At 64.2% G+C, this 115,343-nt stretch carries 96 protein-coding genes and 1 tRNA gene (2 of these 97 only partly in view); 41 read left to right on the top strand and 56 right to left on the bottom strand.

Annotated features, from left to right (window positions below; all coding sequences use genetic code 11):
• From ABIC17_RS12410 to ABIC17_RS12365, 10 genes are all read right to left on the bottom strand, one after another.
• Positions 1-310, bottom strand: partial view of an EAL domain-containing protein gene (locus ABIC17_RS12410; protein WP_354282120.1) — the beginning only. It extends 851 nt beyond the left edge of the window; the window shows 310 of its 1,161 coding nt (coding positions 1-310); it begins with the start codon at positions 308-310; the stop codon falls past the left edge of the window.
• A gap of 597 nt (positions 311-907) precedes the next feature.
• Positions 908-2,077 carry an acetylornithine deacetylase gene (gene argE, locus ABIC17_RS12405; protein ID WP_354282119.1) on the bottom strand — a complete coding sequence of 390 codons (1,170 nt, stop codon included), beginning with the start codon at positions 2,075-2,077 and terminating at the stop codon, positions 908-910.
• A gap of 37 nt (positions 2,078-2,114) precedes the next feature.
• Positions 2,115-3,620: an efflux transporter outer membrane subunit gene (locus ABIC17_RS12400; RefSeq protein ID WP_354282118.1), complete on the bottom strand. Its 1,506-nt coding sequence runs from the start codon at positions 3,618-3,620 to the stop codon at positions 2,115-2,117.
• Positions 3,617-5,218 carry a DHA2 family efflux MFS transporter permease subunit gene (locus ABIC17_RS12395; protein ID WP_354282117.1) on the bottom strand — a complete coding sequence of 534 codons (1,602 nt, stop codon included), beginning with the start codon at positions 5,216-5,218 and terminating at the stop codon, positions 3,617-3,619. The genes ABIC17_RS12400 and ABIC17_RS12395 overlap by 4 nt, the downstream gene beginning before the upstream one ends.
• 1 nt (position 5,219) lies before the next feature.
• The gene (locus ABIC17_RS12390) at positions 5,220-6,362 is read right to left on the bottom strand and encodes an HlyD family secretion protein (protein ID WP_354282116.1); all 1,143 of its coding nucleotides are present in this window, start codon (positions 6,360-6,362) and stop codon (positions 5,220-5,222) included.
• A complete protein-coding gene (locus tag ABIC17_RS12385) occupies positions 6,359-6,994 on the bottom strand; it encodes a CerR family C-terminal domain-containing protein (RefSeq protein WP_354282115.1) in 636 nt (211 codons plus the stop codon). Before ABIC17_RS12385 ends, ABIC17_RS12390 begins: the two co-directional genes overlap by 4 nt.
• A gap of 272 nt (positions 6,995-7,266) precedes the next feature.
• A complete protein-coding gene (locus ABIC17_RS12380) occupies positions 7,267-8,763 on the bottom strand; it encodes a flavin-containing monooxygenase (RefSeq protein ID WP_354282114.1) in 1,497 nt (498 codons plus the stop codon).
• A gap of 62 nt (positions 8,764-8,825) precedes the next feature.
• Entirely contained in the window at positions 8,826-13,049 is a 4,224-nt protein-coding gene (locus ABIC17_RS12375) for a translocation/assembly module TamB domain-containing protein (RefSeq protein WP_354282113.1), read from the bottom strand.
• Positions 13,049-15,175, bottom strand: a complete 2,127-nt coding sequence (locus ABIC17_RS12370) for an autotransporter assembly complex protein TamA (protein WP_354282339.1) — start codon at positions 15,173-15,175, stop codon at positions 13,049-13,051. Before ABIC17_RS12370 ends, ABIC17_RS12375 begins: the two co-directional genes overlap by 1 nt.
• A 132-nt stretch (positions 15,176-15,307) precedes the next feature.
• Positions 15,308-15,760 carry a MarR family winged helix-turn-helix transcriptional regulator gene (locus ABIC17_RS12365; protein ID WP_354282112.1) on the bottom strand — a complete coding sequence of 151 codons (453 nt, stop codon included), beginning with the start codon at positions 15,758-15,760 and terminating at the stop codon, positions 15,308-15,310.
• A gap of 80 nt (positions 15,761-15,840) precedes the next feature.
• Between ABIC17_RS12365 and hppD the strand changes: the two genes are divergently transcribed.
• From hppD to ABIC17_RS12345, 4 genes are all read left to right on the top strand, one after another.
• Positions 15,841-16,905, top strand: a complete 1,065-nt coding sequence (gene hppD, locus ABIC17_RS12360) for a 4-hydroxyphenylpyruvate dioxygenase (RefSeq protein WP_354282111.1) — start codon at positions 15,841-15,843, stop codon at positions 16,903-16,905.
• A gap of 160 nt (positions 16,906-17,065) precedes the next feature.
• Positions 17,066-18,352, top strand: a complete 1,287-nt coding sequence (gene hmgA, locus ABIC17_RS12355; protein WP_354282110.1) for a homogentisate 1,2-dioxygenase — start codon at positions 17,066-17,068, stop codon at positions 18,350-18,352.
• 56 nt (positions 18,353-18,408) lie between these two features.
• Positions 18,409-19,116 carry a guanitoxin biosynthesis heme-dependent pre-guanitoxin N-hydroxylase GntA gene (gene gntA, locus ABIC17_RS12350; RefSeq protein ID WP_354282109.1) on the top strand — a complete coding sequence of 236 codons (708 nt, stop codon included), beginning with the start codon at positions 18,409-18,411 and terminating at the stop codon, positions 19,114-19,116.
• Positions 19,113-19,700 (top strand): DUF1989 domain-containing protein, encoded by a 588-nt coding sequence (locus ABIC17_RS12345; RefSeq protein WP_354282108.1) that lies wholly within the window; start codon positions 19,113-19,115, stop codon positions 19,698-19,700. Before gntA ends, ABIC17_RS12345 begins: the two co-directional genes overlap by 4 nt.
• 354 nt (positions 19,701-20,054) lie before the next feature.
• Here ABIC17_RS12345 and ABIC17_RS12340 read toward each other — a convergent pair whose 3' ends face one another.
• From ABIC17_RS12340 to ABIC17_RS12330, 3 genes are read right to left on the bottom strand one after another with little or no spacing between them, the layout of a single operon-like run.
• A complete protein-coding gene (locus tag ABIC17_RS12340) occupies positions 20,055-21,470 on the bottom strand; it encodes a coniferyl aldehyde dehydrogenase (RefSeq protein WP_354282107.1) in 1,416 nt (471 codons plus the stop codon).
• Positions 21,471-21,483: 13 nt separating this feature from the next.
• Complete coding sequence (locus ABIC17_RS12335; protein WP_354282106.1) at positions 21,484-21,966, bottom strand: hypothetical protein; 483 nt, start codon at positions 21,964-21,966, stop codon at positions 21,484-21,486.
• The gene (locus ABIC17_RS12330; RefSeq protein ID WP_354282105.1) at positions 21,963-22,715 is read right to left on the bottom strand and encodes a prepilin peptidase; all 753 of its coding nucleotides are present in this window, start codon (positions 22,713-22,715) and stop codon (positions 21,963-21,965) included. The genes ABIC17_RS12335 and ABIC17_RS12330 overlap by 4 nt, the downstream gene beginning before the upstream one ends.
• A 119-nt stretch (positions 22,716-22,834) precedes the next feature.
• On the opposite strand from ABIC17_RS12330, the gene ABIC17_RS12325 reads away from it, so the two are divergent.
• Together ABIC17_RS12325 and ABIC17_RS12320 are read left to right on the top strand one after the other, a co-directional pair.
• Entirely contained in the window at positions 22,835-24,034 is a 1,200-nt protein-coding gene (locus ABIC17_RS12325) for an acetyl-CoA C-acyltransferase (protein ID WP_354282104.1), read from the top strand.
• A gap of 80 nt (positions 24,035-24,114) precedes the next feature.
• A complete protein-coding gene (locus ABIC17_RS12320) occupies positions 24,115-25,032 on the top strand; it encodes an alpha/beta hydrolase (RefSeq protein WP_354282103.1) in 918 nt (305 codons plus the stop codon).
• A 109-nt stretch (positions 25,033-25,141) separates the two neighbouring features.
• On the opposite strand, the gene ABIC17_RS12315 is transcribed toward ABIC17_RS12320, so the two are convergent.
• The 5 genes from ABIC17_RS12315 to ABIC17_RS12295 form a co-directional block, all read right to left on the bottom strand.
• Positions 25,142-25,681: a hypothetical protein gene (locus ABIC17_RS12315; RefSeq protein WP_354282102.1), complete on the bottom strand. Its 540-nt coding sequence runs from the start codon at positions 25,679-25,681 to the stop codon at positions 25,142-25,144.
• A 449-nt stretch (positions 25,682-26,130) separates the two neighbouring features.
• Complete coding sequence (locus ABIC17_RS12310) at positions 26,131-26,424, bottom strand: hypothetical protein (protein WP_354282101.1); 294 nt, start codon at positions 26,422-26,424, stop codon at positions 26,131-26,133.
• Position 26,425: 1 nt separating this feature from the next.
• A complete protein-coding gene (locus tag ABIC17_RS12305; RefSeq protein WP_354282100.1) occupies positions 26,426-26,617 on the bottom strand; it encodes a DUF6771 family protein in 192 nt (63 codons plus the stop codon).
• Positions 26,618-26,754: 137 nt separating this feature from the next.
• Complete coding sequence (locus ABIC17_RS12300) at positions 26,755-27,231, bottom strand: GNAT family N-acetyltransferase (protein WP_354282099.1); 477 nt, start codon at positions 27,229-27,231, stop codon at positions 26,755-26,757.
• Positions 27,228-27,731: an SH3 domain-containing protein gene (locus tag ABIC17_RS12295; RefSeq protein WP_354282337.1), complete on the bottom strand. Its 504-nt coding sequence runs from the start codon at positions 27,729-27,731 to the stop codon at positions 27,228-27,230. The genes ABIC17_RS12300 and ABIC17_RS12295 overlap by 4 nt, the downstream gene beginning before the upstream one ends.
• Positions 27,732-27,828: 97 nt before the next feature.
• On the opposite strand from ABIC17_RS12295, the gene ABIC17_RS12290 reads away from it, so the two are divergent.
• Positions 27,829-28,827: a 2-hydroxyacid dehydrogenase gene (locus tag ABIC17_RS12290; RefSeq protein WP_354282098.1), complete on the top strand. Its 999-nt coding sequence runs from the start codon at positions 27,829-27,831 to the stop codon at positions 28,825-28,827.
• Between the two features lie 7 nt (positions 28,828-28,834).
• Here the strand turns inward: ABIC17_RS12290 and ABIC17_RS12285 are convergent, their stop codons facing one another.
• On the bottom strand, positions 28,835-29,632 hold the full coding sequence (locus tag ABIC17_RS12285) for a phytanoyl-CoA dioxygenase family protein (RefSeq protein WP_354282097.1): 798 nt from the start codon (positions 29,630-29,632) through the stop codon (positions 28,835-28,837).
• 313 nt (positions 29,633-29,945) lie between these two features.
• Positions 29,946-31,868 (bottom strand): excinuclease ABC subunit UvrC, encoded by a 1,923-nt coding sequence (gene uvrC / locus ABIC17_RS12280; RefSeq protein ID WP_354282096.1) that lies wholly within the window; start codon positions 31,866-31,868, stop codon positions 29,946-29,948.
• Between the two features lie 224 nt (positions 31,869-32,092).
• Between uvrC and ABIC17_RS12275 the strand changes: the two genes are divergently transcribed.
• The 18 genes from ABIC17_RS12275 to ABIC17_RS12190 all read left to right on the top strand — a co-directional run bounded on the left by ABIC17_RS12275 (position 32,093) and on the right by ABIC17_RS12190 (position 49,615).
• The gene (locus ABIC17_RS12275; protein WP_354282095.1) at positions 32,093-32,473 is read left to right on the top strand and encodes a hypothetical protein; all 381 of its coding nucleotides are present in this window, start codon (positions 32,093-32,095) and stop codon (positions 32,471-32,473) included.
• Between the two features lie 183 nt (positions 32,474-32,656).
• Entirely contained in the window at positions 32,657-33,631 is a 975-nt protein-coding gene (locus ABIC17_RS12270) for an alpha/beta hydrolase (protein WP_354282094.1), read from the top strand.
• A gap of 101 nt (positions 33,632-33,732) precedes the next feature.
• Complete coding sequence (locus ABIC17_RS12265) at positions 33,733-34,530, top strand: SGNH/GDSL hydrolase family protein (protein WP_354282093.1); 798 nt, start codon at positions 33,733-33,735, stop codon at positions 34,528-34,530.
• Positions 34,531-34,583: 53 nt separating this feature from the next.
• Positions 34,584-36,161 carry an alpha-L-fucosidase gene (locus ABIC17_RS12260; RefSeq protein ID WP_354282335.1) on the top strand — a complete coding sequence of 526 codons (1,578 nt, stop codon included), beginning with the start codon at positions 34,584-34,586 and terminating at the stop codon, positions 36,159-36,161.
• Positions 36,158-37,390, top strand: coding sequence for an L-fucose:H+ symporter permease (fucP, locus tag ABIC17_RS12255; RefSeq protein ID WP_354282092.1), 1,233 nt, complete (start codon positions 36,158-36,160; stop codon positions 37,388-37,390). Before ABIC17_RS12260 ends, fucP begins: the two co-directional genes overlap by 4 nt.
• Entirely contained in the window at positions 37,387-38,367 is a 981-nt protein-coding gene (locus ABIC17_RS12250; protein ID WP_354282091.1) for an aldo/keto reductase, read from the top strand. Before fucP ends, ABIC17_RS12250 begins: the two co-directional genes overlap by 4 nt.
• The gene (locus ABIC17_RS12245; protein ID WP_354282090.1) at positions 38,364-38,663 is read left to right on the top strand and encodes a UxaA family hydrolase; all 300 of its coding nucleotides are present in this window, start codon (positions 38,364-38,366) and stop codon (positions 38,661-38,663) included. The genes ABIC17_RS12250 and ABIC17_RS12245 overlap by 4 nt, the downstream gene beginning before the upstream one ends.
• Entirely contained in the window at positions 38,660-39,862 is a 1,203-nt protein-coding gene (locus ABIC17_RS12240; protein WP_354282089.1) for a UxaA family hydrolase, read from the top strand. The genes ABIC17_RS12245 and ABIC17_RS12240 overlap by 4 nt, the downstream gene beginning before the upstream one ends.
• Positions 39,859-40,587 carry an SDR family oxidoreductase gene (locus tag ABIC17_RS12235; RefSeq protein ID WP_354282088.1) on the top strand — a complete coding sequence of 243 codons (729 nt, stop codon included), beginning with the start codon at positions 39,859-39,861 and terminating at the stop codon, positions 40,585-40,587. Before ABIC17_RS12240 ends, ABIC17_RS12235 begins: the two co-directional genes overlap by 4 nt.
• Positions 40,588-40,744: 157 nt before the next feature.
• Positions 40,745-41,587 carry a fumarylacetoacetate hydrolase family protein gene (locus ABIC17_RS12230; RefSeq protein ID WP_354282087.1) on the top strand — a complete coding sequence of 281 codons (843 nt, stop codon included), beginning with the start codon at positions 40,745-40,747 and terminating at the stop codon, positions 41,585-41,587.
• Positions 41,587-41,931 carry an L-rhamnose mutarotase gene (locus tag ABIC17_RS12225; protein ID WP_354282086.1) on the top strand — a complete coding sequence of 115 codons (345 nt, stop codon included), beginning with the start codon at positions 41,587-41,589 and terminating at the stop codon, positions 41,929-41,931. The genes ABIC17_RS12230 and ABIC17_RS12225 overlap by 1 nt, the downstream gene beginning before the upstream one ends.
• Positions 41,932-42,105: 174 nt before the next feature.
• Entirely contained in the window at positions 42,106-43,260 is a 1,155-nt protein-coding gene (lldD, locus tag ABIC17_RS12220) for an FMN-dependent L-lactate dehydrogenase LldD (RefSeq protein ID WP_354282085.1), read from the top strand.
• 13 nt (positions 43,261-43,273) lie between these two features.
• Positions 43,274-45,610 (top strand): glycoside hydrolase family 31 protein, encoded by a 2,337-nt coding sequence (locus ABIC17_RS12215; RefSeq protein ID WP_354282084.1) that lies wholly within the window; start codon positions 43,274-43,276, stop codon positions 45,608-45,610.
• A gap of 96 nt (positions 45,611-45,706) precedes the next feature.
• A complete protein-coding gene (locus ABIC17_RS12210; protein ID WP_354282083.1) occupies positions 45,707-46,486 on the top strand; it encodes an IclR family transcriptional regulator in 780 nt (259 codons plus the stop codon).
• A gap of 268 nt (positions 46,487-46,754) precedes the next feature.
• A complete protein-coding gene (locus ABIC17_RS12205; RefSeq protein ID WP_354282082.1) occupies positions 46,755-46,919 on the top strand; it encodes a hypothetical protein in 165 nt (54 codons plus the stop codon).
• Between the two features lie 77 nt (positions 46,920-46,996).
• Positions 46,997-48,034, top strand: a complete 1,038-nt coding sequence (gene gmd / locus ABIC17_RS12200; RefSeq protein ID WP_354282081.1) for a GDP-mannose 4,6-dehydratase — start codon at positions 46,997-46,999, stop codon at positions 48,032-48,034.
• A complete protein-coding gene (locus tag ABIC17_RS12195; protein ID WP_354282080.1) occupies positions 48,022-48,903 on the top strand; it encodes a GDP-mannose 4,6-dehydratase in 882 nt (293 codons plus the stop codon). Before gmd ends, ABIC17_RS12195 begins: the two co-directional genes overlap by 13 nt.
• 52 nt (positions 48,904-48,955) lie before the next feature.
• Positions 48,956-49,615 (top strand): ABC transporter ATP-binding protein, encoded by a 660-nt coding sequence (locus tag ABIC17_RS12190; RefSeq protein ID WP_354282079.1) that lies wholly within the window; start codon positions 48,956-48,958, stop codon positions 49,613-49,615.
• A gap of 24 nt (positions 49,616-49,639) precedes the next feature.
• On the opposite strand, the gene ABIC17_RS12185 is transcribed toward ABIC17_RS12190, so the two are convergent.
• From ABIC17_RS12185 to ABIC17_RS12175, 3 genes are all read right to left on the bottom strand, one after another.
• Complete coding sequence (locus ABIC17_RS12185; RefSeq protein ID WP_354282078.1) at positions 49,640-50,602, bottom strand: glycosyl transferase family 90; 963 nt, start codon at positions 50,600-50,602, stop codon at positions 49,640-49,642.
• Between the two features lie 18 nt (positions 50,603-50,620).
• Complete coding sequence (locus tag ABIC17_RS12180) at positions 50,621-51,568, bottom strand: UDP-glucuronic acid decarboxylase family protein (protein ID WP_354282077.1); 948 nt, start codon at positions 51,566-51,568, stop codon at positions 50,621-50,623.
• Between the two features lie 251 nt (positions 51,569-51,819).
• Positions 51,820-53,019, bottom strand: a complete 1,200-nt coding sequence (locus ABIC17_RS12175; protein WP_354282076.1) for a right-handed parallel beta-helix repeat-containing protein — start codon at positions 53,017-53,019, stop codon at positions 51,820-51,822.
• Between the two features lie 135 nt (positions 53,020-53,154).
• Between ABIC17_RS12175 and ABIC17_RS12170 the strand changes: the two genes are divergently transcribed.
• From ABIC17_RS12170 to ABIC17_RS12155, 4 genes are all read left to right on the top strand, one after another.
• Positions 53,155-55,314, top strand: a complete 2,160-nt coding sequence (locus ABIC17_RS12170; protein WP_354282075.1) for a glycosyltransferase — start codon at positions 53,155-53,157, stop codon at positions 55,312-55,314.
• 76 nt (positions 55,315-55,390) lie between these two features.
• Positions 55,391-56,506, top strand: coding sequence for a glycosyltransferase family 4 protein (locus ABIC17_RS12165; protein ID WP_354282074.1), 1,116 nt, complete (start codon positions 55,391-55,393; stop codon positions 56,504-56,506).
• Positions 56,503-57,813: a glycosyltransferase family 4 protein gene (locus tag ABIC17_RS12160; protein WP_354282073.1), complete on the top strand. Its 1,311-nt coding sequence runs from the start codon at positions 56,503-56,505 to the stop codon at positions 57,811-57,813. Before ABIC17_RS12165 ends, ABIC17_RS12160 begins: the two co-directional genes overlap by 4 nt.
• Positions 57,814-57,918: 105 nt before the next feature.
• Positions 57,919-59,151: a polysaccharide biosynthesis/export family protein gene (locus ABIC17_RS12155; protein ID WP_354282072.1), complete on the top strand. Its 1,233-nt coding sequence runs from the start codon at positions 57,919-57,921 to the stop codon at positions 59,149-59,151.
• A gap of 397 nt (positions 59,152-59,548) precedes the next feature.
• Here ABIC17_RS12155 and ABIC17_RS12150 read toward each other — a convergent pair whose 3' ends face one another.
• Both ABIC17_RS12150 and ABIC17_RS12145 read right to left on the bottom strand, forming a co-directional pair.
• Positions 59,549-60,679, bottom strand: a complete 1,131-nt coding sequence (locus tag ABIC17_RS12150) for a KpsE/RkpR family capsule polysaccharide export protein (RefSeq protein WP_354282071.1) — start codon at positions 60,677-60,679, stop codon at positions 59,549-59,551.
• 10 nt (positions 60,680-60,689) lie between these two features.
• Positions 60,690-61,502: an ABC transporter permease gene (locus ABIC17_RS12145; protein ID WP_354282070.1), complete on the bottom strand. Its 813-nt coding sequence runs from the start codon at positions 61,500-61,502 to the stop codon at positions 60,690-60,692.
• Positions 61,503-61,887: 385 nt separating this feature from the next.
• Between ABIC17_RS12145 and ABIC17_RS12140 the strand changes: the two genes are divergently transcribed.
• Positions 61,888-62,799, top strand: a complete 912-nt coding sequence (locus ABIC17_RS12140) for an FkbM family methyltransferase (RefSeq protein WP_354282069.1) — start codon at positions 61,888-61,890, stop codon at positions 62,797-62,799.
• 10 nt (positions 62,800-62,809) lie between these two features.
• Here ABIC17_RS12140 and ABIC17_RS12135 read toward each other — a convergent pair whose 3' ends face one another.
• Together ABIC17_RS12135 and ABIC17_RS12130 are read right to left on the bottom strand one after the other, a co-directional pair.
• The gene (locus tag ABIC17_RS12135; protein ID WP_354282068.1) at positions 62,810-64,999 is read right to left on the bottom strand and encodes a glycosyltransferase family 4 protein; all 2,190 of its coding nucleotides are present in this window, start codon (positions 64,997-64,999) and stop codon (positions 62,810-62,812) included.
• 418 nt (positions 65,000-65,417) lie between these two features.
• Positions 65,418-66,758, bottom strand: a complete 1,341-nt coding sequence (locus tag ABIC17_RS12130) for a class I SAM-dependent methyltransferase (RefSeq protein WP_354282067.1) — start codon at positions 66,756-66,758, stop codon at positions 65,418-65,420.
• A gap of 226 nt (positions 66,759-66,984) precedes the next feature.
• Between ABIC17_RS12130 and ABIC17_RS12125 the strand changes: the two genes are divergently transcribed.
• Positions 66,985-67,736, top strand: a protein-coding gene (locus ABIC17_RS12125; protein ID WP_354282066.1) for an IS5 family transposase whose coding sequence is annotated in 2 segments (ribosomal slippage) — positions 66,985-67,318 and positions 67,318-67,736 — 753 coding nt in all. Because the reading frame shifts where the segments join, the coding sequence is not laid out codon by codon here.
• A gap of 474 nt (positions 67,737-68,210) precedes the next feature.
• The gene (locus ABIC17_RS12120; protein ID WP_354282065.1) at positions 68,211-73,139 is read left to right on the top strand and encodes a glycosyltransferase; all 4,929 of its coding nucleotides are present in this window, start codon (positions 68,211-68,213) and stop codon (positions 73,137-73,139) included.
• Between the two features lie 225 nt (positions 73,140-73,364).
• Here the strand turns inward: ABIC17_RS12120 and ABIC17_RS12115 are convergent.
• Both ABIC17_RS12115 and cpdR read right to left on the bottom strand, forming a co-directional pair.
• Positions 73,365-73,439, bottom strand: a tRNA-Val gene (locus ABIC17_RS12115).
• A gap of 78 nt (positions 73,440-73,517) precedes the next feature.
• Entirely contained in the window at positions 73,518-73,895 is a 378-nt protein-coding gene (cpdR, locus tag ABIC17_RS12110; RefSeq protein ID WP_354282064.1) for a cell cycle two-component system response regulator CpdR, read from the bottom strand.
• A gap of 120 nt (positions 73,896-74,015) precedes the next feature.
• Here cpdR and ABIC17_RS12105 point away from each other — a divergent pair, with 120 nt between their 5' ends.
• Positions 74,016-74,897, top strand: coding sequence for an N-formylglutamate amidohydrolase (locus ABIC17_RS12105; RefSeq protein ID WP_354282063.1), 882 nt, complete (start codon positions 74,016-74,018; stop codon positions 74,895-74,897).
• A gap of 301 nt (positions 74,898-75,198) precedes the next feature.
• On the opposite strand, the gene ABIC17_RS12100 is transcribed toward ABIC17_RS12105, so the two are convergent.
• A complete protein-coding gene (locus ABIC17_RS12100) occupies positions 75,199-75,969 on the bottom strand; it encodes a SapC family protein (protein WP_354282062.1) in 771 nt (256 codons plus the stop codon).
• 58 nt (positions 75,970-76,027) lie between these two features.
• A complete protein-coding gene (locus tag ABIC17_RS12095) occupies positions 76,028-77,491 on the bottom strand; it encodes an FAD-binding oxidoreductase (RefSeq protein ID WP_502958457.1) in 1,464 nt (487 codons plus the stop codon).
• A 306-nt stretch (positions 77,492-77,797) separates the two neighbouring features.
• Here ABIC17_RS12095 and ABIC17_RS12090 point away from each other — a divergent pair, with 306 nt between their 5' ends.
• Both ABIC17_RS12090 and ABIC17_RS12085 read left to right on the top strand, forming a co-directional pair.
• Complete coding sequence (locus ABIC17_RS12090) at positions 77,798-80,980, top strand: TonB-dependent receptor domain-containing protein (RefSeq protein WP_354282061.1); 3,183 nt, start codon at positions 77,798-77,800, stop codon at positions 80,978-80,980.
• A 189-nt stretch (positions 80,981-81,169) separates the two neighbouring features.
• Positions 81,170-82,603 (top strand): protoglobin domain-containing protein, encoded by a 1,434-nt coding sequence (locus ABIC17_RS12085; RefSeq protein WP_354282060.1) that lies wholly within the window; start codon positions 81,170-81,172, stop codon positions 82,601-82,603.
• 107 nt (positions 82,604-82,710) lie between these two features.
• Here ABIC17_RS12085 and ABIC17_RS12080 read toward each other — a convergent pair whose 3' ends face one another.
• A complete protein-coding gene (locus ABIC17_RS12080) occupies positions 82,711-83,844 on the bottom strand; it encodes a fatty acid desaturase family protein (protein ID WP_354282059.1) in 1,134 nt (377 codons plus the stop codon).
• A gap of 135 nt (positions 83,845-83,979) precedes the next feature.
• Here ABIC17_RS12080 and ABIC17_RS12075 point away from each other — a divergent pair, with 135 nt between their 5' ends.
• On the top strand, positions 83,980-85,137 hold the full coding sequence (locus tag ABIC17_RS12075) for a GNAT family protein (protein WP_354282058.1): 1,158 nt from the start codon (positions 83,980-83,982) through the stop codon (positions 85,135-85,137).
• 51 nt (positions 85,138-85,188) lie between these two features.
• Here ABIC17_RS12075 and ABIC17_RS12070 read toward each other — a convergent pair whose 3' ends face one another.
• The 10 genes from ABIC17_RS12070 to ABIC17_RS12025 all read right to left on the bottom strand — a co-directional run bounded on the left by ABIC17_RS12070 (position 85,189) and on the right by ABIC17_RS12025 (position 94,278).
• A complete protein-coding gene (locus tag ABIC17_RS12070; RefSeq protein WP_354282057.1) occupies positions 85,189-85,458 on the bottom strand; it encodes a hypothetical protein in 270 nt (89 codons plus the stop codon).
• Positions 85,459-85,632: 174 nt separating this feature from the next.
• A complete protein-coding gene (locus tag ABIC17_RS12065; protein ID WP_354282056.1) occupies positions 85,633-86,406 on the bottom strand; it encodes a transporter in 774 nt (257 codons plus the stop codon).
• Positions 86,407-86,441: 35 nt separating this feature from the next.
• Positions 86,442-87,221: an exodeoxyribonuclease III gene (locus ABIC17_RS12060; protein ID WP_354282055.1), complete on the bottom strand. Its 780-nt coding sequence runs from the start codon at positions 87,219-87,221 to the stop codon at positions 86,442-86,444.
• Positions 87,222-87,251: 30 nt separating this feature from the next.
• Complete coding sequence (erpA, locus tag ABIC17_RS12055) at positions 87,252-87,593, bottom strand: iron-sulfur cluster insertion protein ErpA (protein WP_354282054.1); 342 nt, start codon at positions 87,591-87,593, stop codon at positions 87,252-87,254.
• Positions 87,594-87,650: 57 nt separating this feature from the next.
• Positions 87,651-88,862, bottom strand: a complete 1,212-nt coding sequence (locus ABIC17_RS12050; RefSeq protein WP_354282053.1) for a M23 family metallopeptidase — start codon at positions 88,860-88,862, stop codon at positions 87,651-87,653.
• A 209-nt stretch (positions 88,863-89,071) separates the two neighbouring features.
• A complete protein-coding gene (locus ABIC17_RS12045) occupies positions 89,072-89,542 on the bottom strand; it encodes a peroxiredoxin (protein ID WP_354282052.1) in 471 nt (156 codons plus the stop codon).
• A complete protein-coding gene (locus tag ABIC17_RS12040) occupies positions 89,539-92,208 on the bottom strand; it encodes a [protein-PII] uridylyltransferase family protein (RefSeq protein WP_354282051.1) in 2,670 nt (889 codons plus the stop codon). The genes ABIC17_RS12045 and ABIC17_RS12040 overlap by 4 nt, the downstream gene beginning before the upstream one ends.
• Positions 92,209-92,487: 279 nt before the next feature.
• Positions 92,488-93,135: a sigma-70 family RNA polymerase sigma factor gene (locus ABIC17_RS12035; protein ID WP_354282050.1), complete on the bottom strand. Its 648-nt coding sequence runs from the start codon at positions 93,133-93,135 to the stop codon at positions 92,488-92,490.
• 96 nt (positions 93,136-93,231) lie between these two features.
• Positions 93,232-93,375 (bottom strand): hypothetical protein, encoded by a 144-nt coding sequence (locus ABIC17_RS12030; protein WP_354282049.1) that lies wholly within the window; start codon positions 93,373-93,375, stop codon positions 93,232-93,234.
• A gap of 96 nt (positions 93,376-93,471) precedes the next feature.
• A complete protein-coding gene (locus ABIC17_RS12025) occupies positions 93,472-94,278 on the bottom strand; it encodes a response regulator (protein WP_354282048.1) in 807 nt (268 codons plus the stop codon).
• A 186-nt stretch (positions 94,279-94,464) separates the two neighbouring features.
• Here ABIC17_RS12025 and ABIC17_RS12020 point away from each other — a divergent pair, with 186 nt between their 5' ends.
• From ABIC17_RS12020 to ABIC17_RS12010, 3 genes are all read left to right on the top strand, one after another.
• Complete coding sequence (locus tag ABIC17_RS12020) at positions 94,465-94,719, top strand: NepR family anti-sigma factor (RefSeq protein ID WP_354282047.1); 255 nt, start codon at positions 94,465-94,467, stop codon at positions 94,717-94,719.
• 7 nt (positions 94,720-94,726) lie between these two features.
• Positions 94,727-96,310: a sensor histidine kinase gene (locus ABIC17_RS12015; protein ID WP_354282046.1), complete on the top strand. Its 1,584-nt coding sequence runs from the start codon at positions 94,727-94,729 to the stop codon at positions 96,308-96,310.
• A 307-nt stretch (positions 96,311-96,617) separates the two neighbouring features.
• Positions 96,618-96,752, top strand: a complete 135-nt coding sequence (locus tag ABIC17_RS12010) for an entericidin A/B family lipoprotein (RefSeq protein WP_131527076.1) — start codon at positions 96,618-96,620, stop codon at positions 96,750-96,752.
• A gap of 83 nt (positions 96,753-96,835) precedes the next feature.
• Here the strand turns inward: ABIC17_RS12010 and tatC are convergent, their stop codons facing one another.
• The 8 genes from tatC to argS form a co-directional block, all read right to left on the bottom strand.
• Complete coding sequence (gene tatC / locus ABIC17_RS12005) at positions 96,836-97,615, bottom strand: twin-arginine translocase subunit TatC (protein ID WP_354282045.1); 780 nt, start codon at positions 97,613-97,615, stop codon at positions 96,836-96,838.
• A complete protein-coding gene (locus tag ABIC17_RS12000) occupies positions 97,612-98,064 on the bottom strand; it encodes a Sec-independent protein translocase subunit TatA/TatB (RefSeq protein WP_354282044.1) in 453 nt (150 codons plus the stop codon). Before ABIC17_RS12000 ends, tatC begins: the two co-directional genes overlap by 4 nt.
• An 18-nt stretch (positions 98,065-98,082) precedes the next feature.
• A complete protein-coding gene (locus tag ABIC17_RS11995) occupies positions 98,083-98,319 on the bottom strand; it encodes a twin-arginine translocase TatA/TatE family subunit (protein WP_354282043.1) in 237 nt (78 codons plus the stop codon).
• A gap of 27 nt (positions 98,320-98,346) precedes the next feature.
• Positions 98,347-98,922: an SMC-Scp complex subunit ScpB gene (gene scpB / locus ABIC17_RS11990; protein WP_354282042.1), complete on the bottom strand. Its 576-nt coding sequence runs from the start codon at positions 98,920-98,922 to the stop codon at positions 98,347-98,349.
• Positions 98,919-99,659 (bottom strand): segregation and condensation protein A, encoded by a 741-nt coding sequence (locus tag ABIC17_RS11985; RefSeq protein ID WP_354282041.1) that lies wholly within the window; start codon positions 99,657-99,659, stop codon positions 98,919-98,921. Before ABIC17_RS11985 ends, scpB begins: the two co-directional genes overlap by 4 nt.
• 234 nt (positions 99,660-99,893) lie before the next feature.
• On the bottom strand, positions 99,894-100,901 hold the full coding sequence (locus tag ABIC17_RS11980) for a glycoside hydrolase family 3 N-terminal domain-containing protein (RefSeq protein ID WP_354282040.1): 1,008 nt from the start codon (positions 100,899-100,901) through the stop codon (positions 99,894-99,896).
• 48 nt (positions 100,902-100,949) lie between these two features.
• Positions 100,950-101,627, bottom strand: a complete 678-nt coding sequence (locus ABIC17_RS11975; RefSeq protein WP_354282331.1) for an SPOR domain-containing protein — start codon at positions 101,625-101,627, stop codon at positions 100,950-100,952.
• Positions 101,627-103,351: an arginine--tRNA ligase gene (gene argS / locus ABIC17_RS11970; RefSeq protein WP_354282039.1), complete on the bottom strand. Its 1,725-nt coding sequence runs from the start codon at positions 103,349-103,351 to the stop codon at positions 101,627-101,629. Before argS ends, ABIC17_RS11975 begins: the two co-directional genes overlap by 1 nt.
• A gap of 253 nt (positions 103,352-103,604) precedes the next feature.
• On the opposite strand from argS, the gene ABIC17_RS11965 reads away from it, so the two are divergent.
• On the top strand, positions 103,605-105,515 hold the full coding sequence (locus ABIC17_RS11965; protein WP_354282038.1) for a CocE/NonD family hydrolase: 1,911 nt from the start codon (positions 103,605-103,607) through the stop codon (positions 105,513-105,515).
• A gap of 142 nt (positions 105,516-105,657) precedes the next feature.
• Here ABIC17_RS11965 and ABIC17_RS11960 read toward each other — a convergent pair whose 3' ends face one another.
• Positions 105,658-106,806 (bottom strand): DUF1501 domain-containing protein, encoded by a 1,149-nt coding sequence (locus tag ABIC17_RS11960; protein ID WP_354282037.1) that lies wholly within the window; start codon positions 106,804-106,806, stop codon positions 105,658-105,660.
• Positions 106,807-106,811: 5 nt separating this feature from the next.
• Positions 106,812-108,317 carry a DUF1800 domain-containing protein gene (locus ABIC17_RS11955; protein WP_354282036.1) on the bottom strand — a complete coding sequence of 502 codons (1,506 nt, stop codon included), beginning with the start codon at positions 108,315-108,317 and terminating at the stop codon, positions 106,812-106,814.
• Positions 108,318-108,526: 209 nt separating this feature from the next.
• Between ABIC17_RS11955 and ABIC17_RS11950 the strand changes: the two genes are divergently transcribed.
• Complete coding sequence (locus ABIC17_RS11950; RefSeq protein WP_354282035.1) at positions 108,527-108,823, top strand: hypothetical protein; 297 nt, start codon at positions 108,527-108,529, stop codon at positions 108,821-108,823.
• An 87-nt stretch (positions 108,824-108,910) separates the two neighbouring features.
• On the opposite strand, the gene ABIC17_RS11945 is transcribed toward ABIC17_RS11950, so the two are convergent.
• The 4 genes from ABIC17_RS11945 to ftsA all read right to left on the bottom strand — a co-directional run.
• Positions 108,911-110,086, bottom strand: a complete 1,176-nt coding sequence (locus ABIC17_RS11945) for a deoxyguanosinetriphosphate triphosphohydrolase (protein WP_354282034.1) — start codon at positions 110,084-110,086, stop codon at positions 108,911-108,913.
• A complete protein-coding gene (locus ABIC17_RS11940; protein WP_354282033.1) occupies positions 110,083-112,422 on the bottom strand; it encodes an SPOR domain-containing protein in 2,340 nt (779 codons plus the stop codon). Before ABIC17_RS11940 ends, ABIC17_RS11945 begins: the two co-directional genes overlap by 4 nt.
• Before the next feature lie 157 nt (positions 112,423-112,579).
• Positions 112,580-114,064, bottom strand: coding sequence for a cell division protein FtsZ (ftsZ, locus tag ABIC17_RS11935; protein WP_354282032.1), 1,485 nt, complete (start codon positions 114,062-114,064; stop codon positions 112,580-112,582).
• 115 nt (positions 114,065-114,179) lie between these two features.
• A protein-coding gene (ftsA, locus tag ABIC17_RS11930; RefSeq protein ID WP_354282031.1) for a cell division protein FtsA crosses the window boundary here: on the bottom strand, positions 114,180-115,343 show its 3' portion. 99 nt of this gene lie beyond the right edge of the window; 1,164 of the gene's 1,263 nt are visible here — the last part of the coding sequence; the start codon falls outside the window, past its right edge — the gene reads right to left on this strand; it ends in the stop codon at positions 114,180-114,182.

The raw sequence follows: 115,343 nt of genomic DNA, 5'->3' as shown, positions 1-115,343 counted from the left end.
CGCGGACCGCAAGCCCTCCGGCGGAGCGTGCCTCATCGAGCGCACTCTCAGCCTCCTCGATCAGGCGAACCTCTTCCACTTCACCGTGTGGCGTCGCGGCGACCCCGACGGCAATGCACGGCCGGCAAGCCCGTTCATCAACCGCGAGAGATCCCCGACAGACGCGCAACACTGTCGCCGCTGAAACAGCCACATCCGCGAGCGCCGCCGCTGCAAAGGAGAATGCAATCGTTCCGCGCCCCGCCGACGCTGCGTCGACATATCCCAGGCCGACAATCCGCTCCAACAGCAGCTGGAGCAGTTCGTTCATGCGCCGAACGCCTACTTGGCGGCGCAGAACCGTGAAATTCGATATCTCGCAAATACCGACCGCCTGCCATTCATCGTGCTGGCTGGCGGAACTGTCCCGCTTCAAGACAGGCGCTTGCTGCGTGGCAGGGCTAGGACGTGCGCCTTCGCTGCGCTCAGCCGACGCGTTTCCCTGAGAGTGGCTCACACGTTCCGGCATTCGCTCACGCTAATCTCGAAGGTTGAACGAACGGTTAAGCGCGTTCCGAGGCAGGCTCTTTTCCAGCGAAAACCAGATTGCCACAACCTTAAGATTCTATTAACAAAAATTCGTGCCCAACTGAGCACACAACTGGAGAAGAGCAATGGTTAAGTTCATCCTCGCGCTCGTCTGGGGCGAGAGCACCCGTCCTTGGTAAGCTAATTCGTCGGCTTGGCGGAGCAGTGCACGAAGTACATTCGCCGCCTGTTAATCGCCAAGCCGTTTCGACCGCCGACGTTTTTGGCCCGGCGGGGTGTAAAACATACGAATTACTGCATTGAATTAGCGCACTAATTGTAAAGTCCCTCCGCTCCTGGGCTACCAGACTGTAATCGCGCGACAAAAGCATTTCCACAGTCACGCCAACGCCTCCGCCAAACGCGCCATAAACGCTGCGCCGCGCTCCATTTGCGACAGCGCGATGAATTCATCCGCCTGATGCGCCTGTTCGATCGATCCGGGCCCGCAGATGATCGTCGAGAACCCCGCTCCCTGGAATTGTCCCGCTTCTGCTGCATAGGCGGCCGCGCGCGTCGGACCATTGTCCCCCGCCAGCCGCCGCGCGAGCATTTCCGCAGCACCATTCGGCTCCGGCGCGAAGGACGGGGTGGCCGATCGCCGAATCACCGCCACGCCTGCATCGGGAAATCGTTCCCTCGCAATGCGATGAGCCGTTTCGCAGGCGTCCAGAAATGGGACAATGATGGTGTCGGGATTTTGCCCCGGCGGCGTTCGCAAATCGAACGTAAAGGTGCATTCGCGCGCCAGAATGTTGACCGCGGTGCCGCCTTGCATCAGCCCGATCGTCAGCGTCGCATGCGGCGGGTGATAGGGTGACGCCGGGTCGCCGTGCCGCTCCAGTTCAAGTGCGATCTGCCGCAGACGCTCCATCAGTTCGACCGCGATCATGTTCGCCGACAGGCCGAGATGCGTCAGGCTCGAATGCGCCTCATGCCCCGTCACCGTCACGCGCCAGGTGGAGATACCCTTGTGCCCGCTGACCACTTCCATGCTGGTCGGCTCACCGACGATCACCGCAAGCGGCGCAGGCAGGTCCGAGACCAGTTCGCGGATCATCGACGGTGCTCCCAGACAGCCGACCTCCTCGTCATAGGAGAAAGCGAGATGAATCGGCCGCGCCGACTCCCCGCGCGCAAACCCGGGCACCGTCGCCAACGCGAGCGCCAGAAACCCCTTCATGTCGCACGTGCCACGCCCGAACAGTCTGTCCCCGCGCCGGGTCAGCACGAACGGGTCGCTGCTCCACGCCTGCCCGTCGACCGGCACGACATCGGTATGCCCCGACAGCACCACCCCGCCGGCAACCGCCGGCCCGACCGTCGCGTACAGGTTCGCCTTTGTCCCTTCCGGATTGGCGACCCGCCGGCTGGCGACGCCGTGCTCCGACAGGAACGCTTCGACATATTCGATCAGCCGCAGGTTCGAATCCCGCGAGGTCGTATCGAAGCCGATCAGCGCCTCAAGATGGGTCAGCGCAGCGGCGTAGAGCTGGTCGGCAGTGTCCATACCCTTGGTTCTAGGCACGTATTAACCACTTTGCCAATCACCCTGTCGGGGTTGGCACCGGTTCTTCCCAGCCGCCGCCGATCGCCTTGAACAGCGCGGCGGTATCCTGTCGCAATTGCGCGTTGCTCGCGGCGAGCTGTTCGCGCGCGGTCAGCACGCTGACTTGCGCATCGAGCAAGGACGTCTGCGTCACGAAACCGGTGCGATATTGCGCCTCGACCGAGCGCGCGGTCGACTGGGCGTCCGCGACCGCGCGTTGCAGTGCGGCGTTGCGCGCACGCTCGGCATCGATCCGCGCAAGCGGGTCCTCGACGTCGCGCAGCGCGCCGAGCACGGTGGTGCGATATTGCAGATAGGCCTGTTCGCGGTCTTCCTTGCGGATCCCGATCGTCGCCTTGCGGCGTCCCCAGTCGAGCAGCGGGAATTGCACCGCGCTCGTCCCGGTCAGCTGCACGCTGTTCCCCGCGACGAGCGTGGCGAGCGAGGTGGACAGCAATTGCGCGATCCCGGTCAGGTTGAACTTGGGATACAGGTCCGCGACCGCGACGCCGATGTCGGCGGTCGATGCCGCAAGCTGCCGCTCCGCCGCACGCACATCGGGGCGCCGCCGCAGCAGATCCGACGGAAGCCCCGCCGGCACCACCGGAAGCGCGACCAGCGGAACGCCAGGCCGCGTCAGTTCGCCGTCCAGCGTCTCGGGCTCGACCCCGAGTAGGATACCGAGCGCATGGATCCGCACCCGCACGTCCGCCCGGATCGGCTCGAGCCGCGCCTGTGTGCTGGTGATCGATCCGCGTTGCCGCGTGACGTCGATCGACGGCACCAGCCCGACCCGCGCGATATTGCCCGCGATATCGAGCGAGCGCTGTTGCGACACCAGCTCGCTCTGGATCACCGCGATCTGCTCCTGGTCGAGCCGCAACGCGAAATACGCCTGCGCGACTTCGGCCGCGAGCGTTACCGCGGCATCACGCCTGGTCCATTCCGCAGCCTCGACCCGCGCGCCCGCCGCCTCGACACCGCGCCTGCCGCCGCCGAACAGGTCGAGCTCCCAGCTCGCATCGAACCCGGCCGAGAAGGTCGTGATCCCGCTTCCCGGAAGCGCGAAACCCGAGCTGCTGCCAGCACCACTCCCGGTGCCCGTGCCGCCGCCGTTTCCACCGGAGAAGGCTTGCGCGATCGACGCGAGCCCGGCGTTCTTGCTGAATTCGATATGACTGACGTTGCCCGCCGCATCGAGTGTCGGCTTGCCCACCGCGCGCGCGGACACTTCCTGCAACCGCGCCTGCCGTACGCGTGACGCCGCGATCGCGATGTCGGGGCTATCCTTCAGCGCGCGATCGACCAGCGAATCAAGCTGCGGATCGCCGAACGCCGCCCACCAACGCGCCGGATCGACCTGTGCGCCCGGCGCCGGGGCAAGCTGGCGTTCGGCGAAGGCGGGCGGGACGGCGAGCTTGGGCGCGGTATAGTTCGGCCCGACGGTACAGCCCGCGAGCAGGGTACTGCCCAGCAGCGCGAGAGAAAAAAGCGAGCGGGTCAATGGGCCATGCCTCCACCACCGCCACCGGACTTGCCGGAGCGCATCAGGAATACGAGCGGTGCCACGACAAGCACCACGATCATCAGCGAACGAAACACGTCGAGGAACGCGAGCATCGACGCCTGGCGCTGGACCGTCTGGTACAGCACCGCCATTGACGTCGTCGCAGGATCCCCCTGCCCGCCAAACGCGCCCTGCGCCCTTTGCAGCCAGTCGGTATAATTGGGATCGAGTGGGTTGAGCTTCTGGACGAGTTCGGACTGGTGCCGTTGCTGCCCCGACGCGAGCAGCGTCTGTGCGGTCGAGATGCCGATCGACCCGCCGAGGTTACGCGCGATGTTGAGCAGGCTCGATGCCTGCGCGGTCTTGTTCTGCGGCAGCCCGACATAGGCGACCGCGTTGATCGGCACGAACAGGAACGGCAGCGCCATCGCCTGGAACAGACGCGCGATCGCGGCATTGTGGAAGGTGATGTCCGCGTTCAGATGCGTCATGTTCCACAGCGCGAACGCCTGGACCAGCAACGCCGGGAACAGCATCAGCCGAACATCGACCACACCCGACAGCCTTCCGGCGAACGGCACCGCGACGAGCGTCGCGATCCCGCCGAAGGTCAGCGCCAGCCCTGCCTGGAACGACGTATACCCCAGCACCTGCTGCAACATCTGCGGGATCAACTGGGTCGTCCCGAACAGGATCATCCCCGTGATCCCCATGATCAGCAGCGTCAGCGAGAAATTGCGGCTCTTGAGCAGCTTGAGGTCGATCACCGGCTCGTCGTGATTGGTTTCCCAGAAGCCGAGCGCGACCAGCGACACGAACGAAATGCTCGCGGTCGCGATGATCAGCGAACTGGCGAACCAGTCCTCGCGTTCGCCGCGATCGAGCGTGAGTTCGAAGAAGCCGAGCCCCAGCACAATCAGGATGATGCCGACGTAATCCACCCGGATCCCGCGCGCGAGCAGCTTGCGCCGGTCTTCCTTGATCGCGTCGGGTTCGTCGACGAAGATGTTGACGAGGAACACCGAGGCGATCCCGATCGGCACGTTGATCAGGAAGACCCAGTGCCAGCTCGAATTCTCGGTGATGTATCCGCCGAGCGTCGGCCCGAGCACGGGGCCGACGACGACGACGATCGCAAAGGCGGCAAACGCCATCCCGCGTTGCTTGGGGGGAAAGGTATCCGCCAGGATCGATTGCTCGACCGGCGCGAGGCCACCACCGCCAATGCCCTGCAGCACGCGCGCGATGACCAGCGTCGTCAGGTTGGGCGCGAGCCCGCACAGCAACGACGCGAGCGTGAACAAGGCGATCGACAACAGAAAGTAGCGTTTCCGCCCGATCACGTCGGACAGCCAGCCGCTGATCGGGATGACGATCGCGTTGGCGACGAGGTAGCTGGTCAGCACCCACGTCGCCTGATCGTTGGAGACCGACAGGCCCCCCGCGATATGATCGAGCGCGACGTTGGCGATCGAGGTGTCGAGCACCTCCATGAACGTCGGGATACTGATGATCCCCACGATCAGCCACGGGCTGTAACTGCCCGCGCCCGATCGCGACGGATCCCATCCATCCTGCCTTGCGGCGGTTGCCACCTCAGCGGACCTTGACCGTCGGGATCACCGACATGCCGGGGCCGAGCGGATATTTGCGCGGATCGGGACCGTTCTTGGCGTCGAACTCGATCCGCACCGGAACGCGCTGGACGACCTTGACGTAATTGCCCGTGGCGTTCTGCGGCGGAAGCAGCGCGAACGCCTGGCCCGCGCCGCGCTGGACCGAGTCCACGCGGCCGACGAACTTGACGTCGGGATAGGCGTCGACCTTGATCTCGACACGCTGGCCGATCTTCATGTCGCGAAGCTGCGTTTCCTTGAAGTTCGCGGTTACCCAGACGTGATCGGGGACGATCGCCATCAACTGCGTGCCCGGGCCGACATAGGAACCGACGTTGACCGAGCGGTTGACCACCTGCCCCGACACCGGCGCGACCAGCCGGTTGTCGCCGAGCGTGATGTTCGCCTGCTCGACCGAAGCCTTGCGCGCATCGATCACCGCGCGCGATGCGTTCACCTGCTTGCGCGCGACGAGGATGTTGGCGTCCGCACTGTCGATCTGCTGACGCGCGGCGGCGGCATCCGCCGCGGTCGAGCGCGCGGTCGCGCGGGCGGCGTCGAGCTGCTGCCCGGCTACCGCCGACGGATCGATCCGCAGCAACGCTTCGTAGCGCGCGAGATCCTGCTGCGCCTTCGCCGCCGTCGCGAGCGGCGCGCGCGCCGAGGCGACCGCCTGGTCACGATTGGCCTGCGCCGCGGCGACTTGCGCGCGGCTTTGCTCGAACTGTGCTTCGGCCTGCTTCACATTGGCCTGCGCCTCGGCGACCTGTGCGCCGGTGCTCGACGCTTCGATCACCGCGAGCAACCGCCCCGCCTCGACATGCCGGTTGTCGATGTCGGCGACCGCCTTGAGCGTTCCCGCGACCTTGGGCGCGAGCCGCACGATATGCGCGTCGACGAACGCGTCATCGGTCGATTCGTACTGGCGCGCGTCGAGATAATAGAGCGTTCCGCCGATCGCGACCGTCGCGACCACCGCGATCAGGATGATCCAAAACAGCGGCTTCTTGAAGATCGACGGCTTCTTGGGCGCGTCGTTCTTGTCAGCACTGTCCTGGCTATCGTTCTGCTTGTCCGCCTCCTGGGCGTCGTCCTGCTTGGCGGCGTTTTGGTCGTCGCTCATGGAAGCTCCTGTCGTTCGGCGATCATGCGGTCGAGAATGGCGTCGGTATTGGCCGCGATCCGCGCGGCGAGCGCGGTCAGCGCATCGGCATCGAGGCTCGGGCGGCGCAGCAATTTGAGCGCGGTCGCGCGGGAGGCGCGCAGCATGACGATCTGGCCCATCAGCGTGAGAACCGCGACCTCGCAGGCGAACGGATCGTTGCGTCCCGTCGCGATGCGCACGAGTTCGACGATCGTTTCGAGCAGCTTGCCCATCAACCCGCCATAGATGCGGTCGAACGCCTCGGTCGGCTCCATCTGCTCGCGCACGATGAACAGGGAGAACGCGCTGTTCTTGGTGCCCATCGTCTCGATGAAGCGCGCGAGGATGTGCTGGATCGCAGTCCGCGCGGCACTGGCAGTCATGCCCGGCGACAGCGCGCCGAGCTCCAGCGCGGGGGCCATATGCGCGCCGATCTGCGCCGCGATATGGTCGGCAGCGGCAAGGTACAACCCTTCCTTGCCGCCGTAATGATAGGTGATCGACGACATCGCCGTCCCCGCCGCCTTGGCGATCCCACGCGTGCTCGCGCCCTCGAGGCCCTTGGCCCCGAATTCGGCGATCGCAATGTCGAGGAGTCGTTGCTGCAGCACGAATGCGCCTCTAGTTCGATCGAACGAACAGGGCAAGTTGCGATGCAGCAATGCGCGAGAAACATTTGGTTACGGGTTGGGTTCCGGGGTTACGCGGTTACCTTTCCCCTCTTTGCGCTTCCTCCCTCCTTGCGCTCTCCCCTCTTTGCGCTTCCCCGGCGAAGGCCGGGGCCCAGTCGAAATGGCCAAGGTAACGAAGCGCAGCCTATCACCTTCATCCGGTCCGCTACTGGGCCCCGGCCTACGCCGGGGAAGCGGCAACACAGAGAGGATCAGGCCGCTTCCTTCCGCGACGCGCCCTTCTGCGCAGGCACCGGATTGGAAAACTCCATCCCGTCATCCACCGACCCGTATTTCAGCGCGAGCAGATCGCGCGCGTAATTCTGGTGGACGCGCCACGGGGCCTTGCTCCCCTGCTTGGGAAACTTCGCCATCGCCCGCGTGACATAGCCCGAGGTGAAATCGAGGAACGGCGCAGGCGCAAGATCCGCCCCGCCAACCCGCGGCGTGGCTTGGCGCAACCCGCGCTTCTTCATCGTGTTGAGCAACCGGCAGACATAGCCGCAGGTCAGGTCCGCCTTGAGCGTCCACGAGGCGTTGGTGTAGCCGAACGACGACGCCATGTTGGGCACGTCGCTGTACATCATCCCCTTGTAGTTGAACGTCTCGGTCAGATCGACCGGCACCCCGTCGACGCTGAACGCGACGTCGCTCAGCAACTGCAGTTCCAGCCCGGTCGCGGTGACCACCACGTCCGCCGGAAGCTCGGTGCCCGACTCCAGCAGCAGCCCGTGGCGGGTAAAGCGCACGATCCGATCCGTCACGACCGATGCGCGGTCCTGCTTGATCGCCTCGAACAGGTCGGCATCGGGCACGAGGCACAAGCGCTGATCCCACGGATTGTAGCTCGGCGTAAAATGCGTCGCGACGTCATAGTCGGGCCCGAGCTGATCGCGCACCAGCCCGATCAGCCGTTCCTTGGTCTGCGCCGGCCGTTTGCGCGCAAGATTGAAGAACAGTATCCCCATCAACACGTTGCGCCACCGCACCAGCCGATAGGCGAGCTTCGCCGGCAATTTGCGCCGCAGCCAGTTGGCCGCCGCATCCTCCGCCGGGCGCGACACAACATAGGTAGGAGAACGCTGGAGCATCGTCACATGCGACGCACTGTCCGCCATCGCGGGCACCAGCGTCACCGCGGTAGCGCCGCTGCCGATGACGACGACTTCCTTCCCCGCATAGTCGAGGTCACCGGGCCAGAATTGCGGATGGACGATTCGCCCCGCAAACGCCTCGGTCCCCGGCCATTCGGGCGTGTGCCCCTGCGCGTAATTATAATAGCCGCTGCACATGAACAGGAACGCGCAGGTAAACACGACCGGCCCGCCCGGCCCATCCGCCTCGACTCTCCAGCACGCATCCGGCGTGGACCAAGCCGCGCGCTTGACGTGATGCCCAAAGCGGATGTGCCGATCGATCCCGAAATCGCGTGCAGTTTCGGTCACGTAGTTGAGGATCGAAGGCCCGTCCGCGATCGCCTTGGCCTCGGTCCACGGACGGAACGAATAGCCCAGCGTGTACATGTCCGAATCCGACCGGATCCCGGGATAGCGGAACAGGTCCCACGTCCCGCCAAGCTGCGCACGCCCCTCGAGGATGACATAGCTGCGATCGGGGGACTGCGTCTGAAGGTGATATCCCGCGCCGATCCCGGATATCCCGGCACCAACCACGACCACGTCGAAATGCTCTGCCGTGCGCTGTGTCATCATCGCTCTCCGAGGGTCATGATTATGTCATATCAGACCCTCGGGGAAGCATTAGGTTGCGATCAGAAATCCTTTCTGTAGCGCACCGTGACGTTCGACCCACCGAACGACCCGGCCTGCGACAGCACGCTCAGCGTCTTGGTCAGCGAAACCTCCAGCTGCGTTGCGGTAAACCCGCGCGCATCGGTGATCACTTCGACATAAATGTCGTCGGTTAGATACTTACCTGCCGCAAGCGACGTGCCCTGCCCGGTCGCCTCATTCGCGCCGAGCACGCGCAACCGGTCGATTCCGGTTGCCGAGCGCAGCTTGCCGAGCGGGTTGAGACCACCCCCCGACCCGCGCAGCGAGTTGAGCGCCGAAGCGAGCTGGACCGCTTGGATCGCCGACAGGTTGGTCACCGAGCTGCCGAACAACAGGCGGCTGAGCACTTCGTCCTGCGGCAACGCCGGGGTCGAGGTGAACGCGATCTGCGGACGCTGCCCCGTGCCCGTCACGTTGATCGTGACTTCCACGTCGCTCGTCGTGGTGGTCGCACTGATGTCGATCACCGGATCGGTCAGCGCCCCACCGTCGAAGCGAATGTCGCCCTTGGTGACTTCGAACCGCTTGCCCGCGAACGAATAGGTACCGCGCACCAGTTGCAGGCGCCCGAGGATCTGCGGTGCTGCCGACGTACCGGCGACACGCATGTCCATCTCCCATTCGGACTCGAGCCCCATGCCCGACACGAACAACTGATTGTCCGCCCGGATCCGGATATCGAGCTTGAACAAGCCAACCGGCGCTTCCGCCTTGGGCGCGGCAGCATTCTTGACCAGATCACTCTTACGGCGGACCCCCGTCAGTTCGGCGACTTCCGCCTGCCCCTGACGGATGATCTCATAGCGTGCATTGGGGATCGTCAGGTCGCCCTTGATCAGCCCGCCATTCGCCTTCGAGTTGGTGATCGCGATCGTGCCGGTTGCGGTCGCACCCAGCGCGTCGCTCCGCGCCAGCCGCGCATTGTTGAGCGTCGCCTGGATATCGATTGGGAAACCCGATGCCGCCGCGAACCCGACCGAGCCGCGCGCTTGGACCGTGCCCTCGCCTGCGCGTGCCGACAGCTGCGTGATCTCGAGCCGATCGTTGGTGAACCGCCCCGCGATCTTCATCTGGCTGAGACGCGTGCCATAGACTTCATTGTCATAGTTCAGCGAGTCCGCCCGGATGACCCCGTTCATCTGCGGCGCATCGACCCGGCCATTGAAGTCGGCAGCGATCGCGATCGCCCCCGACAATTGCTGACGGCTGAGCCCGGCGAGCGAGAACAGCACGCCCGACGGACCATTATAGCGAATGCCCCCCGAAAGCGGCGCCGCCATCAGGCGCGAGACCCAACTGTCGCCACCACCAAGCGGCCGCAACGTAGCGACCATCCGGCCCACCGTCGTGCCGCCACGCTGGACGAGCGCACGCGCTTCGCCGCCCGCGTCGGTCAGGCCGATCTGGCCGACCACGTCGACCGGCTCGGACACGCTGGCCAGGCTGGAGCGCGTGAAGTTGGCGATACGGAACTGGCCCGCGATCTTGGGGACCGAGGCACCACGCGGCTGCGCATAGTCCATCGACCCCGTCACCGCACCACCGAGCCCGAGATCCGGAACGAAGGCGTTCGCCACCGACAGGTCGAGCTTATCGAGCCGCAATTGTGCGGACAGGCCGGAACCATAGACCGCGGCGACGCGCGCCGAGCCATTGTCAAAGTCGATCCGCGTCGGCTGGAGCCGGTAGGTCGACCCGTCGATATCGATCCGCGCGGGGTTGGCGGTGCGGAAGCCGATGCCATTGGCCTGGCCCTGAAGGGCTGCCAGCCACTGCTTGGGGCTGAGCCGCGCGTTAGCCGCAAGGCGGAACGGCACGCCGTTCGACCCGGCAGCGACAAGCTGCGCGGTGCCCGAGCCACCGGCGTAGTTCACCTTAGCGCGTGCGGTCGAAATGACCGTCGGGCCGTAGCGCAGATCGGCAACCTGTGCGTCTGCGACGACTTGCGGCGTCGGGGTAAGGATCGCGCGGGCGTTGACGATCGCGCGACCGATCGTGAAGTCGACCATCCCCGGGATCTTGGCGTTGCTCGCGCGCGCCGCGACATCGACCTTCTGATACTGGCCCTGCGCGCCGAGCAAGGCGGCCCCGCTGATGCCCGAACCCGCGAAAGTAATCCGCCCGCCGAACGGCCCTGCCGCAAGCTGCTGGACACGACCCTTGAAGTCGATGCCCGCAAAGCGCGCATTACGGATGTCGACGGTAAGCGGTGCCGCGGGCACCACGTTGAGATCGGCGCTGAACGGACCATAGTTGGTCCCCCCCTTGGCGACGACGAGGTAGCTCGACCCCGTTCCGCGGACACGGGCCTCCAGATTCACGAGCCCGATCCCGACACCCGGACGCGGTGCGCGGAGCAATACGACCGGCTTGGTCGCGGTGCCCGTAACGCGCGCGAACAGCGGGCCATATTGGGTGGAATAAGCGTCCGCATCGACCGCGAGCGGCCCACGTGGATCATAGCGCCCTTGCCCGCGCGTCACGCGGAACTGGGGTGCGTTCATTCGCAGGTTGCGGAAGGTGATGATCCCGTTCGGATCATAGCCGACATCCGCCGTCACCGCAGCGTTGCCGCCGAGGAAGTTGCGCGCGCCTTCGTTGAAGATCTGCGACGTGCGTGCCGCGACGTGCGCGGTGATCCCGAACCCGCCGGGCATGGTGACGAGCTTGGCGTCGGTCTTGAGGCTGACGATCCCGAAGCTCTCGACTCGGTAATCGTTGACCCGCCCGTTGAGCGCGGCGCGATACGTGCCCTTGGCGAGATCGGCGACGACCAGCGCGGTCGCATCGATCTTGCGCGAGCGGATCCGCAGATTGTCCGACAGCACCTTGCCGTTGGCGATCGCGAAGCTGCCGTTGATCGCAACCGCATCGAGCAAGCCGCCCGCCGCGGCGTTAAGGCCGGTAACCCGCGCGGCACGCGCCGCGACCGGGATCACGATGTGGTCCGCGTTCACGCGCGCCAGACCCGAGGCATAAAGCTGCTGCACGGCGGTCTCGCCGAAACCGAGCACGCCTGCGCTGATGACGTAATTGACCGTCGGGGTCGCGAACTTGCCGTCGAGCACGACGCGCGCATTGACGTCACGTCCGTTGAGGTTGGGAAGGATCGCACCGGGCTTGAGCAGTTTCGCTTCGACCGCGAACTGGCCGAACGCGCTTTGTGCAAGATCGATCAGACCCTTGGCGTTGACCGCCATCGCGTCCGACTTGAGCGCGACGACCGTATCGACCTTGCGCTCGTTGAGCCGCGCATCGATCGACACGTCGAGTGCGGGCGCGGTGATCCGTGCGATCGGGTTGGTCGGGGTCGCCTCGTCCTTGGGCGCGCCGCCGGGATAGAGTCCGGGCTTGGTCGTCCCGCGCACCTGGAAGAAGCCGTTGCGGGCGGAAAGGTTGAGGTTGGCGAACTGTGCACCGCCAAGTGTTCCGGTCGCCTTGCCGGTCCACGCGCTCCATGCGCCCTTGCCGGCGATGGTGAAGTCGAGCGGAGCCTTGAGCCCACTCATCTCCGCGACGACGCCGCGTGCGGGCGCGATGATCCGTGCGTCGATCCCGAGCCGGTTGGCGTCGGGTACCGCGTCGAGCTTGAGCCGCAACGTGTCGCCACCCGCGATGCCGGGGCCCGTCAGCGCATCGACGTTCGCGGTGATTTGCGCACGCTTGTCCGCGATATGCGTCGCACCGTCGATCTTGATGATGTGCGCCGAGCCCATCACGGCCTTGCCCAGCACCATGCGGTTGACGGTCAGGCGACCGATATCGATGTCGAGATCGGGCAGGATCGGGGCATTGGGGTCGGTCGGCGTCGGCTTGAACACCGGCGAGCGCGTCATCGTAATGAGGTTCGCCTGCGCCGACAGGACGTTGACGTGGTTCTTGACGTAATCGAACGGCCGCCAGTCGACCGCGATCCGCGGCGACGACAGGAACACGCCCTGCGGATCGCTCACCCGCAGGTCGTTCAGCACCATCTTGCCGTAGATCGATCCCTCGATCCGACCGACGCGGATGTTGAGCCCGCCTGCGGTTTTATAATCCCCGATGAAATTGGCGATCACGCGCCGACCGGGCGCGGTATCGAGCCCGAACACGATCCCCATCGCCAACAGGCCCAGCACGCCGAGCGTTACTGCAATCCACTTGATGATCCGCTGCCACAACGGGCGCCGTGCAACGACGGCGGTCTCTTCATCCGCCATCAGAAGGCTTGTCCGATCGAGATATAGAGCGCGACCTTGCCGTCGCCCGGGCGTGGATTGAGCGGGGTTGCGACGTCAACGCGCATCGGCCCGAAGTTGGTATAGAAGCGGCCGCCGATGCCCGCGCCGAAGCGCAGGTCCGATCCCTTGGGCAACACGCTGCTATAGGCGTTGCCGGCGTCGATGAACGGCACGATCCCGTAATTGCCGAAGCGATAGCGTGCTTCCAGCGCAAACTCGTTGATGCTACGTCCGCCAACGGGGTTGCCGTCGGGGTCGAGCGGCCCGAGCCGCTGATAGCCATAGCCGCGCACCGATCCGCCGCCGCCGCCATAATAGCGCCGCGACGGCGCCAGATCGTCGCGATCGATCCCCGGGATCGATCCAGCGCGCACACGGCCCGCGATCACGATGCTCTGCCCGACCGGATAATAAGCGCTCGCCTCGATCAGCGTCCGCGCATACGGCCGCACCGCGCCGCGCACTGAACTCTCGGGGCTGACGCTCAGCTTGAGGCGATAGCCCTTGGTCGGGTTGAGCAGACTGTCCGACCGATCGAACTGGACCTGCCCCGGCAGCGCCGCGATGAAGTAGGTCCCGCGGACGCGCTCGCCGCGGTTGAAGTCGTAAACGCTCTCGTTCGTGCCGACGAGTTCGAAACCGTAGGCATAGGTGAACTTCTTCTGCCAAAGCGGCGTCGAATCGTACGAGATCCGGCCCGAAAGCGTGGCGGTGAAGGCGTCGAACGCGTCGTAATTGGAGTGGTTGACGCCAGCCGTCAGTGTCACGGTACGATCGCGGCGACCTGCGTTGGAGCGGCGGAACGTCCCGCTCACGCCCTGTTCCTGCGTCCCCACGACCGCAGTCCCGATCAGCGCGCCCTCGGGCGGGAAGACGTTGCGATGCGTAAACGCGCCCTCGACCCGCACGCCCTGTCCCGTGCTATATCCGCCGCTGACCGACAGCGAGCGCGGCTTGCCGCGCTCCTGCTCGACCAGCAGATTGACTTGCTCGGTCCCGTCCGGGTTGATGTTCCCGGTCGGCTTGGGTTCTACCGAAACGGTCGAGAACAACCCCGTCGCGACCATCGCCGCGCGCAGATCGTCGACCTTGCGATTGTCGTACAGTTCCCCCGGCTTGAACCGTTGCAACACCCGGACATGATCCGCCCCAAAGGCAAGCCGCCCCTCTGTCGTGGTCGTCCCGAACGACGACCGCGCGCCGACTTCGACCGGCAGCGTATAGTCGCCCGTGCCCGCCAGATCGTCGAGCAGGATGTCGCGCTCGCCGACCTTCGCAAAGGGATAGCCCTGCTGCGGCAAGGTCAGCGCGACGTTCGCCTCGGCACCCTGCACGCGCAAAGCGTCGATCGGCTCGCCGACCTTGAGCGGCAGCGCGTCGCGGATCAGCGTCGGCGGGATCGTCGGATCCGCCTTCACCACGATCGTGCCGAGCTTGTACTGCTTGCCCGGCGTCGCCGACACGACCGCCTTGACGCGAGTCTTGTCGTTGGGAACCGTTTCGATCGTCGAAACCGCGGTGCCATCATAATAGCCCAGGCTCTTCATCAGCCGGATCGCGAGCTGCTCGTCCTCCCGCCCGCGCGCAGCGATGACGGTGCCGTTGGGGGCCTTGCCCTTGCCGCCCTTGAGCGCGGACAAGCCATTGAACTGCGCGGTCAGCTTGAGTGGGTCGAGCCCGCGGATCACCGTTTCATAGCGGATCTCGGGGGCCTTCTCGTCCTTGACCGCAACGTCGACCAGCGGCGTGGTGTCGTAGCTTGCAAGCGGCTGAAGCGGCTGCGCGATATCGGCGGGAATGTCGGGCGCAGGCGTCGTCGTGACCGGAGCCCCCTGCACTGGAGCCCCCGCGACAGGCGCAGCGGGCTGCGGCGCGACGGGGGTGCCCGATGGCGTGACCGGGACCGGGATCATCGGCTCGAGCGGTGCGTTGATGTCGTTACTGAGCGCAGGGAGCGCCTTGTCGAACTCGGGATCGGACACGATCGGCGGCTCGGACGCCTGCCCGGCACTTTGCCCCACGCCAGTCGGTGCCTGTGTCGCAGGGGATGGCGCCTGTTGCAGGCTTGCTACCGCGATGGCGAGAAGCCCGCTCGAATACGCCAATGAAATCAAGACTTAAACTTCCCCACTTCGCACGAAGTCCGGTTTTGTGGTCCTTCGCTCAGCGTCCCTAACGCGCGAAACGAAAATGGTTTCCGCGCAATTCCACATCCTGCTGCCAGTTGCGACGAACCGTTAGGCACGCTCCGCATCGAACGGTGCTGCCGAGCTTTCCAGCCGGTCGAGCATCGCCCGAAAGCTCTTGATCTCGGCCGCGCTGAACCCGGCGAAAACACGCGCTTCCAGTTCGAGCGCCTTGGGCGCGACGCTTTCGTACAGCGTCCATCCCGCATCGGTCAGCGTCAACAGGTGCGATCGCTGGTCGTTCGCATTGGGCTTGCGCTCGACCAGTCCCCGCTCGACCAGCGTGGCGGCGGCGCGACTGACCGTCACCTTGTCCATCCGCGTCGCCAATCCCAGCGCCTGCTGCGTCGCACCCTCGCTCTCGGCGATGATCGCGACCAGCCGCCATTCGGGGATCTTGAGCCCGAACAATGCCTGATACGTGCTCGCCACCGCCGCCGAAACGCGGTTCGACACGATCGACAGGCGATACGGCAGGAACTGGTCGAGCTTGAGCGTCGTCATGGAACAAGGGGATAAGGGATGGACCGTGGTTGGCAAGGCCGCTATATCGTTACATCTGAAACCATCTCGGAGCCGATGCGATGACTGCCACCGAAAACCCGATGGGCCTGAACGGGTTCGAATTCGTCGAATTCACCTCGCCCAACCCCGAGGCGATGGCCGACCTGTTCGTCAAGATGGGCTTTACCCATGTCGGCAACCACAAGTCGAAGAACGTCCGCCGCTATGCACAGGGCGACATCAACTTCCTGCTCAACATGGATGACGCGGGCCAGGTCGCGGGCTTCCGCGACACGCACGGCCCCTCGGCCAATGCGATGGCGTTCCGCGTTGCCGACGGCGAAGGCGCACTGAAAATGGCGGTCGAGCGTGGCGCGGTCGCCGTGAAGGGCGCAGTCGGCCCCGACGAGCTCGACCTCCCCGCGATCGAGGGCATCGGCGGCGCAAACCTGTATCTGGTCGATGAGAAGTCGCGGATCTACGAGACCGACTTCACCCCGGTCGAGGGCGCGGGCGTGGACGACAACAGCGTCGGGCTCCACACGCTCGATCACCTCACGCACAATCTCCAGCGCGGTCGGATGGCCTATTGGGCGGATTATTACGAGCGGATCTTCAACTTCCGCCAGATCCGCTATTTCGACATCGAGGGTCAGGCGACGGGCCTGTTCTCCAAGGCGATGACCGCGCCCGACGACAAGATCCGCATCCCCTTGAACGAAAGCCAGGACGAGCATTCGCAGATCGAGGAGTTCATCAAGGACTATAAGGGCGAAGGCATCCAGCATCTCGCGCTCGCGACCGACGATATCTTCAAGACGGTCGATACCTTGCGCGCGAACGGCGTGCGGTTCCAGACGACGCCGCAGACCTATTTCGACCTGATCGACAAGCGGCTGCCCGGGCACAACCACGACGTCGAGGAAATGCGCAAGCGCGACATCCTGATCGACGGTGCGCCCGAGACGGGTGGCGGGCTGCTGCTGCAGATCTTCACCGAGAATATGGTCGGGCCGATCTTCTTCGAGATCATCCAGCGCAAGGGCAATGACGGCTTTGGCGAGGGGAATTTCAAGGCGTTGTTCGAAAGCATCGAGCTGGACCAGATCCGGCGTGGCGTGGTGCCGGGGGCGGTTGAGGCTTGAGGCTTTGATGGGGGCGGTCTCTGCGAGGCCTCCCCCACCCCAACCCCTCCCCTCAAGGGGAGGGGCTTTTCGGTTGCGCTCGTCTTATAGCCCCTCCCCTTCAGGGGAGGGGTTGGGGTGGGGCAGTAACGAGCACCGCCCCCAATAATTGGAGAGCGAAATGACCAACCCCATGACCGGCTTCAACAACCACTTCGCCACCGAAGCCATCCCCGGCGCGCTCCCCATCGGCCGCAACTCCCCCCAAAAACCAGCGTTCGGCCTCTACGCCGAGCAACTCAGCGGCAGTGCCTTCACCACGCCGCGCCACGAGAACAAGCGCTCCTGGCTGTACCGCCTCCGCCCCTCAGCGGCACACCCCGCCTTCACGCGCTACGAGGGAGCCCTCCTCTTCGCCCCCGGCACCGCAGACGAACCGCTCGCCCCCAACCGCCTCCGCTGGGGACCGCTCGAACCACAAGACGCCGACTGGCTAGACTCGCTCACAACAATGCTCGTCGCCGGCGAAGGCCCGAAGACGCAGACCGGCGTCGCCATGCACATCTACCGCGCAACCAAGGACATGGTGAACCGCGCGTTCGTCTCGGCTGACGGCGAACTCCTGATCCTCCCGCAACAAGGCCGCCTCACCCTCTACACCGAGCTCGGAAAAATCGACCTCACCCCCGGCGAAGTCGCAATCATCCCGCGTGGCGTGCGCTTCCGCGTCACCCTCCCCGATGGCAGCGCGCGCGGCTATGTCGCGGAGAACCACGGCGCGCCGTTCCGCCTCCCCGACCTCGGCCCGATCGGCGCGAACGGGCTCGCCAACCCGCGCGACTTTGAGACGCCGGTCGCCTGGTATGAGGACGTCGAGGGCGACTACGAACTCGTCCAGAAATTCCTCGGCAGCCTGTGGACGACCAACCTCGGCCGCTCGCCGCTCGACGTCGTCGCGTGGCACGGCAATTATGCGCCGTGCAAATATGATCTCGCGCGGTTCAACACGATCGGCAGCATCAGTTTCGACCATCCCGACCCGTCGATCTTCACCGTCCTCACCTCGCCCAGCGACGTGCCCGGTACCGCCAACGTCGACTTCGTGATCTTCCCGCCGCGCTGGATGGTGGCGGAGGACACGTTCCGCCCGCCGTGGTTCCACCGCAATACGATGAGCGAGTGCATGGGCCTCCTCAAAGGCGAATATGACGCCAAGGCCGACGGCTTCGTCCCCGGCGCGCTGTCGCTTCACAATCAGATGAGCGGCCACGGCCCCGATGTCGCGACGTGGGACGCGGCGAGCAACGCGCCCCTCGCACCGCGCAAGATCGACGGCACGATGGCGTTCATGATCGAAAGCCGCTGGGTCTTCACGCCAACCCGATTCGCTGCAGAAACGAGTGCGCTCGACGAAGATTACGATGCGGCCTGGTCTGGTTTCCCCAAAGCGCAACTTCCGAAGGCTTAACTCTTATCAGCATGAATTCGCGGAACTGGCATCCGACGCAAGAGTCTTGTCTGTCTATGCCTACGCCCCAGACCCCCCTGTTCCCCTGGAAACACCGTGCGCAGCACGACTTCCAAGCTCTGCTCGACGCGCATGTCGCGGAGGCCGACTTTCCCTGCGTCGGTGCCAAGGCCGCGCTTGCCAAGGGAACACTGTCCGTCCTCGCCTGCGACCGGCTCGACAGCGCCTGGGACGATCTGCGCATCCACGACGGGCTGATGCATTTCGCCGCCGCCTATCGCAAGGATCCGGGGCTGTTTCGCAGCTTCGCGGTGATCTTCGACGGCCCGGACGATTTGACCGAGCAACAGTTCGAGGCCGCACTGTGGCAACGCGTGCAGTCGATTTCGGACAAGGACGTCTGGCGCGGGCAAGGCTATGACACGACCGTCAGCACTGATCCCGACAGCCCACATTTCTCGCTGAGCTTCGGCGGCGAAGCGTTCTTTATCGTCGGCCTCCACCCCCATGCCAGCCGCCCCGCGCGCCGCTTCGCGCGCCCGACCATGGTGTTCAACCTGCACGACCAGTTCGAGACGCTGCGCGCGCAGGGCAAATATGAGGGCATGCGCGAGAAGATCCTGACGCGCGACGAGGTCCTCGCGGGCTCGCGCAACCCGATGCTCGCGCGCCACGGCGAGGTGAGCGAAGCGCGGCAATATAGCGGACGCGTCGTCGACGAGGCGTGGGCCTGCCCGTTCCGTTATTCGGGCGCGCCCGAATGAGCGACGTCGTCGAGATCCCCGAACGAAGCGGGGATGCGTTCCGGCTGGCAGCGGGACAGACGCTGACCGTGATCGACCCGCGCGGGGTGCAGGTCGCGGATCTGCTCGCGTACAGTGCAGAGGATCTGGCCGAGGTCATCTCGTCGGGCCGGACGCTCGATTATGCCGAGACGATCTACCTGACGACCGGCAATCTGCTGTATTCGAACCGCTCGCGACCGATGCTGACGATCATCGAGGATACGGTCGGGCGGCACGACTTTCTGCTGACGCCGTGTTCGTACGACACGTTCCACCATTTCTATCCCAACCTGCCGCCGCATCGCGGTTGCTTCGGCAATCTGGCGGCGGCGCTCGAGCCTTATGGCGTGAAGCCCGACATGATCCCGACTGCGTTCAACTGCTTCATGAACGTGACCGTCGATGGCGCAACGGGGAAGCTCGACGTGCTGCCGCCGATCAGCAAGGCGGGCGACCATATCGTCCTGCGCGCGGAGATGGACCTGGTCATCGGCCTCACCGCCTGCTCGGCACCGGCAAGCAATGGCGGAAGTTTCAAGCCGATCCATTACCGGGTGGATTAACCCCTCGTAGCGGCTCGCCCTTACCGCATCCCCCTACTCCTACTACGCTTCCCCGGCGAAGGCCGGGGCCCAGGAGAGGAACAGAAGACTGCAGGCGACTGGACGCAGTTACCGCGGCAATCGCTACTGGGCCCCGGCCTCCGCCGGGGAAGCAAAAAGGGGGGGGGGGAACAATCGAAACAGCCCCGCTGCTTCATCTGCCGCTCAGCAGCAGATTGCGCCTCCCCGGCGAAGGCCGCAGCCCAGGAGCGGAACAGAAGATTGCGGGCGACTGGACGCAGTTACCGCCGCAATCGCTACTGGGCCCCGGCCTTCGCCGGGGAAGAGCAGAAGAGAAAGCGACGGTAGAAAGCCCTACTTCATCTGCCGCCGTACGCTCGTCATCGTCGCCTTGCCATACGGCGGCTTCAACCCAGCCAGCTTCGCCACATCCAGCTTCGCCTGCTTGAACACCGCCTTGGCGTGGCTGAACGTCTTGAACCCGTCGAACCCGTGGTACGACCCCATCCCCGACGGCCCAACCCCGCCGAACGGCAGATCCTCCATCGATACATGGAACACCACGTCGTCGATCGTCACCCCACCCGAAATCGTCCGATCGAGCACGCGCCGCCGCTCCCCTTCGTCCGGCCCAAAATAATAGAGCCCAAGCGGCCGATCACGCTGGTTCACTTCGTCGATCGCGCTGTCGATCCCGCCCGTGTAGCTGCGCACCGGCAGGATCGGGCCGAAGATCTCCTCCTGCATCACGATCATGTCGTCGGTCGCATTCCGCACGATATGCAGCGGCATCTTCCGCGCATTCGACCCCGCGAAATCCTCGCCGCCCGGATTGACCACCTCGACCGTCGCGCCTTTGGCGCGCGCATCGTCAACCCAGTCGGCGAGCCGCTGGTGGTGCCGGTCGTTGATGATCGCGGTGTAATCCGGGTTCGCCAGCAGCGTCGGATACATCGCCGAGACCGCCGCCTTCAATCCGTCGACCACCGCCTGCTCCTGCGCCTCAGGCACCAGCATGTAATCGGGTGCGAGGCAGATCTGCCCGGCGTTGAGCATCTTGCCGATCGCCACGCGCTCGGTCGCGCGCGCTATGTCGGCGTTCTGGCCGATCAGCACCGGCGACTTGCCGCCGAGTTCGAGCGTCACCGGCGTCAGATTGTCCGCCGCCGCATGGAGGATGTGCCGCCCGATCCCGGTAGCGCCGGTAAAGATCAGATGGTCGAACGCCAGTTCCGAAAACGCCTTCCCCACCTCCGGCCCGCCACTGAAGAACGCGAGTTCGTCGGGCGCGAAGTATTTCGCGCTCACCGCCTCGAACAGCGCGGCAGTGCGCGGGGTGAACTCGCTCGTCTTGACCATCGCGCGGTTCCCCGCCGCGAAGATCCCCGCGATCGGCCCCATCACCAGATTGACCGGGAAATTCCACGGCGCGATCACGCCAACCACGCCCTTCGGCTGATACTCGACCCACGCCCGCGCCCCGAGTAACCCGAGCGGAAATTGCACCGCGCGCTTGTCGCGCTTCGCCCAGCCATCGAGCGAGCGCAGCGCGTGGCGGATCGGCGCGATCGACGCCGCGACATCGGTCAGCATCGACTGCTCGCGGCTACGGTGCCCGAAATCCTCGCTCAGCGCGTCACAAAAGGCATCGGCATTGTCCGCGATCATCGCCGCGGCGCGCTTCAACCGGTCTTTGCGGGCCGTCAGCGAAACGGGCAATTCGCTATTGAACGCGAGCCGTTGTGCCTGGAGCGTCTGGTCGAGTGTCATCCCCGTCTTCCCTTTACGTACAGCCGATCAACCCCGCCACCGGGATGACCACGCTATCCTGTCCCGTCCGGTCGAGCTGGAGGATGCCCTCCGGCACCGCCCCGCCGTCGGTGATCGAGCTGCGCGGCTCGATCCCCAGCGTCAGCTTGATCGTCGCGCCCCCACCCGCATAGGTCGTGGTTTCGGGGAAGCCGAGGGTGATCGCGCCCAGTTGCCCGGTGCGGTCCAGATCGGTGATCTTCCCCGCGATCGACAGCCGCAACCGCGCGGGATCGGTGCCCCCGCCCCCCGTGGCCATCGCGACCAGCGCACGCGTCCCGCTCGCGGTCCACAGATACGCCGCGCACCCCTTGCGCGGCAGCTCCTGCCGCGGGATCGACCCGATCGGCAGGCCGTCGACCGATGGCACGACAGGCGCGGGCGGTGGGGCCTCTTTCGGGGCGGCCTGCTGGGTCGCGGCGAGCACCAGGGCCGCAAGGATCGGAAGCGCATTCATGACGTCATCCCTACCAGCATCAGCCACGCCGGGTAAGCCGCGATCGCGAGCAGCGCGCCGAACGGCATCCGGTCGGTGAGCGTCGTGGCCCGTCCGCGCAGCGCCCCGACCACCGCGATCCCGAGCCCGACGAGCGCGGCAAACAACACCACCGTCGGCAACATCCGCCACCCCAGCCACAGCCCGATCGCCCCCAGCAGCTTGGGATCGCCCCCGCCGAGTCCGACCCGCCCGCGCAGAAGCTTGTACCCCGCCCCCACCGCCCACAAGGCGACGAACCCGACCACCCCGCCGATCAGCCGGTCATCGAGCGGAGGCGACACCCCGAGCACCCCCGTCACCAGCCCGCCCACCGCCAGCGTCACCGTCAGTACGTCGGGCAGCCAGAACGCCACCACGTCGAGCGCGCCGAGCGTCAGCAACAGCCAGCCGAACACCGCCCCCGCAATCCCGACCGGCCCCGGCACCGCCAGCCCAGCCGCGACGCCGATCAGCAGCGCCATCGCCTCGATCTGCCAATGCCGCGGATCGATCGCCGCCCCGCAACGGCGGCACCGCCCCCGCGCCACCAGCGCGCTCACCAGCGGCACCAGATCGCGCGGGGCGAGCACCACCCCGCATCCGTCGCACGCCGATCGCCCGCGCAGCACCGATCGCCCCTCGGGCCAGCGCACCACGACCGTTGCGATAAAGCTCCCGAAGATCGCGCCGAGCCCGCCCAGCAGGACCGGCCAGATCCACTCATCCATGCGGTTCGCCTCGATTTCCCGGGCCTTTCGCGGCCCGCTCCACCCGACCTATAGTTTGTAAATCGGCAATGTCGGCCCTAGATCGCACCCAGCAAATTCCCATCAGAGGTTTGATAAACATGGCCACCCGTCCTTCCGCCGACCCAGTGGTCATCGTCTCCTACGCGCGCACCCCGATGGGGTCGTTCCAGGGCGCGCTGGCCGGCGCGAGCGCGACCGAGCTCGGCGCGACCGCGGTCGGCGGCGCGGTCGAGCGCGCGGGGCTTGCCGGATCGGCGATCGAGCGGATCTACATGGGCTGCGTGCTGCCCGCCGGGCTCGGCCAGGCGCCTGCGCGCCAGGCCGCGCTCAAGGCGGGGCTGCCCGACCATGTCGAGGCGACCACGATCAACAAGATGTGCGGATCGGGGATGCAGGCGGCGATCCTCGCGGCGGATGCGCTCGCGGCGGGCTCGGCCGACCTGATCGTCGCAGGGGGCATGGAGAGTATGACCAACGCGCCCTATCTCTCGATGCGCCACCGTGGCGGCGCGCGGATCGGGCATGATGTGTTGAAAGACCATATGTTCCTCGACGGGCTCGAGGATGCGTATGAGCCCGGCAAGCTGATGGGCAATTTCGCCGAGGACAGCGCCGCGGCGTACCAGTTCACCCGCGCCCAGATGGACGATTACGCGATCGAATCGCTCCACCGGGCGCAGCGCGCGCAGAGCTCGGGCGCGTTCGACCGCGAGATCGTCCCCGTCGAGATCGCCGGGCGCAAGGGGCCGACCACGGTCAGCCTCGACGAGCAACCCGCCAAGGGCGACGTCGCCAAGATCCCGACGCTCAAGCCCGCTTTCTCGAAGGACGGCACGATCACCGCGGCCAACGCCTCGTCGATCTCGGACGGGGCCGCCGCGCTGGTGATGACGCGCGCGTCGGTCGCGGAGAAGTTCGGCCTCACCCCGCTCGCGCGGATCGTCGCGCATGGCGCGCACGCACATGCGCCGTCGCTGTTCACCACCGCACCGGTGTTCGCGATGCGCAAGACACTCGAACGCGCGGGCTGGTCGGCGGGCGACGTCGACCTGTTCGAAGTCAACGAAGCCTTCGCGGTCGTCGCGATGATCGCGATGCGCGACCTCGACATCGCGCACGACCGGATCAACGTGCATGGCGGCGCCTGCGCGCTCGGCCACCCGATCGGCGCGAGCGGCGCGCGGATCCTCGCGACGTTGCTGTCGGCGCTGGAGACGCGCGGCGGCAAGCGTGGGCTTGCATCGCTGTGCATCGGCGGCGGCGAAGCGACCGCGGTCGCGGTGGAGTTGATGGCGTAACCGAGAACACCCCCCACGGCGTCGCGCTCCCCGCGCGCACGGTTCCGGCCCCGCGCTCGATCTCGCCCGAGGCGCGCGCGATGCTGGAACGCGCAGTGCGCGCCGACGGGGTGCCGCTCAACGCGCTTCACGTCCTGCCCGACCCGGCGGACCATGCCGCCTGGGCGGACCTCAAGACCGCCGCCGACGCGGGCTATGCGGTCGCGATGGAGGGAATCGCCGGGAGCCTGCGCTCGACCGTCGAGACGATCACGGTCGGCGCGGCGCGAGTGCATGTCGCGACGCCCGAGGGCGCATTCGACGCCAGGCGCGCCTATATCGACCTGCACGGCGGCGCGCTCGTCTTCGGCGGGGGCGGCGCGTGCCGCACCGGCGCGCGGATGCACGCTGACCAGCATCAGGTGCGCTGCTACGGCGTCGATTATCGCACGCCCCCCGAACACCCCTTCCCCGCCGCGCTCGACGATTGCGTCGCAACCTACGCCCACGTCCTCGCGCACCACGCCCCCGCCGACGTGGTGATCGGGGGACGCTCGGCGGGCGGCAATCTCGCGGTGGCGATGCTGCTGCGCGCACGTGCCGAAGGCTTGCCGACGCCCGCCGGGCTGGTGCTGCTGTCGCCGCAAGCGGACCTGACCGAATCCGGCGACAGTTTCGCGGTCAACCGGCTGCTCGACGTCGTGCTGCCGGGGTCCCTCGCCGCGACCAACCTGCTGTATGCGAACGGCACCGACCTGCGTGATCCTTTGGTGTCGCCGCTGTTCGGGGAACTTGGCGGACTGCCGCCGACCTTCCTGCAATCGGGCACGCGCGACCTGTTCCTGTCGACCACCGTCCGGCTGCACCGGGCGCTGCGCCGCGCTGGGGTGGCGGCCGAGCTGCATGTGTTCGAGGCGATGCCGCATGGCGGGTTCGGCGGCGGGACGCCGGAGGATGACGAGTTGCGGGCGGAGGTTACGGAGTTTGTTGCTGGGCGGTGGGGCGGGACAACGAGATGAATGGTAGAGCCGGGAGGATCGACTAAAATCCCGTAACCACTTAAAAACAAGTATTTCGAGTTCACGACTTTTGTATTAGCTGGCGCAAGAGCAAAGCGAGGTTGCTCGACTAAGACACAGTTGCCATCCCGACAAAATGCGGAGGCTGTCCGTCGCGCCGCGCCTGAATTAGCTTATCTAACGCCTCTGCTCGGCGCTTGTCCGGATCACTACGAACGTCGGCGAGCCAATTACGAACGCCAGTTTCCACAGCGCCCATGAGTCCGCCAATGGTGACTATAAACGCGGTTTCTTGAAGACCGGCCGGATTTCGAGAAATGCAGAATTCTGCTGTCACCCCGCTTTTATCTGGTGGGGTGAAAATCACGCGGTCAAAGCCATGCTCGCCTCTGGTAAACCCAGTGCTCTCGTGGATCATTGCATTTCTTACGATGTAAACGACTGCGCCGTCGAACGACACTCTCGGCGAGGTGAAGTGTGGCAAAACCCACTCATCATACCATCGCTGGTATCGCTTGCGAGAATGCACCGCTTGCCCCCAAAACTCCACGGCACCACAGGCATCTGGAAGCATCAAGACTGAGGCAACTACTGGATACCATATGCCACAATCAAAGGTTGCTCTTATCTCGTCGAGTATAGGTTCCATGCCACCGCTCCTAAATTGGCCAAGGTTAATGTGCGTCAAATCCCTTGCGGCAAAAAATTGCTAGAGATTTTCGAGAGGGCAACCAGACAAATCTGAGCGTCCTATTGCCCCCATATCCTTACCCTGCCCAGCTACTTTTATGACTCGTCTAACGCGACCTGCGTTATTGCGCGCGGTTCTCCATCTCTGCGTAGCCTGTCATAGTAGCTAGGTCCCAGCACAGCCCAACCACAGCCTTGCCGATGCCCTGCATCTCAAGTTGTAGCTCGTGGAAAAGCAAAATCGGAGGAATCACTCTGGGTGCGCCGCATTGCACCTGCTGTCAGAGCACTTGCGTGCGCACTCGACTGCACCAGGAGTTGAGCCCAACATTTCTTCATTTCTTCATTCTAAGGCCGACGGACGACTCTCCATTTGCATGGGGCCATTCATTCAAACCGTTCGCCCCCTCACCCTCGCAACCGCCGCTGCAGCCGTTTCCACGCCCCCTCGTCCGCGCCCCAGCCCGGAAACGTCGGCGGCAGCAACGTCGGCCGGATCCGCACCGGTCGCCCCCCGCATTGCGAGCAGCGCAGGAACCCCGGCAGATTGTCGACCGCGGCGTTCAACCGCTTGAGGAAGCACCACCGCGCGAACCGATCGCGGTGCACCACGCCCTTGTGCGCGCACGATCCGCAGACGCAGCCGACGTTCATCTGGTGCCGCGTGAAATCGAACAGCGTGCGGAATCTTACGTTGCCCACGTCAAAGCGGCAGCGCCATCTGGCGCGGGTCGCGATCGCCGGGGAAACCCTCGAGCGCACACACGATCGTGCGCGCCAGTTCGGCGGCGGCGGCTTCGCGGATGCGTTCGCTCGGGGCGGTCAATCCGACTCGGGCGAAGCCGCTGCTGGTCAGGAGGGCGTGGGCGATCAGGGCGCAATCTGGCTGGGTCATGGCCTCTATGTTCACCATCTGTTCCGATTCGTCCAGCGCGATTTTAGCGAAGAGCGATGGTCAGCAGGCTGTAAGCAGGCGCAATTCCCCCGGCGCGACGGGGCGGCAGAGATGGGACGCCTTCCGCGCCCGCAAAGCTACGCTGACGCGGCAAGATCCTTGGTAAAATACTGCGCGAACACCGTATCGTGATAATCCCCGAACGGCGCGCACTCCACGAAACCGGCCCGCCGATACAGCGCATGCGCGGCAGCAAACGGCGCGTTGGAGCCCGTCTCGAGACTCAGCCGCCGATACCCGCGCGCGCGCGCCTCGGCGACCAGATGATCGAGCAGCACCCCCGCCACCCCGCGCCGCAGTTGCGCGGGCGCGGTGCGCATCGATTTGACCTCGCCCCAGGCCGGATCGAGCTGCTTGAGCGCGCCCATCCCCAGCAACAAGTCGTCCTCCCACGCGGTCCACACCGTCACCGACGGATCGCGCAGCCCGCTCGCATCGAGCGCGAACACGCTTCCCGGCGGGCTGTTCTCGAACGCGGCGCGTAAGTGCAGGTCGAGCAGGTCGAGCACGTCCGGATGCGTCAGATCGTCGCGCCGGATCGTCCAGCCCTTCACGGCAGCGTTTCGCCCGCTTCCGCACCCCACATCCGCAACTGTTCGACGAACCCGCCGCGCCCCTGGACGTCGAAATAGCACCAGCCGCCCGAACATTTGCTCAGCCGTCCAACCACCCCCGGTGCCGCGCGCCAGACGATCCGCGCGTCGCTATCCGGGCTGTCGCGCAATTCGGCGACCTGCCCGGTGATCATCCCGGTCCGCCGCTCGCTGAGCAGGCCGCTCATCATCCACCCCTGCGTGCCGCTCGGGTCCTCGACCTTGTACCATTGGCCGTGCTCGAACACGGCGACGACTTTGACCGGGAGATCGGCGCGCTGGTACAGCCAGCTGACCGGATAGGATCGCGCCGGCCCCGTGCGCATCCGCGCCTTCTTGGCACCGACCGAGGCGTAGAACGGCGCCTTGCGGTTGGCCATAGCGGCAATCGCGGGCGCGAACGCTGCCGCGGCCATGCTCGTCGCCCCGATCAGCAGCGCAAGCCGCGCCGCGATCGGCATCTTCTGGTGTCGTAGCGTCATGTCCCCGCTTATCGCGTTTTGGCGCGCGGCTTCAACACCCGTTGACGCCGCGCAGGCCCTCCGCCAAGCCAGCGGCATGGCAGAGACGAGACGTGTCCCCAACCCGCGCGTGGCGGTGACCCGCGAATTGCCCGACGCGGTGATGCTGCGGATGGAGCAACTGTTCGACGCGAGCATCCACCGCGGTGCCACCGCGCTGACCCGCGCCGAGCTTGCCGCCGCGATGGCCGATTGCGACGTGCTGGTCCCGACCGTGACCGACGAGATCGACGCCGCGCTGATCGAGGGTGCCGGGCCACGATTGAAGCTGATCGCTAATTTCGGCGCGGGCGTGAACCACATCGCGCTGAAAGCCGCGCGGGCACGCGGCATTCTCGTCACCAACACGCCCGGCGTGCTGACCGAGGATACCGCCGACCTGACGATGGCGCTGCTTCTCTCGGTCCCGCGGCGGCTGGCGGAGGGCGAGAAGCTGGTGCGCTCGGGCGCGTGGCAGGGCTGGACTCCCGGCGGGATGCTCGGCCACCGCATCGGCGGCAAGGCGCTCGGCATCCTCGGCATGGGGCGGATCGGCCAGGCGGTGGCGCGGCGCGCGAGGGCGTTCGGCCTGTCGATCCATTACCACAACCGCCACCGGCTGCCCAAGGTGGTCGAGGCCGAGTTGCAGGCGCAATGGCACCCCAATCTCGACGAGATGCTCGGCGCGATCGACCTGCTGACGATCCACACCCCGCGCAATGCGGACAGCGAGGGGCTGATCGACGCCGACCGGATCGCGCTGCTCCGCCCCCACGTCTATGTCATCAACACCTCGCGCGGCGGGATCGTCGACGAGGATGCGCTGGTCGACGCGTTGGAGAACGGACGGCTGGCGGGTGCCGGCCTCGACGTGTGGCAACATGAGCCGCGGATCGATCCGCGGCTGCTCGCGCTTCCCAATGTCGTGATGACCCCGCACATGGGCTCCGCGACGTTCGAGGGACGGCTTGCGACGGGCGAGAAGGTCATCACCAACATTCGGATGTGGGCCGACGGTCACCGCCCGCCGGATCAGGTGCTCGAAGGCTGGGCCTGAGCGTTTATTACGCGCTCGAAGCGGGTACGAACCGCCACGGGAATGGCAGATTCCGGCGCCATAATGCCGCATTCTGCTGTCGTGGCGACAGTGTTTCGACGAGTTTGGCGACGTCGCGCGCCGACAAACCCGACCGATCGCAGAAATACGGCCGCTGCGGCACCCGCGCGAAGTAGCTGTAAAACAAGGCCGCCCGGTCGCGCCCGGTCGCCGGCTTGCCGCGATGGAAGAAGCGCGCGGTGTCAGCGACGACGACCGTCCCCGCCGCCCCCTCGCAACTGATTGGATGAACGCCCAAAATGCGCCCGCTGTCGTCCTTCTCGTCGGCATCGTCGAGGTAAAACCGGTCGTCCGGCACAGTCGCCTCGACCGGCAGCAACTGGAACGGCCCGCTGTCCGCATCGACATCGGTCAGATACACCGCCAGCTTGATCATCCGCCGGTCTTCCCGGTCTCGATGCCATTTCCGCGTCGAGACCGCGCGCCCGTCCGCCAAGGTATATTGCAGGTTCACGCCGTCATAGGCGACCGGCAGCCCGACATACGCTTCCGCCAGATCGAGCAGCGCGGGATGCAATCCCAACCGGTAGATTGCTGGTCTTGCGGCGATTTCCGCGGGCGGCACGCGGAGAAACGCACTGCCCGTACGCCCCTGCTCCCGCAGTCGGTCCCTCCACAGCGCGGTCAATTGCGACGCTTCGGCGAACGCTTCATCCGCCCCCTCCAGCGCGAGCGACGACAGACGGGTCTGGACCACACCGCGCTCTTCCAGGCCGCGCGCCATCTCCGCGATCGCATCGGACATGGCGGGTAACCGAGTGCGATGCTGGTCACGCGCGTGCTCGTAGCGCCGATGGCGAAGGGCGTGAATCGTGCGGGTCTGCACCAGACCGGCGGCAACACGCCACGGCACAGATCCGGCTCTTCGTTTTATCCCTAGCAAAACGCTCATCATTGTACGCCTTACACGCGCGGCCCCGACGAACGGAGACACGCTCGCGGTACCAGCCTGGATGCAAAGGTCCCTATGCGCGCAAACGCGGACCCTGCCTATCGTTCTCCATTCCCCTAGTCCGAATTGTTGCTGGAACGTTTCCAGCGTGCGGCGGCGCAGGCCGTCACCGGGTATGGAAAAAGTCGTACAGTTGCTGCGCCACTGCCGCGCTGACGCCCGGCGCACGTTGCAGATCCGCCAGACTGGCGTTGCGCACCGCCCGCGCGGTGCCGAAGTGCATCAGCAACGCCTTCTTGCGCGCAGGGCCGATGCCCGGCACGTCGTCGAGCGGCGATGCGCCGATCGCCTTGGCACGTTTCGCCCGGTGCGCGCCGATCGCAAAGCGGTGAACCTCGTCGCGCAAGCGTTGCAGGTAGAACAGCACCGGCGCGTTGACCGGCAACTGGAACTCGCGTCCGTCGAGCATGTGGAACACTTCGCGGCCATCGCGGCCGTGGTGCGGCCCCTTGGCGATCCCGACGAGACACACGTCCTCGATCCCCAGTTCCTCGAGCACGCCCTTCACCGCATTGAGCTGCCCACGCCCGCCGTCGATCAGCACCAGATCGGGCCAGTCGCCCGAATCCCGATCGGGATCGTCCGCCTGCGCCCGCGCGAACCGACGCCCGAACACTTCGCGCATCATACCGAAATCGTCGCCCGGGATCGTATCGGGGTTCTTGATGTTGAACTTGCGATACTGCCCCTTGCGGAACCCCTCGGGCCCCGCGACGACCATTGCGCCAAGCGCGTTGGTCCCCTGGATATGACTGTTATCATAGACTTCGATTCGATCGGGCGGTTCGGGCAAGTCGAACAGCTCGGCCACTTCGCGCAGCAATTTGGCCTGCGTCGTGCTCTCAGCAAGCCGCCGGTCGAGCGCTTCCTCGGCGTTGCGCTTGGCCTGTTCGAGCAACTGCCGCCGCGACCCGCGCTGCGGCATCGACAGCGCGACCTTGAACCCGGCTTGCGCGCCCAACGCCTCGCCGAGCAACGCGGCTTCGTCGAGCTCCCGGTCGAGCAGGATCGTCCGCGGCGGCGGAACCTCCTCGTAGAATTGCGCGAGGAAGCCCGAGAAGATCTCGTCCTCCGGAACGTCGGCGGTGTGCGCAGGGAAGAAGCTGCGATGTCCCCAATTCTGTCCGCCCCGGATGAAGAACGCCTGGATCCCGATCACGCCGTTCTTGCACGCCATCGCGAAGATGTCCGCGTCACCAAGCCCTTCCGCGTTGATCGCCTGGCTACCCTGGATGAACGTCAACGCACGCAGCCGGTCACGGATGATCGCGGCCAGTTCGAAGTCCATATTCTCCGCGGCGACCTGCATCTGCGCGCCGAGCTTGGCCTGCACCTCGGTCGACTTGCCGCCGAGGAACGCTTTCGCGTCCGCGACGAGTTCGGCATAACCCGCTTCGTCGATCCGCCCGACGCACGGCGCCGAGCATCGCTTGATCTGGTACAACAGGCAGGGCCGGTCGCGGTTCTTGAAGAAGCCGTCGGTACAGCTTCGCAACAGGAACAGCTTCTGCAACGCATTCAGCGTGTTGTTGACCGAGCCCGCGCTAGCGAACGGGCCGTAGTAATTGCCCTTGGCGCGCCGTGCGCCGCGATGCTTCTGGATTCGCGGATAGGCATGATCGGCGCGCAGCAGGATGAACGGGAAGCTCTTATCGTCGCGCAACAGCACGTTGTACGCCGGTCGATAGCGCTTGATCAGCTGCGCCTCGAGCAGCAGCGCCTCGGCCTCGTTGTTGGTCGTGACGATCATCATCGATCGGGTCTGCGCGACCATCCGCTGGAGTCGCTTCGAGAGGCGATCGACCTGCGTATAGTTGGTGACGCGGTTCTTTAGCGCGCGCGCCTTGCCGACATACAGCACGTCGCCGCGCGCATCGAGCATACGGTACACGCCTGGACGGATCGGCAGCGTTGCCAGCACGTTGCGGATCGCGGCGACCCCCGTCTCGATATCGGGCGCGTCGCTGCCGCGGACGGTGAAGGTGGCCTTGTCTTCGTGGAAGCGGGTCGGGGCATTGGGATCGGACATCGCGTACGATCTAGGGGTTCGTGCCGGTGGATACCACGGGTTCGTTCACCTTCTTGCCGATATGCATGGCACGCGCAGCCAAGCGTCAGTGCGCGTCCGATCGGGATCGGGACTCCAACCGACGGACTGATCCTTATCAGTGAGAATGCAAGCAACTGGCGCGGACATTAAGCACGCTACCCGGCGTTTCATCGCTCGCCAATACGGCAAGTCGGAGATGGAATATGGCCCTGAAATTCGCCGGAACGATGAATGCGATCAATCGCGGTCTTGATACGACCAAGGCGACCAAGGGCGCCGACATGATCGAGGATTGGGAAGCCGCGCTCGCGGATGTCGAGACATCGGGTGCCAAGGGCATTCTTCGCGATCTCGGATCGCTCCGCAAGCAGCTCGAGCGCGACGAACCCGATGCGGATCGCGTCCATGCGCTGCTCCACCGTCTGGGCGCCGCAACGACCAAGATCGCCGACAAGGCCGATGCGCAGCAGGAAAAGCTGAAGGCATTGGGCGAGGCGCTGACCGAAGCCGGCGAAGACTCGCCCGACGAGGAAGAAGATACCGTCGCGGCCGCAGCCCCCAAGCGCGCGCGCAAGAAGGCCTGATTGGTTTTCACCGGCGGTTCCGCCGATGTGAAACGGCAGAAAGCCCGTCGTCTCGACAGAGACGGCGGGCTTTTCGCTGTCAGCGATGGTCATCCCGCATCACGGCAGCGGCCGTGCCGTTGCATCCATTCGACAATCTGCTCCGGCTGACGGTACACCGACATTTCAACGAAGGGGACCGAGATGCCGACGACCGACCCAACCCGCCGCACGCTCCTAGCCGGAGGCGCCGCGCTCTATACGCTCGCTGCCGCGCCGCTCGCGGCCCAATCGTCCCGCGACGAAATCGTGCCGCTCTGGCCAAAAACGATTCCCGGCGATCGGAAAAGCGCGATCAAGCCCAGTGTCGAGGAACGCAGCAAGGATCCGCGCCACCCCGACCGCTGGCTGCGCGGCATTGCGCGTCCGGCGCTTGTGGTGAAGCGCGCCGCCAAGCCCAATGGCGCGGCGGTGCTGGTGATCCCCGGCGGGGGTTATGGCTTCCTGTCCTACGACAATGAAGGTCTGGAGCAGGCGGCGTGGCTCAATGCGCGCGGCATTACGGCGTTCATCCTGCAATACCGCCTCCCCGCCGAAGGCTGGGGCGATCGCGCGCTGGTACCGTTGCAGGATGCGCAACGTGCGATGCGGACGATCCGCGCGGACGCTGCCCGGTTCGGCGTCGATCCTGCGCGGATCGCAGTACTCGGCTTTTCGGCGGGCGGGCATCTCGCGGGATCGCTCGCCACGCGGCACGGCGAAACCGCTTACGCGCCGATGGACGCGATCGATGGCCAGTCGGCACGGCCCGATTATGCCGGCCTGATCTATCCCGTCGTCAGCCTGGAAGCCCCGTTCACCCACGGCGGGTCGCGCGACGCCTTGCTCGGCACCGACGCGCCCGTCCCGCTGCGCCACGCCGCTTCGGTCGAAACACGCGTCACCAGTGACACGCCGCCGATCTTCCTCGCGCATGCCGCGGACGACGATCTGGTCCCGGTCGCGAACAGCATCGCGATGTTCGGCGCGATGAAAGCAGCCGCGCGACCGGCCGAACTGCATGTGTTCGAAGCCGGCGGACACGGCTTTGGGACGCGCCTCCCCGCGAGCAAGCCTGCGTCGGTTTGGCCCGCGTTATTTACCGCTTTCGGCACCAGCAAGGGCGTGTTCCCCACCTGAACGGACCTTCCGCCAGCAAAAGTAGCTGTTCATATATAAATCATCGCTTTATAGCTGCACGAAATAGCCCGGTTCGCGGTGCACTTCTGGAGGGGATCGAGATGCGAGGATACGCAACGCTAGCCGGATTGCTGCTGGGTCTGGCTTCGGTCACCGCCCAGGCGCAGACCATCGTACCGGGCGATCCCCACGCGGGTGATCCGGTCGGCATCGTGTCCGATCCGTGCGTCACGCATCCTGCTCCGGACGCCAAGGTCAGCTACCAGATGTTCAATCTCCATATGCTCACCCGAGATTTCGGGCAGCTGTGCCGCTACGCCGCCGACAACCGCGCGCTTGCCGCGCAGAAGGTCCGGGTCGTGTTCATGGGGGATTCGATCACCGACAACTGGATCCACGCCGATGCGAATCTCTTCTCCAACGGCGTGGTCGATCGCGGCATCAGCGGGCAGACCACCCCGCAAATGCTGGTCCGCTTCCGCGCCGATGTGATCGCGCTGAAACCGCGGGCGGTCCACATCATGGCGGGCACCAACGACATTGCGGGCAACACCGGCGCGGCGACGCTCGAGACGGTTGAGGGCAATATCCAAACGATGGCCGAACTGGCGCGCGCGCACGGGATCAAGGTGATCCTCGCCTCGGTCCCGCCCGCCGCTTCCTTCCCGTGGAGCCCGGACAAGCGCCCGGTGCCGCAGATCGCCGCGCTCAACGCCTGGCTGCAGAGCTACGCCAAGGCGAACGGCTTCACCTACGTCGATTACCACGCCGCACTCGCCACCCCCGAGGGCGCGATGAAGCCGGGCTATGCCAGCGACGGCGTCCATCCGACCCCGCAAGGCTATGCCGTGATGCGCCCGCTTGCGCTGGCAGCGATCGCCAGAGCGGTTGCCAAGTGACCCCAGCCGCGCTCACGCGCCGGTCGATCCTCGCGGGGCTCGCCGCGACGCCGATGGCGCATGCGGCGCTCGCGAAAAGCCCGATGGGAATGACGCGCGGGCCGGTCGAGGCCAACTGGCCGTCGCTCGTTTCCAACTATCGCTACCCCGACTGGTTTCGCGACGCGAAGCTCGGGATCTGGTCGCATTGGGGGCCGCAATCGGTCCCCGAACGCGGCGACTGGTACGGGCGCTTCATGTATATGCAGGGGCATCCGGTCTACGACCATCACGTCAAGACCTATGGCCATCCGACCGTCGCGGGGATGAAGGACGTCCAGAACCGCTGGACCGCCGACCGCTGGGACCCGGACGCGCTGATCGCGCGCTACAAGAAGGTCGGCGCGCGCTATTTCATGGCGCTGGCGAACCACCACGACAATCTCGATTGCTATGACAGCCGCTATCACGCGTGGAATTCGCTGCGCGTCGGCCCAAAGCGCGACATCGTCGGTACGTGGGAAAAGGCAGCGCGCAAGGCCGGGCTCAAGTTCGGCGTGTCCAACCATTCCGCGCACAGCTGGCACTGGTATCAGACCGCCTACGGCTACGACCAGACCGGCCCGCGCAAGGGCGAACGCTATGACGCGTTCCGGCTGCGCAAGGCCGACGGCAAGGGCCAGTGGTGGGACGGGCTCGACCCGCAGGAACTCTACACCGGCGGCCATGCGGTGATGCCCGACGGGATCGACACGATTCCGGCGATGAACGCGTGGCACGAAAAGAATGACGGCCAGTGGATCGAGACCGGCCCGACCGACGATCCGCGCTATGTCACAAAGTGGCTGCTCCGCCAGACCGACCTGATCGACAAGTACAAGCCCGACCTCGTCTATTTCGACGATTACGGGCTGCCGTTCGGCCCGATCGGGCTCCAGGCGGCGGCGGACTATTACAATCGCTCGATTGGCTGGTCGGGCAAGATCGACGTTGCGCTGTTCGCCAAGCAGTTGAAACCCAACGAACGGCTCGGCGTGGTGCAGGATGTCGAGCGCGGCTTCAGCGATCATCTGTGGGAAGAACCGTGGCAGACCGACACCTGCCTCGGCGACTGGTTCTACAACGTCGCTCGGCTCAACGACAAAAGCTACAGCTCGGCGGAAAAGGTGGTCCAGCGGCTCGCCGACGTGGTGTCGAAGAACGGCAATCTGCTGCTGTCGGTGCCGCAGCCCGGCCACGGCGCGATTGACGGCGAGGAAGAGAAGATCCTCGACCAGATGGGCGAGTGGACAGCGACCAATGGCGAGGCGATCTTCGGGTCGCGGCCATGGCGCATCTTCGGCGAAGGGCCGACCAGGCTCCAGTCGGGGATGCAGAACGAAGCGGGCGCGGGCGATTTCACACCGCGTGACGTGCGCTTCACCACCAACAAGGGGGCACTGTACGTGCTGTTCCTCGGCTGGCCCAGCGGCACCGCGACGGTGCCCTCCTTGGCGGCCGGTCGTGCGCGTGGCGAAATCGAACGTGCGACGCTGCTCGGCGGCGGGTCGGTCCGCTATCGCCGCGATGCGGCGGGCCTGCATATCGATTTCCCGCCCAAACCTGCTGGCGGGTTCGTCCCCGTAATCCGGCTCGATGGAGGTCTCGCATGAACCGGACGGAAACCACACGCGCATCGCTGACGCTGCCGATCATCCTGATCGTCGCCTTGTTCTTCCTGTGGGGCGTCGCGAACAACCTCAACGACGTGCTGATCTCGCACTTCAAGGGCCTGTTCAGCCTCGGCGATTTCGGCGCGGGGCTGGTGCAATCGGCCTTTTACCTCGGGTACTTCTGCCTCGCCATTCCGGCGGCTTTGTTCATGCGCTCCTATGGCTACCGCGCGGCGGTGCTGCTCGGGCTGATCCTCTACGGCGCGGGCGCGCTCTTGTTCTGGCCCGCTGCGAGCGCGCTCAGCTATCCCGCGTTCCTCGCCGCGCTGTTCATCATCGCGAGCGGCCTTGCCTTTCTGGAGACGTCGGCAAACCCCTTGATCGCGCGGCTCGGCAGCCCCGAGACGGCGTCGCGCCGGCTGAATTTCGCCCAGGCGTTCAACCCGCTCGGGTCGATCAGCGGCGTGCTCGTCGGGCGTGCCTTCATCCTGTCGGACAGCACCACCGCACAGCTCGACCGCACCCAGGCGGCGGCTGCGGTACAGATGCCCTATCTGTTCATCGGGATCGGCGTGCTGATCTGGGCCGTGCTGACCCGCCTCGCGAAATTCCCGGCGATCGCGACCCAGCCCGATGTCGAGGAAGGCGTAGGTGCCGCATCGGACTTCGCCTGGCTGTTGCGCTCGCCACGCTTCCTGATGGGGGTGCTCGCGCAGTTCTTCTACGTCGGCGCGCAGGTCGGCGTGTGGAGCTTCCTGATCCGCTATGTCGAGACGGTGTTGCCCGGCACCCCCGCCACCACGGCGGCGGGCTATCTCACCGCGTCGCTGATCGCGTTCATGGCGGGACGGTTCGTCGGCGTTGCGCTGATGGGACGGGTCCGCCCGCTCCCGCTCCTGTCGATCTTCGCTACCGCGGCAGCCATCCTGTGCGCAGTCGCTGGCGTCGTCGGCGGCATGACGGGCGTCCTGGCGCTTGTCGCAAGCAGCTTCTTCATGTCGATCCTGTACCCGACGATCTTCGCCGAAGCCGTCAACGGGCTGGGCCCGCGCACCAAGGCCGGATCGGCCTTGCTGGTGATGGCGATCGTCGGCGGGGCGGTGTTCCCTGCGGTAATGGGCCTGGTATCCGACGCCGGCGGATCGATCGTGCAGGCGATGCTTGTCCCTGCCGCATGCTTCCTCGTCGTCCTGGCGTTCGGAGTGTTTCATATGCGGAGGCCTGCATGATCACCCTCCCCCCGATCGGCATGGGCTGCGCCGGGATCGGCAATCTTTACCGCAGAGTCGACGATGCGGTCGCGACCGAGACCGTCGCCGCCGCGCTCGCGGTCGGCATTCGGTACTTCGACGTGGCCCCGCATTACGGCTTCGGCCTCGCCGAAACGCGGCTCGGCGCGGCGCTGGCCGAGCATGACTCCGCCGGGCACGCGTTGGTGTCGACCAAGGTCGGGCGCTTGCTCGAACCGACCGACAGCACCGCGACCGAACGCCACGGCTTCGTCGACGCGCCCGCGCTGGAGCCGGTGTTCGACTATACCCACGACGGCGTGCTGCGCAGCCACGCCGCAAGCCTCGCCCGGTTGCAGCGGGATCGCGTCGACATCCTGTTCGCGCACGATCTCGGCGTCGAAACCCATGGCGAGGATGCCGCGCGCCACATGGCGGCGTTTCTCGACGGCGGCTATCCCGCGCTGCGCGGCTTGCGCGACGCAGGCGACATCGCGGCGATCGGGATCGGCGTCAACGAAATCGCGGTCTGCCATAAGGTGCTCGATTCCGCCGATATCGACCTGATCCTGCTCGCCGGGCGTTACACGCTGCTCGAGCAGGATGATGCGCGCGCACTGTTCGAACGCTGCGCGCGGGTCGGCACGCGGATCGTCGTCGGCGGGCCGTACAATAGCGGGATCCTGGTCGAGGGCAGCAAGAGCGACAGCCATTTCAACTATGCCCCGCCCCCGCCGCACATCGTCGCGCGCGTCGCCGCGCTGGAGGCGGCGTGCGCTGAATTCGACGTGCCGCTCCCCGCCGCCGCGCTGCAGTTCCCATGCCGCAACCCGGTGGTCGCCAGCACGATCCCCGGCCTGGTCGGGCGCGAACAGGTCGAGGCGACGCTGCGCTTTGCCGAATGGCCGGTCCCCGACGCCTTGTGGGACCGCCTGACTTCTTCCCTTTCCCCCGTATCGGACGTCTTCGCTTCATGACCGCCATCCTGCTTCATCCCGACGACAATATCCTCGTCGTCACCGCCGCGATCGCGCCCGGCGACGCGGTCCCGATCGATGGTGCCGCGGTCATCGTCCCGATGGCGGTGCAGGTCGGTCACAAGATCGCACGCCGGGCGCTGAGCCTCGGCGAGACCGTCATCAAATACGGCGCCCCGATCGGATCGATGACCGCCCCCGCAGCCGCCGGCGACCACGTCCATCTGCACAATATGAAGAGCGACTATATCGCGTCGCACATGCGCGACACGCTCGAACGGAGGAGCGAGTCATGATTTCAGCCTGGTCCCGCAGCGACGGTCGCAAGGGCATCCGCAACGTCGTCGCGGTCGCCTATCTGGTCGAATGCGCGCACCATGTCGCGCGCCGGATCGTCGACAAGAGCGACGATCCCGACATCCAGTTGATCGGCTTCCCCGGCTGTTACCCCAACAGCTATGCCGACAAGGTGATGAAGGCGATCGCGACGCATCCCAATGTCGGCGGGCTCGTCATCATCTCGCTCGGCTGCGAGAGCTTCAACCGCGAGGGCCTCGCCGCCGCGGTCGCCGCCAGCGGTCGCCCGGTCGAGACGCTGGTGATCCAGCAGAACGGCGGCACCGCCTCGACCATCGCCGCGGGGCTCGCCGCGGTCGCGCGGGTCAAGGCGATCGCCGACGCCGGTCCGCGCATCCCGATGGCGCCGAGCGAACTCGTCATCGGCACGATCTGCGGCGGGTCGGACGGGACCAGCGGGATCACCGCCAACCCCGCGGTCGGTCGCGCGTTCGACCGGTTCGTCGCGGAAGGTGCGACCTGCATCTTCGAAGAAACCGGCGAACTCGTCGGCTGCGAGGCGATCATGTCCGACCGCGCGATCACCCCCGAACTCGGCGCGGAACTGATCGCAAGCGTCGAGAAGGCCGAACGCTATTACACGATCCTCGGCTTCGGCAGCTTCGCCCCCGGCAATGCCGAGGGTGGCCTGACGACGCAGGAAGAAAAGTCCATGGGCGCCTATTCCAAATCGGGCAGCTCGCCGATCTCGGGCATCGTCAAGCCCGGCGACGTGCCCCCGTCCCCCGGCCTCTACATGCTCGACGTCGTGCCCGACGGCGAGCCGCGCTTCGGCTTCCCCAACATCTCGGACAACGCCGAGATCGTCGAACTGATCGCGTGCGGTGCACATATCAACCTGTTTACGACCGGGCGTGGGTCGGTCGTCGGTTCCGCGATTTCACCTGTCATAAAAATCTGCGCAAATCCCGAGACCGCACGGCGACTGGCAGAGGATATGGACATCAACGCCGGACGGATTCTCGAAGGTGCGGCGACGATCGAAGAGGTCGGCACCGAAATCTACACCAGGACGCTCGCCGTCGCCGCGGGCGAACGCAGCGTGTCCGAGGCACTCGGCCACCAGGAGTTCATCTTGACCTACAAAAGCTTCGATCCCGTCGGCCCCGCCTGCCTGCCGCGGAGACAGGCGGCATGAGCGGGCGGCTGAACGGCAAGACCGTGTTCGTCACCGCCGCCGGCCAAGGCATCGGTCGCGCCAGCGCCGAACTGTTCCTGGCAGAGGGCGCGAAAGTCATCGCGACCGATATCGATGCCACCAAGCTGGAAGGCCTCGCCTGCGAGACCTTCGCGCTCGACGTCCGCGATGCCGCTGCGGTCGCCGCACTTCCTGGGCGTACCGGCCCGGTCGACGTGCTGATGAACAGCGCGGGTGTCGTCCACAACGGCACGATCCTCGACTGCGACGAGGACAGCTGGGCGTTCGCTAACGACCTCAACGTCACCGCGATGTACCGCACGATCCGCGCCTATCTCCCCCTGATGCTGGATCGTGGCGCGGGGAGCATCGTCAACGTCGCGTCGATCGCAAGTTCGGTGAAGGGCATCCCCAACCGCTTCGCTTACGGCACGACCAAGGCGGCAGTGATCGGGCTGACCAAGTCGGTCGCGGCGGATTTCGTCGCGCGCGGGGTGCGCTGCAACGCGATCTGCCCCGGAACGGTCGATTCCCCCTCGCTCCAGCAACGGCTGCGCGATACCGGGGATTATGACCAGGCCCGCAAGGATTTCACCGCGCGACAGCCAATGGGACGGCTCGGCCGCCCCGAAGAAGTCGCCGCGCTTGCGCTGTACCTCGCCAGCGACGAATCCGCGTTCACGACGGGCCAGGCGCACATCATCGACGGCGGCTGGATCAACTAAGGTTTTCGTCTCGCCCCCCTCTCCCCCCTATCGTCATCCCCGCGAAGGCGGGGATCCATACTGGCTACCGTGGGAAAGACGTGCCGAGGCCAGCCAGTATGGTTTCCCGCCTCCGCGGGAATGACGGAATTTTGGATCACACCCCAGGAGTTTCCCCATGAAGTTAGTCCGTTACGGCACCCCAGGCGAAGAACGCCCCGGCCTGATCGACGCCAACGGCACGCTGCGCGACCTGTCGGGTGAAATCCCCGACGTGATCGGCGCGACGCTGTCGCCCGACGTCCTCGCCGATCTCGCGAAGCTGGACCCCGAGACGCTCCCGCCGGTCGAGGGCAATCCGCGCTACGGGGCGTGCGTCGGACAGGTCGGCAAGTTCCTGTGCATCGGCCTTAACTATTCCGACCACGCCGCCGAAACCGGCGCGACCGTGCCGCCCGAGCCGGTGCTGTTCACCAAAGCCACCAGCGCGATCATCGGCCCGAACGACACCGTCCGCATCCCGCGCGGATCGACCAAGACCGACTGGGAAGTTGAGCTCGGCATCGTCATCGGCACCGCCGCCAAATATGTCTCGGAGGCAGACGCCCCCGCGCACATCGCTGGCTATTGCGTGATCAACGACGTGTCCGAGCGCGAATATCAGCTCGAACGCCACGGCACCTGGGACAAGGGCAAGGGCTGCGACACGTTCGGCCCGCTCGGGCCGTGGCTGGTCACGCCCGACGAGGTCGGCGATGCGGGCGCGCTGCATATGTGGCTCGAGGTCAACGGCCATCGCTATCAGGACGGCACCACCGCGACGATGGTCTACAAGCCCGCCTTCCTCATCAGCTACCTCAGCCAGTTCATGACGCTCCACCCCGGCGACGTGATCACGACGGGCACGCCCCCCGGCGTCGGCATGGGCCAGAAGCCGCCGGTCTTCCTCAAGGCGGGCGACGTGATGACGCTCGGGATCGAAAAGCTCGGCGAACAGCGCCAGGAGGTCGCGGCGGACTGATGCAACAGGTCCTGCTGCTCGACCTCAAAGACGATCCCGCCGGGATCGCCGAGTACGAACGCTGGCACGCGGCGGGCAACGTGCCCGCCGCGGTGACGGCGAGCATCCGCCGCGCCGGCATCCGCGACATGCGGATCTTCCGCGCGGGCACCCGACTGGTGATGCTGATGGAGACGGGGCCGGACTACGACCCCGCCGCCAAGGCCGCGAGCGATGCCGCCGATCCGGATGTGGTGGCGTGGGAACGGCTGATGGACCGTTTCCAGCAAGCGATCCCCGGCGCGATTCCGGGGACAAAATGGACCGAGACGACGCAGATCTACGCACTGAGCGCGCAAGACTGAGCGGTGATGGTCACGCTCGCCAGACCCACCGCGAGCGCGCACAGTGTCCCCTATCACGCTTGCCCGAATCGTATTGGCGCTTGCGCCAGTGAAGTGATTGCCCATAGGTGAACACAAGGTACTGGGGCGGACAGGCGTCACCTGCCGAAGCGCAGGATCGGACGGGGGAGAAGAATGGCAAAAGCCGCAGCAGTGCTGGACTATCGAGCCCGCGCGCGCCGGCGTCTTCCGCCGTTCCTGTTCGAATATCTCGACGGCGGTTCCTACGCCGAAGTCACGTTGCGCCGGAATGTCGCCGTGCTCGAACAATTGGCCTTGCGTCAGCGGGTTCTGACCGACGTGTCGTCGATCGATCTCACCACCCGCATCTTCGGCACGGAGCAGGCTTTGCCCGTCATGCTCGCACCGATCGGCCTTGCGGGCATGAACGCACGTCGTGGCGAGGTGCAGGCGGTCCGCGCCGCCAATGCCGCCGGCGTTCCATTCTGCCTGTCGACCGTCAGCGTCTGTCCACTCGCCGAAGTCGCGGCCGCAGCCACTGCGCCCTTCTGGTTTCAATTGTACATGATCCGCGACCGCGGACTGGTGCGTGCGCTGCTTGACGAAGCCCAGGCGCTGGGGTGCTCGGCACTGGTGTTTACGGTCGACATGCCCGTCCCCGGCGCACGCTATCGCGATTACCGGTCGGGTCTCGCGGGTGCGCCGGGTCTGCGCGGAACCGTTCGCAGGATCGGCCAGGCATTGACCCGCCCAGAGTGGGCAATCGATGTCGGCCTTCGGGGCAACCCGCACCATCTCGGGAACATCGCCCCCGCACTCGGCGACAAGTCCGGGCTCGAGGATTTCCTCGGATGGATGCGGACCAACTTCGATTCGAGCGTCACCTGGCGCGATCTCGACTTCATTCGGTCGCATTGGAAGGGGCCATTGATCATCAAGGGGATTCTCGACCCCGACGACGCACGCGCCGCGGCACAGACCGGCGCGGACGGGATTGTCGTGTCCAATCACGGCGGACGGCAACTCGATGGTGTCCCCGCCACCGCCGATGCGCTTCCCCCGATCGTCGACGCGGTCGGCGATGCGCTCACGATCCTGGTGGACGGCGGCGTGCGCTCCGGACTGGACGTCGTGAAGCTGCTCGCGCTCGGCGCGCACGGCGTGCTGCTCGGTCGGGCATGGGCCTATGCGCTTGCGGCGGATGGCGAGGCGGGTGTCGCCCATGTGCTGCGCCTGATCGAAGCCGAGATGCGCGTCGCGATGGCGCTATGCGGCCGAACCCGAATTTCCGACATCGACCAGTCGATGCTCGTGTCCAACATTCTCTAACAGGGGGCCCGTTATGATCGCCGCAGCAATATCCAAACACAAACTCGCACGCTGGACCGGCGTGGCCGCGATAGCCTTGCTGCCCGTCGCCGCGGCACAGGCCGAGCCGATGGCGACGGTCGATCGCAACGGCAGCCTCGTCGCGATCGAACCCTATGCCCCCAACATCGTGCGCGTCACGATCGCCGTCGACCGCGCGTTGGCCGATGCCGCCCCCGGCCCCGGCCCCAACGCCAAGGCAAACGCCGCCGGCTGGACCCACCGCACCGATCCGTCGGGGGACGTGTTCGCGTCCTCCGCCCTGTCGCTGACAGTGGCGGCGCAGCCGTGGCCGAAGGCGCCGTCGCAGATGGAACGCTATTTCGCGCCGTCCCTCCCCCCGGTCGCGATCACCATCAACGGCGCAGACGGCCACGTCATCACCCGCATGAATGGCTGGGAAATGGCCCCGCACACGGTATCGGGCGAAAAGACGTTCAGGGTGGGCGCGAGCTTCGCCGCCCCCCTCGACGAGCATTATTATGGGCTCGGCCAAAATCAGGAAGGCAAGCTCGACCTGCGCGGCCGCACGATCGACTGCCGCCACAATTACGATGCGCCCGCGGGCGAGACAGTCTGCGTCCCCTTCCTCGTCACCAACAAGGGGTACGGGATCGTCTGGGACAATCCCTCGACTACGACGGTCTCGCCTGGATTGCACAACAGCACGCACTGGCAATCCGAAGTCGGGGAACGCGTGTCGTTCTTCGTCATCACCGGCGACACCACCGACGCGCTGTACGCCGGCTATGCCTCCCTTACTGGCAAGACCCCGCTCCCGCCCAAGTCCGCGTTCGGTCTTATCCAGAGCAAGGCGCGCTACGAAAGCCAGGCCGAACTACTGAGCATCGCCGACGGATATCGCAGTCGCGGCTATCCGCTCGACACGATGGTGCTCGACTGGTTCTACTGGACCCGGATGGGGCAGCTCGACATCGACCGCACTTATTTCCCCGACCCAGCGGGGATGAACGCCAAGCTCAAGGGCATGGGGATGCGCAGCATCATCAGCGTCTGGCCGCGGTTCGAGAAAGAGTCCCGCTACTATAACATGCTTTCGGCCAAGGGCTGGCTGCTGCATGACGCCGACGGCAGCGTTGTCGACGGTCTGCCAGTCCGTGCGGACCGCGCGGGCGCACTGCTCGACAGCACCAATCCCGAGGCGCGGACGTGGTTCTGGGAACGCATCCGCGACAATATCGCATCGCAGGGCTTCGACTATTTCTGGCTCGACGAGACCGAACCGGATCTCGTCCCCGATGGCCATCAGTTCGCGATCGGGTCGGGTGATCGGTACCATAACGTCTTCCCGCTGGTGCATACCGCCAGCGTTGCGGAAGGATCCGCAAAGGATCGCCCGGACCTGCGCAACCTGATCCTGTGCCGCGCGGCCTATCTCGGCACGCAGCGGAACGGCTGCCTGTTCTGGTCGTCCGACGTCCAGGCGACGTGGGAAGTGTTGCGGCGGCAGGTGCCGACCGGGCTCAACTTCACCGCATCGGGCATGGCCTATTGGAGCAGCGACACCGGCGGCTGGCAATATCCATCCGGCCCAAAGGCGCTGAACCCCGTCCTGCTCGATCCTGCAGGCGCGACCGCGATGGGCGGAAACTATCCGGATTATCCCGAACTGTTCGTCCGCTGGTTCCAGTACAACACGTTCACCCCCACGCTGCGCATCCACGGCCAGCGTCCGGCAACCGCGATCTGGGAATATGGCAAGGCAGCGGAGCCCGTTCTCGCGCAATATCTGAAGCTGCGCTACGCGTTGATGCCCTACCTCTACGCAATGGGCCACCAGACCGCGGAAACCGGCGCGCCGTTCATGCGCGCGCTGTTCATGGATTTCCCGAACGATCCCAAGGTCAGCGACATGGGCGACGAATATATGTTCGGCCCCGCCTTCCTCGTCGCGCCCGTGACCGACCAGGGCGCAACCACGCGCCCGGTGTATCTGCCCGCAGGGACCGACTGGTACGACTACTGGACCAACGAACGCCACACCGGCGGTCAGACGATCACCGCCGCCGCGCCGATCGACAAGATCCCGTTGTTCGTCCGCGCCGGGTCGATCATCCCGATGGGCGTTCAGGTCCCAAGCACCGCGACGCGCCAGAAACTCGACAGCATTCGCGTGTACCCCGGTCGTTCGACCAGCTTCACAGTGTATGACGACGACGGCGTGAGCACGCGCAAGACCGGTACCAGCGCGGTCCTGCGGTGGGACGACGGCACCAAGCGCCTGACCGCGTCAGGCAAATTGCCGACCGGGCAGGACCCGGCCACGCTGGTCAAGGTGATGGCCCGCTGATCGACGGCGGGCGATGGCGCGCCTTGTGCGCTTTCGCCCGCCCCGGCTAAGGTTGCCCCCAACCGGAATCCAGGCGGATCCACAACGGGGGAAGCAATGGACGATCACGACGCAGACGATCGCCGCTACAAGGCGCCCGCGCTCGAAAAGGGACTGGATATCCTCGAGTTGCTGGCAGATGCGAGCGACGCGATGCCTTTCTCCGCGATCGCGGACCAACTCGACAGATCGCGCGGCGAACTGCACCGGATGGTCCAGGTGCTCCAGTTCCGCGGCTATATCGAACAGGATGCGGGGTCCGAAGGCTATCGCCTGACGGATCGGCTGTTTTCGCTCGGCATGCGCCAGCCACGAACGCGCAACCTCGTCGAGATCGCCCTTCCCGTCATGCGCCAGCTCGTCCAGGAAACCGGCGAATCGTGTCATCTCGCCTTCCACAGCCGCGGCGAGATGGTCGTCGTGGCGCGGGTCGAATCCGGCGAACAGCTCGGATTCTCGGTCCGCGTCGGCTATCGCCGCCCGCTTGCCTCGACCGCTTCGGGGATCGTGCTGTACGCATTCCAGGATCAGGCGGTCCGCCGGCATTGGGAAACGCTGTTCGATCCCCCGCTGGACGTTACGACCCTCGCGGCATTCCGGTCGCACGCCGAGGTCGTACGGACTGCAGGCGTGGTGCAAATCCCGAGCCCGCTGATTTCGGGCGTGACTGACATATCCGCCCCCGTACTGCGGGGGGAATTTGCAGCGGCTGCGCTGACCGTCCCTTTCCTTGCGCGACGGCAGCCGGTTCATACCGCCCGTGACGTCGCCGCGATGGTGGTGAACGCGGCAGGGCAGATCGCTGGCCAGCTGGTCCAGGGTGACGATCGCCTTTGAGACGAAACCGGCGCACCGTCGGTGCGCCGTCTTTCGCTCCGTCTCGGTGCCGCCCGTCCGCCCTTGGCCGACATTTCCGCCGGTGGACCGCTGCTGGCGACCCAAATAGCAAACAAACCGTTGCTGATTGAGGCGATACCACGGCGAGTTTTCAGCTCGCGCTTGCAAGGCACGCGTTTCAGCGGGTTGATCGCAGGTGCGCGTTATTAGCCGTCAAGCGCAAGGCTTACACTTGAGCCAGTAGGCTTAGTCGTACGACGAAGCCGTCATGAACGACCTCTTGAACAAGACTGGGTTGCAGCAAACGTGCGATACCGCCTATCATGGCGCACTACTCAACACATTTGGCCATCGCCATTCAAGCCTTGCGCTCAGCTTCCAGCAATTTTCAGAGCCCTGCGTGGGAACCCTGTCAGATTTAATAAAATTTTGACCGTATGCGGCAGAGTCTCTGGTTATCCCCCCATTACGGCACTATTGGCCGAAACCACATTATCTGAGGTGAGAAAAATGTCGAAGACCGCGATCGTTACCGGAATCAGCGGCCAGGATGGCGCATATCTGGCAGAGAATCTGCTCGGCCGCGGCTATACCGTCTACGGCACGTATCGTCGGACGAGCTCGGTCAATTTCTGGCGGATCGATGAGCTCGGCATCACCAACCATCCTCAGCTCAAGCTCGTCGAATATGATCTAACGGACATGGGGTCGGCGATCCGGCTGATCGAATCCTCCGAGGCTACCGAGGTCTACAACCTTGCCGCGCAGAGCTTCGTCGGCGTCTCGTTCGATCAGCCGATCACCACCGGACAGATCACGGGGCTTGGTGCGGCCTATCTTCTCGAGGCGATCCGCACCGTCAATCGCGACATCCGCTTCTACCAGGCGTCGACGTCCGAAATGTTCGGCAAGGTCCAGGCGATCCCGCAGACTGAAGACACCCCATTCTATCCGCGCAGCCCTTATGGCGTGGCCAAGCTCTATGCTCATTGGTTGACGGTCAACTATCGCGAGAGCTTCGGCATCTTTGGCACGAGCGGCATTCTGTTCAATCACGAATCACCGCTGCGCGGGCGTGAGTTCGTAACGCGCAAGATCACCGACACCGTCGCGAAGATCGCGCAGGGCAAGGCGGAAATGCTCGAACTCGGCAATCTCGATGCCAAGCGCGACTGGGGCTACGCCAAGGATTATGTCGAAGGCATGCGGCTGATGCTCCAGCACGATGTCGCCGACACCTATGTGCTCGCCACCAACCGCACCGAGCCAGTCCGCCGCTTCGTCGAACTGGCATTCGCGCATGTGGGGATCGAGCTCGACTGGTCGGGCAAGGAAGAAAACGAGACGGGAACCGACCGCAAGACCGGCAAGACGCTCGTACGCGTCAATCCCGCGTTCTACCGCCCTGCCGAAGTGGATCTGCTGATTGGCGACCCGGGCAAGGCACAGCGTGAACTCGGCTGGACCCCGACGGTCAAGCTTGAGGAACTCGCCCAGTTGATGATGGAAGCCGACATGCGCCGTAACACGGCGGGGTGGTCCTTCTGATGCGGGTCGCGCTGACCGGAGCGACCGGCTTTACCGGTCGCTTCGTGTCGTCCGCTTTGGAGCAGGCCGGCGCGACGCCGGTCGCGCTGCAGGTTGACCTGCGCGACCGCGACGCTGTCGTCGCCGCAGTCGATGCGCTCGAGTTCGACCGGGTGATCCATCTGGCCGGCCATGCCTTTGTCGACGCGCGCGACTGGCAGGCCTTTTATACGGTCAACCAGCTTGGCACGCTCAATCTGCTCGATGCGGTCGCGCAGAAGCGACCCGGTGCACGCTGCATCCTCGCATCGAGCGCGCAGGTGTATGGTCCCAAGGCCGAAGGGCTGATTGCCGAAAGCGCACCGACCAACCCGGTCAACCATTATGCGATCAGCAAGCGCGCGATGGAACTCGGCGCGGACCTGTGGCGCGACCAGCTCGACATCGTCGTAACCCGACCCTTCAACTACACCGGGATCGGCCAGGATACGCAATATCTGATCCCCAAGATCGTCGATCATTTCCGCCGCAAGGCCGATGTGATCGAGCTTGGCAACACATGGGTTCGGCGCGACTTTGGTGACGTACGCTCGGTGGCCGAGGCCTATTGTGGCCTGGCGCTGGCGGACGACGTGCCGCCGGTGGTCAACATCGCAACCGGCGCGGTTTCGTCGATTGGTGACTTGCTGGAGCAGTTGCATGCGATCAGCGGCCATCGACTGGAGGTGCAGGTCAATCCGGCATTCGTACGCAAGGGCGACGTGGAAGTCCTTGGGGGAGATGCAACGCTGTTGCGCGCTGCACTACCGACGTGGCAACCGCGTGCGATTAGCGATACGCTGACGTGGATGTATGAGGCGGGTGACAACGGATCGCCGGTAATTGCTTGAGAATGGGGTAGCGCACCCTACATCTCCGTCTAACACAAAGTAGTTTCGTAGCATGATTTCCTTCGAGAATGTTTCCAAGAGCTACCACATCCGTAAATTCCGCAAGGATGTGCTGGACGACCTCAATTTTGAGATTTCGACAGGATGCAGCCTTGGCATCTGCGGGGCCAACGGTGCGGGCAAATCCACGCTGATGCGGCTTATTTCGGGGGTTGAAGCGCCGACTGCGGGGCGGATCATGCGGACGGTCAGCTGTTCGTGGCCAATTGGCTATTCAAGCTGTTTCCAGTCGACCCTCACCGGTGCAGACAACGCCCGCTTCATTGCTCGGATCTATAGCAAAGACATCCAGCAATTGCTGGATTACGTTGAGGATTTTGCGCAACTCGGAGCGTATTTCCATCAACCGATCTACAGCTACTCGGCGGGTATGATGGCGCGGCTGGCGTTCGGGATCTCGTTGGCGATCGACTTCGACTGTTATCTTGTGGACGAGGTGACCGCGGCGGGCGACGATCGCTTCCGTCAGCGCTGCGAAGATGCGCTTCATCACCGTCGCGCTGCCGGAACCTTGCTGATGATCAGCCATGATCCCGGAACGCTCCGCGCTTATTGTGAACGGGGAGCCGTGCTGCAGCAAGGCCGACTGGATTTCTACGATACCATTGATGAGGCAATCGCAGTTCACATGCACAACCAGGCTGCGCACTGATCGGGTAACATATCAAAGCGGCAGCTACGCTCGATACAGGGTTGCGGCAGCCGCGGCCATTTCGTCCGCAAAGATCATATCGCGGGCAAATTTCGCCCCACGCTCCGCGATGGCGGCGCATTCTTCCACATGCTCGAGTGACCAGGCAATCTGGCTTTCGACGTCGGACAAGTCCTTCGCAACGGGAACGTAATGGACCCACGGCAGCAAACGAGAGGCATACCATTGATGCCAGTCGCTCTCGACTTTCAATACACAACACCCAAGGCGAAGCTTCAGCATGAAGTTCCAGCTGTTGGAATTGCCGTCGATATCCAGGATGTAGCGATAACGTGCCATATCGCCCATCGGCAGGAACGGCTTTAACAGGCCTTCCTCGGCTAGTCGGTCCTGGATCAACTGTTCCTGCTGTGGGTCAGCCCCTTGCACCGCTGCATTGAGCCCAACGTCGGCTAAGGCTCCGAGCCGCGAAACGGTTCGGCACAAACGATATCGCGGGAGCCGATCGAGGTCCTCGACACGCTGATGAAAAAGCCCCGTCGTCGAGCCCCGCCAGACGAAGGTGGACGCCCGCTCATGCCATGGCATATTGGGCGCCGGTGCATCTTCATACCCCCGCGCGTTGAAATAATAGAGGTCCGGAATTAGCGCCACATTGTTCCAGGACGCCATCGTTTCCCACGATACGCTCGAAATGTTGACCGGGACATCCTCAGCCTGAAGGATCAGGCGAACGTCGTGATCGGGCGCCGCGCCGTTCGACAGCGCCGCACTCTGCAGATATTTGCAGTAAACGATGGCTGACAATACACGTTCGTGCGGCCCGCCTCCGGCAAAGTCAGTCGCTTGGAACCGCAACTTCCCTGGCTCCATCCGGCCTGAAACAAGAACCGTGAGAAACGGATTGCAGTGTGGGCCTACCACCTCCTGAAACGCCGCAAGAGGGACCGTCACAACATTTTGTAGCATCGAAACACCCATATTCATCGTAAGCGTCAGCCGAGCCTAAGCCACAAACTTCTGAAAATACGCTATGGTTCGTGCAAGACCGTCTTCGAGTGAGACCGTTGGTTCCCAATCCAGCGTCTTGCGTGCCAGACCGATGTCGGGGCACCGCTGAGTGGGATCGTCCTGCGGCAAGGGCTCGAACGCGAGCGTAGAGGACGAGTTGGTCAACGCAATGATCCGTTCCGCCAGTTCGCGGATCGTGATTTCATGCGGATTGCCCAGATTGATCGGACCGGTCACGGAGGCATCAGTTCCCATCAGCCGTACGAACCCCTCGATCAGGTCTGAAACGAAGCAGAAGGAGCGCGTTTGGCTGCCGTCGCCATACAGTGTGATCGGATTGCCCCGCAGCGCCTGCAGAATGAAGTTCGAGACGACGCGTCCATCCTGCGGATGCATGTTCGGACCGTACGTATTGAAGATCCGGGCTACTTTGATCTCAACGCCATGCTGACGATGATAATCAAAGAAGAGCGTCTCGGCGACACGCTTACCTTCGTCGTAGCAGGCCCGTGGCCCCAGTGTATTGACATTGCCGCAGTATAGTTCGGTCTGCGGGTGGACTTGCGGCTCGCCGTAAATCTCACTGGTACTTGCCTGGAATATCTTTGCCTTAACACGCTTAGCGAGCCCAAGCATATTGACTGCCCCAACGACGCTCGTCTTCGTCGTCTGTACCGGATCGAATTGATAATGAATCGGCGATGCCGGGCAAGCTAGGTTATAGATCTCGTCGACTTCTACATATAGTGGAAATGTAACATCGTGGCGAATTGCTTCGAATTTTGGAATTTTGATCAGAAGCTCAATGTTTTGCTTTCTACTGGTAAAGTAGTTGTCGACGCAAAGGACATCGTTTCCGTCTGCCAGAAGGCGTTCACAAAGATGTGATCCAAGGAAGCCGGCACCGCCGGTAACTAACACACGCTTTCTTGAGAAGTTCATTTATCAACCCATTCTGCTGAAACACTTTAATCACACGGATATAAGTTTCGTCTCAACACAACACAGCCGACCGTTCCTATCCCGAACGCGTATCGCCTATGTAGAATGACACTTACCAGAAAGCGACCCCCTTATAGTTGCACAAGTATTTTTCATGCCAAGGGTTCAGCAGCCTATCACTATAATGGGCATTAACAGTGACAGTGGGGGCTGTCCCGTGACCGTCGACTGCCGCATCGCTTGTTAAGATGTCACTGAACCGGGGTGACCGGCAGCAAGCTGTAGTTTAAAATGCAATAATGCGTAGCGGACGTAGGTCCGGATACAGGGCGGGCCATCAGCAGGCGCGCCGCAGGGACGATGTTGGTGGCCACGCCCTCAATACGCTGTGGCCCACACATACCGGGATAGGTCCCGGTGCTTACCGCAAGATCGTTTCGTTCGATCGTCATCGGTCCTGTTAGCGTATCAACGTTGAGCGCGAGCATGGCACCGCGAACGCGATTGTCGGTGACGGCCCCACCAAAGGCGGGAGCAGCATACCATGGCGCTGACCCGATCATGATCCCGAAGCCGCAACGCCGCTGCGTCCCGCAGTCGATCCGGTTCCGGGTGACTTGCGTGCCAGTATAATCTCCGCTCGTGGCCTTTGGCCAAGCCTGCAGCATTAGTTCGGCGAACGATCCACCGGCGGCGGCACCACCGTGGGTGAAGACATTATCGCTGACGATACAATCGACACAGCTGCCGAAAATCAACTGCACGTCCGTATTGTCGTGAAAGCGGTTGCCTAAGACGCGAAATTTGCGCGCAGTGTGGATGGTCAGCCCATCCGCCCACCCCAGCAAGACGTTGTGGGTGCCATTACCAAGAAAGGCATTATCTGTGATGACCGCACCGGCACCGCTGCCATATTCAAGCGCCGTATAGCACGCCATGTCTCGGAACACCGAACCGTTGATCACGACATCGCTGCCGGTGACCCGCACCCCGCCCGCCATCGGGCGAAGGGCTTCCGATGTGCACCGCTTGGCCGACCCCCCTGGGTCGCTCAATCGGGTACCCTGAAACACCAGATGGTCGAGCCTGACCCCATCGCTGGTCACGTCCACGGGCATCACCGATCCAGGATTGTCAGCCTGTATCATCGCAAGATGCAGCACCGCACAGCGGCGCTCATTTGTGAAGCAGGATGGCGCGGTACGTGCCAAACCACGGGTCGTCAGCGTGACCGCGCGTCGTATGTGAATGGGCGTGCCGATCCGGTACCGGCCCGCAGGAAGAGCGATCGCGCCGTGTGGCGGCGTGGCGTCAAGGCACGCTTGAAGCGCCGGGCCTGCATCCTGCTGACCGCCAACGAGGGGCGGTACTGCCGCGCAGGGTGCGACGGCGCGCGGGACTTTGTCACCCGCTTTGGTTCCACCCGCCAATCCCAGCCATCCGATCGTCAAGACTAGCAGAGCCAATAGTAAGGCCTTGGCAATCGGCCACAACCTCCGGGGCATTTGCTTGCGAGACGATCCTGTGTGGTGCAGGGAGGCCTTGAGCAAGGGGGGCCGACGGCCCGGAAGCTGTAGGAGCAAGACATGCTTTCAAAAATTTGGGGCAATACACGCAGCGCTAACGATCGGCGTAAGGGGAATCAATGCCGGGATGCCCGCGATTGGCCGGGTGCTGCAAATGCCTTTGCACGTCATGTCGCCAGCAATCCTGCCGATCAGCCGATCTGGGTGCAATTGGGCCACGCCTGGAAAGAACAGGGAATGCTGACAGAAGCAGCCCAGGCGTACCAGACCGCTGTAGATCTTGATGTGGCTGACACTGATGCGAACCTTCATCTTGCCGATGTTCTGCGCCGGCTCGGAAAGGGCGAAGAAGCTCTTGCGGCATATGAGCGCGTCAACGCCGTCTCGCCCAATGTCGAAAGCATGCAGCAAATCCGCCTGCTTCGCCGTGACACCAAGGCGACCATAGCGGTCGGACTAGGCACTGGGACGACCTTCTTTGCGATTCAGGACCTGTTCGGATATCTCAAGGCCCATGTAACCATGTCCGGGATCCAGCGTGTGCAGGCAGGAATTGCCATGCATGCGATCCGAGACGCCGCGATTGATGTCCGTTTTGTCTTGAGTGAGGTCGGTTCCCACACTCAGGGGCTACCCGCGGGCGAGTTCTGGATGGTCGACAATGCGCAGATGCTGCGCGTGATCGAATATGCGTCGGGTAAGAAGGTCGATCACGAAACGCTACGCGCAATGCTCATGGCATGCGAAGATTCTGCGGAGCGCGTGCGGCCGATGCAAGGCAGCACCGTCATCCTGCTTGGTGCCTTTTGGGGCAGCGGGAGCAGCGTCCAGACCTTCGTTCAAGCCAAAGTCGATGGCGTTCGGATTGGCGCCTATGTGTATGACATCATCCCGGTTACCCATCCGGAATTTTGTGACGATTCCTTGGTCACCGATTTCACCATGGCCATTTGCGAGCTTTGCGCCACGGCCGACTTCATCCTGACGATTTCGGACGCGACGCAGGTAGCCTTGCGCGAGTTCATTGCGCAGAACGACGGACGACCGATTCCGATGTCGACCGTCCCCTTGGCGCATCATCTGACGCGCGAAGCGGACGACGCCGTGACGTGGCCGGAACAGCTCAGCCGCGTGCGCGGCAAACGTTATGTCGCCTATGTTTCGACAATCGAAGGCCGCAAGAACCACCTGTACGTCATCAACGCCTGGCGGCGCCTGATCGCCGAGGGCGTCGACGTGCCCGAGCTCGTCTTTGTCGGCCGCCATGGCTGGAAGATCGGGGCGCTCACCGATGTCCTCAAGGCAACCGACAATCTCGGCGGTCGACTCCACATCGCCCACAACTTGTCCGACGGTGAGCTCAACGCCGTCTATGCCGGCTGTGCCTTTTCGGTCTTTACGAGCTTCGTCGAAGGCTGGGGTCTACCGGTCGGCGAAAGCCTGTATCAGGGGCGCCCGTGCGTTGCGTCCAATACCTCTTCGATTCCGGAAGTCGGTGGGGATCTGGTCGATTACATCGATCCGTTCAACCTGACCCAGGGGGTCGAAGTCTTCCGTCGCATGATCACGGACCGCAAATATCTCGAGAGCCGCACCGAAAACATTCGCAAGCATTTCGTCGGGCGGACGTGGAGGGACGTCGGGGTCGATTTCCTAAAAAAGGTAAAGACTCACCAGAATGCGCCAATTGCACCGCTGAAGCTGACGCTGCGCGAGGGGGACGCATTTTCGTTCCAGTTCCACGCTGGGGACAAAATTGATGTCTACCGGTACTTCCACCGCCTCAATCGGCTTTTGTTGCAATCGTCAGATTTCTATGCCGCCGAAGACCATGGGGTCTGGTTGCGTGGCGCTCGTCCTGAAATCGCCATCCCAACAGATATGACACCAGGTTCGACAGTATTCATCTACGTCAAGCTCTCCTCCACCCCGTGGGGCAGTGGCTGTCGATTAAGCGTAATGGATCAGGCGTCCGGCACCGAAACGGTCTCTGTTGGCTTGAATCAAATGAACGGTCAATCAATCCGCTTCCCAGTCGAGATTGATACCGAAGGCGTCATACGTCTGCAATTTGTCGTGAGCGGACCTTATACATCTCCAGCGAACGACACGCGCGATTTCGTGATCGGATTGGGATCCATCGGATACGCCCGACCCGACAACACGACGGCACGGCAGGAGTTAATCGAAACCATGACCCTGCGGGATCTGTCCGCCTGACCGCCATCTGTCATCGTCTACGGGTCCCCTCGCAATGACGGGTGCGAGGGGAACACCGATCTGCATCGACGGACGCATGCTGAACGACGCCGGGTCGGGCACCGGGGTCGGTCAATTTGCGCGGACGTTGATCGCCGCGTTGCAAGGTGCGGGGGTTGATCCAGCGATTCTGGGTGACGGCGGCATTACGGTACGCCGGACACAGTTCGGCAAGCTGTTGGCCGCCGCCCGCCCGTGGGCGCGTCGCGCGACCGTCGCGCCGCACGGGTTCGCGATCCGCGACGTGTTTCGCGAGGCGCAGGTGTTTTTCGATATCCACCGCCGGCCAATGCCGATCATCCTGCCCGGACCGCCTGGAACGATGCACTGGACCTATCCCCTCCCGCTCCGGGCGGTCGGCTGGCGAAACCTCTATACCGTGCACGATGTCCTGCCGCTTGATCCGGCGATCCCAAGCCCGGTCAATGGCCCTCGGCTGCGAAAACTGCTGAACGCGTTGCGCGCTGCGGGGGGAGAGTTCGGCACCGTATCGGAGGCTGCCCGCGACCAGATCGTCGCCCGCATGGGCTGGCCACGCGAGATCGTACCGTCCTGCCATCAGGCCGTAGCCGTCGTCACCGCAAGCGCCGATGCTGTCAGCACTACGGCGGCCCAAGGGCTACCCGACGGCCTGCGGCGGGACGGGTATCTTCTGTATGTCGGAGCGGTCGAAGCCCGCAAGAACCTGCCCCGCCTGCTCGAGGCCTATCGCATTAGCGGGATCACGACGCCTTTGGTCATCTCCGGACCGGACGGCCTCGACTCTGTTCATATCGACGCGCAGATTGCCGGGACGCCTGGAGCGGTGCGACTGGGGCTGCAATCGCGCGCTGCGGTGCTCTCCCTGATCGCCAATGCCCGCGCCCTGGTGTTTGTGTCGCTCGCGGAAGGGTTCGGCTTGCCGGTGATCGAGGCCATGGCGCTCGGCACGCCAGTGCTTGCCGGAGACGTCGCTGCGCTGGCGGAAGTCGCGGGTGGTGCCGCGATGCTGGCCGATCCCCTCGATATTGCCGCACTCCGCGACGCGCTGGTCACGATCGATGCGGACGCCGACCTGCGGGATCGGTTGTCCGCGGAAGGAATCGCTCGCGCTCAACACTTTGCGCTCGCCCCCTATGCACAGCGCCTCCTTACCCTGTACGGAATGGCATGACCGACACCAGCGTATCGCCCATACGGGTAGGCCTCGATGGCTACAATCTTGCCCTCCCGCAGGGAACCGGGGTCGCGACCTACGGCCGCAACCTCGCCGCTGCGATCGACGAACTTGGCTACCCGATCGATCTCGTCTTCGGCGTCAACATTCCGCGCAAGGCCGACATCGACCTGCGCGAATCCTTGTTTTTCGGGCAATTGGGTGCGGATGCGCCGAAGCGGCTCAACTGGCGCAAGAAGGTCAGGCGGTGGCGGGTACATCCGTTGGCGCATGACATGATCGAGATCCCGGTCACCGGCCGTGCGGTGCTGGAGGATGCGGGGGATCGGTTGCCGCGGTTCGATCGGCTGTTCAACCTCAGCGAGATCTACGACGTGTGCGCGCGGCATTTCCGTCGTTATGGGCGTTTCATGACATTGCGGATGCCCAACCCGCCGACGATCATGCACTGGACTTACCCCCTGCCCCTGCGCGTGGCGGGAGCGCGCAACATCTACACGCTGCACGATCTGGTACCTTTGCGGCTGCCGCGCGCCAGCCTTGAGGACAAACGATATTACGACACGCTGACCCGCGCCTGCGTGACGCGCGGCGATCACATCGTGACGGTCTCGGAAAAGTCGCGTTCCGATATCATCGAACTGCTCGGTGCCGACCCGGGGCATGTCACCAATTGCTACCAGGCAAGCGACATGCCCGTGCTGCGCGATCCGCAGGCGTTGGCAGGTCGCCTGCGACGCTTGTTCGACCTCGACATGAAGGGCTATTTCTTGTTCTTCGGGGCCATCGAACCCAAGAAGAACCTCGGGCGCGTGATCCAGGCGTATCTCGAGGCGGATCTCGAAACGCCGCTGGTGATCGTCGGCGCGGAAGCCTGGCATGCCGATCGCGAACTCAAGTTGCTCGGTACAGCGCATGGCCGCCAACTGCCCGGCGTCGACCGGATCCGCCGGATCGATTACGTTCCGCGGGCATTGCTCACCGATTTGCTGCACGGCGCCAAGGCGAGCCTGTTTCCTGCGCTGTATGAGGGCTTTGGCCTTCCCGCGCTGGAGACGCTTGCGGCCGGCGTCCCGCTGCTGTCGAGCACGACGGGCGCGCTTCCCGAAGTAGCGGGCGCGGCGGCGCTGGCGGTTGACCCATATGATGTCGACGCGATGGTTGCTGCGCTCCGTCGACTTGATACGGATGCAGCGCTGCGCGCGCGGCTTTCCGAACAGGGGCCAGCGCAGGCCGCGCTATTCTCCCGTGCGGCGTTTGCGGAACGCGTTCGTCAACTTTACCAACAGGTCGCTAGGCGCTAGGCGGACTGACGAAGCGCGTGCCTGGGCGATCCCGCGTCACGCCGTTTGATCAAACTGTGCTGCCTTGAGCGACACTGGAGTAATATCATGCGTACTAAGCGCTCAATGAACATCGTACGCCCCGGTCTGACCCTGCTTGCCCTGACTGCAGTTAGCGGTTGTGCCACCCTTCCCCGCAACGGCCCGACCGGGCGCCAGATTACCCAGGATGTCACCAAGCAGAACGACATCGGGTTCGAGGTCGTCGACATCGCACCCAGCAATATCGGCGCCCTGTCGACGATGGATACCCCGACCGGCGCCTTGGCGGCGCTGTCCGTGGAAGGGTATGTCGATACGCTTGGACCCGGCGACGTGCTCTCGGTCGAGATTTACGAAGTCGGCGCATCGCTTTTCGGCGGACGCGCCTCGATCGCCAGTGCAAGTGCAGCTGGGAGTAGCGCTGTTGGCGAAGCGGCACCGTCCGCATCGTCGCAGACGATCGGCGACGGTGGCGTCGTCGTCGACCGCAACGGCACCATAACCGTTCCATATGTCGGAACGATCTCCGTGACCGGGCTTACGCCTGCCGAGGTGCAACGCAAGATCTTGGCGGGCCTCCGCGGGAAATCGCAAAGTCCGCAAGTGATCGTCTCGCTGCGGCGCAACGTCGCCAACACCGTCGTTGTGATGGGCGCGGTCTCCGCTCCACGCCGCGTCCCCTTGACGCTGGCACGCGAACGTCTGCTCGATGTCATTGCAGACACCGGCGGCATAACGCGCGCTACCCAGAGCGGCGCGTCGACAGCGACCGGCACCGGCGCACAGGATTCGATCGTACGGTTCACGCGGCGCGGCAGGACCGTCGAGCAGCCGCTCGATACGGTATTGTCGGGATCGGCGGACGATCTCGTCCTGCTGGGTGGTGACCGGATCGAACTGATCCGCCAGCCGCGCACGTTCACGGTTTTCGGCGCGATCGACCGGATTTCGCAGATCCCGTTCGAAAGCCGCACGCTGACGCTGGCCGAGGCGCTCGCGCGCGCCGGCGGACCGAATGACGGTCGCGCCGATCCGCGCTCGGTCTTCGTTTTCCGCCTGCCCGAGGGTGCTACGGCACCGGTGGGACCGGCGCGTCCGGGTGACCCGGCGGTCCCCGTTGCGATGACCGCCAAACCGGTGATCTATCGGATCGACATGCTGCGGGCACAGAACTACTTCCTGGCGCAGCGGTTCGTGATGCGGGACAAGGACGTCGTGTATATCGCCAATGCCTCGGCAAACCAGCCGCTGAAGCTTGTACAGGCACTGGGGCAACTGTTCTCGCCGGTCATTGCGGTGCAGAATGCGACCCGCTGATCGCGCCCTTCTTGGGACCATAGGGATGCCATTGCAGCTGAACTGAGGCGATTTGGGCCCACTGTGGTACTGGCGAGAGTCGCATTGCGGCTGCGGCAACAAGACCACAGGGCTCAAGCATCGCTACCAGTCAGCCGTTCGGTGGCGCTGGTGTGCGTCTAAAACCTGTCTCGAAATCACTGAATACGCGCATTTGCTGCGTTCAGGCAGCCGCGTCCTGCACGAAAACGATGTCACAACGCCGTCAATCGCGCTGTTTTGGGTAGCGTGCGCATTACCCGAGGCGATGACAACGAGCCCCTGCTCGACAGCGTTGGCGGACACTTACGTCCGCCGGGGGAGAACGCATCCCTGACGAAACCAGCGCACATCCCGCGCCGGTCACGTTGCATCGGGGTCAGGCAGCATGCTCCCGAACGCCTGCTGCGATCAGCCAGCCAATGCCATAAACGAGCAAGAGCGACAGGAATACCGTTACGACGATCTTCGTGCGCTGCGGGTAGAGCGCACGGACCGGCAGATTGGCATCGACGACCGGCACGACGAACAGCTGTTGACGGCGTGCCTCGTCCTGCGCCCGCAAGAGCGCGGTGGAGGCCATTTCAAACTGTTTGCCAGCCATTTCCTGGCGCATCTTGATCCCTTCGTAAGCGCCCATTCCCGACGCCACGTTACCGGGACCGCTCGACAATTTGGACGTTTCGGCTGCGACCTGACGGGATAATGCCGCCACGCGCTGACGCGTTGCCTGAAGCTGCGGACTGTTCGAGGCGAGCACTGCGGCCATCGACGATTCCTGCGCCTGCGCGACCGCCAATTGACCCTGCAACTGGGAAACCATGCTGGTGCGCGACGTTCCGGTGACCTGCGGGTTGAAATCCTGCCCGCTGCGACGGAACTGCGTAATCCTGCCCTGCACCTGCGCCAGACTGGATTCGGCTTCCTGGACGCGCTGCCGGGACATGGCCACGGCATTGGCGTAGTTGCGCTTGTTCAGTGTGTTAACCCGGTTCTCTCCGAGCTGGGTTAATTCGCGAATGATCAGGTACGAATCCTCCGGTCGGAAGCTTCGAACCCTCAGCACCGTGATGCCGGTTTCCGTGCTGACATCAACGTCCGCCTTGCCGTTGAAATAACGCAGAAGCTGTTCCGGGGTCGGGCTTGAATACCAGAGCCGGGAGAAAAAGTCCGCTTCCGGTCGGCGGAACCGCTGGCTTAGTCCGATCCGGCTTTGCAACGCGGCAACCGCGTCATGCGATTTGAGATAGTCCGCGACGACCAAGGCATCGCGCTCCGACGAAGCGCCGCCGACAAGGGTCAAGGCCTGCCCTAGCCCCGTCGGCGCGGCGGGCTGGGAGTCGGCCGTCCTGACGACGAAATGCGCTTCGGACTCATACTGATTCGCTGCGATGAGATAGTAATAAGCAGCAACGAGCGCTGTCGGTAACAGCACGATCAGGCACCAGTTGCGGTGTGCGCGCAACCACCCAATCAGCCCGGACCGGTCGGTTGAAGAGGAGTTATTCAAGATGGCTACCTTAGTGAAGGTGAACGCGACGCCGCGTCGCCCGAATAGACGTGAGTCCGAAATAGGTTAGCGTCAGACACCAGACGACGATGTAAGAAACATCGACGTACGTATCCTTCGCGGCATGAAATTGTCCGAAGCGCACCAGCTCGAAGATGGTTACAAGCGGGAACCAGGTGAGCCACGACCTGTAAGGTTCCGGTATCCAGATCAATTGATAGAACGCCCCGGACAGTGGCATCAGGACATACGTAATCGGGTGAACGAAGCGAGCGACCAGACGGTTGTCATGGGTCCACGCGCAGATCAACATGGACAACCCAAACGAGAACCAGATCATAAGCCCGATACCGAGCAGCAGCTCAAACGGGCGATCGGGAACGGTTGCTAATCCCATAATCGTCACGAACCCGAGCAGGACAAAAAGGCTAACGATGGTGCCGGCAGCCTCGAGCAGAGCGCGGGCTACCATCATGTCCAGAATGGTCACGCGCCGATGATAGAGCAGCGGCATGTTCGATTCGAGCACCCCTTCTGCGCGTGTCACCATACCGCGGAACATGATGAAAACGGTATAGCCCAGGATCGCGAACGGAACCGGATTTATACCGCCGTGCGAACCGCCTCCGGTATGCAGCAACGCTACCGCTGCTGCCAGCGTCATCGGCTCGAGGAAAATCCACAGATAGCCGATATTTTCACGGCCGTATCGGGTATGCAACTCGCGCATCAGCAGCGCGCCGATGACGTTCCCCTGGACCTGCAGTCCACGCCAGAAACCCCGATCGCCAGTCGATCCCGACGTACCCGAAATCATGGTCATATATGACTATCCATGGCGGCGCGAGACGTACGGCACGACATCCTGTGACGAAGACCACGGCGAACATTTGCTAAAATCTGTAACACGTTCGTATCATCCGAACGCATTTCCCAAGGGACATATGTCGCCGTCACCGTAGAGTCCAAAAGGCCAGAAACCCCGAAATTGCGTACGGGCTTGTCCAAGCGACACCATACGCTGTTATCGGATCCGTCGCTGAGCATGCCGAGGCGTTTAGGCGGTAAGAAAAGGACATACAAGCTGGTAAGACGCTGACGCTAGATCGTTCAGCCATTGGTGAGTCCGCCTGCCCGGCAAAGCGACGCACACGGTTCCTGTTGTTAAATAGTCGCCTTATTGCCCGGCTTGGCATATGCCCCCCCGAATGAAGCACTCCCCCCTCCTGTCGGGCATTGCCGCGCGTTTAACGCGGCGATCGTCCACCGATGCGGGCATCCGCCTGTTCCATCTCGACCATCTCCTGACCCATTCGCGGCAGCGCAACGAGGCGGTGATCCGCGCCCTCTGCAGCAATGCCTATCTAGGTGACGGTCGCTCGCTGTGCCGCGTCCTCGGCCGCTACAAGATGATCGTCGATACCACCGATGTCGGGCTGTCGAGCCATCTGCTGCTCGATGGCTATTGGGAGATGTGGCTTACTGAATTGCTCACTAGGCTGGTCAAACCCGGTATGAAGGTGGTGGATGTCGGCGCGAACCTGGGCTATTTTTCGCTATTGATGGCGGATCTGGTCGGTTCGGGCGGGCATGTCTACGCGTTCGAGCCCAACACCGACCTGGCGCGGCGCATGACGCAAAGTCTTGCGATCAACGGTTTCGCCGACATCGCCACGGTCCACGAGCAGGCCCTTGCCGATGCTGAGGGGGACGTGCTGCTGGTCGTGCCGACCGACGAACCCAAGAACGGTCACCTGCTCCCTGCCGATCATCCCGTTTCGGGCGACGCCGCCACCGAAACCCGCTTCATGCGGACCCGGCGTCTGGACAGCTATGTCGAGTTGCTCGACGCGGACCTCATCAAGATCGACGCCGACACGTCGGAACTCGCGATCTGGCACGGTATGGCCGAGATCCTCGCGCAACGGCGTTCGCTGACGATCGTGCTCGAATTCGCCCGGATGCGCTATGCCGATCCGGGGGCGTTCATCGATCAGATCGTCGCGGACGGTTTCACCCTGGCGGAGATCACGCTCGAGGCGGGGATCCAGACGACGACCCGTGCTGCCATCCTTGCCGCGCCCCCCACCGAAGACGTGATGCTATTGCTCGTCCGTTGACCGATCACGCCTACGCGGCGTGCTCGATTACGATTTTCTCGAGAATGACCTGACCAGTCAGCGGGAGGATCGGGATCTGCAGGATTCCCGCAGTTCGCGGAAGTTCGCCAGCAACGATCATCCCGCGGTCGGGCTTGGCCGCACCGTCATGCGCTACGCCGGCGATCTCGACCCGGACCGCTACGGCGTGACGGGTTGCGGCGAAATGAAGGTGGAGCGTCGCGCCCTCGCCCCCTGTCCAGTCGAACCGCAAGGCGGCATCGTCGCCATCGATGCGGCAACCGGTGACACCCGGTGACAGCCAGCTTGGCCCATCGCGAAGGGTCTCACCTTGCTGTGCGGCCAGGGCCGGCACGGCGGGATCGGCGTTTTCGTTCCGCTGCGTCAGCGCAAACGTCCAGGTCCCGGCATCGACGCGCGGCAGCGTTGCATCTGCCCGCGCCGTGACCGATCGCGCCTGCTGCACCACGTCACGCGCGATCGCTTGCCATGTACGCGGTGCATACTCCTGACGAATTGCCGCTTCGGCATGCTGTCGGGCGCCGTCGTCGAGCAGCGGACGAACCGTCGCGGCGATATCTGCCGGGTCATTCGGGTCGAAATAGCGCGCATGACGCCCTCCCGCTTCCGGCAAGGAGGAAACACGCGAGATCGCGGGGACCTTGCCATAAGAAAGCGCTTCCGAAACCGGCAGGCCCCAGCCTTCGTAGAAGCTCGGATACAACGCGAACAGACAATGTTCGTACAGGGCAGCCAGCGTGTCATCCGGGATGCCATGCAGGATCAGGACCATGCGCCGCAGCGCCGGCTGATCGCGCAGCATCTCGTGCAGATGCTCGTTCAACCATCCGCGCCCCCCGACGCATACCAGCCGCGGCACCGCCGCTTCGCCGACGCTTGCGGCAAGCGCCAGCCACGCTTCAAACGCACCCTGGTGGTTCTTGCGCGGCTCGAGTGTCGATACGAACAACACATACCGCTGCGTTTCGAGGCCGTAGGGCCGCAAGGCCTCTACCGAGGCTGCGGCTTGACGGAAATCCCCGTCGAGGCGGACGACCGGAACCGATTGCTCTGGAATCGGGGCATTCCATTCGCCCGATGTCCGCACGAAATCCGCGCGCGTCGCCTCCGAAATGGCCAGGCACCCATCTGCCGAATGCAGCAGGGACCCGAACCACGCACGATAATCGCGGACCAGCGATTGCGCGAACCATTGTGGCCCGATCAACGGGATCAGGTCGAAGACCAGCGGAACGTAGACCACCCCGTGCCGCGCGCGAATCCGGCGGACATCGAGCAAATAGTTCCGGTCGGACCAGGACGTTCCCAGATTGACCAGCACGGTTTCCGGCGCGAACCGGATCGTCCGCGCGGTGGCGATCTTCCGATACAGGTGATCGAGCCCGGCGATCCAGGCGGGATCTGCGATGTCGTCGCTTTGCCGCGCCAGACGGCACAATGCATCGAATTGATCGTGCGGCAACGTGATCCAGCCGCGTCGCGCGCTGGCATAGACGCAGAACACCGGCTGCGGATCGAACACCTGCTCGAGACAGGCCAGCGAAACCTCGATCTGCACGCGCTGAATCCCGGTTGGGAGCCGGCGCTGCCCGAAAAAGGCGAGCAGGTCGGTCACGTCGAACACCATCGCCCCCGGGGGCAAGTGTCCGGTATCCTCCGACCGCAGTTCCGCCGGGTCGATCCCCAATACGCTCAGCGCGTCCGACAGGAAGGCGGGATCGACATCGTCGCGATCGGGCATCAGCCGCACCAGTTCGGACACCGCTTGCAAATTTGTCGGGTCGCGCTGCAACGCCGTCACGAAATAGCTGGCGGCCTCGGCCGGCTGACGCCACGCCTTGGCCATGTGGCCGAGCTGGAGCAATGGCTCGGCATCCGTCGTGCGCAGGCGGGCGGCTTCTTCATAGGCGCTGGTAGCCCGGTCGATCTCGCCGGCTTCCTTCTCCATATGCCCAAGCTGCACCCAGAGATGCTGGAGGTGGGGCTCTTGCGTCAGAGCGCGGCGGTAGGCGGTCGCGGCGGAAGTCCAGTCCTGCCGCGTGCGCGCCGCATTCCCGACCTTGATGTCGCTTGCGGTCGTGCGGCGGACGCGGACACCGTTCGACCGGGGCCCGAACGGGAACCGCAGCGATACGCGGTCCCACCAGCGCTTGAGATCCCGTCTTTTGGTTGATTGCATCCTGTTATCCCTAGCGGGCAGACACCGGGGCCGACAATCATTTTACGGTGGATCGCGCCCGCGGCCTGGAACCCACCGGCGAATACGGATCGATCCTCACGCGAAGCGCGCCTGGACGGTCGGCAGGATTGGATCGGGTCGCAATATGCTTCGAACCCCGGCTTTGTCGGTTGTGTCACGACATGCGTCGGCATCGTTGTCCGTAAGGCAGACCCGGTTGGTGTTGCCCAAGAAATCGTCGCAGAAGATGGCGATGCCCTGGCGGCATTGCCGGCGTGCCGGGGCTCGGACGCCATCCTCTGCGATCGGTTTTCAGCGCGCTTCCATACGCAGTGTTTCTACCATGCGTGGCGACCGAACCCTGCGGCAATGCGATGCGACGTCGCTGCAAGTCATATGCTGCACCATCTAAGGTCGACTACACGATGCGACGGATCGTCGGCAGCGAAGCCTTCCAGTCTGTTCCCGAAACAATCGCCAGCCGGATTTCGAGATCCGTGACGTGTTCGGTAAGGTTGAACTGCCCCGTGGCCAACATTGGACCTTGCGCATTTTTCCCCGAAATCTTTTTTTCGAACAGAATCTTCTCGCCAAGATTGCACGCAATATCCATGCCGAGGGTCCCGCCACCGCCAGCTTCGATCAGGGCGGCGAATTCATACTTGCCGGGTTCGAGGGTAATATACGGCCCATACAACAGCATGCCGGTCTCGTCCCCCTGCTGCCAGAAGGCCGGTCTGCCGTGCAGCATCTTCTTCTGACCGATGAGTGTTAGATATCGCGCAGGATCGATGGAAACTTCACCGTCAGCGTCTACCTTTGGACCAACGACATGATGCGTCGCTCCAGCCGAAGCGGCCTTGGCAAACACCGCATCCTGTTTGTCCGTGCTCATCGTGGCCATGCCGACGTCACCGGCCGCAAAGCCTCCCTTGAACATGTCGAGCTTGAAGCCGTTCCGTTCGAAACAGTCGGTAATGAAGTCGAGCGACCATCCGGATTCGAACCATCCGTGAGAACGGGCAACGAACAGGGACACTTCATCCAATCGAAGTCCCCAGTTCTTCCACCAGAATTCATTGATTGGTTCGCCGACAAAACCGATCACGCCGCTGCCGGGCTTCAGTTTGGTCTTGAGACGTTCGATGAGTTCCCACGGGCGCAGGCAGTGGTGCAGGGATTGCGAGAAGAACGCTCCGTCATATTGCCCGTCCTCGATTGAGGACAGATCGTCAAAATTCAGAATGCTCCGTTCGATCTGCAATCCGCGTGCTGCGGCGCGGCGACGGCTCAGCTCACCAAGCACGGGATCGATATCGATCGCGTGGACGCGGCAACCCATGAACGCCATTACTTCGGACGCAATCCCGTGACCCGCGCCCATGTCCAGCACCCGTGCCTGGCCGGTCAATCCGGCAATCGACATCATCATCGAGACGGCGCGCACATGTTCGCACATCTGCGCGACATCGCGAATCCCGATAGGATTGGGCTGGTTGACCAAGCTTTCGATATCGGTCGGATGAAGTTCTCCATCTGCCTGATTCAGCGTTCGCCCGGAAACCTCTTCGTACAACGAAATCTGCTGCTGATAATATTCTTCGGAGTATGGAGACAAACCTATATCATCAACCTGTGTTACGTATTCGAGTTCAAGAGGCAGAAAACGTTGGATGAACTCTGGGTGCTGAAAATTCCCTGCGTGGCGTTGAACCTCACTAACAAGCTCATCAAGATTGCTGGTATGAATTTTTGGCACGCGTGAAGTTCCCCCAACTGACCTACGAGTCGTTGAAGCTACGTAACGTAGTGTACACAGGATTGGCAGCTTGATTTAATCTCGGATGGTATTGTATTTGTGGGGTAAGAAATATTGCTATCAACGGCAGCGATGGCGAGGCCGAAGACTAGGGTCAGGACCCATAAACCGAATTCCCTTGACGGCGCGAATGTGATTCAGGCTCGGCGACAGCAGGAGCGTGGGTTTGAGCGAGTTCTGGTTGAGTGAAGAGCAGTTCGAGCGGCTTCGGCCGTTGCTGCCGGACAAGGTTCGAGGGGTCGCGCGGGTTGATGACCGGCGTGTGATCAGCGGCATCATCCACGTGGTGAGATCGGGCGGTCGCTGGGTCGATGCACCGGCCTGCTACGGTCCGAGAAGGACGCTGTACAACCGGTTCGTGCGGTGGGCGGCGAACGGCATCTGGCAAGAGATATTCGTCACGCTGGCGGCAGCGGGTGGACCGCCTGCCGAGGTCCTGATCGACAGCACACATATGAAGGCGCACCGCTCGGCGGGCGGCGGAAAAGGGGGGCGCTCGTCCAAGCGATCGGGATCAGCCGAGGTGGCCGCAACAGCAAGCTCCACGCGCTCACCGACGGCGAAGGTCGCCCGCTCCGCTTCCTGCTGACCGGCGGCAACGTCGCCGACTGCCGTGCTGCAGATGTCCTGCTCGACGATCTCGCGCCGCGCACCATCGTCTTGGCGGACAAGGCATATGACAGCAACGCGACCCGCGACCTGATCGAGCGCCAGGGTGCCGTGCCCAACATCCCCTCCAAGGCGAACCGGCGCTGGAAAAGCTGCTTCTCGCGCTCGCTCTACAAAGGCCGAAACGCGGTCGAGCGCATGTTCTGCCGCCTCAAGGATTATCGTCGCATCGCCACTCGCTACGACAAGCTTGCCACAAACTTCCTCGGCGCGATCTACCTCGTGGCAGCCGTCACCTGGTGGTTATGAGTCCTGACCCTAGGCAACGCCCGCTGCGACACCGCTGCCATTCGGTCGAATACCGGATGGCAGCTGCCTGCAAGGGTTACGGTCGGATGAACTGATCCGGTTCAATCTTGCGTTCCGTTAATTTCTGATAAAGAAAAATGCCTCCATTTCTGGATTCTACGTTACACCCTTATGGTTTCTGACCAGCTCGACGCCGTCAACTGGCGGATAAAACTACCGTAAGATCCACTGCGATAGTACGGATAATACAATATATTACTTGCATTTCCGCCGTACGGTGGACACTCATGGTTCGTTCAGCGTATATTTTTGCCATTCGAACATACCATAGCGCTCTCTGATCTGACCTTCCTGATCCTTACTCGCTTTGGTTTGGCTAAAACTGCCATCTTTTCAGCAGTTTGTTCCAGTTATGTAATCAGCGTTACATTTCGTGACGGTCTTTTTTAGACTGCATCACAGGGGGACAATAGCTTGCTTCAGAAACCAGTTGGTATTGCCGCGGCAGAACGACCTCACGTCCATATTGTTCTGAGCGACCGCAATTGGATTATTGAAGAGCTTGCCCGCCATCTGGTTGATACGCTTCCGTATGTGACGGCAGACACCAGCGCGGATCCAACGGCGGCACTGCAATATTATATGACCTACAGCGCACGGACTAAGCGCGTTTCCCCGGTCGAACTCGCACTGTTCACACATCGTGAAGACGAACCGAACGCAAGTCGTCGTTTTGACGAAGCTGCGAAAGCCGTCGACTATGCCGTATCGATGTCGAACGCTACCGATCGCCTCGTCGAAGCGTTGGGCGTGGTCAAACGCAAGTGCATTTGTCCGGGGATTGACCTCGATCGGTTCCGGCCGCGGCTGAAGATCGCCGTCGTAGGCCGGACGTACCATACCGGTCGCAAGGGCGAAGCGTTGGTCCGCGCAGCAATGAACGTACCCGATATCGATTGGCATTTTACCGGCGACGGATGGCCCGCCCCCGGGCTGCATATCGCGCCCGAAGCGCTCCCTGAATTCTACCGATCAATGGACTATGTCCTGGTGCCTGCTACCAACGAAGGCGGCCCGATGAGTGTGTTGGAAGCGTTAGCCAGCGGCGTTCCGGTGATCGCATCCGATGTCGGCTGGGCGGCGGAATTTCCGCACATTCCGTTCGAGCGAGGCAATGCGGCGTCGCTGCGAGCGGTCCTGGAACGGCTTCGCGCCGAGCGGTTCGCGTTGCGGGACCATGTCGTTGACATGACTTGGCAAAGTTGGGCACAATCACATGACGAACTTTTTGCAACGCTGGCACCTACAGAAACCCATTCGTTACCTATGTCATTGTCCCATACAAATATTAGCTCGGTTGCGCTGCTGACGCATGGCGCAGAAGATACCGCGTTGGGAGGACCGAGTGTTCGAGTACCACGCACCAGAGACGAACTGGTCAAGCTTGGCTTACACGCTACCGCCAACAACCGCATTAATGCCGCGGTTGCCGCAGCCGATGTTGTGCACGGCTTCAATATATGGGCACCCACGGATGCCTATCGCATGGCCCGCCAAGTCGAACGGCTGAACCTACCATTTGTTTTCTCGCCGATCCTGCTTGATCTGAGCGAAGCACCATTCTGGCAGGTCGACCTGCTCCGGGCGTTTCGCGCGGCGAGTCATTCGCAGATTGCGGAAGCGCACGTCGACGACGCATTTACCGCATACCGTCAGCGCGTGGCGGAGCCGACCGATTTTGTACCGGGATACACAGCGGCGCTCACGGCAATCAATAAGATCAGCTCCGCCACCATTTTTCTGAGCGTAAAGGAACGCGAACTATTCGAGCGCGTGGCAGGCGCTCCCGCCACCAACCCGTTTCTCGTCCGCAATCCCGTCGACGTGGGACGCTACGATAAGGCTGATCCTGATTTGTTTCGGACCACATATGGTCTGGGCGACTATGTCTTATGTGTTGGGCGAATAGAACACCGCAAGAACCAGCTCATGCTGGCCGCTGCGCTGGCGTCGACAGGGCTTCCGCTCGTTCTCATCGGCCACGAAGCCGAAGAGGAGTATGCCGAGTTGATACGCCACTTCGGGGGGCCCAATCTACACGTTATTGGGCGGATCGACCCAACTTCGTCTCTGCTTCCCTCGGCGATCGCCGGCGCGCGTGTCTTTGCGCTTCCCAGTTGGGCGGAAGGTGCCCCACTTGCCGCCTTGGAGGCCGCCGCCGCCGGTGTTCCCATGGTGCTGTCAGACCGTTCCGCAGAAATTGAGTATTTCGGTCATCATGCTGCATACTGCAATCCCGCAAGCATGGCATCCATACGCAACGAGATCGTTCGAGCATGGGAAACGCCGCGAAACGAGAGCGCTCGAACCGCATTGCGTCTATTGGTTCGCGAACACAACGACTGGTCCACCCATGCGATGGCTACGCGAGCAGTTTATGAAGCTGTCGTCACCAGCGATACCGACGCAGTCTTGCCCGTGGCGCAATCCGTTTTGGCACCCTCGCCCGCTGCGACTGGCATTGTATTCGACATCACGACTTGGGCAAATAATCCGGACACGTTCTCCGGCATTGTCCGGGTCGAGTGCGCAATTGCGCGCGCACTGCTTACACGCAACGACATCACGGTACGCTTTGTAGTTTATTTCGACCTCTGCAACTTTGTTGAGGTTCCCCACGCGGTTGTCGAGCTTGGATCAATCGGTAGCTTTGTCAAACTTCTCCGCACAAACCCTTTAAACCCGCCTGTGTCTTCTGATTTCAACGGCTTCTCCGAAATAATTACAGTCGGGAGCAGCTGGATGCAGAATCCGACATATGCCACGTCCATCGTTAGCTTTGCACGCAAACTCGGACTCCGACTCAACGTGCTCATGCACGACCTTACCCCGTACCTTTTCCCGCATTGGTACAACGAGGGGTACGCCCACAGCTGGACAGCAAATTGCCGGACTATAGTTTCTCATGCTGACCGAATTCTGATCTATTCGGATAGTACCGGACGGGACGTCGATCGCTTTTGCTTAGCGCAGGAAGTTGACACCCCGCTGTTAGGAAAAATCCGACTGGCAGACGAGATTGGCGGCTTTGAAGAAAGCGCGATCAACCCTGCCGCTTTATCCGACCGTGATTGGCTGTTCGGCCGTCCATTCGTTCTTGCCGTCGGGGCGATCCACGTTCGAAAGAACTACGGCCTGCTTTATGATGTTTGGGTCATGCTGCGCGAACGCATGGGAAATGCCACTCCGCATCTCCTTATCGTCGGTGGCGTATCCTGGAATGGGCAGGACGCAGCCCGCGCGTTCCGGGAGGATAGCCGCGTCAACACACATGTTCACATTCTCGAGGACGTTGACGATGCACTGCTTGCTCGGTTGTACGAGCAAAGCCTGTTCACGGTTTACCCGTCGCTGTACGAAGGATGGGGCCTGCCCGTCGGCGAAAGCCTGTCGCGAGGCAAAATCTGCCTGGCGTCGGCCATATCCTCCATGCCTGAGATTGCGCCAGCAGTAACGGACTTGCTGCCGCCAATGGACAGGTCGGCGTGGGCTGCGCTGATTGAGCATTATGCACGCTCAACCTCCTCGCGTACGTCACGAGAGGCGGAGATTCGTGCGGGATTTGTCATGACAAGTTGGGCACAAACAACGAATGACATCGTCCATGTGCTGAACGCAGAGACGCGCAAGCCGGTGCTGGACCAGTATCTTGCTGGTACCATCGCGGCGATGAACAATCTTCCGGCGTCGCGCTTCCTCGAGGATGGTTGGTATCCTACTGAACCATGGGGCGTCTGGTCAGGCAACCGGCGATCCACTATTGCCTTCTATCTTGCCGGGAGACCCGCAGGGGACATGGCGCTTACACTTCTTGCGCGCGTTCTCAAACAACCCAATGAAAAGTGCATTTATCGTGTCTCCGTCAACGGCGTGGCATGCGGCTCGATCGTGTTCGGTCCGGATTTCGGCAAACTTGAGATGGATCAGTCGATTGGCCGCGTTGTCGTGCCCAGCCGTGCTCTGGAAGACGATGGCGTAGTACGCATCGTGATTGAAACGGATCTTCTTCATCGCGTTTGCGACCTTAAACTTGGTTCACCCGACGTTCGTCGTTTGGGTATTGGGCTTAGTGCGTTTATTTTCGAAGCGCAGCGGAACGCTAGCGACGCAGCACGTCTGTTTAGCACTCAGCCTGACATTCGCTCCATGCTTGGTATTCCGGTCACGCTTGATATGGCGCGGATGTTGGCCGACAATCCAGCACGTCGATCAATTACGCCCGACCAATGGGTCGTCGCCTTGGCTGCCTTTGTGCAATTGGGGAAGGTTTTGCCGGAGGGTGTGGCCTCCGTAGATGGACTGCTCGTCTTCGTTACCGGCACGGCACGTCTGCGCTTGGCGGAAGAGGCGATCATCGATCTTCTCATCAATGTCGATCCCGCTGCCGCAAATCCAACTGTCATTGACGTATTTGTGAACAACGAGCTCATTACGTCTCATTCTATCGAGCCCGGGGTTACCCTGGTCAGCGTACGCGTGCCGTCCGCCCTTCTGGGGGTGTCGGATCCATTGAACCTAGCGTTGGCTGCACGGTCGAAGCGCAACGCTCCCGAGTTCGTGACAAGAATGCTCCGCATTCGAACCGTCAACGCGACGGTGGTCCTGACCCTGTTGCCTACTCGCACCATCAGTCTTGCCGACCAGTTCCCCCGAACCCCATACAAGCCCGTGGGTACGGTGGACATGGTAATCCCGTTCAGCGTGCCCCCTGGCGATACAGACGGAGTGCTTGTGCTCGAGGGGCTCTCGCATCGCGTCAGAACGGTCGAAGTAGAGGGCGAGCCTGCAAAGATTGCTACGGACCCATCAGGACGCACGCTGGTGGCACTTAGAGGCGGAACGGAGCATCCTCAACACGGCAAAGTTGTCATCTCGGCCGATCTGGTCGACCCATCCGCGAACGATACCGACGGCTGGCGGATCACGTTGGACCAGCTAGCGCCGTTGGACGCTCCCTTCAGCGATCATGCCCTGCGACGAATGCCGGTCGGAGCGTGGCACGGTGTTGAGGAAGAGGGCTTCCAGTGGGGTGCAGGCGAGACCGTGTCGTTCTGGGTGCGCCCGGGCACCTCCGCGGGCGTCAGGGTCGTGGCCGAGCTTATTGGGGGGCCTGAGGCGGTGTCCAACCTGATTGTCACGGTCGACGGAATAGCCACGCCCACCGATGTTGAACCTCAGGGAGATACGGGGCGCTTTGCGCTTCTCATCCCGTTCAGCGATTCAATCAGCGTGTTCCGGTCTGTCACGATTTCCGGTTTGCCTACCGCACGACCGGTTGATCTTGGGATCAACGACGACAGTCGCCTGCTGTCCCTGATGCTGCTGGAAGTTTCGGCCAACTGACAACGTTCCTGGCTTTCCTGCGACAGGTTGGAGCCACATTGCGCCCCTATACTTCGCCTACCCCCCGGGGGAGGAGAAGGCTGCTGACTGCGTCAGCTGAACTGTGCAGCATGTGTTTTACGTACTCATCTTGGTACGCACATGATGATGCATTTGAGCCGAACACCGGCCACACGTCGGGGCAACAAAAAAGCCCGCCAGCTCATCGAGCTGGCGGGCCTTTAATGGTGGGCGTGGCAAGGATTGAACTTGCGACCCCTGCGATGTCAACACAGTGCTCTACCACTGAGCTACACGCCCACTTCGCCGCGGCGGCGCCTGGCGAGGGGTGGCCTTTACCGAAGGCTTTCCCCGCGCGCAAGCATCTCTTGCGACAAATCAAAAATTTCCGCCGACCCGTTCCAGTTCGAACATGCGATCCACCTCGAGCACGAGATCGCGCAGGTGGAACGGCTTGGACAGAACCCGCGCCTGCGGCATGGATTTGCCCGCCTTGAGCGTCACTGCGGCAAAACCCGTAATGAACATCACACGCAGATCGGGCACCATCTCGCTCGCCTTCTGCGCGAGTTCAATCCCGTCCATCTCGGGCATCACGATGTCGGTCAGCAACAGGTCGAACCGTTCGTCCTGCAACAGCGGGATCGCGGCGGTACCGCGATCGACCGCCGCGACCGAATAGCCGGAACGCTCCAGCGCGCGCGTCAGATATTCGCGCATCACGCGATCGTCTTCCGCCAACAAGATCCTGATCATGCCATTGCGTCCTGGTACGTTCCGCCGGGCCAAACCGCCCGCATTTGCGGTATTGTATGCGCGAAGGCCTTAATATTTTCCAGCCGGATCGGCCCTGCGCCTGTGCTACTGTAGGTCAATATGGCTGCTTCCCATTCCCCTGCCGCAGGTCCGCTACGCCCCCCGTTCGATCGGTTCGGAGACGCCACGCCCGCCAGTCCGGTCGTTCTATCGGTGCCACACGCCGGACGCGACTATCCCGACGCACTGTTGGCCGCGTTGCGCGTCCCGCTGGTCGCGGCGACCGTGCTGGAGGACCGGTACGTCGATGCCGTCGCCCTGCTGGCGCGCGAGCGCGAGACGATGCTGGTGCAGCGTCGTGCGCGTGCCTGGATCGACCTCAACCGTAGCGAGCAGGAGCGCGATCCGGCGATCGACGAAGGTGCTCGCGCCGCCGCCGCCCCGATCGCCTCGGCGAAGGTTCGCGGCGGGCTCGGGCTGATTCCGCGACGGATCGCGGGTGCCGGTGAGTTGTGGCGAAGGCGGTTCAGCGCGAGCGAGGTCACGGCGCGGATCGCGGAGGATTACCGCCCCTACCATGCAGCGCTTGCCGACACGCTACAGGCCGCGCGGGCGCGGTTTGGCATCGCGGTGTTGCTCGACGTGCATTCGATGCCGAACCTGGGCCCGGGCGGGCCGCAAATCGTTCTGGGAGACCGGTTCGGGCGTAGCGCGGATACACGGTTCGTCACGGTGATCGAGCGGACCGTGCGCGCCGCAGCCATTCCTTACGCCCGTAACACCCCCTATGCCGGGGCACACATCCTCGACATGCACGCGCGCGGGGGCGTGATCCACGCGATCCAAATCGAATTCGATCGAACGCTCTACCTTGATCCGGCAGGCGACCTGCCGGGGGATGGCGTACGCGCCACGGCGCGGGTGCTTCGGGCGATGATCGACGCGGTCGAGGTCGAGGCAATGGGTGCCCGATCGCTGTCGCACCAGATCGCGGCGGAATGACCCCATAAAAAAACCACCGCGTGCAATACACGCGGTGGCCAAGGTTCAGGGAGGAGACACTCCCGGAGGAGCGTCGCGCGGTCCCGCGAAAGGGGGGAACACGAGGCCGCGTAAGACCGATATAGGTAAGCGGTTTTCGTCCTTCAAGGAAGAATCGCAGCGAGTTTTGCGCCTGCCGCATTTTTTCTGAAAAAGAATGCCTTTAATCCGGCAACGCGCCGAAACCAGGCGACAAAAAACCCCGCCGCAGTGCGACGGGGTTGCTTGTTCCCGGTCTGCGGAGGCGATGCCCCCGCCCGAATCAGTTGACCAGCTGCGGTGCCGGAGCCTTGCCGAGTTTGACCTGACGATCGAAGATCTGCGGCAGTGTGGTGAGCGAGAAGAGGTGCGCGTAGACCAGCGGCAACAGGCCCGACTTCTGGATCTTGCGCAGCTGATCGCCGCGCAGGTCGTTGAGCTTTTCCTCGTTCACGATCTGGAAGCCGCGATAGATGAACGGCTGGTCGTTGCCCGCCATGTTGAGCGTGAACTCCCCGTCCATCAGCAGGTCCATCTCGCGCAATTCGGTCATGAAATTGGCGGTGCGCGCACCGGCCTGCTCGAACTGCTCGTTGAAGCCCAGGATGTTCTGGACGAGTTCGGTCGGCTTGCCGTCGGCGAACAGCGCTTCGCCCTCGTCGAGCGCGCCGATCGTGTCGCTGGTGGGATCGAAGCAGAGCGACAGGTCCTGCGCATCCGGGCGAAGCCGTGCGAGCATGAACGGATAGCGGCGGATATAGGCCGGGATGTAGACCTTGTCCTCGATCAGCTTGCCGTCGTCGCCAACGAACACGTTGACGCCTTCGTTGAGGCCCATCAGCGCGATCGGGATCGAATCCACACCCGTCGTGAAGACGATCGGCAACCACGGCTGCGTCGCGACGAATTCGTCCACCGTCACCGGAATCGCATGCTGGTTGACGAGGAACGGTGCTGCATCCGCGGCATTGAAGCGGAAATTGGCATGCGTCTCGCTGGAAAGCGGCTCGAGCGCATTGTAGAACAGCGGAAGAGTTTGCGGCGCGCTGGCCATGATCGTCTCCAATGGTAAAAGTAGCGCGCAGGTCCCCCACGCCTTACGATCGTCGGCTCTATGGCGCGCGCGGCGTTTCCGCAAGGGCGAGGAGCTTTCCCGGGTTCATCAGACCGTTCGGATCCAGCCCGGCCTTGATCGCGCGCAGTGCGGCCATCCGCGCGGGCGACGACAGGCGTTCGAGCGCGTCGCGCTTCATTTGCCCGATGCCATGTTCGGCAGAGATAGAGCCCCCTGCGGCGACGACGAGATCATAGACCATTCGGCTTGCGGGCGCACCGACCTCCTGTTGCCAACGATCTGCGGCCACGGGATCATGCTGGAGTCCAGCGGGCGCGTTGACGTGGAAATGGACGTTTCCGTCGCCCAGATGCCCGAATCCCGTCGCGTGGACACCGGGATAGGCCGCCTCCACCGCGGCTGCCGCATCGACCATGAAGTCGGGCATAGTCTCGACCGCGACCGAGATGTCGTGCGCAATGGTCGGCCCTTCGGCGCGTTCTGCTTCCGAAATCGAGTCGCGCAGCCGCCAGAACGCCGCGGATTGCGTCGTGTTTGCGGCAACGACGGCATCGCGTGCGAGCCCCTCTTCTAGGGCTTGGCCCAGGAGGCGCTCGAGCGCGTCGCGAGCGGCAGGCTCGACGTGATCGGTCGCATAGTCGATCAGGACCAGCCAGGGATGTCGTGTTTCCAACGGCGCGCGCGTGCCGGGGATGTGTTTCAGGACGAGGTCGAGGATCTCGCCGGGAACAAGCTCGAAACTCTCGATCGCATCGCCCGAATGCCGCTCGAGTACGCGCAACAGCGCCAGGGCGGCGTGCGGGCTGTCGACCCCGATCCAGCCGGTGGCGCGGTCGGCCTCGACCGGGACCAGACGAAGCGTTGCCGCGGTGACGATGCCCAGCGTACCCTCCGCGCCGACAAGCAGCTGCGTGAGGTCATAGCCACGGTTGTCCTTCTTGAGCGGGGACAACCCGTCGTGGACCTTCCCGTCCGGCAACACCAGTTCGAGGCCTGCGACAAGAGTCCGCATCGATCCGAAACGCAGCACTTGCGTCCCCCCGGCGTTGGTCGAGACGAGCCCCCCCACGGTCGCGCTGCCGCGGGCGCCCAAGGTCAACGGGAACCGCATGCCCTGCGCCTCGGTCGCGGCGTGGAGATCCTGCAGGATGACCCCGGCCTCCGCCACCGCAAGGCCCGCGGCGGGATCGATCCGACGTAGCCGGTTCAACCGCCGCAGCGACAGGATCAGCGCGGAACCATCGGCGGGCGGCGTAGCCCCCCCGACCATCGAGGTGTTGCCGCCCTGCGGCACCAGCGGCACGCCATGGTCGCGCGCCAACCCAACCACTGCGGCGACGGCTTCCGTGCTGTCCGGCGACAGAATCGCCGCGCTCGCGCCGTGATACCGCCCGCGCCAGTCGGTCAGCCACGGCGCGATGTCGGACGAATCGGTCGTCACGGCCTTGTCGCCGATCCGGGCACGGACGGCTGCGATGAAGCGGGTCTGGGAAGCTGTCACCCGAATTTCCTAGACCCGATCCCGCTTGGTTTCCAGCCGCCCGGCCCCGCTTTGCTTCGCGTCACCGTAAGCACCGGAGAAACCATTACGGAAAGTTCCACATGACGAACCAGATCGGTTCGAATGCTTCGCCGCACGTAACGATAGCGTAACGAATACAGTGCGATCCCATATGTGACGTTTCTGCAACATATGGTTGTAAATGTTACGGACTGGCAGAGAAGTCGGTTCGTGCATCTTGCCAAAAGTTTCCGAAACGTACGATTAACGGGCCCTGGATAAGTATAAAGTAATCAGGGAAACATCATGAAATCGAACCGGTTTCTGCAAGCGACGGCGCTTGTCAGTGCACTTTGCGCATTCCCGAGCGTAGGCTTCGCGCAAACGGCGACCAGCGGCGACGGGCGCGCTGCAACGCAGACCTCGACCGTTGTCGGCACGGACCCCGCCGCACAGACCGAAACCGACGCCGCGCCGCAGGACATCGTCGTCACCGGTTCGCGCATCAGCAGCCCCAATGCGACCTCGACCAGCCCGATCACGACGATTACGCCGACCGCACTGCTCGCGACGTCGCGTGTTTCGATCGGTGACACGCTCAACACCCTGCCCCAGTTGCAGAGCACGTTCAGCCAGGCGAACTCGACCCGCTTCCTCGGCACCGCCGGCCTCAACCTGCTCGATCTGCGCGGCCTTGGCACGCAGCGCACGCTCGTTCTGGTCAACGGCCGCCGCCATGTCGGTTCGGACATCCTCAACAACGCCGTCTCGGTCGACATCAACACGATCCCGTCGGACCTGATCGAGAGCGTCGATGTCGTTACCGGTGGTGAGTCCGCCGTCTACGGGTCGGACGCGATCGCAGGTATCGTCAACTTCAAGCTGAAGGACAATTACCAGGGCCTTGAAGCGCGCGTTCAGGGCGGCATCAGCCAGTATGGCGACGCCGGCTCGTTCTTCGGCAGCGTGCTTGCGGGCAAAAACTTCTCGGAAGGTCGCGGCAACATCGCGATCAACGCCGAATATGCGCGCCAGAACAGCGTCTACGCCTCGGACCGCCGCGCGCTGCGGCAGGTGGACGGGTTCGTCGTGACCGACACTGATTCTGCGGGCATTGCCACGGGCCAGACCCTGCCGAACTTCGACGGCATTCCCGACAACACCTTCTTCCGCGACATTCGCTCGGGCACGATCGCGTCGGGCGGCATGGCCACCTTCAACAGCCCGACGGGCGCGTGCGGGACGGATAACGCCGGGCGTCGCTTCGCGTGCAACTATCTGTTCCAGCGCGATGGCTCGCTGATCCAACAGACCGGGTCGCGCATCGGCATCGGCACCAACTCCAGCTCGCCATCGGGCTCGCCGTTCGTCGGCGGCAATGGCGACACGGGTCGTGAAGGCCAGCTGCTGCAGGTTCAGCCTGCGCTCGACCGCTATTCGGCGAACCTCGTCGGACATTTCGAGATTTCGGATGCACTCGTCCCGTTCATCGAAGCAAAATACTCGCGCACCGAGACCTACGGTCAGGGCAGCGGTGGTCCGGCGTTCATCACCGGCGGCACGCTGGCTGGTTATGACGTCTCGGCATTCGAGCGTCCGCGTCTCGACAACCCTTACCTGAGCGCTGGTGCGCGTACGACGATCACCAACGCGCTGATCGCGGGCGGCACCGATCCGGCAACGATCACCGATGCGACGCGCTTCACGATCCGCAAGAACCTCGTCGATCTCGGCATTCGTTCGGAACAGTCCAAGCGTCAGACCTACCGCATCGTCGGCGGTGTTCGTGGCCGGTTCAACGACGATTGGCGCTATGAAGTGTCTGCCAACTACGGCGAATTCCGCGAAGACACGCGCGTTCTCGGCAACCTGAACGTCCAGCGCTTCCTGCTCGGCATGGATGCCCAGCGCAACGCCTCCGGCCAGATCGTCTGCGGTTCGCAGATCAATGCGGCCCGCGCTGGCACCGATTACGCGGGCAATGCAGCGGTCCTCGCGGCGGACATCGCAGCGTGCCAGCCGGTCAACCTGTTCGGCAATGGCAACATCTCGAATGCGGCCAAGCAGTATGTGCTGCAGGACACCATCTCGCGCGGCAAGATCACGCAGCTCGACATCTCGGGCTTCGTGAACGGTGACACCAGCGGCTTCTTCAACCTGCCGGGCGGCCCGGTCCGCTTCGTGGTCGGTGGCGAGTATCGTCGTGAAACCAACTCCTTCAAACCGGATCCGCTGATCGAAGCTGGTTACACCTTCTACAACGCGCTTTCGACCTTCTCGCCACCCGCGTTCGAGGTGAAGGAAGCTTACGGCGAAATCCAGATCCCCGTGCTCAAGGGCATGCGCTTTGCCGAGGACCTGAGCTTCAACGCGGCAGGCCGCGTCTCGGATTACAACAGCGGCGCCGGGACGGTGTACACGTACAACTTCGGCGGCAACTATTCGCCGATCCCGGACATCAGCCTGCGTGCATCCTATGCGCGTGCCGTCCGTGCACCGAACCTGTCGGAGCTGTACTCGCCGCAGGGCCAGAACTTCGCGACGGGGTTCAACGATCCCTGCTCGGCCAACTTCATCGCGACGGGCACGCAGTTCCGTGCTGCAAACTGCGCAGCCGCAGGCATTCCGACCAACTATAACTATCTGTACAACCAGTCGCTCGGCATCCTCAGCGGCGGCAACCCTAACCTCAACGTCGAGAAGTCGGACTCCTACACCTACGGCATCATCCTGAAGCCCCGCTTCACGCGCGGCCTCACGCTGTCGGTCGACTATTACAACATCAAGGTCGCCAACGTGATCACCGCGCCGTCGGCGCAGCAGATCGTCAACAGCTGCTACGATTCGCCGACCGCCAATGGCCAGTTCTGCGGCCTGTTCCAGCGTGTCGGTGCCGGTCAGACCGGGCCGAACGGCGAGGAACAGTATCGTATTCTGGAGGGTGGCCTCCAGCAGACGCTGCTCAACTACGCCAGCCTGCGCACGCGCGGTCTCGACGTGAACCTCAGCTACAACCATGACTTCGGCTTTGTGAAGGCAAGCTCGGTCCTGATCTACACCCACCAGTTCGAGAATGCCGCGTTCATTGACCCGAGCCAGCCGACCTTCGGCGACAATCTGCTCGGCGAGCTGCCGGTGCCGCGGGACAAGCTGTTCTGGAACCTGAACGGCGCGTTTGGTCCGTTCGAGATGAACTACCAGTTCAACTATCTGTCGAAGATGGCGGTTGGCTTTATCGAAGACGTAAAGGGCTACCAGGGGCGTCCGGCGCAGAATGCTGACCGCTACAGCATCCCTTATTATCCCGACGTCGTTTACATCAACGCGCGCTTCGCGCTCAACATCCAGGGCGGATCGCAATTCTACCTTGGTCTCGACAACCTGACCAACCGCATCCCGCCGCTCGGCGCGACCGGCATCGGTGCGGGCTCGGGCATCTACGAGCCGATCGGCCGTCGCATGTATGCGGGGTTCAAGGCGAAGTTCTGATTGCCCAATCCGAACCGACTTTACAGGGGGAGCGATCGCAGGATCGCTCCCTTTTTTGTCCACTGCGCGCGCGGCCGATCGCGCATCAAAAAGCGCCCCCGCCAACGTCCTCCGCCACCTCACGCTTTCTATAACGGCTGAAGCCCGCCCGTTTTCGTGGGTCCGGGATTACGTCGGAGAAGCGCACAAATGTCGAACCAAGTCGTGTCGGAACGTCTTTCGTTCATGGGGATGGACCACAAGCAGCGATCGACCCTCGCCAAGGTCCTGCCGCTTGTCTCTCGGCTGATCGGACCGGCGCTCGACCGGTTTTACGACAGCGCACGTGCCACCCCCGACACAGCTGCCTTCTTCCGCGACGAGGCCCAGATGAAAAAGGCCAAGGGCGCGCAGGAAGCGCATTGGCGGCGCATCCTGAACGGTGCGTTCGACGACGAATTCTATACCAGCGTCCGTCGGATCGGATCGGTCCACGCCCGCATCGGGCTCGAGCCGCGCTGGTACATCGGTGGATATGCGATCGTCATCGAATCGCTTCTCAAGGAGCTTCACCGCGAATTGACCCCCTGGCGGCGTCTGCTGACGCTGTTTCGCGGCCCCGACCCCGTCGAGGTCAGCATCGCCGTCGTGAAGGCCGCACTGCTCGACATGGAATTGTCGGTTTCGCTCTATTTCGAGGAAGCTCAGGTCGAACGCGACCAGGCGATCTCCGCCCTGGGGACGGCTTTGGCCACGATGTCCGACGGCGACCTGACGCAGGAACTGCGCGGTTTGCCCGCCAGCTTCGCCAAGCTCGAAGAAAGCTACAATGCCACGCTGGAGAAAATGCGCACGACGATCGGTGCAGTCGGTGCCAGCGCCGACGCAATCCGCACCGGATCGGGTGAAATCTCGACCGCATCGGAAGATCTTGCGCGGCGCACCGAAAGCAATGCTGCCAGCCTTGAGGAATCGTCTGCCGCGTTGATGCAAATCGACAATCGCATCAAGGCGAGCACCGAAACCGCCGGGCAGACCGTCGCCCGCGCCGACCAGGCGATTGCGACGGTCGGCGATGGCCGGGCGACCGCGGGCCAAGCGAAACAGGCGATGCAGCGTGTCTCCGACAGCGCCAAGGGCATCGACGACGTGATTGAGGGACTCGACAAGATCGCCTTCCAGACGCGCGTGCTGGCGATGAATGCGGCGGTCGAGGCAGGCCGCGCGGGCGAAGCCGGGCGTGGTTTCGCGGTCGTTGCCGATCTGGTCAGCGCGCTCGCGATGCGCGCGGAAGAGGAAGCCAAGCGCGCCCGCGACCAGCTCACGCTGACACAGACCGACATCATCACCGCCGTCACCGCGGTGGAGAAGGTCGACGCCGCGTTCGTCGCGATCACCACCGACGTCGGAGAAGTGCACACGCGGCTATCGGGAATGGTCACCGACAATCTGGCGCAATCCTCGGCGATCACGCAGATCACGGTGGCGGTCGGCAGCATGGAACATTCCACCCAGCAGAACGCGGCAATGGTCGAGCAGACCTCCGCCGCCGCCCGCACGCTGACCAACGAAGTCGAATCGCTCGCCCGCCAGACTGCGATGTTCCGGGTCGACGGGACGCATCACGGTCAGCACATGCACTGATCGGGCCGAAGCGCAGAACGCCCGCCCGTCCCTCGCCCGATAGCGGGGAGTGGGCGGGCGCTCGTGCGTCTCAGCCGTTCAACACGAGACCGACGGAACCACGCCGCTTAGCGCGCGCGGACCATCGTGCTGCGAACCAGTCGAGCGACCAGCCCCGGCAGTCCTGCGTAGTTCGACTTATGGTAAGGCGAATCCGGCGTCAGCGTCGCGACCAACCGGTGGTGCGCCTCGTTCAGCGCGTGATACGGCACGCTCGGCAACAGGTGGTGAAGCGCATGATAGCGCAGGCCGACCGGCGCCCACAGCACCGGCAGCAACGCCGGCGGCGGCACGTTGACGGTGTCGAGATATTGCGCGGTAACGGTCATCGTCTCCCCGTCATTGTCCCACAGATGCGCGACCAGCGTCCGCACCTGATTGAGCACGTAGACCCCCGACGCCACCCCGAGCGCGATCGCGAACATGGACAGCGGGAACACCCCGGTCACGACGAGCGCGATCAGCGTGATCGACCAGACGCTGCACGCCCCCTCGAGCCACCGCCACTGCGCGGCGACATCGCCCTCTGGCATACGGCGGCGGAACTGGGGGTTGATCGAGAGCGACGAGAAGCGCGCGACCAGCGTCTCGCGCATCCCCGGCACCACCAGCGACAGCGGCGTAAGCACTGAATAGCGGAACATCAGCGCGACCGGCGCGACGATCGATGACAGCAGGAACAGCGGCAGCGTCCACGGCTTCATATGCGCCAGCGGCAGATATTCGGGATCCTCGACGGTGCCATACCGCGTCTTGGCGTGATGCAGGTTGTGGACCCCTTCGTACATGAATGACGGCACCAGCAACGGAATGCCCACGACGAGGTTGAACCCCGTGCGGAACCCCGGCAGCGCGCTGTGCTTCATATGCGAGACTTCGTGGATGAACATGCCCGCGCGGTACAGTCCCAGGATCGCCACCACCGCGGCAACCAATGCCCAGCCGAGCGACCCCACCGTCATCGCTACCGCAAGCCCGGCATAGCCGATCGTCGCCGACAGCAGCAGGTCGGTCCAGTAGATCCGCGGGTTCGGCGCATTCAGGTCGCGCGTCAACTCGACCACCGCGCGCAGCATCGCCTTGTCGTCGGTAATCGCCGACAGCGGCACCCGGACCGGCGGCAAGGCCTGATCCTGCGCACGCTCGGATGCGCGGCGATCGAAGGTCGACGTGGGCGAGGTCAGCAGGGGCGAGGTCGTCATGGAGGTGGGCATTGCATGAACATAGTGGCTAGAACTAGGCAAAAACAGGGGCTCCGTTTCGGCTGGATGTGCAACGACTTGACTCAGGTCGGCAGGCGCGGGAGGGCACGGCAACTCTGACAAGGCGACTGTCTCGTGGCCCATTCCCCGATTGCGATCCGTCCGATCACCAGCAAGGCCGACCGAAAGCGGTTCGTCGACTTGCCGTTCCGTCTGTACAAGGACGATCCGAACTGGGTGCCGCCGCTCAAGGGTGAGGCACTGGGCCTGATCACGCCCGAGAAGAACGGCTGGTTCAGCCATGCCAAGGCGCAACTGTTCCTGGCGGAGCGCGACGGCAAGGTCGTCGGGCGCGTGTCGGCGCATATCGATACACTCGCGCTGACGATGAGCCCGACACAAGGGTTCGGCCCCGGTTGCGGACAGTTCGGCCTGTTCGACGCCGAAGACGGGATCGTCGGGCGCGCGCTGATCAATGCCGCCGAAGGGTGGCTGCGGCATCAGGGGATGACGCGCGTGCTGGGGCCGATCAGCATGTCCGTATGGGAAGAGCCCGGCTTGCTGGTCGACGGCTATGATCATCCCCCGACGATCATGATGGGCCACGCCAAACCCGAATATCGCGACTGGATCGAGAATGCGGGCTATCGTCAGGTCAAGGAACTGCTGACCTACGAACTCGACATCACTGTGCCCTTCCCGCCGCTTCTGCAGCGAATCATCGCATCGGGCGAAAAGAATCCGCGGATCCGGATTCGTGAGGTCGACAAGACCAAGTTCGACGAGGAGGCCGCGATTATTCTCGCCATCCTCAACGACGCATGGTCCGACAATTGGGGTTTCGTCCCGCTAACCCCGCCCGAGATCGTGGACGTCGGGGTCAAGCTCAAACCGATCGTGTTCAACGACCTGATCCGCATCGCCGAAGTCGACGGACGCCCGGTCGCGTTCATGATCACCCTGCCCGACCTCAACGAGGCGATCGCGCCGCTGAAGGGCAGCCTGTTGCCGTTCGGCTGGGCAAAGCTGCTGCTCTTCCTGCGCAAACCGAAGGTCAAGACGATGCGCGTGCCGTTGATGGGCGTGCTGAAGGAACTCCAGTCATCCCGCATGGCGAGCCAGCTGGCCTTCATGATGATCGAGTACATCAAGCGGGACTCGGTCGCGCATTACGGCGCGACACGTGGCGAGATCGGCTGGATCCTCGAGGACAATCAGGGAATGCGATCGATTGCCGACGCAATCGGCTGCACCGTCAACAAGCGGTACTGGATCTACGAAAAGACGCTCTGACTGACCGAGGGGCGGCAGGGCTCGCGGTCAGCGACCGCGAGCCGGCACCGTTCACTTTGCGATCGGATCGATCCCCTCCTCCTCAAGCCACTGCGAACGCGTCTTGCAGGTCGTACGCTGGATGTGCGACCCCGTCGGGGTCTCCCGGACGCAATAGCGCTGACGCGCCGAGACGGGCGCAGGGGTGGCGGACGTCGGCAGTGCGACCGAAGCCGCGGAGGCGGTCATCGCTACCGTATCGATCTTTGAGCGTTCGCTGGCGAACGCAGGGCTGGCCGCAGCGATTGCGACGACGACGAGCGAAACTGCAACTTTGAACATGGTATCCTCCGCATGACGATGCCGGAAGCAGCACCGATATGCGTGTTAGTGCATTAACTGTGCCATACACTTGATCCCTGTCATTACAGTGACTTAGCTTTGAGCTGCCTGTAATAGTCTGGTTCATTCCGCCAATAAACGGAAGAGTTCACCACTCCTTGGCGCGCCGTCCGATCAGAACCGGCGCGACACGCCCCAGAACAGTTCGATCCGCGATGCGGCATGGTTGAGCCCTGTGATCGCGCCCACGTCGACCTGCAGATCTTTCCCGACCATCCAACCGAGCGCCGAAGTCGCATAGACTTGCGTCGTCTTGCCGCTCGGGTCGTCGTCGCGGCGCACGGCAGCCTCGACGATGGCGTTGAGCGACTTCGTCACCGCCACCTGGACGCCGACCACTTCCAGGGCCGCGAAATGCCGCCCCGAGCCGCTCTCGTTGACCGCAGCATTGATTTCGCTGGAGGATTCGAGGTTGATCGTGTCGGTCAGGTCGTACGTCACCGGCACGACCAACCCGGCACCCCAATCCCCTGCACCAACGTCATGACGTCCGGTTGGCAGCGTGACGAACGGCTCGGCCGCAACCGCCAGGCCTTTCCCGTCCGGGTTCCTGAAATTGACCCTCGCCCCCAGTTGGACGTCGCCGACGCCATTCACCACATCGGTCTCCCCCGTCGCCTTGTCGCGCGTGCGGGCATGGCCGAACGGGGTCCAGCCGATCTGCGCCTCGATCGTATTGCTGACGCCGATCCGCACGAGGGTCTGGCCAACCTCGACAAGATCGACGCGCTGATCCGACCCATTGTCGAGCGTCCAGTCGGTCATCGCGGTCTCGACTGAAACCCTGCCGGGCGCGACGGTACAGGCGGGTGTGCCAAGCCCGGGGCGCTGCGGGCAAAAGTCGCGGTCCTCTGCCTGCGCATTACTCGCCAGCAAGGTTGCGGTCATGACCGCGGCCGCACGCGCTACCCCTCGCAACGCTTTCACGCGGCAGCCCGTAGCGTGACCCACGTAGGGGCATGGTCGCTCGCTTTTTCCCGGCCGCGGTAGGTCTTGTCGACGCCGGAGTCGATCAGTCGGTCGGCCGCCATCGGACTCATGAGTAAATGGTCGATCCGGAACCCCGCGTCGCGTTGCCACGCCCCCGCCTGATAATCCCAGAAGGTCCACACTCCGCCCCCCGGGTGCCGCGTCCGCAGCGCGTCCGTCCAGCCTTGCGCCACCAACGCGCGGAACCCGCCGCGGCTTTCCGGCTGCATCAGCGCGTCTTCCTGCATCGCACGCACCGAATAGGTATCGTCGTCGTTGGGGATGACGTTGTAATCCCCCGCCAACACCACCGCACGCTCTTCGGCCAACAGGACGCGCGCGCGTGCGGCTAGCCGGTCGATCCAGCGGAGTTTGTAATCGAATTTCGGGCCGGGCCGCGGGTTGCCGTTGGGCAGGTAGATCGAGGCGACGATCAGATCGCCGATCTCGACTTCCAGATAGCGACTGTGCTCGTCCTCCGGCTCGCCATCGAGACCGCGCTGCCGCTCGACCGGATCGCTCCCGCGCGCGAGCACCGCAACACCGTTCCAGCTCTTCTGCCCGTGCCAGACGACGCCGTAGCCCGCCGCCCGGATATCCGCTTCGGGGAAGGTCTCGTCGCTGGTCTTGAGTTCCTGCAGGCACACCACATCGGGCTGTTCCTCGGCAAGATACTCCAGCAGGCGCGGCAGGCGCGCCTTGATCCCGTTGATGTTATAAGTGACGATCTTCACGCGACAGGCCCCTGTTGGTCGGGGCGGACGTTACACCGAGAAGCTGGAACCGCAACCGCAACCGGACGCCGCATTGGGATTGGTCACACGGAACGCCGCGCCGCCTAGATCCTCGACGTAGTCGACCGCAGCACCCCGAACGAGATCGAGACTGACCGAGTCGACCACGAGTCGGACGCCATCCAGCTCGGCGACCGTATCGTCGATCTCGACCGCATCCGCGAAACCGAACCGATATTGGAACCCGGAACACCCGCCGCCGTCGACGGCGAGGCGCAGGATCGCAGGCTTGCCCTGTTTCGCCGCGATAGTGGCGACGCGCGCCGCAGCCGACGGGGTAAGCGCGATATCGGGAGCAAGGATGGTGGCCATTACGCAAAGATAGGCGCTTGCTGGGGTAACGGCAACCGTTGCCCCGGCGGCATCGGCTCAGTCTGCCGCGTCTGCTGCTGCCGGACCACCGACCGAAACCGGGATCGTGTGGATCGACTTGTCCTGCGCTGCGACCAGATAATCAGCGGTCTGGAGGAACGGCACCGGGTTCACCGCATGACCGTCGATGCGGACTTCGTAGTGAAGATGCGGACCGGTCGAACGACCGGTGGACCCGAGCAACGCGATCAGCTGGCCGCGATGCACGCGCGTACCGGCCTCGACGAGGATCTTCGACAGATGGCCGTAGCGCGTCTGGATGCCCTTGCCGTGATCGAGCTCGACAAGATTGCCGTACCCGCCTGCGCGCTCGGCACGATCGACCACGCCATCGGCGGTGGCATAGACCGGGGTGCCCATCGGACCGGGAATGTCGACGCCGGCGTGCATCGCCGCAGTGCCACGGAACGGGTCCGAGCGGATGCCATAGTTGCTGGTGTAGGCGAGATGCTCGACCGGCTGTGCCGCGGGGATCGCGATCGCACCCTGCTGGAGCGTATCGAGCTTCTTCCACGTCATGAACAGCGAGCGGAACTGCGTGTCGGCGCGCAGGTCTGCTTCAGCAGCCGAGCTGCTGGCGGCTTCGAACGGTCCGCCCATCGCGACCGGCTGACGCTTGATCAACCGCTCAGGCTTGATGCCGAGCGTGCGGAGATGCGCGACCGTGCGGGACAGGCGCTGGTTTGCGACGCGGCGCACATCACCGGCAGCCGCAAGCTGCTGTGCTTCGACCTTCTTGAGCGGGGCGACGACATCTGCGGCAAGCGCGTCGGCCTTCGCATCGACGATCGGAGTGGGCTGCGACAACAACGCCACGTCGGCCTTGCCGCCGACGGCTGCGACCAGCAATGCCTGGCGCTGATCGACCCGAACGGCGTGGGCTTCGGCGGCCGCGCGGATCGTCGCGATGTCGCGCTGGAGGCGAGCGACGCTCAGGCGCATCTGCGCGACCTTGATTTCTGGGGCTTCCGGCGTTGCGACGATGCCGGTCATCGCGGCGGCCCCGACAGCGGCCTGCGCCACCCCGTAGGCCGAGAAACACATGCTGACACCGACGACCGATGCGGCCATCGCCTGGGCGCGGGCGCCGATGCGGAAGCGCTTCTGGTTGCGGCCATCATGCAGGATGAAATCGCGGGTCTTGAAATATGCCCCGACGCGGGTGGCGAAACGCGCAGCTGCCGCGACCGAATTGATGTGCGTTTTCATTGAACCCCGACGATCATTTGCGTTTGCCGGAGAACCCGACACCCGCTCCTATTCGACCTGTTCTAGCCCCCTAAAACTGGCCGATGCTGTTTTGACGGAACTTTTCGCAATACGGCAAGGCACGTAGACGCTTCTCGCGTCCAACCGGCTGCCCACCACGGCGAGCCGTTGAAATCCGCCTGGTCCGCAGCGTTAACCACCGCGAATCGTCACAAAATGGCACGGACCGCAGCGAGAACCTGCTCGACATGCCCGGGCACCCGGACCTTACGCCATATGCGCGCGAGCGTGCCGTCGGCGGCGAACAGAAAGGTCGATCGGTCGATCCCCATATACGTCTTGCCGTACAGCTTTTTCTCGACCCAGACGCCGAACGCCTCGAGTGCAGCATCCGTGTCGGCGGACGCCAGCGGCACGGTCAGATGGTACTTTGCGGTAAACTTGCGGTGCTTCTCGGGCGTGTCGCGCGACACGCCCAGCAGGTCCACGCCGAGTGCTTCGAAATCAGCCCGGGCCGCGCTGAAATCCTGTGCTTCGCGGGTGCAGCCGGTGGTGTCGTCCTTAGGGTAGAAATACAGCACGAATGGCTTGCCGACATAGCCCTGCAGGTCGATCCGCGTACCGTCCTGCCCCGCCAGATCCACCGCTGGGATCGCCGCGCCCTCCACCAATGCCGTCATGTTGCAAGTCCTTCTACCTGTGCCAGCCATGCCGCGACATCGTGCCGTGTCGCCTCCAGCGACGCAACGACCCGCCCCCAGTCCTCCATTCGGAGTGCCTGCGCGATCAGCGCCTGCGTTGCCGGACCGGGCGGCTCGGCGGTGGGTGCCACCAACCGGAGCGTCACGAGCAACCGCGCAAGCAATTCATACGCCCGCGCCATGCCGTCGGGCGCAGCGCCGGCCGTAATCAGGCCGTCGATTGCGCGCTGCAAATTGGGGTCGAAGCCGATCCGCCGGGTCAGTTGCACCATATGGACCGCGAATTCGAGATCGACGAGGCCACCCGGCAACAGCTTCGCGTCCAACGGCCCGAGCGGCGGCTTGTGCAGCGCCATCTCGCGCCGCATGTCAGTCGCTTCGGCCAGGATATCGCGCTCCGGCCGATCGCCCCCGAGAACGTCCATGATGATCGCTTGCACCGAATCACGCGCTTCCGGCGATCCGAACACCGGACGCGCGCGGGTCAACGCCATATGCTCCCAGGTCCACGCCTGCTCGCGCTGATATTGGGCAAACCCGTCGAGCGAGACCGTCAGCGGCCCCTGCGTCCCCGACGGGCGCAGCCGGGTATCGATTTCATACAACGGCCCGGACGCGGTCGGCACCGACAGCGCCGCAGTCAGTCGCTGTGCCAATCGGTTGTAATACAACACTGCGCCGAGCGGTTTGCGGCCATTGGACTCGGCCAGATAGTCGCCCGTAAACAGATAGATCAGGTCGAGGTCCGACGCGTGCGTCAGCGCGCCGCCGCCGAGCCGCCCAAGTGCGAGGATGACGAGTTCGCTGCCTGGCACCGTCCCGTGCGCGATCGCGAATTCGGTGACGGTGGCCTGCGCAAGCACGCCGATCGCGGCTTCCGCGACGCGCGCATAGCCCGCCGACACCGCAAGCGGATCCGCCACGCCCGCGACAATCTGCGTGCCCAGCGCAAACCGCTTCTCGCCCACCACGCGACGGACATGATCGAGTTCCGCCTGATAGTCCGGTCCACCCGCCATTTCGCGCATCAGCCGCGCGACGTCATCGACCGGATCGAGCGCGCTGGCATCGATCAGCCCGTCGAACAGTTCGGGCCGCCCCGCCAGATCCTCGGCGAGCGTCACCGCATGGCTCAGAATCAGCCCGAGCAACCGCGCCAGTGCCGGACGCGCCTCCAGCAGACGGAAGAAATTGACTGCGCTCGTCAACCGCCCGAGCATGCGGTCGAGCCGGATGATCGCACCATGCGGATCGGGGGACTCGCCCAGCGCCGTGATGAGTCCAGGCAACACCGCCTCGAGCGCGGCGCGTGCGGCCGGACTGCGCAGGGCGGGGTAGCTGCCGCTGCGCCAATGTTCGATCCGCTGCACCGCGGTCGTCGTATCGCCGAACCCGGTTTCCGCCAGTTGCGCAGCCAGCGCAGCACGGTCGAACGACAACGCCCCGTCCGCATCCGGATCGAGCCCGTCGTAACTCCGCGCGGTGGCGGCGACATGCGGTTCGAGCAACGCCAGAAGCGCAGGCCCGTCCGCCACGCCGTGCAACCGTGCGACCCCGTCAAGCGCAGCGCCGCTCGGCAATTGATGCGTCTGCCGGTCCTCGACCATCTGGACGCGGTGTTCGATCGTGCGGAACAGCGTGTAGGCGTTTGCCAGCGCGTCCGCCTCCTGCGGATCGACCCACCCCGCCTTCGCCAGTGCCGCGAGCGCATCGCGCGTTGCGGGCACGCGCAAGGCCGGATCACGACCGCCGTGGATCAACTGATGGATCTGCGTGAAGAATTCGACCTCGCGGATGCCCCCGCGCCCGCGCTTGAGATCGAACCCGGGGCCGAACGCCTGCCCTTGCGCATAATGGTCGCGGATCCGGCGCGAGATCCCCCGGATCTCGCCGATCGCGCCGAAATCGAGCGCACGCCGCCAGATGAACGGTGCGATCGCCGACAGGAAGCGGTTGCCGAGCAGGCGATCCCCCGCCGCAGCACGTGCGCGGATGAACGCCGCCCGCTCCCACGGCAAGGCGAGCGATTCGTAATAGGAAATCGCGGCATCGACCGAGAGCGCGATCGGCGTCACCTCGGGCGACGGCCGCAGCCGCAAATCGACGCGCAGCACATAGCCATCCCCATCGCGTGTCTGCAAAAGCTCGACGACGCGGCGCGCAATCCGCACCGCTGCGGTCTCGGGCGCTTCCCCGCGACGGCATGGCAGCGTCGCAGGGTCGAAGATCAGGATCGGATCGATGTCGGACGAATAATTGAGTTCGCGGCTGCCCTGCTTGCCAAGCGCGATCGCGGCAAAGCCGGTGGGCGCAGCATCGGGTGTCCGCTCCGAGATGGCGGTCGTGATCGCGGTATCGAGCGCGTGGTCCGCGAAATCCGACAGGGTTCGCGTGACCGTCGTAAGATCATCGACTCCCGCCAGATCCCCGATCGCCACCCGCAACGCCAGACGTCGGCGCGCCAGCCGTAAGCGGCGCGCTACGGGTTCGTCGTCAAGGTCGGCGGTAATCGTTTCCAGTGGCGGCAAGTGTCCGCGCAGGAACACGTCCGCCATGGCGGGTTCGCGATCCAGCAATAGCGCAAGAAAGGGAGCATTCTGGCGTGCGCGTACTGTCGCAGCGATAATGGAGGATTCAAATTCCATTGATGTCAGGACTTAGACGCAAATCAGACCACTCCGTACTGCATCGAGCAACAATACCGCGGGTGGATCGTTCTGTCCCCATGCCGATCGATCTTCCCCCCAACATGAATGCGTCAGCAACGCCTCACGTCCTCGTTGCCGCACCCCGCGTAGGAGACACGCTGCGTCCGGCGCTGTCGTTGGCGTATCGATGCACAAACAGTCCGTTGGACGATATCGATCGGCTGATGCAGCAGTTGGACCGCGTTCCCTCGGTCCAGCCAACCGTCGCCACTAAGCTTACGAGCGGCGATCCCGACTGAGGTCGTCAACCTCGCCCATAATCGTGTCCAGCGCGCTCATGCCGGGTTCGTTTGTGTGCGTGCGGCGTGAGGGGAGCGTGTTGTCGCCCATCACTGCTTCGAGCGCAACACGGCCACGCGCAACGCGGCTCTTGATGGTGCCGACAGCGACACCGCAAATCTCGGCAGCCTCTTCGTAGGCAAAGCCACCGGCTCCCACGAGGATCAATGCCTCGCGCTGCGGCTGCGGGAGATGCAGCAGTGCGCGCTGCATGTCGCCCAGTTCGACATGCTTGTCCTGGCTCGCCGGCGCAGCAAGAATGCGGTCGGCGACCAGATCGTCCCACTCGCCCTTGAAGCGCGCACGCCGCATTTGGGAGAGATACAGGTTGCGCAGAATGATGAAGGTCCATGCGCGCATATTGGTGCCGGCCTGGAACCGTTGACGCGCAGCCCATGCCTTCATCAGCGTTTCCTGGACGAGATCGTCGGCCAGATCGCGATTGCCCGACAAAGAACGACCGAACGCACGCAGGTGTGGAATTACCTGCGCCAATTCCTTCTTGAACTCGGGGTCCGACAGCGCGACGTGCTCGACTGCGGGCACGTCGTCGTGAATATCGTCCTGATCGATCGCGTCGGTCATGAAATCCTGTCTCGTGGCGTCATTTGCCACACATGGGAACGGCGTTCCGCAATGTCCAACTCCGGACCTGCAGAACGCCATAGTAGCATCAAAACGTTAGCGGTTGAAAACCAGCAATATCACGGCAAACAGCACCACTACCAAGGCCAGCGAGATGCCGAGCACATACCGTGTCACATGTGGGGTCGATCCCGCACGTGCATCTTCCCGGTCGACGTGGATTTCGTCCCTGTCCGCCATGCGAGCCCCGTTTGTTGTTGTTCCGTATCGTATGGAACCCAACACCCGGACACGCGATGGGTTCCCGGAGCTACCAGGAACCCGGCGCGGCACGCCTCAGATCGCCGGAACGGTCGTCTGGTCGAAGAACAGGGCCTGCGCGATCGCAGCCTTGACCGTGGAGCGCTGGAACGGCTTGGTGATGAGGAACGTCGGTTCCGGCCGCTCGCCGGTCAGCAAACGCTCCGGGAATGCGGTGATGAAGATGACCGGCACTTCGAATTCGGCAAGGATGTCCTTGACCGCGTCGATCCCCGAACTGTCGTCCGCAAGCTGAATGTCGGCCAAAACCAGACCCGGACGATCCTCCATCGCCAACGCAACCGCTTCGTCGCGCGTGACCGCAACACCGGTCACGTCATGCCCGAGGTCGCGCACGATGGTTTCGATGTCCATCGCGATGATCGGCTCGTCCTCGATGATGAGAACGCGCGCACGGGTCTGCTTCTCGATCTCGGTCAGCGCCTCGGCGACCAGCGAGTCCACCTCCTCCGGCTCGACTTCGATCAGATACGCCGCATCCTCGGGCGTAAAGCCTTCCATCGCCGTCAGCAGCAACGCCTGACGCGACAGCGGCGTCATCCGTGCGAGACGGGCGCGCGCGATGGCTTCCTGCCCGTCACCCTCGCTGGCGCTCATGTTCTCGGGCGTCTCGTCGTAATTCGTCGACGTCCAGATCGCGTGGAACATACGGTAGAGACCGAGACGCGGATCGACGTCGCGGGGAAATTCCTCGGGGGCGGCGACGATCGCTTCCAGAGTAGCCCGTACATAGCGGTCGCCATGCGTCTGGCTGCCGGTCAACGCGCGGCCGTAACGGCGCAAAAAGGGAAGATGGGGGGCGAGCTGCTGTCCAAGCGACATGGCTGTCGGGGTCTCCGTAATGGGTCAGGTCGGGTGGTCTTGTGGAAGCGCCCCCCGGCATATGCAACGCGTTTCGTGGCTTCTTGGTATTCGAAACTTAAAATCGCATCCCAGGCGGAACCATCGAAGAGCTATTTGGTTTCATCACCCAATCGCTCACGTGCATTCTTTATGCAGTGAGTATCCGTGCCGGATTGTTACGGCAGCATTTTGATTCTATCCGGGCATCCGGATCTCAGGGGGACGGCATTGCGTTCGGGCGACGACTCTTCGAAAAAGCCGGAAGCGGCCGTGGTGCGGAAAGCCGGAGGCCCGGTCGCGGGCGCGAAAGTTCAAAGCAAGGACCGCGACATGGGCGCGGCTTTGCGGACGGTCTACCAGCGTACGGTCGAAGAGGAGATCCCGGCGGATTTGCTCGACCTTCTTGGCAAGCTAGACTGATCCTGCGGTGACAGACATCGCGGGCGCCCCCACCCCCGCGCGGACTGGCCGGAAACTCGACCGCGTCCCGACGGGCGCAAAGGTCTTTCTGATCCTCAGTGCGGCGCTGCTGCCATTGGCGATCATCGCTTTTTTCGCAACGCTGCGCACCGCCGAACTGGCGGATGAAGCCACGCGAGCGCAGATGCGCCTGACGACCACGGAAAGTGCGCGCAAACTCGCGATCGAGCTGATTGGCGACATGACCGCGCTCCGTGTCTCGCTGAACGCGCTCGAGATCGACCCCGGCAACACGCCAAGCTGTGCGCGTGCGCAAGGCGTATTCGCGCCGCAACTCGCGGTCGGCACCCGTTTCGCCATTACCGACGCACGTGGACGCGTCATCTGCGGTGCGGCGCTGCCGATCCGCGGCGCCGTGGCACCCCCCAGCATGGACGGCCCGGTCACCGCGCAAATCCATCCCGGACGCGGACTGACCCTGTCGACGACGAGCGCATCTGGTCGCACGCATGCGACCGCCTATTTTCCTGCCGCTGTCCTTGAGGCGGTCGCTACGCCGACGGCCTATGCGCAAGCGTATGAAGCGGAACTGGTGCTCGACCGGCGGACGCTCACGCTGCAGCAACTTCCCCGGCAGGCCCCGCTCGAACGGCGGACTGCGCTGTCGATGCCGGTCGGGGTTGACGATATTGCGTTGGTCACGCGCACCCCGTCCGCCCCGATCACATCGCCCGTCCTGATCGCGCTGATCCTGCCGATCGTGATGTGGGCTGCGGCGGCCGGAATCGGCTGGTTCGTCGTGGATCGTCTGTTGATCCGGTCGCTGCGCCAGTTGCGGACGCGCGTCGCCTCGTTCGTGCCGGGTGAGGAGATCGACCCGGGCATGATGCGTGCCCTGCCCGCACAGGAAATCCGCGAACTGGGCGAGACCTTCCAGGCGATCAGTCGCACCGTTGCCGAACATGAAGCCGGCCTGGCCGAAGGTCTGGTGCGGCAGACACGCCTCACGCGGGAAGTCCATCACCGCGTCAAGAACAACCTCCAGGTCATCTCCAGCCTGATCAACTTCCACGCCCGCGCCGCCCGCAGCCGCGAAGCCGCGCATGCTTACGCGTCGATCCAGCGGCGCGTCGATGCGCTCGCGGTCGTCCATCGCAACCACTTTGCGGAGATCGAGGAAAACCGCGGCCTGCAACTGCGCTCGGTAATCGGCGAACTTGCCGCCAACATCCGCGCGACGGCGCCGGAGGGCGCGCAGCTTAGCATAGCGCTCGACATCGCGCCGTTCCTTGCCAATCAGGATATCGCGATCGCAATCGCCTTCCTGATCACCGAGATTGTCGAACTCGCGATCACCGTCGCGCCGACGACCCAAGTGCGGATCTCGGTATCGCCCGATCCGTCGGAACAACGTGCGCTGTTGCGGATCAATTCGCCGTCGCTGGTGGACGGTGACACGATGCGCACGCTGGTGGTCGAACGTTACGGTCGCGTCATCGAAGGTCTGTCACGCCAGCTGCGGTCGAAATTGCATTATGATCCGCTGGTCGGGGCCTATGAAATCTCGGTGGCGATCACCGGCCGCGACTGAGACTTCGCTCGGATCGCTAAAAATGTACTTTCCGCGATTTTAGTCGGAACCAGATCGCCAAACGTCCGTTCTGATATTCGGATAGCGAATTTATGCCCCCCCGCTCTCGCTATCCGCAACATGGACCCGGTCGCGCCTACCCCTCCCCCCCCCGGTGGCGCGCCCGGGTCCAATTCCCCACATCGCTGCCGAGACCATCCTTCGATGGATCGAATCTGTTTGGATGGTGGAACGATCCTGCGTTCCGATCATTTCGATTGCAGGCATCCTGCCCCGGCAGGACGCTCGTGATTTAAAGGAGGTTCGTATGCGTAAGGTTCTCAGTCTCGCTCTCGTCGCCAGTGCCGTTCTGGTCAGCGCCTGCAACACCGTCGAAGGTGTCGGCAAGGACGTGAAGTCGGCAGGCAGCACCGTCGAGAAGACGGCAGACAAGTCCAAGTAAGACGGACTTAGCCGGAATCGAAAGGCCGCCCCTGCAATGCAGGGGTGGCCTTTTTCTTGTTCGTCAATCAACCGTGCGGCGGATCAGCTCTCGACCAGATCGGTGCTAGCGGTTTTTGCCCGGCCACGCTCCGAGAACCAGATAGCGATGAGCGCCAGCTCGTACAGCAGCACCAGCGGCACCGCGAGCATGATCATCGACCCAGCGTCTGGCGGCGCCAGAACGAGCGCCAGCGCGAAGCAGCCAACGATTGCATAGCGTCGTGCGCCCACGAGCTGCTTGCGCGTCACCAGCCCCGCACGCTCCACGATCATCAGCACGACCGGCATCAGGAACGCGATCCCGAAGCCAAACAGAAACTGCATGATGAAATCGAGATAACTGGCGACCGACGTCAGAGCCTGCTGCTCGACGCCGCCGAGGTTCCCCTGGAAGCTCAGCAGGAAGTGCAGCGCGGCGGGCACCGCGAGGAAGTAGGCCATCGACGCCCCCATCCCGAACAGCACCGGCGTCGCGATCAGGAACGGCAGCAGCGCACGCTTTTCCTGACGGTACAAACCGGGCGCCACAAAGCCCCACAACTGGTTCGCGATCACCGGGAAGGAGATCATCAGCGCCGCGAACAAAGCAATTTTAATCTGTACGAAGAAGCCGTCGAACACGCCGATCGTGACGATCCGCGTCTGCCCCGCCTTGAGCAGCGGCTGCACCAGGATCGTGAAGATGTCGCGCGAGAAAATGTACGTCACGATCACCGCGACGAAGACCGTCGCGAGACAATAGAATAACCGACGCCGCAACTCGATCAGGTGATCCAGCAGCGGCGCGCGGCTGGCTTCGAGATCGTCGACCGGCGCGTTCACGACTGGGCCGCCCGTTGCGGTGCGTCGTCCGTGTGCGACGTCTCATGCCGGTCGGCTGGGACCACACTTGGCGTCACAACCGGTTCCGGCTGCACGGGGCCGGCGACATCGTGCGCCGGCTGGATCGTGGGCTGTTCCACCATATGGGGGTCCGCCTCACCATCCTCGGCAGTAGCAGCCGAATCGGCAGAGGGCAGCATCTGGACCGGGGTCGGCGGATGCTCGCGCATGATGCGCTCATTCTCCGCCGCCCACTTCTTTTCCATCTCGTGCAGTTCCGCCTCACGAACCATCGAATCGAAGCCCGATCGGAACTGCGTCGCGATGCCGCGCACCCGCCCTACCCAATAGCCTGCGGATCGCATCGCCTTGGGCAGGTCTTTGGGCGGGATGACCAGCAAGGCCACGACCCCCAGAATGATCACCTCGGATGAGGAGACGTCGAACATGCGGCTATCCGTCCGAAATCAGACTTCGCGGTCACGCACGCGGTTGCCGTCGCGGTCGAACACCGGGTCTGCCGCGGCCTTTGCTTCGATCCGGCTCGGTTCGCGGCCCGGTTCGTCCTCTTCGGCCATACCCTTCTTGAACTGCTTGATGCCCTTGGCGACGTCACCCATCATGCTGGAAAAGCGACCGCCGCCCAGTACGAGGATGGCGATAACGCCGAAAATGAGCCAATGCACAAGGCTGAAACCACCCATGGTCAATCTCCTAGGAATTCGTTCTATCTAGTCTTCATCGTACGGCTTTGCCACCTCCATAGTTTCAAACTGCAGATCGACCGGGTCAAGCAGCCCCGCCGCCTTCAGATCTTCGAGTCCGGGCAGATCGCGCCGCGTCGCCAGCCCGAAGTGGGCGAGGAACTCGGCGGTGGTCGCATAGAGCAATGGGCGCCCGGGAACTTCACGCCGCCCGGCGGGGCGGATCCAGCCCGCCTCCATCAGCACGTCGAGCGTTCCCTTGGAAATCTGCACACCCCGGATCGCCTCGATTTCCGCGCGCGTCGCGGGTTCGTGATAGGCGATGATCGCCAGCGTCTCGATCCCGGCGCGGCTGAGCTTGCGCGGTTCCTCATGCGTGCGGCGGAGCAGATGCGCCATGTCGGCGGCGGTCTGGAAATGCCATCGCTCGCCCCGGCGAACGAGTTCGATCCCGCGCCCCGCATAATCCGCCTGCAATGTCGCCAGCGCGCTGCGGACGTCGATCCCGCCGAGATGCGTCCTGATGGCATCCGCGGTCATCGGCTCGGGCGACGCGAACAGCACCGCTTCCACCGCACGGACCGTGGCGTCACGAGGGGTCATGCCGTCGCCGTACCGATCGCGCGGATATACAGCGGGGCGAACGGCGACTGCTGTCGCAGTTCTACCTTGCCTTGCTTGGCAAGCTCCAACGCGGCGAGGAACGACGATGCGAGCGCGGACTTTCGGAACAGGCCGCGTGCTTCCGCCGGCAGGAAGGTTTCGATCAGGCGCCAGTCGATCTCCACCCCGACCAGCCGTGAAACCCGCGCAAGCGCCGCCTCCAGCGTCATGACGGGACGATGCGCGACGATGTGCATCACCGGGCGCGTCCGCGCGGTGATGACGCCATATGCCGCGATCAGGTCATAGATCTCCGCCTGCCACAATGCCTTGCGCGTCGTCCGCAGCCCCTCCGGCGCGCCGCGCGTAAATACGTCCCGCCCGACCCGGTCGCGGGCGACGAGCCGCGCCCCCGCCTCGCGCATCGCGTTCAACCGTTCGAGCCGAAGTTGCAGCCGCAACGCGAGTTCCTCAGGCGACGGCTCGACCTCCGGATCGCGCGGCAACAGCAGCGCCGACTTCAGATAGGCCAGCCAAGCCGCCATCACGAGATAATCTGCCGCAAGCTCCAACGCGGCCTGCGCTTCCTCGACGAAGCGGAGATACTGGTCGACCAGCGCAAGGATCGAGATCTGCTTGAGATCGACCTTCTGGCTGCGGGCGAGCGCGAGCAGCAGGTCCATCGGACCTTCCCACCCGTCGATATCGAGCGTCAGCGTTTCGGGCGTGTCGGTCATGCGTAGCGCGACGCTACCAAATTCAAGATGGCGTGGGGAGCGGCTTATCGGGTGCAGCGTCCTGTTGCCGGTGAGCCGCCTCGCGGGAGAAGCTGCCATCGAATGCTCATCCACCGTGTTCCTGCGAAGGCAGGAACCCAGGGCCGCGCAGAGCCACGGCTGTCGCGCGGCAGACTCCTGGACTCCTGCTTTCGCAGGAGAACGGTTTACCCCAAAACCCCAATCTGCCGAAGGCTATACCAGTGCGAGCAGCGCATCACGCTGAGCGATCAGCGTGGCCATGTCGCCCTCTTCGCGCGCGCCCGCCACCGTCGCCATCGCGCGATCGAGCCGTGCGCGCGACACGTCCGACATCTCGCCCAGCCGCGCGGCGATATCGACCATCTCGTCCATCCGCGCCCAGCAATCGAGCACCAGGTCACACCCCGCCGCGATCGCCCCCGCGGCCTTGTCGCCCGCGCTCCCCGTCAGCGCCTTCATGTCGATGTCGTCGGTCATCAACAGCCCGTCGAACCCGATCCGCTGGCGGATGATGTCCTCGACGATTACCGGCGACAGCGTTGCCGGGCGGTCGCGGTCCCACGCCTCGAACACGATATGCGACGTCATCCCCATCGGCGCGCCCTTGAGCGCGATGAACGGCTGAAGGTCGATCGCCAGCTCCGCATCCGACGCGGTCACCGTCGGCAGATGGTAATGCGTATCGACCTTGGCGCGACCATGCCCGGGCATGTGTTTGACCACACCGACGACCCCCGCCGCCCGCAACCCGTCGAGGATCGCCCGCCCCATCGCCGCGACGCGCAACGGCTCTGACCCTAAAGCGCGCGTGGTGATCGCCTCGGTCGTGTCGGGCTGCGATACGTCGAGCAACGGCAGGCAGTCGACCGTGATGCCGACCTCCGCGAGCATCAGCCCGATCGCCTGCGCATTCGCCTTGGCCGCCTCGATCGCGGAGATGGGCGCGATCTCGTACAGCGCATCGAATGCGGGACCTGCCGGAAACTCGGGCCACTCGGGCGCGCGCATCCGGGCGACGCGGCCGCCTTCCTGATCGATCAGGATCGGCAGATCGACGCGTCCCGACAGATCGCGCAGACTGTCGGTCAGCGCGCGCACCTGCGCCCGGTCGACGATGTTGCGCTTGAACAGGATATATCCCGCCGGCTCCACCGCGGCGAAGAAAGTGCGTTCGTCGGGTGTGAGGACGGGGCCGGACAGGCCGAAGATGACGGGCTTCATGCCATCGTCCTATCGTCCGCCGACCACCGCGTCACCCCGGCTACGCCGTCAACTGCGCGGAACGAAGCACGCCTGGCCCGCAGCCGCCAGTTTGGCGCACAGACTTTTCGCCTCCCCCACGCTCCCCGCGTTGACGCGAAGGCGATACACGGTGCGCCCGTTGACCTGCGCCATCTGAACCGACCTGCCGAGCGCGGCGAGATAGCTGTAGCGCTTGGCGATCTGCTTCCCGATGTCGTTGGCATCGGCCTCGGTGTCGAACGACCCCAATTGGATCGCCGCGCCACCGGTTACCGCGCCGTCCGCCGCCGGGATCGCCGACACCGCCTTGCTGGCACCCGAATCGATCCGCTGCGGGACGACCTTCTTTCCCGCGACCGGCGCTTCGGGCGCGGCGGCCATGTCGATCGACGAATTGCCCATGCTGTCGCCGTTGCTCGTCGCGATCGCGGTGTCGCCCTCGCCCTGCACGACCATGCCGCCGGGTTCGGTCGGGCGGATCTTGTAATCCCCCGCGGGCGCCGCAATCAGCGCGCCGTCGCCGTTGATCCCGCGATGCGTGTCCCAATAGCGGTACCCGAGGATCGCGACAGCGACCAGCGCCAGCAGTCCGACGACCATCATGACGATGCGGATGACCGGCGCGGCCCCGTCGCGCTCCTGCTCGACCGTTTCGAGCCAGGGAAGCCGGTCGCTGTCGCGCATGTCCCGGTCGCCGATCTGCATCACTTCATCTCCTGGACCGCCTGCACCCCCATGATGCCGAGGCCATTGCGGATAATCTGCCCGACTCCTTCGGCGAGGAACAGCCGCGCGCACGTCACGCCGGGATTGTCGGCGAGCAGGAAGCGGCGATCCGGACGATCGTTACCGACATTCCATAGCGCGTGGAGCGATGCTGCCAAGTCATAGAGATAGAACGCAATACGGTGCGGCTCGCGCGCAGCTGCGGCGGTGTCGACGATGCGCGGGAACTGTGCCGCGAACTTTACCAGTGCGAGGTCCTCGGTGTCGAGCAGCGACAGGTCGACCGTGTCGCAGTTGATTCCCGCCTCGGTCGCGCGGCGGTGCAACGACGCGATCCGCGCATGCGCGTAATTGACGTAGAAGACGGGATTGTCCTTCGACGCCTCGACCACCTTGGCGAAGTCGAAGTCCATCTGTGCATCGGCCTTGCGCGTCAGCATGGTGAAGCGGACGACGTCCTTGCCGACCTCGTTCACGACATCCGCGAGCGTGACGAAATTGCCCGCGCGCTTGGACATCTTGATCGGCTCGCCGTTGCGCATCAGCCGCACCATCTGGACGAGCTTGACGTCGAACCGCGTCTTGCCGCCGGTCAGCGCCTGCACCGCGGCGACGATCCGCTTGACCGTCCCCGCATGGTCGGCACCCCAGATGTCGATCAGCGCGTCGGCGGTCTGCGCCTTCTGGTAATGGTACGCGAGATCCGCGCCGAAATAGGTCCACTGCCCGTTCGACTTTTTGATCGGGCGATCCTGATCGTCACCGAACTGGGTCGAGCGGAACAGCGGCAGCACGACCGGCTCCCAATCCTCGAGCTCCTGCCCCTTGGGCGCTTCGAGCACGCCGTCATAGATCAGGTCGCGCGCGCGCAGATCGTGCTCGGCCGCCTCGGGCTTGCCCGCCGCCTGAAGCTCGGCTTCCGACGAGAACAGGTCGTGGTGGATCCCGAGCTGCGCGAGATCCGCCTTGATCAGCACGAGCATCGCCGCGACCGCGCGGGTGCGGAACAGCACGAGCCACTCGCCCTCCGGCTTGCCGACATAGGTGTCGCCGAATTCGGTCGCGAGCATCTGCCCGACGGGGACGAGATAGTCACCCGGATACAGGCCCTCGGGAATCTCGACGGTCTCGCCGAGCGCCTCGCGGTAGCGCAGGTGGACCGAACGCGCGAGCACATCGACCTGCCCGCCCGCATCGTTGACGTAATATTCGCGGATGACCTTGTGCCCGGCGAACTCGAGCAGCGCCGCCAGCGCATCCCCGACGACCGCACCACGGCAATGCCCCATGTGCATCGGACCCGTAGGGTTGGCCGAGACATATTCGATATTGACCGTCGTACCCGCACCACGGTTCGACCGGCCATAATCGCCCGCGGCGTCGTGGATCGCGGACAATTCGGTCCGCCACGTGTCGTCGGTCAGCGTCATGTTGATGAAGCCCGGCCCGGCGACCGAAACACTCGAGACCTCGTCGAGCGCCTCCAAATGCGCCGCGATCTTCTCCGCGAGCGCGCGCGGGTTGGTCTTGGCGGGCTTGGCCAGCACCATCGCGGCATTGGTCGCGAGATCCCCGTGCGTGATGTCGCGCGGCGGCTCGACCGTGACGTTGGCGCGCGACAGGTCGGCGGGCAGATCCCCCGCGGCGACGAGCGTATCGAGCGCCGCATCGATATGCGCGGCAAAACGGGTGTAGAGGGTCATGGGGGTCGTCCGGTGGTGTCTGCGAGCGCGCCCCTTAGCGGATGTGACGGGCGGCTTCAAATCACCTTCGCTCCTCCCCGGCACGGGAAGGGGAGCTTCCGCCCGTGACACGCCCCCCTCCACCCCACGGCTGAAGATGCCGAGCGGTCCCCCTTCCCCGTTCCGGAGGATTGAGATGGTACATCAGCGGTTGCTTTGCCTGGAACACCATGTGTACCACCCGCGGCATACACTTTGTGTCGAAAGGTTGCCCATGCACGCCAAGTCGCTCCTGCTCGCCGCTACTGCGGCGTTGATCGCGCTCACCCCAGCGCTGGCACAGGAGCAGGCGGCGGCGCCCACCGGCGGCGACATCCCCAAGAGCTTCACCCCGCCCGAAACCGGCCGCGACTATGTCAAGCGCGAGGCGATGATCCCGATGCGCGACGGGACGAAGCTCTACACCGTGATCGTCTACGCCAAGGGCCTGACCAACGCACCGATCGTGCTGACGCGCACGCCATACAACGCCAAGGGCCGCGCCAACCGCACCGACAGCACAAGCGAGCTGTCGACGCTGCCGCTCGCCGACGAGATGTTCGTCAAAGGCGGCTACATCCGCGTCTATCAGGACATCCGCGGCAAATACGGCTCGGAGGGCGATTACGTCGTCACGCGCCCGGTGATCGGCCCGCTCAACCAGACCAAGGTCGATCACACCACCGACGCGTACGACACGATCGACTGGCTGGTGAACAAGGCGAACCTGCCGCAGTCGAATGGCCGCGTCGGGATGATCGGCTCATCCTACGAAGGTTTCACCGTCGCGATGGCGCTGCTCCACCCGCACCCCGCCCTCAAGGTGGCCGCACCCCAGAGTCCGATGGTCGACGGCTGGATGGGCGACGACTGGTTCCATTACGGCGCGTTCCGTCTCCCCAACATCGGCTGGCTCGGATCGCAGACCGGCTACAAGGGCGCTGGCAAGTCCCCGCCGTCGGGTGGCTATGACGATTACGACAATTTCCGCACGATCTCGGCGGGCGATTGGGCGAAGAAGTCGGGCTACGACCAGCTCCCCTATTGGAACCGCATGGTCCAGCATCCGGCCTATGACAGCTTCTGGTCGAGCCAGGCGCTCGACACGCTGCTCGCCGCGACCCCATCGAACGTTCCGACGCTGTGGGAACAGGGCCTGTGGGATCACGAGGACATGTGGGGCGGCATCCGCGCCTATGAGGCACTGGTCAAGGCGGGGCACCAGTCGAACAACTATCTGGTGATGGGCCCGTGGCGGCACAGCCAGGTCAACCGCGAAGGCCGCTCGCTCGGGCCGCTGCAGTGGAACGGCGACACCGCGCAGCAATATCGCGAAGACATGGTGCTGCCCTTCTTCAACCAGTATTTGAAGGATGGCCCGGCGGTCACGCTCCCCGCCGCGGCGATCTACAACACCGGTGCAAACCACTGGGACAATTTCCCGAAATGGCCGCTGTCGTGCGACAAGGGCTGCGACACCGCGCTGACTCCGCTCTATCTCCAGGCCGACAAGGGACTGGGTTTTGAACGCGCGGCGAACGGCGGGGACAGCTATGTTTCCGATCCCGCCAACCCCGTCCCCTATCTCCCGCGGCCGATCAATTTCGAGGACGGCCGCTGGGGCGAGTGGCTGGTATCCGACCAGCGTTCGGTCGACGGCCGCACTGACGTGATGAGCTATTCGACCCCGGTGCTGACCAAGACGGTCAAGGTCTCGGGCGTGCCATGGGCGGACATCTTCGCCAAGACGACGGGGACCGACGGCGATGTCGTGGTCAAGCTGATCGACGTCTATCCCGACGAGGTCGCGAGCAACCCCAAGATGGGCGGTTACCAGCTTGCGATCAGCCTCGACATCTTCCGTGGGCGGTATCGTGAAAGCTTCGCCAAGCCGACCGCGATCCCGGCGAACAAGACGCAGGAATATCGCTTCCGTCTGCCCGCGGTGAACCACGAATTCCTGCCGGGGCACAAGATCATGGTGCAGGTCCAGTCGTCGCTGTTCCCGGTCTATGACCGCAACCCCCAGACCTTCGTCCCCAACATCTTCCTGGCGAAGCCCGGCGATTACAAGAAGGCGACCGTGACGATCCAGCACGGCAGCGTCGGCGCGAGCGCGGTGTTGCTGCCGGTGGTGGCGCAGTAAACCTACCCTAACGACACTTCCCCGGCGAAGGCCGGGGCCCAGTAGCGAAGGTCGAGGTAACGAAGCGCTGTCACCAGCTACCTCGGTCCCCGCTACTGGGCCCCGGCCTGCGCCGGGAAAGCGTTACTCAAACAACGGGCCGCTACACCAACCCCGCCACCGCCGCCGTCCCCCTCGACGACGGAAACAGCGCCGCCATCGCCTTCGCCGGTTCCACCCCGAAATGCCCCGCAACCGCACCACCAATGAACGCATCGAGCTGCAACGTCGGCCGCAAATCGCGCCCCTCGAACAACGCCGCCTGCGCCAGCCCCGGCCAGTCCGCCAGCACCCGCCCGCCCCGCACCGCGCCGCCCAGCAACATCGCCGAACTTCCGGTCCCGTGGTCGGTCCCACCGGTCCCGTTGACCGCGACGGTCCGCCCGAACTCGGTTGCGACCAGCACCATCGTATCGTTCCACAACGGCCCCAGCCCGGCCTGAAGCGCGCCGATCATCGCATCCAGCCCCTTCAACTGCGCGCCTAGCCGGCCACGTTGTCCGGTATGCGTATCCCAGCCGCCGGTCTCGATCATCGCGATCCGCGCGCCATTCGCGGGCGCCATCAGCCGCGCAGCCAGCGCGCCGGTCGCCGCGGCATTCGCCCCGCCCCCCGCCGCCAGATCGCCGGTCAACGCCCGCGTCCCCATCGCCTCGCTCCACAAGGCGTGAAGCTGGCTGTCCCCTTCGTACAGCATCGAGACGCGCTGCATCAGATCGTCCGAAGCCTGGGGCAAGCTCGACGGCGCATAGGAAGACACGTCGTGCGCCCCGCGCAACGCGAGCGGCACCGTCGCCGACACCGCGATCGCCTTCGCCTGCGTCGGCGGCAGCACACCGAGCAGCCGGTTCATCCAGCCGTCCTTGAGCTGATACGCCCCCGTCCCGCCGCTTTCGAGCACGTTCTGCCCGTCGAAATGCGACCGGTCGCGATACGGCGAGGCGACCGCATGCGCGAACAACGCCTGCTTCTGGCCGTACAACGCCTTCACGCTCGCCATCGCGGGATGCAGCGCGAACATCGAATCGAGCTTCCGCGCGCTCGCGAAATCGAGCGCCAGATCACCCCGCGCCCCCGCAAAGGCCGGATCGCCGACCGGCGCGACGATCCCCAGGCCGTCCGCCGCGCCGCGCTGGATGATGAAGACGAAGCGCTTATCGGTCTCCGCCTTGGCGAACGCCATGCGCGGGCTGAGCGCGGCAAACACGGCACCGGCGACACCCGCGCCGAGAATCGAACGACGATCGTACATGGCGATTACCTCCGCAGGAATTCGGGCGCGACGAGCAGCAATGCAAGCGCCTGCGCCGGGCTCTCGCAATTGGCGAGCGCGGTCTGGGTCGCGGGGCTGACCGCCCCCGGCATGATTTTCGGCGCGAGCGCCCGCGCATCGACAGACGCCGCGCGCGATGCGAACCGCTCCGCTGCCTCGACCCGCCGCAGCACCGCATCAGGCCCCGCCCAGCTCGCGGCAATATCGTCATAGCCGATCGGCTGGCCCGGCTTCCACGTCGGTTGCCCAAGCTGGTTGAGCAGCCCGACCATCGCCTGCGGGTCGGCCGTCTTGACGTTGAGCGCGCGCATCGACGAGATCGTCCACTCCCACGGCGTCTTGAACTTGAGCGGCCGCTCGACCCACACTTCGGGCGACGCGATCAGCGCGCGATAGACCGTTGGCAAATCCCCGCCCGACGAAAGGAACGCGGCCTGCAACCGCGCGACCAGCGCGGGCGGCGGCGTGTCGCCCGCGAAGTGCCGCGCGAGCTTGGTCATCACGTGAGTCGCGGTGGCGGGCGCGATCGCCACGTCCTGCAACACCGCGTGCGCCTGCTCGACCCCGCCCGCGGGATAGCGCTTACCCATGATCAAGCGGTCGCCGGGTTCGTGGATCGGGGCCGCGAAAACGAAGTCGCCCGGCAATCCATCGGTCCCCGCAGCCCCCGCCCCCGGCCCGCGCCCGATCCCCGCGACGGTCCAGCCGGTCATCGCACGCGCAAACTCAGTGACGTCGGCCTGCGTATAGCCGGTCCGTACGCCCAGCGTATGCAGCTCGAGGATCTCGCGCGCGAGGTTCTCGTTCAGCCCGACCTTGCGGTTGCCGCGCGCCGCGATCCGCAAACCGCGCGGCGAATTGGGGCCGACCGATACCGCCTGATCGAGATACAACAGCATTGCAGGATGCTGCTCGACCGCGACCAGCATGTCGCGGAACGTGCCGAGCACATGCGGCCGGATCGCCTCGAACTCGAGCGTGCCTGCCAGACCGATCAGTTCCAGCTTGTCCGCCGACACCGCAAAATGGTTCGCCCAGAAATGCACCAGCCGCTCGACGAACGGCGTATCGGTGACGAGCGCATTGGTCGCCCGGGCGGCGACCGCGCCGGCATAGTCCGCGCGACTGGTCCGCTGCGCGAATTGGCGCGCCTGTTTCATCGCATCGTCGCGCCCCGGCTTCTCGCTGGTCGGTGGTGCCATGCCGGGCGCACCCGGCGCCTGCATCGGCGAAGGCGGTATACTCTGGCCGGTCGCGGGCGGATTGGACGCTCGATCCCCCTGCGCCATGCGCAGCGCGCGTTGCTGCCGGAAATAATCGGCGAGCCCGGCCGCCACGGTCGCGCTGGTCGGTGCATTGGCGATGACGTCGGGATGCGGGTCGAAGCCGCTCAACTGCCGCGTCAACCAGTCGACCGGGTCCCCCGGCGGCGGCTGATCACCGCGCGCGCCAAGCCCGAACCGGTTCATCGCGATGCTGACTTTCGTCACAGAAGCTGTCCCTATACCCGAACGACCAGGACCTTCTGGACCGGCTTTGTCGCAAGACTTTGCCGGACACGACAGCACGGCGTTCGTTCCGTGCAACTGGCCTCGCGTCGATTGCGCTTGGGGCACATGCTGCAATGCAATATAAACCGCACAGCACACCAACCCGTGGAGGGGATGCTGATCAGGCTTTCGTTTGAAAGGAACCGGTCATGCTCAAGTCCATCGTCACTGCCGCAGCCGTCATCGTCGCCACCGCTGCCCCCGCGTTCGCCGACACCGTGAGCGATGCGCGCACATTCACACGCGACGGCGAGACCTTCACCTACACGCAAGTCGCCAAGGACGATCACGTCGACATCGATGGTCGCAATCTCAATTCGGGCGAAACCTTCCACCTCGTCGTCCGCGGCAAGCGCGTTGCCGGTGTCGCGAACGGCAAGCCCGTATCCTTCTTCGTCCCCGCCAAGGCGGCAGTAATGGATGACAAGGTCGTCGCTCTGCGTTGATCGCTCCCCCGGCAGGGGCTTCGGCTCGTGTCGAGCGATCTCGCCTGCGCGCTAGCGCGCACCGCTGCCCCCCCGGTTTGGTGCGCCCTAGAACCCGTCCGGCAAGTCGATCGGACCGACCGCTTCGCGATAGCGTGAGACCGCATAGCGATCGGTCATTCCCGCGATGAAGTCCGCAATGTGGCGGCTCCGCCACGGCTCGGCGTCGGGTAACCGGTCCGCCCATTCCCCCGGCATCAGGCGCGGGTCCGCACGATATGCCGTGAACAGCCCCGCGACGATCCCTTCCGCCGTCCGCGCCGCCTCGAGCTGGCGCGGATGGTGGTAGAGGTTGGCGTACATGAACCGCTTGAGCGTCCGCTCGTCGTCGCGCATCGCGTCCGAGAATCCGACGAGGCAACGCCCCGCCGCGCGAACGTCCGCGACGTCGCCGACACCGACAAGCCGCCGCTCGGTCTCGGCAATCAGGTCGTTGACCATCGTGCCGATCTGGGTGCGGATCAGTTCACCGACCAGACGATCGGGCGCGACGTCGGGGAAACGCGCGCGCACCCCGTCCCACTCGCGCGCGACCACCGGCACCGCAAGCAACTGGTCGAGCGTCAGCAGTCCGGCGCGCAACCCGTCGTCGATGTCGTGATTGTCATAGGCGATGTCGTCGGCGATCGCGGCGACCTGCGCCTCGAGGCTCGACCAGCGCGTCAGCTCGAGCGGGAACGCCGCATCGCATTCCGCCAGCGCCCACCCCGGTCGCGCGATCGGCCCGTTATGCTTGGCGAGACCCTCGAGCGTTTCCCACGTCAGGTTGAGTCCTTCCCAGCGCGGATACGGGCTGTCGATCAGCATCAATGCGCGCAGTGTATTGCCATTGTGATCGAACCCGCCCTGCCCCGCGAGCGCACGCTCCAGCGCATCCTCGCCGGCATGGCCGAACGGGGGGTGTCCGATGTCATGCGCCAGCGCCAGCGCCTCGGTCAGATCCTCGTTAAGCCCGAGCGCGCGCGCGATCGTCCGCGCGATCTGCGCGACTTCCAGGCTGTGCGTCAGGCGTACGCGAAAATGGTCGCCGTCGGGCGCCATGAACACCTGCGTCTTGTGCCGCAGCCGCCGGAAGCTGATCGAATGGACGATCCGGTCGCGGTCGCGCTGAAACGCGTCGCGCGGGCCGCGCACCGATGTCGCGTCACCTGCCCCCGGTCGTTCGTCGTGCAGCCGTCCGCGGCTATGCTCCGGGCGGCTCGCCCAGCGCGCGATACTTCTCATTTACCCGGCAATTTCGTGACTTTCTGACCCGCATCGCTGGCGAAGACGAATCCGGAGATACCCTGTTTGGCGAGCGTGTTGACGAACGCCTGCGCTTCGTCGTCGGTCTTGAACGGCCCCGTCAGCACGCGGTTGGTCGCACGCTGCGGCGTGACCCAGCCCGTCTTGCCGGCGAGTGCCTTGCCGTTCTTGGTCTTGAGCTTGTCCCATTGCTTGGACAGGTCATTCGCGTTTGCACCGCCTGCGACCTGCACCCAATAACGCTGCGGTTCGAGCAATTTGGGATCGTTCTTGCGCTTCTCTTCGGCCTTCTTGGCCTCGGCAAGCTTCTTCGCGTCGGCCGCCTTTTGCGCCACCTTGGACAGCTTGCCGGTCTTGCCCGCGGCATCACCGCTGTCCGCCTCTGCGGTCTTGCCCGCTTTCGTCGTCTTGTCGGCGAGCGCCTTCTTGTCGGCTGCCGTCTTGCGCGTAGAGACCGGGCGATCCTCCGCCTCGTCTTCGATCACCGGCTTGGCAGTGGGCTTGCGTTGGGCGACCGGCTTCTCGGGCTGACTGCGCACGACGGCGACGCGCTCCGCAGGGGGAGCGACCACCGCCGCACGCGAAGCTCCCGCCGCGACATTGTCCTCCAGCGGACGGCTCGGCACGGCGCGCTGGATCGGCGGTGGCGACGTGACCGCCATGCGTTCGGGCGCGACCCCCAGTTCGGTACCCGGGATGTTGATCCCCGCGATGATCGACGCAAGGATCGAATCCTCGCTCCGCACCGGGCTCGGCGTGGCGACGGCTGCGGCGGGCGCACTGGCAACCGGCGCGACGTACCCGGTTCCGATACTGGCAGATGATGGTGCAGCGGCCACCACTGCAGGCCGATCGACATAAGGCGTCGGTGCAACAGGGGCCGCAACAGCGGGCGAAACAGGTGCCACCGCCGTCGTGCCAGTCCTGACCGGTGACGGCGCAGCGGACGCGGCATTGGCGAGCTGCGTCGGCGTCAGTCGCGCCCCTGCCGAGGCGACCGGCGCGCGGGTCTGTTGGACGGGTGCCGAATAGGCCGGCGTCGATGAACGACCAGGCGCCATCACGGTCGACGACCCAAGCGCAACCGACGACGGGAGCGCAGGCGCGGTTGTCGACTGCGAAGAAGTCTGGCCACCAACCGAACCCGCCGGTGTGCCCGCTGCGAACGGCACGGTTGCACCCGGAGTCGGCATCGCATTCGCGGCGGCAAGGTTCGCCGCGCGCGTCGCGCTCGACCCCGGCCGAGGCTGCCCGCCATAGCGCGGCCCCTGATAGGGCGTGGCGGACGCCATCGTCACCGGGCGCGGCACATAGGCCGGAGGGGCCGGCAGCGGCACGACGGGCGGCGTGGTCGCCGCGACGATCGTCTCGCGTGGGCGATCCTTGCGCGAGCGTCGCTCCTTGCGTGTCGGTGCCGCCGCAACCGTCACCACCGGCGGGCGCGGCGTGGCCACGCTCTCGACCGGTGCCGTCGGGTCGGCGCGCAATGCGGCAAGTGGCGGCGTCATCCGCGCATCGGCGATTCGCGTAGGGGATGCGCGCACTTCGCCGAAATGCACTGCGAACGCGCGGTCGGCGGGGCGCAAGGATGGCAGAATCTCGAAGAACGGCTGCAACCCCTGCGCCATCCCGGTCGGCATCATCGTCGTCGCGATGCGCTCCGCACCCGCCTTGTCCCCGCCCATCGCGAGGATGAACGCCCGCGACCGCCACGCCCCGCGATCGCTCTTGCGCAGCAGCGGCTCGATTTCCTTGAGCGCAATCTCGCGCTTGCCCGATATGCCGAGCGACAGCGCATAGCGCCGCCGCGTCTCGTCATCCTCGGCCGCGCGCAAGGCGACGCGATAGTCGCGTTGCGCGCGATCCTGCTCGCCGATCAGATCGTAGGCAAGGCCGCGATCCGCGGCGAAACTGCGCACGTCGCCGCCAAGCGCCTCCGCCTCGGCGAAGTGGCGCAGCGCTTCCCCCGGGCGTTCCGCACTGACGAGCAGACTGCCCTCGCCCGCCTTGACCCGCGCGTTCCGCGGATCGATCCGCGACGCGCGCGTGAAGAACGCCGCCGCCGCGGTCGGATCCTCCAGCTTGAGCGCAAGTTCGCCCGCGCGGACGAGCGCCTGGACGTTGTTGGGGTCCGCCGCCAGCAAGCGGATTTCGCTCGCCAGGCTGTCGGCATCGCCGACCGGCTGGACCATCTGAGGGGACGCCTGCGGATAGGGCGACGGATAGACCGGCGCGCGCGCAGATTGGGCGTGGGCTGCTCCGGCACCGGTCGCGGCGAGGGCGACGATGGAAGCGGCGAGGCGGACGATGCGCATGGACGATCCTAAAGCCCGTCGCCGCTGAACCGGCAATGACGGCAGCACCGGCTTGCGCCAAGACGAAGCGGAATATCGGCGGACGGCGCAGCGTGTTGCCGCCGTGTCGGGAGAAGCGAACCGCCACGCCCCCGACGAGGCGTGGCGGTCGGCCGGGTTACTGGTTGTTCTGGCGATGCAGGAAGCGCGGAATATCGAGCGGGTCCTTGTCGGTCGAAGGCTCTTCCTCGCGAGCGGCGCCGCGCGAAACGCTCGACATCCGCTCGAACAGCGTACCACCCAGCTTGACGCGCGGTGCGCTCGGCGCAGGCTCGGGCGCTGCCGGAACGGGTGCGTCCTCGGACACAGCTGCGCCGGGCGACAGCCAGCGACGCCGCGTCGGTGCTTCGGCCGGGGTATCGTCGCTCGCCGGGGCGGGCACATCGACGTCGCCGTACACGCGCGGTGCGGGCGGAACGACCGCGTCGCTGCCGAGTACGAGCTCATCCGCCGCGGCGGGTGCCGGTGCCGGCGCAGGTGCCGCCGTCGCCGCAGCGGGTGCAGGCGCAGGAGCTGCGGTCGGCGCAGGGGCCGGTGCGGGGGCCGGAGCCGGTGCTGCCGTGGTGGGCTCGTCGCCCTTCTTGCTCGTAAAGCTGAACGCGCGCGATGCGGGAGCCGCTGCCTCGGGCGGGCGTGCCTCAGCCTCTATACCGGTGGCGACCACCGAGACGCGGATCTTGCCCTCGAGATCGGGATTGAATGCCGAGCCCCAGATGATGTTCGCATCGTCGTCGACCAGTTCGCGAATGTGGTTCGCGGCTTCGTCGACTTCGAGCAGGCGCATGTCGTCGCCGCCGGTGATCGACACGATGACGCCCTTGGCGCCCTTCATGCTGACGCCGTCGAGCAGCGGGTTGGCGATCGCCTTCGACGCCGCCTCGATCGCGCGATTGTCGCCATCGGCCTCGCCGGTGCCCATCATCGCCTTGCCCATCTCCTGCATCACCGAACGGACGTCGGCGAAATCGAGGTTGATGAGGCCGGGCATGACCATCAGGTCGGTGATCCCGCGGACGCCCTGCTGAAGGACTTCGTCCGCCATCTGGAACGCTTCCTTGAAGGTCGTGTTCGCGTTCGCCACCAGGAACAAATTCTGGTTCGGAATGACGATCAGCGTGTCGACATACTTCTGCAGTTCCTCGATGCCCGCTTCGGCGCTCTTCGCGCGACGCGTGCCCTCGAACGCGAACGGCTTGGTCACGACGCCGACCGTAAGGATCCCCATGTCACGCGCCGCCTTGGCGATGACGGGGGCCGCACCGGTCCCGGTGCCGCCGCCCATGCCCGCGGCGATGAAGCACATGTGCGAGCCTTCGAGCATCTTGGTAACCTGGTCGATCGTCTCCTCGGCCGCCGCACGCCCGATCTCGGGACGCGAGCCAGCACCCAGCCCCTGCGTGATCTTCACGCCGAGCTGGATCTTGTGGCTTGCCGCAGACTGCTTCAGCGCCTGCGAATCGGTATTGGCGACAAGGAATTCAACGCCCTGCACGTCCGCGCGCATCATGTTCGCGATGGCGTTGCCGCCTGCGCCGCCGACGCCGATCACCGCGATCCGCGGGGTCAGCTCGTCGACTTCGGGCGGCAGAAATTCGATGCTCATGTCCCAGTCTCCAACGGGCGCCAAAGGCCCGACGCACTCAATTTACTTCAGCGGCGGTTCTGCACCATCGGTGCCAGTCGTTCCAGCGCGAACCGCCCAATCCGGTCGTAATAACCTAATAATTCGCACGAGCCGCCGCCATCAGGCGACGAAATACCGCAAAACCCTTCGGACGGTGCACAAGCTGCTGCTTGCTCGACAGCGCGCGCAGGTCGATCGGGTCGGCGGCGGCATAAAAGGCCAGCCCTGCCAGAGTCGTGAACGCAGGAGTCGCATGCGCCTCGGGCAGACCGGTCAGCCCGCGCGGACGCCCGATCCGCACCGAACGGCCGAGCGCCGCCTGTGCGTAATCCGCGATGCCCTTCAGCTCCGCGCCCCCGCCGGTCAGCACGACCTGACGCCCGACCGGTCCCTCGAACTTGAGGTCTTTCAACGCCTTGGACACTTCTCCGATGAGATGGTCGAGCCGCTGGCGGATCACCGAGATCAGCTGCGCCTTGGTGATGCGCGTGCCGTCGCTCGCGTCTTCCTCGGCCGAGATCGGGGCGACGTCGATCATCTCGTGATTGTCGCGCGGGGAAGCGTTGGCCGACCCGTGGACACACTTCATCCGCTCCGCCTGCGCGCGACGCGTGCCGAACGCCGACGCGATATCGTCGGTAATGTCCTGCGCGCCGATCGGGATCGACATAAGCCCGACGAGCATCCCGCCCGCGAACAGCGAGACGTTGGTGATCCCCGCCCCCAGCTCGACCAAAGCGACCCCAAGCTCGCGCTCTTCGTCGCTCAGGCACGCCATGCCCGTCGCGACCGGCGAGGCGATGATCGACTTCACTTCAAGATGCGCATTGGCGACGCACAGACCGAGGTTGCGCACCGGCGATCCATCCGCGGCAACGACGTGGATATGGACCCCGAGCCGGTCGGCATGGAGCCCGAGCGGGCGCTTCACGCCGGTCAACCCGTCGAGCGTATAGAGTGCTGGCTGCGCGTGAAGCACCATCCGCCCGGCGGGATCGATCGATTCCCGTCCGGCCTGCAACAACGCGTCGATATCGGTCTGTTCGACCCGGTGCCCGCCCAGCTCGAATTCGATCGACGCGACGTCGGACACAAGGCCACCCGCCGAGAAGCTGACCCAGACATTCTCGATGTTGAGCCCGGCGATCCGCTCCGCCTGCTCGACCGCTTCGCGCACCGCGACTTCGGTCGCGGCGGCGTCGGCGATATAGCCGCGCTTGACGCCCTTGCTCTCGCGCTGGCCGGTGCCGAGCACGAT

Origin of the sequence: Sphingomonas sp. PvP056 (assembly GCF_040549155.1) — a bacterium.
In the GTDB taxonomy this organism is placed as follows: domain Bacteria; phylum Pseudomonadota; class Alphaproteobacteria; order Sphingomonadales; family Sphingomonadaceae; genus Sphingomonas.
The sequence above is the reverse complement of the archived record's forward strand: the minus strand, read 5'-3'. Positions and strand labels throughout refer to the sequence as shown.

Bases quoted from the DNA above. Each gene is read 5' to 3' on its own strand.
- ftsZ (WP_354282032.1), bottom strand. From the start codon at position 114,064: ATGAGCATCGAATTTCTGCCGCCCGAAGTCGACGAGCTGACCCCGCGG.
- ABIC17_RS11940 (WP_354282033.1), bottom strand. From the start codon at position 112,422: ATGCGCATCGTCCGCCTCGCCGCTTCCATCGTCGCCCTCGCCGCGACC.
- ABIC17_RS12155 (WP_354282072.1), top strand. From the start codon at position 57,919: ATGAACATCGTACGCCCCGGTCTGACCCTGCTTGCCCTGACTGCAGTT.
- ABIC17_RS12050 (WP_354282053.1), bottom strand. From the start codon at position 88,862: ATGAAAACGCACATCAATTCGGTCGCGGCAGCTGCGCGTTTCGCCACC.
- ABIC17_RS12380 (WP_354282114.1), bottom strand. From the start codon at position 8,763: ATGACACAGCGCACGGCAGAGCATTTCGACGTGGTCGTGGTTGGTGCC.
- cpdR (WP_354282064.1), bottom strand. From the start codon at position 73,895: ATGATCAGGATCTTGTTGGCGGAAGACGATCGCGTGATGCGCGAATAT.
- ABIC17_RS12285 (WP_354282097.1), bottom strand. From the start codon at position 29,632: ATGTCCGATGCGATCGCGGAGATGGCGCGCGGCCTGGAAGAGCGCGGT.
- ABIC17_RS12335 (WP_354282106.1), bottom strand. From the start codon at position 21,966: ATGAATGCGCTTCCGATCCTTGCGGCCCTGGTGCTCGCCGCGACCCAG.
- ABIC17_RS12245 (WP_354282090.1), top strand. From the start codon at position 38,364: ATGACCGCCATCCTGCTTCATCCCGACGACAATATCCTCGTCGTCACC.
- ABIC17_RS12030 (WP_354282049.1), bottom strand. From the start codon at position 93,375: ATGGCGGACAGGGACGAAATCCACGTCGACCGGGAAGATGCACGTGCG.
- ABIC17_RS12025 (WP_354282048.1), bottom strand. From the start codon at position 94,278: ATGTCGCTTGGACAGCAGCTCGCCCCCCATCTTCCCTTTTTGCGCCGT.
- ABIC17_RS12345 (WP_354282108.1), top strand. From the start codon at position 19,113: ATGAGCGACGTCGTCGAGATCCCCGAACGAAGCGGGGATGCGTTCCGG.
- fucP (WP_354282092.1), top strand. From the start codon at position 36,158: ATGAACCGGACGGAAACCACACGCGCATCGCTGACGCTGCCGATCATC.
- ABIC17_RS12010 (WP_131527076.1), top strand. From the start codon at position 96,618: ATGCGTAAGGTTCTCAGTCTCGCTCTCGTCGCCAGTGCCGTTCTGGTC.
- ABIC17_RS12145 (WP_354282070.1), bottom strand. From the start codon at position 61,502: ATGACCATGATTTCGGGTACGTCGGGATCGACTGGCGATCGGGGTTTC.
- ABIC17_RS12065 (WP_354282056.1), bottom strand. From the start codon at position 86,406: ATGACCGCAACCTTGCTGGCGAGTAATGCGCAGGCAGAGGACCGCGAC.
- argS (WP_354282039.1), bottom strand. From the start codon at position 103,351: ATGACCCTCTACACCCGTTTTGCCGCGCATATCGATGCGGCGCTCGAT.
- ABIC17_RS11985 (WP_354282041.1), bottom strand. From the start codon at position 99,659: ATGACCGACACGCCCGAAACGCTGACGCTCGATATCGACGGGTGGGAA.
- ABIC17_RS12225 (WP_354282086.1), top strand. From the start codon at position 41,587: ATGCAACAGGTCCTGCTGCTCGACCTCAAAGACGATCCCGCCGGGATC.
- ABIC17_RS12160 (WP_354282073.1), top strand. From the start codon at position 56,503: ATGACCGACACCAGCGTATCGCCCATACGGGTAGGCCTCGATGGCTAC.
- ABIC17_RS11960 (WP_354282037.1), bottom strand. From the start codon at position 106,806: ATGTACGATCGTCGTTCGATTCTCGGCGCGGGTGTCGCCGGTGCCGTG.
- uvrC (WP_354282096.1), bottom strand. From the start codon at position 31,868: ATGTCCGATCCCAATGCCCCGACCCGCTTCCACGAAGACAAGGCCACC.
- ABIC17_RS12305 (WP_354282100.1), bottom strand. From the start codon at position 26,617: ATGACCCAGCCAGATTGCGCCCTGATCGCCCACGCCCTCCTGACCAGC.
- ABIC17_RS12190 (WP_354282079.1), top strand. From the start codon at position 48,956: ATGATTTCCTTCGAGAATGTTTCCAAGAGCTACCACATCCGTAAATTC.
- erpA (WP_354282054.1), bottom strand. From the start codon at position 87,593: ATGGCCACCATCCTTGCTCCCGATATCGCGCTTACCCCGTCGGCTGCG.
- hmgA (WP_354282110.1), top strand. From the start codon at position 17,066: ATGACCAACCCCATGACCGGCTTCAACAACCACTTCGCCACCGAAGCC.
- ABIC17_RS12185 (WP_354282078.1), bottom strand. From the start codon at position 50,602: ATGAATATGGGTGTTTCGATGCTACAAAATGTTGTGACGGTCCCTCTT.
- ABIC17_RS12045 (WP_354282052.1), bottom strand. From the start codon at position 89,542: ATGACGGCATTGGTGGAGGGCGCGGCGATCCCAGCGGTGGATCTGGCG.
- ABIC17_RS12230 (WP_354282087.1), top strand. From the start codon at position 40,745: ATGAAGTTAGTCCGTTACGGCACCCCAGGCGAAGAACGCCCCGGCCTG.
- ABIC17_RS12375 (WP_354282113.1), bottom strand. From the start codon at position 13,049: ATGGCGGATGAAGAGACCGCCGTCGTTGCACGGCGCCCGTTGTGGCAG.
- ABIC17_RS12100 (WP_354282062.1), bottom strand. From the start codon at position 75,969: ATGGCCAGCGCGCCGCAAACTCTTCCGCTGTTCTACAATGCGCTCGAG.
- ABIC17_RS12330 (WP_354282105.1), bottom strand. From the start codon at position 22,715: ATGGATGAGTGGATCTGGCCGGTCCTGCTGGGCGGGCTCGGCGCGATC.
- ABIC17_RS12250 (WP_354282091.1), top strand. From the start codon at position 37,387: ATGATCACCCTCCCCCCGATCGGCATGGGCTGCGCCGGGATCGGCAAT.
- ABIC17_RS12180 (WP_354282077.1), bottom strand. From the start codon at position 51,568: ATGAACTTCTCAAGAAAGCGTGTGTTAGTTACCGGCGGTGCCGGCTTC.
- ABIC17_RS12260 (WP_354282335.1), top strand. From the start codon at position 34,584: ATGGCGCATGCGGCGCTCGCGAAAAGCCCGATGGGAATGACGCGCGGG.
- ABIC17_RS12325 (WP_354282104.1), top strand. From the start codon at position 22,835: ATGGCCACCCGTCCTTCCGCCGACCCAGTGGTCATCGTCTCCTACGCG.
- gmd (WP_354282081.1), top strand. From the start codon at position 46,997: ATGTCGAAGACCGCGATCGTTACCGGAATCAGCGGCCAGGATGGCGCA.
- ABIC17_RS12000 (WP_354282044.1), bottom strand. From the start codon at position 98,064: ATGTTCGACGTCTCCTCATCCGAGGTGATCATTCTGGGGGTCGTGGCC.
- ABIC17_RS11980 (WP_354282040.1), bottom strand. From the start codon at position 100,901: ATGAAGCCCGTCATCTTCGGCCTGTCCGGCCCCGTCCTCACACCCGAC.
- ABIC17_RS12240 (WP_354282089.1), top strand. From the start codon at position 38,660: ATGATTTCAGCCTGGTCCCGCAGCGACGGTCGCAAGGGCATCCGCAAC.
- argE (WP_354282119.1), bottom strand. From the start codon at position 2,077: ATGGACACTGCCGACCAGCTCTACGCCGCTGCGCTGACCCATCTTGAG.
- ABIC17_RS11950 (WP_354282035.1), top strand. From the start codon at position 108,527: ATGCTCAAGTCCATCGTCACTGCCGCAGCCGTCATCGTCGCCACCGCT.
- ABIC17_RS12080 (WP_354282059.1), bottom strand. From the start codon at position 83,844: ATGACGACCTCGCCCCTGCTGACCTCGCCCACGTCGACCTTCGATCGC.
- ABIC17_RS12165 (WP_354282074.1), top strand. From the start codon at position 55,391: ATGCTGAACGACGCCGGGTCGGGCACCGGGGTCGGTCAATTTGCGCGG.
- ABIC17_RS12040 (WP_354282051.1), bottom strand. From the start codon at position 92,208: ATGGAATTTGAATCCTCCATTATCGCTGCGACAGTACGCGCACGCCAG.
- ABIC17_RS11995 (WP_354282043.1), bottom strand. From the start codon at position 98,319: ATGGGTGGTTTCAGCCTTGTGCATTGGCTCATTTTCGGCGTTATCGCC.
- ABIC17_RS12275 (WP_354282095.1), top strand. From the start codon at position 32,093: ATGGCCCTGAAATTCGCCGGAACGATGAATGCGATCAATCGCGGTCTT.
- ABIC17_RS12390 (WP_354282116.1), bottom strand. From the start codon at position 6,362: ATGAGCGACGACCAAAACGCCGCCAAGCAGGACGACGCCCAGGAGGCG.
- lldD (WP_354282085.1), top strand. From the start codon at position 42,106: ATGGCAAAAGCCGCAGCAGTGCTGGACTATCGAGCCCGCGCGCGCCGG.
- ABIC17_RS12105 (WP_354282063.1), top strand. From the start codon at position 74,016: ATGGCTGCTTCCCATTCCCCTGCCGCAGGTCCGCTACGCCCCCCGTTC.
- ABIC17_RS12235 (WP_354282088.1), top strand. From the start codon at position 39,859: ATGAGCGGGCGGCTGAACGGCAAGACCGTGTTCGTCACCGCCGCCGGC.
- ABIC17_RS12090 (WP_354282061.1), top strand. From the start codon at position 77,798: ATGAAATCGAACCGGTTTCTGCAAGCGACGGCGCTTGTCAGTGCACTT.
- ABIC17_RS12085 (WP_354282060.1), top strand. From the start codon at position 81,170: ATGTCGAACCAAGTCGTGTCGGAACGTCTTTCGTTCATGGGGATGGAC.
- ABIC17_RS12035 (WP_354282050.1), bottom strand. From the start codon at position 93,135: ATGACCGACGCGATCGATCAGGACGATATTCACGACGACGTGCCCGCA.
- ABIC17_RS12170 (WP_354282075.1), top strand. From the start codon at position 53,155: ATGCTTTCAAAAATTTGGGGCAATACACGCAGCGCTAACGATCGGCGT.
- ABIC17_RS12290 (WP_354282098.1), top strand. From the start codon at position 27,829: ATGGCAGAGACGAGACGTGTCCCCAACCCGCGCGTGGCGGTGACCCGC.
- ABIC17_RS12135 (WP_354282068.1), bottom strand. From the start codon at position 64,999: ATGCAATCAACCAAAAGACGGGATCTCAAGCGCTGGTGGGACCGCGTA.
- ABIC17_RS12340 (WP_354282107.1), bottom strand. From the start codon at position 21,470: ATGACACTCGACCAGACGCTCCAGGCACAACGGCTCGCGTTCAATAGC.
- ABIC17_RS11965 (WP_354282038.1), top strand. From the start codon at position 103,605: ATGCACGCCAAGTCGCTCCTGCTCGCCGCTACTGCGGCGTTGATCGCG.
- ABIC17_RS12210 (WP_354282083.1), top strand. From the start codon at position 45,707: ATGGACGATCACGACGCAGACGATCGCCGCTACAAGGCGCCCGCGCTC.
- ABIC17_RS12270 (WP_354282094.1), top strand. From the start codon at position 32,657: ATGCCGACGACCGACCCAACCCGCCGCACGCTCCTAGCCGGAGGCGCC.
- ABIC17_RS12215 (WP_354282084.1), top strand. From the start codon at position 43,274: ATGATCGCCGCAGCAATATCCAAACACAAACTCGCACGCTGGACCGGC.
- ABIC17_RS12070 (WP_354282057.1), bottom strand. From the start codon at position 85,458: ATGTTCAAAGTTGCAGTTTCGCTCGTCGTCGTCGCAATCGCTGCGGCC.
- ABIC17_RS12320 (WP_354282103.1), top strand. From the start codon at position 24,115: ATGCTGGAACGCGCAGTGCGCGCCGACGGGGTGCCGCTCAACGCGCTT.
- ABIC17_RS12205 (WP_354282082.1), top strand. From the start codon at position 46,755: ATGAACGACCTCTTGAACAAGACTGGGTTGCAGCAAACGTGCGATACC.
- ABIC17_RS11975 (WP_354282331.1), bottom strand. From the start codon at position 101,627: ATGCAGATCGGCGACCGGGACATGCGCGACAGCGACCGGCTTCCCTGG.
- ABIC17_RS12315 (WP_354282102.1), bottom strand. From the start codon at position 25,681: ATGGAACCTATACTCGACGAGATAAGAGCAACCTTTGATTGTGGCATA.
- ABIC17_RS12365 (WP_354282112.1), bottom strand. From the start codon at position 15,760: ATGACGACGCTCAAGCTCGACCAGTTCCTGCCGTATCGCCTGTCGATC.
- ABIC17_RS12295 (WP_354282337.1), bottom strand. From the start codon at position 27,731: ATGCCGATCGCGGCGCGGCTTGCGCTGCTGATCGGGGCGACGAGCATG.
- ABIC17_RS12265 (WP_354282093.1), top strand. From the start codon at position 33,733: ATGCGAGGATACGCAACGCTAGCCGGATTGCTGCTGGGTCTGGCTTCG.
- scpB (WP_354282042.1), bottom strand. From the start codon at position 98,922: ATGACCCCTCGTGACGCCACGGTCCGTGCGGTGGAAGCGGTGCTGTTC.
- hppD (WP_354282111.1), top strand. From the start codon at position 15,841: ATGACTGCCACCGAAAACCCGATGGGCCTGAACGGGTTCGAATTCGTC.
- ABIC17_RS12140 (WP_354282069.1), top strand. From the start codon at position 61,888: ATGAAGCACTCCCCCCTCCTGTCGGGCATTGCCGCGCGTTTAACGCGG.
- ABIC17_RS11945 (WP_354282034.1), bottom strand. From the start codon at position 110,086: ATGAGAAGTATCGCGCGCTGGGCGAGCCGCCCGGAGCATAGCCGCGGA.
- gntA (WP_354282109.1), top strand. From the start codon at position 18,409: ATGCCTACGCCCCAGACCCCCCTGTTCCCCTGGAAACACCGTGCGCAG.